Source organism: Butyrivibrio sp. XPD2002 (assembly GCF_000423945.1).
In the GTDB taxonomy this organism is placed as follows: Bacteria; Bacillota; Clostridia; order Lachnospirales; family Lachnospiraceae; genus Butyrivibrio.
The window spans coordinates 1-115,343 of record NZ_AUIY01000008.1 but is presented as its reverse complement, the minus strand read 5'-3'; the positions used below and the strand labels follow the sequence as shown (position 1 = coordinate 115,343).

Genomic DNA, 115,343 nt, shown 5'->3' with positions numbered 1-115,343 from the left:
AGACAGGCATATCTAGGGAGGAAATCAGAAAACGAAGGATCCGTGCAAAGCAGAGGAAGAAAGTGCTTGAAGGAAGAAAAGAATCTGAGGAGCTGCTTGGTATAAAGGCTCAGATGATTGAAGAAAACAGACATATACAGGAGGATAACTATTCCAGAAATATGTCACAGATCACAGATGAATCCCATAAAGAATTCGCTGAGCATATATCATTCATGAATTCATCTGAAGCTGAGAAGTCCAATGTATATCAGGCTGAGGTTGTGGCGAGCCATGTATTTGGCAAGAGCACTTCAGGCACTCCCGGATCAAGGCTTGATGCTATGAGGAGAACTACCTCGGGCATATCTCATGGTGTTATCGGAGCAGCCGGTCTTGCAGCGTCTGCAGCCACAAGTGTTGTTGGAAGTGCCTGTACACCTGACGGAACAGACGATGACAATTCAGGTGATGATGCAATCCGTGAAGGAATTCGGGCCACGGAAGAAGCTGGCAGAAGGTTTAATGAGAGCGTATACCGCAGGAAGCTTAAGCGTGAGCACAGGGAAGAAAGGAAGAATTCCAACGAGCAGAATCCGAAGGACGGGTCAAATCCAAAGTCCAGGGCAGCACAGAAAAAGAAGAGAAGGAAATCCTATTATGAGAGGGAGAAGGAGCGCGAGGCAGCAAGAGGCGGCCTTACAACACTGGAAGAGATAGCTGAGAAGATCTCAGAAAAACTCAGTGACCTTGCAGCAGCGATTGTTGCCTTTGTTGAGGAAAATCCCAAGCTTTTTGTGGCGATAATCATCATAATGCTCATGATAATCATGCTGTGTACCCTTATGTCCAGCTGCGCACTTGTTATGCCTGCCATGAACGATGGAGGTGCGACATCATCTTACAGTGCCTACGATGAGGATATCAAAGGCGTTGAAAAGGACTACCGCAAACTCGAGGAAGACCTTGAAGATACCATTTCAAAGACCCCGGAGCTTTATCCCGGATATGATGAATACGAGTACGAGCTTGATGAGACAGGACATGATCCCTATCAGCTTGCAGCTTTCCTTACCGCCAAGTATGACGATTACAAACGGAAGGACATGAAGAACATCATTAAGGAGATCTTCAAAAAGCAGTACAAGCTCACCTATTCGGAGAGACAGGAGACAAGGACTAGGAAAGTCCAGAAGATTGGACTAAGGTGGGTGGAGGATCAAAACCACGCTGATGGCGGGTACTATGAGCAGTATACCTATGAGGTTGATGAGCAGTACACAGTAAAGATCCTGAAGGTAAAGCTCGATAACAAGGGACTTGATCATGTCATTGAGCACTCGGGTATGACGGATAAACAGAAAAAGCATTACGAACTTCTCATGTATACCCGTGGTAACAAGGAATATCTCTTTGAGGATATCTACGGAGACGGAGATGATGATGAGTATCATGTTCCGGGAGAAGCACTCACTGACCAGCAGTTTGCAGCGATGATAGCTGAAGCTGAAAAGTATCTTGGAAGAGCGTATATCTGGGGAGGCAGCAATCCCACGACAGGCTTTGACTGTTCGGGATTTGTATGCTGGGTGCTCAATCACACGGGATGGCACGTGGGAAGGACAACTGCACAGGGACTGAGGAAATTCTGTACACAGATCTCACCGGAAGAAGCAAAGCCGGGGGATCTTATTTTTTTCCAGGGAACCTATGATACACCCGGTGCAAGCCACGTGGGAATCTATGTCGGGGACGGCATGATGATACACTGCGGAAATCCCATTTCCTATGCATCGGTAAATACAAAGTACTGGCAGAATCACTTTTTATGCTACGGGCGTTTGCCTTAAATGGAAAAGCAGCTGCCAGAAGGGGGAGACATGTTTGAGAGATTAGACAGATACAAGGCCGAACTTGCGAAGGCCAAAGAGAAAAGAGCCGAGGCTGATGCAAAGGTCAGGGCTCTTGAAAAGAAATGTCAGGAGGAGGAAAAGACTGCCGTCCATGAGATGATGAAGGCAGCCGACATCACTCCTGCGGAATTACAGAAGCTTATCGCCTACACAAAGGGAAACATGCCCGGGGATAAGAGTGTGGGAGAGATAGTTAATAACGATGAGGAGGAGATCACAGATGAAACTGAAGACTAAAATACTTATACTTGGCGCAGCGGTGTTTGCGCTGACAGCGTTCTGTATTACAGGCAATAACATCACTGCAAAAGCCTTTGTTGATCCGGAGGCTGTAGAAGCTGAGGAAGAGAAACCCGACCCGCCTGTGGAGGAACCGGAAGAGGAGATGGGACCTCTTACTCCCGAGGGAAACCTTACCATAGTTGATGACTATGGCAGTCCTGAAAAGAGCGGAAAGCAGTTCATCACTGTCACGACGAAGAACGGAAATATCTTTTATATCATCATCGACCGTGATGATCAGGGTGAGAATACAGTTCATTTCCTTAATCTTGTTGATGAGAGGGATATCCTGTCACTTCTTGATGAGGATGAGATAAAGGAACTGAAGGGTGAAACTGATGAAGAGGTCACACCTGCTCCTGTGGTGGAAGAGCCTAAAGAAGAGGAGCCTGAGCCCGAACCTGAGGAGCCTAAGAAGGGAGGATCCAAAGCGGCTCTCATTGTGATACTGATACTCATGGCTGGTGCAGGTGGCTTTTATATTTACTCCAATAAGGACGAGTTCATAAAGAAGGAAAAGGAAGATCCTGATGAGGATTTCCAGGAGGAAGAGGAAAAGAGTGTACTCGACAGTATGCCAGAAGAGCATGAGGACTCTGAAGAGTAATCAGGATATTAAAAGGGCAGTGCCATTAGAGATTCATAAGAATCCATGAATTGTCCTGAAAAAAATGCGGCTGCAGATGCTTTGATCTGCAGCTGTTTTCATGAGAGGAGGGAATCATCATGGTGGAAGCAGATGTAAGAATGCCGATGACTGCAGAGGAAAAAGTGGACATCATCTCAAACCGTCTTTCAAGCTACAGCTTCAGGATGGGTGAGGTTATTGATGCCAGAAAGAAAGCAGCGGAAAAAAAGAAACAGCTGATAAAACACGGTAAAAAGGATGGCAGGGAATCAGTTCTTCAGAAACTGGAGAACTACAAAAAAGCGAAAGGAGTGCTGGCATGAGCGGACTTGATATAGCAAACGACAGGCTGAACAAGGAAGAGGAACTTACAGAAAAAGAAGAGTCCATCCTTGAACAGCATACTATCCATTCGAAAAAGAATTATCTCAAAACTGTGGAGGATGCAGTCGAAGGTAATGACAATAACTTTGACGGAGTGATCAACTCGGTTCCTGAAATAAAAGAGGATGATCTGAGAGTTGTGCCTGCCTGGGCTTTGGAATTTTTGGAAGATCTGGACAGGATCCTGGAAGGTGATGACACGGAGCTGTCCGGAAGAAAAGCCAGGGAGTATGAGGAAGCAAAGGCAAAAGCTGAAGAGGCTGAGAGGATTGCAGGGGAGAGAAGACATGCAAGAGCGCACGCACAAAGTTACTGTCAGATTGACAGATGAGGAATATGCAAGACTTATCGCCAAGATGGATGAGGTCGGTGTCAGCAGCATGAGCATGTATATCAGGAAGATGATGCTGGACGGGTATTGTGTGAGATTAAAGACGGATGACTTTAGTGAGATCGTGTATCTCCTTCGCATGTGTTCCAACAATCTTAACCAGTATGCGAAAAAGGCAAATGCTTTCGGAGATGTATATGCTGCAGATATGGAAGATCTGAAAAAGAGACTTGATGAAATCTGGGAGCATACAAAAAACATGATGATAGCTTTTTCGCAGATCAGATAAATGACATAAAGCATGGATATGTAAGAACTTCCTAAATGACAAACTTGGCAGATAAGTTTTTCAAATTTATCATTATCATATCAGGAACGGATACTTGTTTTCTATGGAATCGCAGGTGACATGATTTAAAGACTGGAGGTAAAGCGATGGGTATGATGAGAATTGTTTTGAAGGTTCTGCTTTTTCCGTTATTCCTTATGGTGTTCACGGCAAACATGTTTGCAAAGATGTTTGTGAATATCTCTGGATTTGTTGCAGGGATGATGTTCCTTGCCGGGACAATCCTTATCATCTACTGCTTTGCGACCCACTGCATCTTTGGAGTGGTGATGACCTTCATTGCAGGGATGATGGTAATGGCAGCGATGCTCGCCATTGGACTTTGTGAGCATCTGATCGAGATGGCGGTGGAGCTTTACCAGGATTTCTGATAACTGAAGACAATGGATATGACTATAAAGGCAGTCTGTATTTTTCATAAATATGGGCTGCTTTTTCTATTGCCGGGAAAACGAAAGAAGGGGGACCGATCATGGCAGCAACCAGGCTTATTTCACTTCATCATGTTAAGACAAAATCTGTTGCCCAGTGCCTTAAGCGCTGCATTGATTATGTCAGGGATGAGAAGAAGACTGAGGATGAAAAGTATATCAGCACCTACGGCTGTGATCCCAAAACAATCGTCGGTGAATTCCTTCTTTCAAGAAAAATCTATGAGGACAATGTAAGAAGACCGCATAAAAAAGATGTTATCGCCTATCAGATAAGACAGTCATTTAAGCCGGGGGAGATCACTCCTGAAAAGGCAAATGAGATAGGGTACGATCTTGCAATGCGCTTCACAAAAGGAAGGCATGCTTTCATGGTTGCCACGCATACGGATAAACACCATATCCATAATCACATCGTTTTCAACTCCGTATCCATCGATGGAAAAAGCAGGTTCAGGAATTTTTATTTTTCAGGACTGGCACTTTCAAGAATATCCGACATTCTCTGTCTGGAGAATAATCTCTCAGTGATCCAGAGCAGATATGAAGAAAATATCAGAAACAAAAACAGTAAAAGGCATCGCTCCGGGAATCGCGCCCTTGATCAGAACAGCCTAAGCTTCCTTGTTGATATCGAGAAAAAGATGCGCGAGGGAAAAGGCAGGGGCTATGAAAACTGGGCAAGGAAGTTCAACCTAAAGCAGCGTGCCAAGGTGCTTTTGTTTTTGGAAGAACATGGCATTTCCTCTTATGAGGAACTTGTAAAAATGACGGATTCCATGGAAGCAGATATCGATGTCCTGAATGAAAAGATAAAAGCCCGTAACACTGCCATGAAGGAAAACAAGGAACTTCAAAAAGCCATCATAGATTATTCCAAGACCAGGGATACCTATACCGCATACAGGAATAGCGGATACAGTAAAAAGTTCTATGCCGAACATGAGGATGAGATCGAAAGACATAAAGCGGCGAAGAAGATCTTTGATACTGTTTCCGACGGAAAGCTTCCCAAAATGAAGGAACTCCGTGATGAATACGTCGAGCTACTTGCTGTCAATAAAACTGATTTTCAGGAGTATGTCCGCATGCGGAAAGAGAAAAAGGACTTCCTTATTGCAAGGAAGAACCTCGAACTTCTGCTGGAGCGTGAGAAGGCAGAAGAGAGAGAAAAGGCGAAGGCGAAGCAGAGCCGCAGCTCGAGGTCGGAGACCTCGTTGTAAAAGCAGAAATCGCATTTGCCCGACAAATGCACTGCTTGCATGCGACCCAGCCATAGGCTGTGGTCGTCCCGGGTTAACAGCCCGGAAGAAAAAATCATCAGAGCTTTTCAAAAAAGCTGAAAACACAAACACACTATTTTTCAAAATGAGGGGAGACAAAAGTCATGAGAATTGATATCAGAACAAGAGCACTTGAGGAGACAACAAACGGAGTAAGGGGAGTTGCGACAGTAACCTTTGGAGGCAGCTTTGCTGTAAGAAATATTTCCATCGTGGAGAGCAAGGCCGGGAATCTTTTTATCTCGATGCCCAGCTATAAGATGAAGACCACAGATGAAAACGGAAAGGCCCAGTTCAAGGACATCGCTTATCCTGTGACAAAGGATTTTAGAGAAAGATTACAGGAGAATGTGCTTCACAGCCTGGAGATTGGTGAGGACGTAAACTTTGAGGTGTGATCTTTGACTACAAGAATATGCTGAAAGGGGGAGCGTTATGACTGAAGATTATGAGAAATCCAAAATAGACCAGATCTCGGAGAAACTTGAACAGGGACTCCGGGATCTTTTTAATTCTGAAAACTATAAGGCATATTTGACCACAATGTCTAAGTTTCACACTTACAGTTTCAACAATACCCTGCTCATAGCCATGCAGCGACCGGATGCTACTTTGGTTGCAGGGTACCAGGCGTGGAACAGGAACTTTGGCAGATATGTTAAGAAAGGCGCAAAGGGTATTAAGATCATATCTCCTGTAGTCAAAAAGGCAGAGGAGCCAAACAGAGAAAATATGATCCCTATACTTGCACCGGGACAGACTCTTGAGGATTACCAGAAAGTCCAGGCAGAGAAAAAACCGGAATATCAGATGTCGGGATTTAAGGTCACAACGGTATTTGATGTATCGGATACGGATGGAAAAGAACTTCCGACCATAGGCTGCAAGGAGCTTGGAGGAAGTGTGGAGGATTATGAAAAGATGATCGCTGCACTTACTGCGGTTTCTGTTGTGCCGATCGAGTACCATGAGATTCCAGGTGATGTAAAAGGTTACTACAACATGAGTGAAAAGAAGATCGTGGTCAATGAAGGAATGTCTGAGGTACAGACCATCAAGACGCTGATCCATGAACAGGTCCACAGCAGGCTGGATGATAAGGATAAAATAGCAGCGGAGGGGCTTGAGAAAAGAGCGCGTAATGATGCTGAGCAGATCGCGGAATCCGTAGCATATGTTGTGTGCCAGCATTATGGAATAGATACTTCTGAGTATTCATTCGGATATATCGCTTCCTGGAGTCAGGATAAAGATGCAAAAGAGCTTAAAGCTTCCATGGAAACAATAAAGAAAACTGCATCAGGCCTTATCAAGGAAATCAATGCAGAACTTGGTATTGATGAAATTGGTAAGGAGAAAAAGAACTTCATGGATAAGCATGTTTCTGCAAAGGGAGCAGAACACTCAGAGGTTAAAGCTGTCAAGCCAAAGAAAGATATGGAGATGGCAATGTAAAAACTATCGTCAGCTGACGATGAAAATGTATTTTGAAATTGCTGGTGGAGGAATAGTCCATCCGAACTTTTTGGGGTGTCATTTTATCATCAGCTGACGATGTTTTGGAGGTCAAATTTGTGTCCTGGAGGTTAGTTATGGACGAACTTTTAAAAATCGAATGTGAAACCATTGTTAACTGGAACAAGGAAGAGCCATTTGCGATTGTCTATACCAGAGATCCGGATGTGATGAAAAGGCTTGATCAGTTATGTACCAGGTACCCGGAACTCTATGCGCTGACAAAGGAAACCAGATTTGATAAATACTATCAGATTCCTAAAGGTTATGTCAGGTTTCATAATCCTGCGCAGAATTCTCAGAAATCAAGGGAGGATGCCAGCAGGCGGATGAAGGAAATAAACAAAGCAAAATGGAACGCGAAGAAATGATTTCACAAACGGGGTTGCAATTAATTTGCAGCCTTTTACATAATCGGCAACATTGATTTGCATCAAAGATCAAAATAATCTTTACAGAAGAAATGCTATTACTACTGTTTTGATTATTGAGTGGGTGAACAAATGGAAATCGATTATGAAATTGTTGGAAAGCGCATAAAAGAATATCGTGAGAGACTTGATCTGACACAGGAGGATCTGGCATTTGCCATCGGAACTTCATCAGCATACATAAGTGAAATGGAAAGAGCTTTGAAGAAACCAAGTCTTGATAAGTTGGCTGATATTGCAGAGGTTCTCGGGGTAACTGTGAATGATTTCATATATCCTGCTTCGATAACCATGACCAATGTGAAGGAATTGAAATCAGCATTCTTAAAACGGATATCAAAATATACATTGGATGAACAGAGCAGACTCCTTGATAATCTTGATTCCATAGTGGACATAGTAAGTACAAAGTAGGTGGCGGCCAAACGGCTGCCATTTATTTTTTTGCAAAAAAAATACAAAAACTTAACCTATAGCACGAGCAGTTTAACCTACAGCACGTGGTGAAAAAACATTATTAATATTATTTTCATATTACGGAGTACTTAAATGCCGTAAATGAGAGATGTCGGGAGGTAGCAGCGTTGGGAAATGACAAGAAATCCAAAGATGAAGATGCCATAAAACAAAAGATCAGGGAAAGATATAAAGGTGTCAATGAAGAACTGATAGATGTTATACCGGCTAAGCCCAAGGAGGATTTTTATAAATCTGAAGTACATAAACGTGTAGCGGTTTATGCTCGCGTATCGACGGATGATCCTCACCAGACATCTTCATATGAGCTTCAGAAGAATCATTATGAAGACATGGTCAATGAAAAGCCTAACTGGGATCTTGTTGATATATATGCAGATGAAGGTATTTCAGGCACTTCGCTGCAGCATAGGGACAACTTCATCAGGATGATAAATCATTGTAATGAAGGAAAAATCGACATCATTGTTACCAAAAGTGTTTCCCGATTTGCAAGAAATATAGTGGACTGCATAAGTTATGTGAGGCGGCTAAAGACGTTGGATCCTCCGGTCGGAGTGTTCTTTGAAACGGAAAACATCTTCACTCTGGATGAGAATTCTGAAATGGCACTTTCCTTTATAGCTACGCTGGCACAGGAGGAGAGCCACACAAAGTCTGAAATAGGAAATGCATCCATTGAGGCGAGATTCAAGCGAGGAATATTTTTAACTCCGGTACTTCTGGGATATGACCATGATGATGAAGGGAACCTGATAGTTAATGAGGAAGAGGCAAAAACCGTTCGTCTTATATTTTTCTCATATCTCTATGGATATACTACTCAGCAGATTGCAGATGCACTTACACAGCTTGAGAGGCTCACAAAGAAGGGGAATAGTACATGGTCTTCCAGCAGAATCCAGCAGATTCTGACCAATGAAAGATATTGCGGTGATGTTCTTGCCAGGAAAACCTATACACCAAATTACTTGGATCATAAGAGCAAGAAGAACCGGCATAACAGAAATCAGTATAGAAGAAAGAATCATCATGAAGCCATTATTTCAAGAGAGGATTTCTTTGCAGTACAAAAGCTCCTCCGGAATGCCAAATACGGAAACAAAGGTTATTTTCCTGAGATGAGGGTGATAGTTGCAGGAATACTAAAAGGATTTGTTTCAATACATCCCAGATGGGCCGGTTTTGCTGAAGAAGATTATTACATGGCAAGTGACAGCGTTGATGGGGATATGTACAAGGTGCCTGCAAAGCCACTTGAGATTGGAGTTGAAAAGGGAAACTTCGATCTTAGGGGATATGAGCTGGTAAGAACGCAGTTCATGTCTGTGACAGGACAACCTTCGCTAACCATGACAAGCACACATATGACTTTTAATAAAAGTGCTATAGAGAAGATGGACAGAACAAACAGGATAGAGATCTTTGTGCATCCCGGGAAGAAGATATTGGGAGTCCGAAAAGCAGTTGCTCAGTCCAAGAACTATTTTGTATGGAGCGGACAACGTGAAGGGGAACTTGTTAAAAAGACAATTAGTGGGGCTTCTTTTTTGCCTGTCCTGTTCACAATCTTTGGATGGAGAAAGGATGCAAGTTACAAGATTCTTGGACATCTGCATCGTAAGGATGGGGAGTCGGTTCTGATCTTCAACGCAAATGAAGCTGTTTTATATGTTGATGAAAATGCAATCAGTGATGATGACGAAATTGAGTCAGAGACAGATGAAAACATTGATGGGGAAGCGCAGCCAAAGAAAAAGGGTAAAAAAATCCCGGCTTATCCTACAAAGTGGGTTAATAGCTTCGGGGATGATTATTACAAAAGCACAGCACTTTTTGATGAAGTGGAGCCTGAAGATCAGGATTGGGAAGTTGATAAAGATGGTGAATTGTTCAAGGCTACGGGAACAAATGTAACATCGCAGCAGGAGGCAGCCAGGAATATATCAAAGATTCTTGGGGATATAGGAGTGGGGAATGAGTGAAGAGATAACAGTAATGGAGCAGGAGACACTTCCTTTAATGGATATGATATCTCAGGAAAGCAAGGATACTGAAAATGCTAAGAAGGAAGAACCTATTTCAAAGGAAGAACGAAATGCACATGTGGGAGAAGAGACTGTAGAGGAGTTTTCGTATGAAGGCTTTGAAGTTGTAAGGGAGGAATTCTTTGCCCATCTTTTTGAACCCTCAGTAACACTGAATAATGAAAAGGTATATGTAAATGTGGCGTGTCTTAGAAAACTTCCGAATGTGGAATATGTTCAGTTCCTGGTTAATCCTGAAAAGAAGAAACTAGCTGTAAGGCCGTGCACAGAGGATACGAAGGATTCTCTCAGATGGGCAACGGGAGAGAGCTCAGCAAAAAGAAAGCCAAGGCAGATTACATGTAAGATTTTCTATGCAAAAGTATTAAGGCTTATGGGGTGGAGTGCAAATTATAAATATCAGGTTCTGGGAAAACTTATAAGGACTGCGACAGATCAGGTTTTTGTTTTTGACCTGAATGATGCCAAGACCTATAGGAAGAAAAAGGCTGGCGAGGAAGTGAATACAAGGGAGGCGCTGTTTCCGGAAAGCTGGAAGAATCAGTTCGGTGTTCCTGCCACAGAGCATCAGGATACTGTTCAGATAAGCATATTCAATGAGTATACAGTGTTCTGTATTGAGAGGGATGAAGAAGAGAAGGGAGGAAGGCCTCATGAAGACGATGCCGATAGCAATATCGCTGGATCTGAGGAAGAACAGGATCCGGATACACAAGCAGACGTTACGGAGCTTGGGGAAACCTGAATTTATACAGATACTGGTTAATCCATCAAGTGCGGTCATAGCTATTAGAAAATATCATAAGTTCATGAAGGACGTTCACAGAATAGATTATGACGATGATGGAGACTGCGAGTTTTATAGCAAGGTTTTGGTTCATAGGCTGGCTGATCTAATAGATTCCAATGATGGGGATTCAACGTATTGCATACCGGGGGTAAGTTTTAATGGTAATGTGGCAATTTTCAGAATGGAAAATGCTGAAGCTGTAGAAAGGCAGGATGACCTGTAAAGGGAAAACATATGGAAAATAATAATCAGAGCAATTATAGTCTGGATCCTATATTCGAGCGCTATGTTCAACCATATTCCAAGGAAGCAAAGCAGCAGCTCCTTACTTCAATATTGGAAAATAAAGATGGGAGAGTAGTGCATGTCTGGAAGCACATGCATCTCAATGACAAGGAAAAGTATGAACTGTGCAAGCAGCATGGGATAAAGGAAACGATAAAAATCTATTGCTTTAATGGCAGAAACAGTGCCGCCTACTATATCTGCACAAAAGAGCTTCAGAGGGATGATCTGTGTGAAGAATACAGAAAATACCTGATTGGAGAGCTATATCATTACAAGGAGCTAATTGAGAAGCGGGATGTTTTTAAAAGATCGATGATGAAAGGGCGGCTTTCTGATGAACTGGGGCTTAAACTTGGAATTTCAGGCGGAACTGTAAAGAAATACAACAATTATGCTGCAGCCATGGACATCATTTTTGATACAGATAATGAATTTGCAAAACATATTTTATTGGGGAAGGTGAAGGTGTCCCATGAAAATGTGGTGGAATTGTCGAGGCTGCGAAGAGAAGAAATAAGGATCATTGCCAAGGTAGTAGAAAATGATAAGGTGGAAAAACTTACACTTCAGGATATCAGAAACGAGATCAAATGGAATTATCTTAGAATACAGAATTCACTCCCAAAAGCTAAACGCGAGGTGGAAAAACGGGTACCTAAGGCGGGAACTATCAGGCAGATGCCTGCATATGATCCGGATTCTGAAGTAAACAGTTTATGCATGACCATAGGATCGTGGGTATCATCGATAGAGAGGGTTAATAAAACTGCTGATTTTACGAAGATCACGACTAAGGCGCGTATACGGTTATCCAAAGAATTGGTTTCGTTGAATCACATGATTGAGAAGATTCAGTGTTCTCTGGAAGAAAGGACAGGCTAATATGAACGAAGAATATAATGATTTTGTACCCAATGTGCATTTTGAGCTTATCCCTATAAAGGATCTTGTGTCGAATCAGGATTATCAGCGTAACCTCTCGATGCAGCATGTAAGAAGAGCGGCTGCCAATTTTGACATAAACCAGGTCAATCCCATAAAGGTCAGCAGAAGAGACGGAATTAACTATGTATTCAACGGACAGCATACTGCGGAAATAATAGCCATGGTATCAGAGAGCAGGGAAACACCAGTCTGGTGTATGATATATGATGATCTGGAATACAACGAAGAAGCAGATATCTTTGCTAATCAGATGAAGAACGTCAAAGCCTTGTCGCCATACGAAATATTCAATGCAAATTGCGAGGCGGGTAATGATAAGGAGCTTCTGATCAAGGGGCTTGTGGAGTCCTATGAGCTTAAAATCCTTCCATCAGCCGGAGTTGGAGGCATATGTGCAGTCGGAGCTCTTGAAAATATCTATGATAAATATGGATATGATGTACTAGACCGTGTGCTAAGACTTATTATCATGACCTGGGAAGGCGAGCAGAAGTCCTTCTCAGCAAATATGATGAACGGAGTGGCAAGGCTTCTGAACAGCTTTGGTGATGAACTCAAAGAGACCACCTTCAAGGAAAAGCTTGGAGTTGTATCTGTCAAGGATATCACCAAGAATGCAAAGGAGCGGCGACCGGGATCGCTTGGGTTTGCGGAAGCAATGCTGGTTGTGTACAACAAGCGTATGAAACCGGGGCTGCAGTGGAGTAAGCTGTATTCGGTGAAGGCCACTGGTGGCGGGAAGAAAAAAGAGAATAAGGAATATGATGCAGAGGGTGAAGTTGAGCAGGATGCATCATGATGAATTTAAAAAAAGCAGGCTATACAATTGTGGCCTGTTTTTTATTGCTTTTTTTATTAGTGCGAACGCGAGATTTTTAGAGTGATTGTTACAAGTTTGTGGTAAAATATAAAAGACGTGTAATGGGCTCTGTTGAGCTATTTGTAAAAGGTTAGAGGAGCAATTTATGGCAGTATCGTATAAGAGGCTTTTTAAACTGATGATTGATAAAGATATGAAGCGAAAAGATCTAATCAAAAAGACGGGCTTAAGCTATGCGACTATCACCAAACTTGAGAAAGGCGAAAATGTGCAGATGGAAGTATTGGAGCGAATCTGCAAGGAGTTTAAGTGTCAGTTAAATGATATTGCTGAAATTATTTTTTGATATAAGGGCTTACGGGGATATAAAAAACTAAAGAAATGAAATGTTTTGGAGGGAGAGTATTATGGCGGGGTCCAAGAAAAATGACGTCATTAGCATTGCGTCGCCACATAGTATTAAGAAATTTGAGTTGATTTCTGAGTACGTTAAGTCGTGGGTTCAAATAATAATGCAAATAGAAAAATGTAAAGGTATCGTATATATAGATTGCATGTCAAATAGTGGTGTTTATCAGACGGAGGAAGGAGAAGAAATCGAAGGAACAGCGCTAAGAGTATCAAAAATTATTGCGGATGCTATGAACACATATGCAAAAAAGCAAGCATATTTGTATTTTAATGATCTTCAGTCTGAAAAGATTGATTTACTTAGTACACGACTTCCAAAGCAGACAGATAATTTTCATATATATACAGATGTGATGGACGCGAGTGTTATGTTGAAGAAAATTGCATCTCAGTTCAAATCAACATTTGAAGGAATGCATTTTTTACTCGTCTATGATCCTTATGATGCGCATATAGATTGGGAGGCACTTGACCCTTTTTTGAAAAATTGGGGTGAAGTTATTATTAATCATATGGTTTCAGATACTATTAGGGCAGCAAAAACTGCCAAAAAGCCTGAAGTTGTAAAAAAATATGAAGACACCTATAAGATGACAATTAATGATTTGATTTCAGTAGGTAGTGATAGGAACGCATATGAAACGATAATAGAGAAGATAATTACCGATAGTACAGGAAGAAAAGAAGGTGATTATCATATAGCAGTATTTCCTTTTTTCAATAGTAATAATGCGGTTGTCTATAATTTGCTCCATTGTACTAGACATAAAAGAGGCTTCGAGTTATTTAAAAGTACGGCGTGGAAGATCTTTGGGGATCGATCTTCTATGAAAAATACGCATAATAGTGAGAATCAGATGCAATTATGTTTTGGCAAGGACGGAAATATAATGTATGAAACTCCTGAAGACGATTCTTGTTATAACCTTAGAGATGCAGCGTTATATATTCATAGACATTTTCGAGGAAAAAAAGACGTACCAAACATGGAAGTATGGAATTATCTTGGACAACATCCGGTTTTTCCAACTGAAGGATATTTAAATAAAATAAAGAGAATTTTGAAAGAAGAATTTGATATGAAGACTTCTCGAAGTTCTATGACATTTTCGGATAGGAGTTATTAATAATGCCAAATGTTGAAGGCCTTATAACACGAAAATCAATGTTATATAAGACGGGGGTTGAATACGGAGATTATACAATTAACTACGTGCAAGGATGTGCTCATGGATGTAAGTATCCATGTTATGCTTTCGCTTTAAAGAAACGTTTTGGGCAGATAAAAACATACGATGAATGGCGGAAACCGTATTTGGTTTCTAATACGTTGGAACTATTAGATAAGGAAATTCCAAAACTAAAAAATAAAATAAAATCGGTTCATCTATGTTTTACCACAGATCCTTTTATGTATGGCTATTCACAGATTGAAAAGATGAGCATCGATGCTATTAAAAAAATGAATAGTGCAGGGATTAAATGCACTGTGCTGACAAAAGGAATACTGCCAGAGGAATTGGCAGATTGTTCAAAAGAAAACGAATATGGGATTACTCTCATTTCTTTGGACGAAGAGTATCGTAGACAAGTTGAGCCGGGGGCAGCTAGTTATGAAGACCGACTAAAAGCAATTAAAATACTTCATGAAAAAGGTTGCAAGACATGGGTGAGTATAGAACCATATCCTACTCCAAATCTTATAGATCAGAGTCTTGGAGAGATTCTGGAAGCAGTAAGCTTTGTGGATAAAATTATCTTTGGAAGGACGAATTATTCTAAGGAAGTTTCAAGCGGTTATCCAGAGCATAAGAGATTCTATAACGAAAAAGCAGAAGAGGTATTACTATTCTGCGATAGTCATAATATTGATTGTCATATAAAAGAAAAAACGATTACAAAGTAATAATTCCATATTCGTGTATAACATAAATTATTAAATGAAATGTCTAGTAATGTCGGTAACAGGCATTTACGGTAGTTAACATAAGTAGGAGGAATTCACATGGCTGCTATTCACGATTTACTCGCGCAGGTTCAGGATGAGGCTCTGCGGGCAAGGCTGGAGCATGAAATAGATAGACTGTCAAAAACAAAAAAGTTTGGACTGGTATTTGAAGAACATTTGCCCGAGTGTGTACCACTATATGATATTCCAGTTAAGAGGGGATCTACGGTTGCAAAGAAAACTGGAACAATTAGCGAAATGTATGAAGTATATTCAATAAATGATGATGTTGCAACATGTTATCACAAAGTGTCAGAAGAAAGGGAAGAAATTCCGGTTGAAGAATTAGTCTGTGTGGCTGAATTTGGAGAACCAATTTATCCATATCTAAAGCCTATTGATAGTATATGCAACGCACCGACTAGTGACCTTTGGCATACTTTGATAGAAGCTGACAATTATCATGCATTGCAGTTATTAGAGTATCTGTATGCGGAAAAGGTTGATTGTATATATATTGATCCACCATATAATACAGGTGCAAAAGATTGGAAATATAATAATGATTATGTTGATTCAAGTGATGAATATAGACATAGTAAATGGCTTTCTTTTATGGAAAGAAGACTCATTATTGCTAAGAAACTTCTGAATCCTAAAACTGGAGTTTTGATAGTTACTATTGATGAACATGAAGTTCATCGTTTAAGAATGCTATTAGATCAGTTGTTTCCGGAGTATTACATCCAGATGGTGACATATGTTACAAGCCCTTCTGGTGCCTCGCAAGGTCGATTTTCAAGAATCGAGGAATATGCAATATATTGCTTTGCTAAGGAAGCATATGTTCAAGCAGGTGATGACCCAATGATTGGTGAAGTTGAAACTAGCACATCAGTTCGCTGGAAATCTTTGCTTAGATCAGGCCCTAGCTCAACAAGAGCAGATAGAAAAAACATGTTCTATCCAATTTATATAGATGAAAAAAAAGGAGTGGTTGTTGAAGTTGGAGAAGCATTACCTTTTGAGGAAGAACCTGATTTTTCACCAGTAGACGGACACCCTGTAATATGGCCAGTTAGAACAGATGGGACATTGGGGAGATGGAGTGTTGGTGCAGAGACTTTTAGAGAACTAGTAAGCAAGGGATATGTTCAGATTGGCAGATATGATGAAAAACGGAACACATATGGCGTTACATATCTGAGCAGTCAAACTCAGAAAATGATAGAGAGCGGAGACGTTGTTATCACTGGTCGAGATAAGGATACAGGAATAGTAAGTGTTGAATATGCTAATTCACATGCACAGGCAATTCGAACAGTTTGGTATAGGACTCGTCATAATGCAGGCTCATATGGAACGAATATGATTTCTTCAATTATTGGTAAGGAAAGAAAGTTTTCATTTCCGAAATCTGTATATGCTACGTTAGATTCAATATATAGCGTTGTGAAATCAAATAAAGATGCTCTTATTGTTGATTTCTTTGCAGGTTCAGGAACAACACAGCATGCTGTAAACCTGATGAATTGTCTAGATGATGGAAAAAGACGATGTATAAGTATTACAAATAATGAGGTATCTGAGAATGAGGCCGCAGCTTTATTAGAGCAAGGATTTAAGCCTGGTGATAAAGAATGGGAGTCATATGGTATTGCGAGATATATAACATGGCCTAGAACAGTTTGCAGCGTGAAAGGCGAAGATATCAATGGAATTCCACTTAAAGGCGAATATCTATTGACGGAAAGGGCACTTTCAGATGGCTTGGAATCAAATGTTTCCTTTTTTAAGCTTGGTTTTTTAGATCAAAATACTGTGGCATTGGGGAGACAGTTAAAAGAACTTATTCCGGTATTGTGGTTAAAGGCTGGTTCAATAGGAAGATGCCCTTCTATAGAAGAAGTCTCCTCGATGTATATTTTCGAAGAAAATCAATTTGCAATTCTTAATGATGAAAAAGAATTTGTGATGTTTAAACAAAAGATTTCGTCTAATATAAAAGTCATTTTTTTTGTCACGGATTCTGACGCAGGCTATAGGGAGATGAGTTCTTGTTATGAATATTTAACAACATATCAGCTATACAGTGATTATTTAGAAAATTTTAGAATAATTGTTAGGAGATAATATATGGCTGCAATTCATGACTTGTTGGCACAAGTACAAGATGAAGCTTTGAGAGCTAGACTGGAGCAGGAGATAAATAGGTTGTCTAAAACAAAGAAATTTGGGCTGGTGTTTGAAGGGCATTTGCCAGAATGTACGCCTCTTTATGACATTCCGGTCAAGAAGGGGGCTGTAGTTGCTAAGAAAGCAGGCGCTGTAAGCGAGATGTATGAAGTGAGCTCTATCAAAGATGGTATTGCTACATGCTATCACAAGGTAACAGAAGTTATGGATGAAATTCCGGTTGAAGAATTAGTCTGTGTGGCCGAATTTGGAGAACCTATCTATCCTTATCTTAAGCCGATTGATTCTATTTGCAATAGCGATGAAAGTGATCTGTGGCATTCTTTGATAGAAGCAGATAATTACCATGCACTACAGCTTTTAGAATACCTATATGCTGGTAAAGTGGATTGCATTTATATAGATCCTCCTTACAATACTGGTGCAAGAGATTGGAAGTATAACAATGATTACGTTGACGGAGCTGATTCATATCGTCATAGTAAATGGCTATCAATGATACAGAAGAGGTTGCGTTTAGCGAAAAAGCTTTTGAATCCCAAGGACTCTGTACTAATCATAACAATTGATGAAAAAGAGTATCTGCATCTTGGATGCTTGTTGGAGGAACTGTTTCCAGAAGCGAACATTCAAATGATTACAGATGTAATAAATGCAAAAGGTGTTTCAAGAATAAACCAGTTTTCAAGAGTAGAAGAGTACATTTTCTTTATTCAATTAGGAGATTCTAAGCCTGCATTAACGAATGATAGCATGTTAGACTTCGAAATGACGGGGAACTATGCACAAAACGCAGGTGACGCTATTCCATGGGCAAGAATGCTAAGAAGAGGAAGTAATTCTCATCGTGAACATTCAGAGAACTGTTTTTATCCAATATTTGTGAATGAAGAGAAGGAAGTTATAGAATCAGTAGGTTATCCGCCTGGGAAAGGAAATAGTAGAGATAACATTACCACTCCAGCTGGCTGTGTTGCGATATGGCCCATGCATGCTAATAATGTGGAGGGGTGCTGGCAATTGAGTAGACCCAAATTTGTTAAAGCGATAGAGGATGGAACAGCAAAATTGGGCCGGAAAAACAAACTGGGACAGTGGTCTATTAATTATTTAAATCAGGGAATTTTGAATGAAATCTCAGAAGGAAGTGTTGAAATAATTGGAAAGGATGAAAAAGGTGCAGTTATTCTAGAGAGAAAAGAGGATAAACTCAATTCTGCAAAATCAGTATGGAATCGAAAATCACATGATGCAAGCCTTTATGGATCTGTTTTGCTTTCTTCAATTATTGGAAAACGCTTTTCATATCCTAAGTCGGTCTATTCAGAGTATGACACAATTAGATTCTTTGTGGCTAATAAACCTAACGCATTAATTGTGGATTTTTTTGCAGGATCTGGTACAACTTTGCATGCGATTAATTTGATTAATTCCGAGGACGGCGGACATCGGCGATGTATTATGGTTACCAATAATGAGGTTTCAGAAGATGAAGCGAAAAATCTTTTAAAACAAGGATATGTACCGGGAGACGATGAGTGGGAAAAATTAGGAATCGCCCAATATGTAACTTGGCCAAGAACCAAATGTTCAATAAAAGGAATTGACATTAAGGGGAAAGCTTTGAAAGGTAATTATTTGGTCGGTGATAAACCTATGGCGGATGGCTTTAAGTCAAATGTAGCATTTTTTAAGTTGGGATTTTTGGATAAGACCTCTATAGCTTTAGGACGTCAACTAGAAAAGATGATTCCAATTCTGTGGCTGAAAGCAGGTGCTCATGGTAGGTGCCCTCAATTACAGGATGGAAAGAAATCCATGATTATACTTCCTGAAAATAGATTTGCAATTTTAGTTGATGATAAGCATTATCTGGAATTTGATGAAAAAATAAAAGGTTATCCGGAAATTCAAACAATATATATTGTTACTGATTCTGAGGCAGGATATCGTGAAATGATCGCTGGATACGAGAACAGAAACACATTTCAGCTTTATAGAGATTATCTTGATAATTTCAGAATAAACACAGGGAGGTAAGCTATGAAAGCAGAATTATTTCCGTTTCAGAAAAGAGCATTAAGTGAACTTAGATTAAAATCAGCAGAAGCAGTGTATCGTTATGAACGCACACATTCAAAGCAGGTTGTTTCCTTTACAGCTCCCACTGGTGCGGGAAAAACAATTATTATGGCAGCGCTGATAGAAAATATTCTTTTTGGAGATGAGGTATATCCAGAACAACCGGAGGCTATTATTGTGTGGCTTTCGGATTCACCACAGTTGAACGAGCAGTCGAAAGATAAAATAGATTTAAAGGCTGACAAAATCCGTTTGGGGCAGTGTGTTACAGTTCAGGATGATTCTTTTGACCAGGAAATGTTTGATGATGGTCATATTTATTTCCTTAATACGCAGAAACTTGGAAAGAGTTCCAATCTGACAAAGCACACGGATAGTCGTCAGTATACTATATGGGAGACTTTAGCAAACACAGCACGTGAAAAAAGCGATCATCTGTATTTTATTATAGATGAAGCCCATCGTGGAATGCAGGGCCGTGAAGCAGGACGTGCAACAACAATAATGCAGAAGTTCCTCAAAGGAAGTCCAGAGGATGGCATCGAAGCAATGCCTGTGGTCATAGGCATGTCTGCGACATCTGCGAGATTTAATACTCTAGTACAGGGAATTGCCTCTGATACGCAGTTTGTAGTTGTTACAACAGATGAGGTCAGAGCATCAGGGCTGTTGAAAGATCGTATTGTCATTTCTTATCCTGAGGACAACGCCGGAAACAAAGATATGGCAGTTCTACAGGCAGCAGCTGATGAATGGAAGGATAAGTGGGATCACTGGTATCAGTATTGCTATGAACAGCATTATGCTTATGTAAATCCGGTCTTGGTTATTCAGGTACAGAATGCAACTTCTTCATCAATTTCTGCAACTGATCTAGATGATTGCATTCAGAAGATTGAAGAAAGAATTGGTATACGCTTCCAAGAAGGAGAAGTGGTTCATACATTTGGTGATGCTAATAATGTAATTCAGATTAATGGATTGAATGTGCCATATGTAGCTCCGTCAGCAATTGCAGAAGATAAGAGAATTAGAGTGGTCTTCTTTAAGGAAAGTTTATCAACAGGATGGGATTGTCCTAGAGCGGAGACGATGATGTCATTCCGCCATGCAACAGATGCAACATATATTGCACAGCTTTTGGGACGTATGATCCGTACTCCTATGCAGATGCATATTCAGGTCGATGAAACACTGAATGATGTGCATCTTTATCTGCCATACTTTAATTCTGATACGGTAAAGGAAGTTGTGGAGGAATTACAGAATGCGGAGGGCGGTGATATTCCTGCTGATATCTATGGCGAATCATTAGATACGAAAGTTATGGATACGTTATCCGTTAGGCCGAGAAGCACATCTAATGACGGAGGTGCTCGCTATTCAACGGCTTATCCAGGGCAGATGTCCTTATTTGATCAGCAGGGCGGAACTCAGCCAATGGAATCACATGATGGAGGAGCTGTTTCATACGGTAATAGTGGACAAACGGAAACTGTTTCTGGCGTCCGCGAGATGCCTGCATCTTATGGGAGCGAAGACGCACAAAGTACAATTGCGAATCCTTCAGCAGTAACCCGGAATCAAACGACAACCGAAAAAGATGACAGTACAACGTCAGCGAACAATGGAGGTGCTCCAGTACAGGCAAGTAATTCATCACAAAGAGAACAGGAATATGTACAGGAAACGTTCATAGATCCATTGGATAGAGAAGGAGTAGTGAAAGCTATCAATGATTCTGGTCTATTGTCTTATGATGTCAGAAACGTAAGAATCAGTAACTATCTGAATTCGTTATACAGCTTAGCGCGCCTTCTCAGGCAGTCTGGAAAGTACCAGGATGCTACAGATGATGTTTTGGAAGAAATCATAAAGATGATCCGCGAATATGTTGGTGAATTGAAAAGAGATGGCAAATATGACGATTTATCTAAAAAAGTCATGGAGTTTCAGATGAAGTCGCAGGTATTTGATGTTTTTGGTGAAAGTGTTGATGACAACATTGTTCATCAATTCATGTCAACCACGGATGTAGACATTGATCGACAGTTTCGTCGTGCTGAGACAAAACTTGGAAATGAAGGCGTTGGAAATAAGTACGGACAGTATTATTTTGATGAGAATGATCCAAATTCTTATAAGATTGATGTTATTTTATTTGCAGCAAATGATGATTGTTATGAAAGACTTCTATCTTATGCAGAGAAGACATTTCATAGTTTGAATGATAATTATCGTCGTAAGATAGTAGGTTTAGATGAAAAGTTTATCAAGCAATATGATTCCATTGTGTCTAATGGAGATATTGTTAGTAAGCACAATTTCCGTCTCCCAGAAACCATCAGTATTCCTAGGGAAATAAATGGAAAAGACTATGAAGACCATCTGTTTGTGAATGATCAAGGAAAAGCACGTATTAATCTAAACAACTGGGAAGAAGGCGTGTTGCTCGAAGAGCAGAAGCAAAATGATTATGTATGTTGGTTTAGAAATCCTCCAAGAAAGCCATGGTCACTGTGCATTCCATATGAAATGGGAAATGAGCAGAAGCCAGCTTTCCCGGATTTTATAGTTATTCGTAAGGACAGTGATGGTGAATATATTATAGATATATTGGAACCACACGATCCAACTAGAATTGATAACCTTGGAAAGGCTAGGGGATTTGCAGAATATGCTAGGCAGAATCCAGGAGTGGGACGTATTCAGTTGATACGAATGGCCAAGGATGCGGTAGGACATAATAGATTTAAGCGACTTGATATGGCGCAGAGTTTGGTGCGTGATAAAGTATCCCATGCCATGACAAATGATGAGCTCGATCATATTTTTGAAACAGATGGATTCTTTATGGATTAAATGATTTGATTGGAGGCTTCAAGATGGATAATGACCAGATTGTAAGCAGGATGAACACATTTTTACATACATCTGCCAATATTCTTGCGAAATGGTTAGGAGAGCAACTTCCCAAAACATCGGATGCATGGTGGGATGATTGTGTTATTGCAAAACTTAGCTATAATCAGGCAGAGATGGCTAGAGAACGTGGCTTTACAGAACTTGGACAGTTTGATCTTGCTGCATTGTTGCGCATTGCTGACAAATCTTGGTATGAGATGCGCAACGTTGCATTCCTTCCGACCAGGGAGAGAGAATGCATTCGTGATATGATGCGTGTTCGCAATAACTGGGCGCATGTTAGCGCTATGCTTCCCGGAAAGGATGCTATTCTTGCTGATCTGGCTACATTACATGATTTCTTCGAACAAAGAGAGTGTGAAGATGAGTTATTGAATGAAGTTGACAGAATGATTGAAGAGGTTAAATCTCCTTCGACGGTTGATTTTTCGTCCTTTGCACAGGAAATAAAAGAAAATTCTGAAGCTACTATTGAACCTGAGGTTGTCGATGAAAATGAAATAAATGAAAAAAGTCTTGTTTATTTGACTGGAAGTCCTGATGTTAAGGGCATAGTTATGTCAATCACCGATTTAGGAGATACCAAAAAGTATGATGTTTTTATAGATGGAAACTTCAAGACTTTTTACTCCGGACAGATTGCTTTGTACGTTGAAAAAGCATCCTATAACTGGGTGGATATAAATACGTTCAGAAGTTATCTCACTGCATATCAAATTAACAATCCATCAGGGAATGAGCTTTATTCCTTAAATTCAGCAAGAATTGATTTTGTGCCTTATCAGTTTAGACCAGCACTTAAAATGATTCATGCGGATGAACCACGTATTCTTATAGCGGACAGTGTTGGTGTAGGTAAAACTATAGAGGCAGGTCTGATTATTAAAGAGCTTCAGGCTAGAAGTGAGCTAGAAAATGTTTTAATTATATGCCCAAAACCGCTTGTTACGGAGCGTAAGTGGGAAATGGAAATGAAGCGATTTGATGAAGAGTTTGTACCAGTTGATGGTCCAATGCTTCGTCAGATTATTTCTGATACCGATAGAGATGGAGAGTGGCCTATCAGATTCAGTAAGACTATTATGCCATATTCTATTTTGGACAGTAGAGCATATGAGGGAGAAACGACAAAGAAGAAGCATAGCTTTGGACTCAAGGACTTAGATCCAGCACCGCATTTTGACTTGGTTATCATTGATGAGGCTCATCATATCCGCAACGGAAGTATGGAGAAAGAAAAGGCATTTGAGTATAAATGCGTGAAATACTTCTGTGATAATGCAGATGCTGTTGTTATGTTAACGGCTACTCCGTTACAGACAAGTGATGATGATCTTTTTACACTTTTAAATGTTTTGCGCCCAGATATTGTAATTGATAAGCAGACTTTTAATATGATGTCCAGGCCCAATGCTCATATTTCAGAAGCTGCAAGCTTTATGAGAAAAGCTGATAATAATTGGCAGAAACAGGCAACAGAAGCATTAAAAGGGGTATTAGAAACGCAGTGGGGCGAAAATGTTGTTGCTGCAAATCCAACATATGGAGAAATGATTAAAACTTTGCAGCAAGAAAAGATTACACGTGAAGAACGTGTAAAACTGATATCTGATGCTGAAAGCTTGCATAGCTTTAATTCTATGATCAACCGTACGAGAAGGAAGGATATTCAAGATTTCTGTATGAGAAGACCATATACGCTTGCTGTGGATTTTACGCCTAGACAGCAGGAACTTCATGATGAATTGCTAAGATTTGAATCTAATGCTTTATTACAGCTCCATGGCAGTGCAAGGTCTATTCCTTTTATGATGTCTACTATTAAACGTCAGGCAGCAAGTTGTATCTTTGGATTAGCACCGCATATTCGCGATCTTATTAGTAGAAGATTCCAGCAGCTGGAAGATGATCCTGATATGGATTCTCCGGGATTTGTTTTTGAAGGATCTGATGCTAGTGCGTTAGAGGTTTTAGCTCAAAATCTTTTGACCATGGCAGATAATCTTCCAGAAGAAGATCCAAAGTTTGATCAGATGATGGAAGCAATTACTGAAAAACAAAAGCTGGAAAATAATAAGATAATTATTTTTAGCACATTCCGTTTTACATTAGGGTATTTGAGAAGAAAATTGGAAGAAGCTGGTCTTAGAGTAGCTCAAGTTGATGGTGGCGTAAAGGATTCAATGAGACAAAATCTAAGAGAACGCTTTGAATTACCCAAAGCTGACAATGATGCCATCGATATTTTGTTGTTTACTGAAGTCGGTTCTGAAGGTCTTGATTATCAGTTTTGCGACATGATGATCAATTATGATTTACCTTGGAACCCGATGAGAATAGAACAGAGAATAGGCCGTATTGATAGGCGTGGACAACAAAGTGAGACCGTTGGTATTTACAATATGATTACTAACGGCACAGTAGATGCAGACATCTACTACCGTTGTCTGATGCGTATCGGAATTTTTGAAAGCAGTATTGGCGAATGTGAAGAAATATTAGGTGATATTGCTACACAGTTGGATCGTATAGCTCTGGATGCATCTCTTACAGATGAAGAAAGAAAAATAAAGCTAGAACAGATGGCTGATAATGAAGTCAGAAGAATACAAGAAATAGACCGTCTTGAAGAAGAAGAGAAGGAGTTCTTTGGATTTGATTTATCAGAATATATGACTTCTCAGGAGATTCATAATGCTGAGAATCCTTGGTTAACACAGAAGAGTCTTCAGATATTGATAGAACAATATCTATATAGGAGACTTGGACAAGGAAGCTATATTCTTGGTGAAGGTGAAGTGAAGCAGCTTAGATTATCTGCGGTTGCGAGAGCAGAACTTCGCGATGATTTTCGTAAACTTCCAAGTGGAAGAAATGCAGTACGACAAGCATGGGATGTATATCTGAAGGGTAAAGCTCCTATACATTCAATTACGTTTGATTCTGAAACTGCAGAGAAAAAGAGGGATGCTTTCTTTATTACTGCTATGCATCCTTTGGCAAAACAGGCGGCAGCCTATTTTGCATCTAACGAACAGGCATATATTCGAATACAGTATGCAACAGAAGATTTGCCTTGTGGGGACTATCATTTCTCTGTTTATGCATGGAGCTATGTTGGAATCAGTCCGCACTTCAAGCTGGTTGTTGTTTGTGACGATGATGTAATTGCTTCTGAACTTCCGGAAATTCTTCAGGAATCTCAGAGCGGAGCAACAGCAGTTAAGATAGATCCGGCAGATTGGGATGCATTGGAAAAGAAACAGGTAAAGTTATGGATTGATGAAAAAGCTTCTGAGATCAAAGAGGCCGAGAATGCTTCAACATTTAAGATAGAAAGTTTGTCAAATAATTTCAGAAATAGAAAGAGATCGCTAGAGCAGAAAATCCAGGACACCAGTAGTGAAAGTATTAGGAGAATGTACACTAGTGAACTGGAGTCTGCTACTGAAAACTATGAGCTTAAAGTTGAAGAAATCAGAAAAAAGGTTGGGCAAACCGATATACATACAACATTGATTGCAAATGGAATTCTAAACGTAGTTAGCTAAGGGTACGTTACACAGGAGGTGTTGATAATGGCAAAGATGGCTATTGCTGATCAGGTCTTACAGCGCCAGGATAAGGACGGTATGCTCCGTCGTGCACTGGAAAGAATCATTCAGTTGTATACGGATAAGTCTCATTTTGTGTATGAGCTTTTGCAGAATGCGGAGGACGCAGGAGCAACAAAAATAAAGTTCGAACAGTATGCAGACAAACTAGTGGTTTTGCATGATGGACATCCTTTTTCCATGGATAATCTGCAGGGATTATGTGATATTGGTAAGTCTGATAAGACAGATGATCTTAATCAGATTGGCGAATTTGGAGTCGGTTTTAAATCTGTTTTTGGTATTTGTGAAACTGTGCGTTTATATAGCCATCCAAGTAAGTCTGATCAAGATGCAGGATACCATCAATTTGCAGTAGAAATTAAGGATTTTACACACCCGGTGGATATTGAAGATCAGGATGTGGATTTAGGATACACCACCAAATTCGTTTTTCCATATAGTGTAGGGTTTACTTTTTCTGGTTTTACAACAAAAGAGAAACTGAACGAAGTGTTGTCTAAAAGATTGCAAAATCTTGGTATTACGACACTTTTGTTCATGAAAAATCTTCAATCTATAGATTACAAAATAGAACTTCCAAAATTGAAAACAAGTGGATCTTATTTATTGGATAAGGTAGAAATAAATGATCATTGCTCGTTAGTTTCAGCTATAGGAGAAACAGGGGTAAAAAAGGAAAATGAAGAGGTCTCTTACCTTGTGTTTTCCAGAAATGTAACGGGCATTCAGGCAGGAAGAACTATAGATATCGCTTTTTCGGTTATGGTTGACGAGAAGGGGGAATATACATTTTCTCCTTCTAAGTCTCCTTATATTTCTGTATATTTTCCGACTGAGACAGAGAGCAAGCTTAAGTTTATTGTACAAGGCCCTTATCGTACTACGCCTAACAGAAGCAGCGTTCCGGCAGATGATAAAGATAACATTGATTTAGCTGAACAGACATCATCATTGCTGCGTGACAGTGTAATAGAATTGCGGGATTCTGGAAAACTTAATTTTAGCTTTTTAAATATACTTCCGGTAGATAGTGAAGTCTTTTATAGTGCACCTCTTTTTGAATGTATGTTTTCTGAAACAGAAGCGATGATGAAAGAAGAACAACTTCTTTTGTGTAAGGATGGTACATATGCATCAGCTGATTCTGTGAAAATTGCGAGAGGTTCTGATTTTGCTGAAGTGTTGACCGAGGAACTACTGACAGAATTGTTAGATGATGGTACTGAATACCATTGGCTTCCGACGTTTTTAACTGAAACAAACAAAACTTATAAAGCGTTATATGAATTTTTGACAGATGTATTAGATATTGAGGTTATACGTCCAGAAAACTTAAGAAATTCATTCAATAATAACAGAGCCTTTCTTCCGAAAAGAGATGATGAATGGCTTGTAAAACTATATAACATGTATGACTCAGTAGCAGCAGCTTTCTCTAAACAACGAGGAGGTTCTAATATGCTGACAGCTGAGTTTGTTAAGACATCAAAGGGGGATTTTGTGGCTCCATATCGTAAGAGTGATGGAAGCAATCAGAATACCTTTTATTATCGAGGATATGAAAATGCATCATATCTTCCTAATGTTTTTCTTCCAAGTTCTAATACCGAGGGCATGGATGATATTTTTTTTGTGGATGAGAACATTTTAAAGAGGTGTCGTCATTTCTTTACAGAGATATTGAATCTTCAAAAGCCAAATGAATATGAATTTTTTATTCGTGATTTTAAGAAGCGATATGAGGGCGGAGAAGAAGTATCGGATGATCAACATGTTACCGATTTGAAGAGGCTATTGCATTACCGTGGAAATAGTGATTATCGCGAAGAAGTTACTAATCTTATAAAGACATATCTTAAATTAAGGTGCATTAAGGATGGTCAAAAGGTATATGTAAATCCAAATAAAGAGAAAGTGCTTTTCTCAGTTAACGCTGAAGGTATGAGTATAGAACAGTATTATTCGCATATCATTAGCTACCCATATGTTGATTCTGAGTTCTATAAAATTGAAGAAATTGATTCTGATCAGCTAAAGATTATGGGAGTTGTTGAGGAAGTAGCAACGGGGCTTGATAAGACTAATGGAGAGTATTATACAGGAAATCCCGGGCGACAACCTGAATGGACAACATATAAGAATTTTAGGTGGAAATTGAGTCTGGATAAGATTGATGCTGTGCTTGAGTATATTTCAAGTCATCCAAAGGCACCTGATTCAATGGCAAAGTCAAGCTTTATATATCGCTTTTTACAGAACCACGAAACCATGCTTTCAGGTACAGTATATGTTGGAGGTAGTGCACCAAATATACCTAATACATATTCAGATATTGTTACAAAGCTTCGACAGGACGGCCCAAAACATAAATATTATGGAATGAATTGGAATGGAAAGTGGCTGTTTACTGAGTCTGGAGAATTGGTATCGCAAAAGGAAATAACAAAGCGAGATTTACATCCGCAGCTATATGGAGACGTCAAGCCTGAATCAGATTTGTATGAGATTCTAGGATTTGCAAAAAGTGAAGAAGATCAGTTGGAGGAAGCTGCGAAAGACTATGACCAGCTTGATGATGAAACAAAAGAACAGTTCTTTGAAATAGAGCTGAGGCGGAGATTTGGAATATCTATTACTGATCTTGAAAAAAACTATGGAACTGGTGTTACTACAGCAGATACTTCACAAGGATATACTCCACAGGAATACTTTGAATTCCCGTCTGCAAGGGTAAAGAACTGGGATTCGTTACGAAAGCATGCGGCTGAGGTATTGGTATTTGCTAGCCCTGTAAAGTATGAGTATAAGGTAAGAAAGATTCGCGTTAGCAAGCCGGACAGTGAAATAGATGCATATCTTAGAAGTATGTATAGAGTAGAAGGCTCATATAAATATGCTTGTCAGATGTGCCATGAACCAGTGGCAACTTTCGAGAAATGTCAACTTTCAACTGGTATGGAAAAAGAGCTGGATGCTATGTATCTTTGTATGTGCCCAAATTGTGCTTCAGAGTACAGGAGAATGAGATCTGACGAGTATGATCTTCAAGAGTTTCTTGAAGATATTAACAATCTTGATGAGCAGGATATTAATTCAAATGATCCTGTAAAGATTCAATTTGGAAATGAATCTATTTGGTTTACGCAAACGCATATTGCGGAAATTAGAGAATTGATGGCTTTGAAGGATGCGGCAGATGAGTATAAGGAACCGGTAGTGAGAACCAGTGATTCTGATATACCAGAGAAAACGGTTATTGTAGATGATTTCGAAGCTGAAGAGGTACATGCAGGTACAGATGTTTACAAAGAATATATTGGTAAACGTATTCGTCACATATCTGAAGGATTTGGGGTAGTGAAATCTTGTGATGGTAAATATTTTGGTATTGAATTTGAAAAAGGTCCTAAGGCGGGAAAGGAAACAAAATACTCTATAGAAGCTTGTCTATCAAAAGGATTGATTCAATTGATGTAGAGATAGGAGGGACGCTTTGGTACAACATTTATCAATCAGAGTACCGTGGCATGATCATGGATGGGACGGAACCATCTGTCAAGATCCGAGCGGAAATACGGCTTGTCTTAAGCTTAATGGTATTTTGGAAGGAAAAAAAGAAGATGTTGAGCAGACAATATGCGGACAATGCATTGCTGGGTATGAGAATGAGATTCCATGCCTAAGTGAAGGCGCTGCATTTATGTCAAGCCAACAGTTTGTGGCTGTTAGTACACATCCATATGTTGGATATGGATATGAAGAGTATCAGCATTTTATGCCTACTGAAAATGTCTATCCGCCGTATTCGTTACCAGCTCGCCCTTTTGCATGGCTTCTAAAGAAGTCTATGCATGATTTAAACCTTAAATATAATCTGAATATTGATGAAGAAGTAGAGACGAATTGGCCGCGTGGAAAAAGCTGGCTTCAGATGGGGGAAAGTCACCAGGCAGTATTTGATTACTTTTATAAAGATGTGGTGCCTGACCAGTCATTATGTTTAATTTATGCAAAACAGGTGCCGTTTATAGAGGATGTTGGAAGAGTTATTATCGGTATTGGGCATATTAAGCACGTTTCATTACCGGTTGAACACAAGAGAAGTAAGAAAAACGGCATAAAATCAATGCTGTGGGAAACACACATCAGTCATTCAATTAGAGAAGATCATAAAGATGGATTTCTGATTCCATATGACAAGATTATAAAATATGCTGAGGAGAACCCGGATTTTGATTTGAAATCTGTATGTGTGATGGCTCCAGCAGATGCTTTTGGTGAGTTTTCTTATGCTACTGAGCATGTAACATATGATGCAGTAATTGAGGTTCTATTATCATGTTATAAGGCATTTCAGATTATAGATAGAATTCTTGATGAGGATTATTCAGGTGTCCTTCAATGGATAGATGCTCAACTAAATGAGGTATGGGATGAACGTGGAGCATTCCCTGGCTTGGGTTCAATGCTATGCGCTTGCAAGGTTAATTATGGAATCCTTGTGGCAAAAGAAATAATAGAAAAAGCTGGAGATAATGATGTATGGAAAGTTGCAGATCAAGTATTTAAAAAACCGGAATCTGTATTAAGTCCATCTCTTGCAGTAGGGATAGATGAGATTACATGCAAGATGTGGAATGGCATGGCGAAGGAAAGAAAGCAACTTTTTAAGCTTTTGGCTCGTTTCGATTTAACTATCAAGCAAGCTGATGTGCTGTTTCAGAAGAACCAAAGAAGTAAGGAAGGTATTTTTTTATCAGATGAAGATATTATAGCTAATCCGTACCTGCTATATGAGAGTACAAGGCTGAAAAGAGAAGAATTAGCTATTTCAGTAAAAAGAATTGATCGTGCTGTTTTTCCTGTAGAATCGATACGAACACAATATCCGATAGAAGCTCCAACAAAACTTAATTCTGACAATGATGTGAGAAGAGTTAGAGCTTTGGCTGTTTATGCGCTTGAACAAGCGGCAGAGGACGGAAATACCATACTTCCGGCAAATCATCTTATGGATATTATTCAGGAGATGCCACTCCAGCCTGAGTGCGGTGTGACGTTAGACCATTTGGCTGTAATAGAAGATGAGATTGCTTCTGAAATCATTACGAAGCAAATGAAGAATGGTGATAAGTATTACAAACTTAAGCGTTATGAGGACTTTGCGCATGAAATTGAGCGAAAAGTAAGAAAGAAGTTAAAATCTGGAAGAATAGAAATAGATGCGGATTGGGGAAAGCTGCTTGATGATTATCTCAAGAAAATGAAAATACCAGATAATCCTGATCCTGAAAAGGAGAAGAGAATTCGCGCTGAGAAAACCGCTGCTCTTAAAGAACTTGCAGAATCTAAGATTTCTGTTCTTGTTGGCGATGCTGGTACAGGGAAAACGACTGTTCTTGCAGTATTGTGTAGCCATCCAGATATCACACAAGGTGGTGTTCTTCTGCTTGCCCCAACTGGGAAGGCTACCGTTAGGCTGATGGAAAGCATGGGAGAATATGGAAAAGAATTTGATGCTTATAATGTTGCTCAGTTTCTTTCGGGTGTAGGTGGCTTTAACTTCAAGGATATGAGGTATAAGATTCCGGAAGAAAAAGTTACAAAGAAGTATGAGACAGTTATCATTGATGAGTCTTCTATGCTTACAGAGGATATGCTGGGTAGCTTAATGAATGCAGTTGGCGCATCAAAGAGAATTATTTTTGTAGGCGATTCTAATCAGCTTCCGCCTATTGGTGCTGGTCGCCCTTTTGTTGATCTTATTAAGATATTAAAACCTGATTTTGGCAAAAAAGTTCCTCGTGTTAAACACGGGTATTGTGAACTTATGGAGAACTGCAGGCAAGCATCTTCTGGACAGAGATTGGATGTTGAATTTGCCAAGATGTTTACTGATTCAAAGATTGATTGGGAACGTAACATTGTTACTGAAATTCTTCAGGATAACGGCGAAAATATTAAATTTGTTAGATGGAATAATAAAGATGAACTCCAGGAGAAACTATTCCAAGTTTTGGCTGATGAATTTGGTATTTCTGATCAGGAGAGTTTTGATAAGTCATTAGGTGGAAACAGAGGAAAACATGGAGAAGCATATTCCTATTTTAATAAGGGATGTGCTGTGAATGTTGAAAATTGGCAGATGTTGGCACCTGTCAAAAACATGCCTCAGGGTGTGCTAAATCTGAATCACCTAATTCATTCAAAATTCAGGGCAGAGGGTCTAGTTCTTGCTGGTCGAAAGGATAAACGTATTGCTAGTCCTTGGGGACATGAGAGCATCATATATGGTGATAAGGTAATCAATGTTCGTAACATGAGGATGCAGGGGTATCCCAAAGAGACTTGCCGAAATTATATAGCAAATGGTGAAATAGGAATTGCCTGTGGAGATTTTAAAACAGATAGAAAGTGGGATGACAATTCATTAAGAGTGGAGTTTTCTTCACAGAAAGATTATTCATATTATTACAATTGGAAAAACTTTGATGAGGAACGTGGAACAAACGACCTTGAACTTGCCTATGCCTTAACGGTTCATAAATCGCAGGGTAGCCAGTTTGATACGGTTGTTCTAATTCTTGCGGAACCATGCAGGATTCTTTCAAGGGAAATGCTATATACAGCTTTGACAAGACAGAAGAAGAAAATAGTTATCTTGTATAATGAGGATCCTCATAGACTTATGGATTATGTATCACCAAAGAATTCTGATATAGCACAACGATTTACGGATTTGTTTTCAGAAGAACTATTACCTGATAAATCAGTGAATAAACCAAGTATTGTTAAAGTAGGAAACAAGTTCTATGAAGATAGCTTGATTCACAGGACGACACGTGGGGAACTTGTGCGTTCTAAGTCAGAAGTAATCATTGCAGATCATCTACTCAGCAATGGTATAAACTATGATTATGAACCTGAGGTCACTGTGGATGGAAGAAAGTTCAGACCAGATTTTGTAGCATATGATCCTGATGATGATGAGATATTCTGGTATTGGGAACATGTTGGCATGCCTACTGATTCAGGTTATATGTCAAGATGGGAAGAAAAGCTTGCATATTATAATGCACATGGAATTTGCGAAGGAAAAAATCTAATTATTACTTCAGATGGTGATAATGGAAGTTTGAATTCAAAGGAGATTGACGATCTTATAAAAAGAACGTTTGACTTATAAGTTTTTATACAAATAATAATATATCAAATAGGACGGTAAATTATAACAATGGCTAGAATAGAAACTCTTACGGCATATAAGTGTAGATTTAGTTACCTTCAAAGGAATAACCCATTGATTGAAGAACAACGGGAAGCAATAAGGAAGGGTGAGGAACCAAATTATTCTTTTTCTGATTTTATTGAGACATATAAAGAATACACGAGCAACCTTGCAATTGGTGAAAATTCAGACAGAGCAATTGCTTTGACAGAAAATAAAGTAGAGTTTCGAGAAAGGAACGAAGTTAAGATATGGCATATAATGCCCAATGCAGGTAAACAAGGAAAACCAATTACAGTAATGAAAAAGACCGGAGAAAAACATAATTACGGTTCAGATGCAGCTGCGTTATATGAGTATCATGTTTTTGTTTATGAGAATGATAACGGATTCATAGCTATTTTTCACAGGCAAAATGGATCTGGATGCAAGAGTGTCTTCTTAGAAACAGCAAACAATGCTATTAAGGGAAAAGGCTTAAAACTTGAGATGGAATTGATTGTTCCAATGGTTGATGAAATAAACGATGTTACACCAACAAAAATCATAATGCAGTTTTCGAAACAAGAGCTTTCTTCAGATGTTGCAGATAATGTTAATGGGACAAAAAAGAAACATATTATAAGAGAAGTAGTGTTAAACCTAGAGGAACAGGAAAATAGTAAAATTCTTGATATTTTGCGTAAATTGCACGCAAAAGAGATTGATCAAGCAAATGCATTTACGTTAATTAAGACTGAGCTTAACGATGATGTAGATTATAATGATGCCGAGATTAAAGTACGTATAGGGGGAAAACGTCATCAAAAGATTCGATGGTGCGAATTTGAGAGTATAGTTGGTGCCCATGATATTTCAGCTAGATTATATGAAGCTTATAAAAGTTCTCATGACTTTGCAGGAGAATTAGCAAAGCTTTCAGATGAATACTACGATGATATTCTTGAATCTGAGGAGGTATAACATATTGAAAAATGCAGTTCTAAGCATAATGGCTATTGCTATTGTTATACTTATGTTGTTTTGCAACAAAAAAGTTATGATTTTTTCAATTTTAAAAAGCCAATTCCAAGTTTATAGAAATGACAATACTAAAAAGACTTCAATATGGGATATTCTTTGCTTTGTTTTTATGCCGATTATCTTGGGTGGGATAATTGTTCTTGGATTTGAATCCAATATAGATGAAAAACTGGCAGGAGTGTTAACGACAGTATTTGCATTTATATTTACTGTGTTGTTTGGATTTGCAGCTATATTGGTTGGAAAGCTTAATAGTGATAATAAGCTTGAAAAACAGGTGGTCAATGAGACATTTGTCTCAATTATGACCTGTAATATTCTGTCTCTGTGTTCGGCAATTATGTCTATAATTGTCATTATTGTTAAGAATAAAAATGTGATAGCTGCATTATCTATATGCATTTACAGTTTTTCATTTATGATAGTTATGCTTTTATTATTGATAACGAAGAGAACATTTGTAATCTATTGCAGTAATCAAAAAATTAAACAATAAATAAAGGAATAAGTAATTGATTATATGGAAAAACTCAGAGAAATACTTTTTCTTAGGGCTATAAGCGGAGTTGGAAATGCCAGGGTTAGTAAGTTCTATCTTCAGTATTTGCTTAAGAATAATGAGATAGATGTATTAAAAGATCTTGTGTTAGCCAGTGAAGCAAAGGCTGATGAGGATAGTGTTAATCAAGCCATAGAAATCTCTAATAAGATATATGACGAGATTTTAGATAGAAGTGATTTGCAAGTATATACAATCTTGGATCCCGAATATCCTAAGAAGCTGAATGCCCTGGGTAATAAACGCCCCTGCATCATATATGTTAAAGGCGATATAACCGTGCTAGACGAAAAAAACATAGCAATTGTTGGAACACGTGTTCCGGTGGAAAATACTGCTAAAAAAGAGTTGTCTTTCGTAAAAGCAACTATTGAGCGTTCTGAACGTGTGATTGTCAGTGGCTTGGCAGCAGGATGCGATACTATTGCACATAAAGCGTGCATTGATTCCGGGGGTAAAACAGTTGCGATGTTACCGTGTGGATTTGATCATATTGTTCCGGAAGAAAACAAAGCTCTTTGTGAAGAGATATTGGCTACAGGAGGAGCATTGATTTCAGAGTATCCGCCGGATACGAAAGCTACGCAGTACACCTTTGTTGAGAGGGATGCCATTATTGCAGCACTTGGGGATGCGACGCTTGTTATGCAGTGTGGTATGAAGAGTGGAACCATGCACACGGTTAACGCGGCTGCAAAAATGCATCGCCAAATTGGTGTTTATAACCCTGGAAATAATGCGATTGGAGATTTTTCTGGAAATAGGTATATAATAGAGAGTAAGGATGGATTTTCCATAAGCGATACGGAGGAGCTTGGAAAGTTTTTAGAATCATTGAGGGAATCAGAAGGTACTGAAGAACCTGTTCAAATGACTATATTTGATATTATGGGTGATTGAAATTGGAGTTCAAACGTACTGATTCTGGAATTCTATATCTTTATGATTACTATCCGTCAAGATATGCAGAGCATAACGGCGTAAGTGAGAATATTCTTAAATTCAAGGATAATGATGACTATGCCGTTGCTTTTTTATGCACTGATATTAAGGGTGCTATTGATGTATATTTCAAAAAAAGGCGAGAAGCCTTATCTGATGCTATTGTCTGCATCGTTCCTTCACATGAAAAAGATATATATAGCGATGCACTTAAGTTTCTTGCAAGTAGTGTTTGCGATGAGTTTGGGTGTAAGAATGCGTGGAATCTTATACTCAGGACAAAGACCCATGAGAAATTGTCAGGTGGTGGAGATAGGAGTGTAAAAGGACTTCTTGATACCATGGCGCTATACGCAGGCTATAATCTGACAGATAAAATGGTTGTGGTATTCGATGATATAACTACTACCGGGAATACCATGGAGGCTGTGAAGAGACTGCTTAAAGAAAAAGGCGTTAAGGATATTTATGCCATAACGCTTGGTAGAACCTGTGAAGGTACGGCAAAAACAGATCTTCAAAATGATGAAATCGGTGACAATGAGCTGGATAATACGGAGCGTGAACAGAAAGAAGAGAAGAAAGATAGTATTTTGCCCATAAGCTCTATAAAGTATGAGAAAGAATACTCTCATGAGCTTGGTGCGAAGTACTCAGTGCTTTTGTGTGGACAAAGTCTGTCTGAATATCTTGATAGCATAAAAAAATGGATCGATTATGGTATTAAGGTTTTATGGTTTGGTGATGCTGCGTCTGTCGAAGCACTTAAAGGTATAGATAATAGTAAGAAATATATCAAAGCGCGCTTACTTCAGGTTTTTGTTGTGAGCGGATATAAGGGAATTGTGATAGATGGGAATGATGAGTCTGGCCTTATTAGTAGGCTGGAATCAGCATGCCCATCTTTTAATGCAGCTCAGTATAGGGTTGAGCATTGTAGCCCCGATGAACATATTGTTGTTCAGGCAAGTGCTGGCACTGGCAAAACCTCTGTAATGATAGACAGAATAATGTATCTTATGCACACTGTTCCGGGGCTTCATATGTACGATATTTATATGATCACGTTCACTAATGATGCCACAGAGGAGATGAACCGCAGGCTTCAGGATAACTTGTTGAACCGATATCATTTGACTGGAAATGTTAAGTATTTCAGGTGGGTCGAAGAACAGTCCCAGATGAATATCAGTACTATTCATAGTTTTTCTTATGAAGTGCTTCGGAAGTACGGCATTAAGCAGGGATTTACTGGGAATCTTTGTATAAAGAGCTTCAAGAAAGATCGTAACGATCTGATATTTGAATATATGGATAACCTGCTGGAAACAGATTCTTCCATAAAAGATCAGGTTGGAGAGCAGTATTATACGACGAAGGCTCTGATAGATATGTTCTGGGATGAGTGTGCAAAGGTTGGTCTGTCACATGAGGCAATTCATAACCTGAAATGGGGAGAGACATTCCCTAATGAAGAATCAAACAAGTTCGGTAAGTTTGCAAAGGAAATAATCCCTAAGCTTGATGATGAGTTTTTCGAAGTAAAGCGTAAGATGGATGCTATATCCTTGAGTGATATTATAAGGGATCTGCAGATGGTTCTTGGGGAATTCATAAAGCAGAAAGAAAGAGATGATGCTAGTGAAAGTCCATTATCTGGGCTTGGAATGAAGTATCTTTTTATAGATGAATTCCAGGATACAGATTTATCTCAGATAGATGTTGCAAATCAGTTGGTAAAACTAACAGGGACAAAGCTCTTTGTTGTTGGTGACGTAAAACAGAGTATCTATGGCTTTAGAGGTGCAAATGACGAAGCATTTCAAACGCTGTATAAAGCGCTTGATGGAAATGGAAACTGCACTGGTCATATAGATTTTTCACTTAAAAATAACTATAGAACTGCAGAAGCCCTCATGCAATCAATGGACAAAATCTTTGCCAGATGGGGAAGCTCTGAGATGCTTAAATATGATGCGCCAGTAGTTCCATTAAATAAGGATGCCTGTGGCGGACTTATAATATATCATTGCCTCGAACCAGAAAAACCAGACGGGGTAATACTTTCAGAGAGCGAGGAAGATAAGGAGAAGACTGAGGATTTCTTTGAAAGAAGACAGACTCTTTTTGAAGATCCATCGCAGCCTTCAGCGAGAGAAATAGCAGAGAATACACAGAAAGCCCTTGACGATCTTATGGATAGGGTCGAGAAATTAAAAGAGGCAGGCAAAAAAATTGATGAGAAATTTAGGGTTGTACTGCTGACAAGAACCAATGGCCAGCTGGATCAGTTGTCCATGCTCCTAAGAAAGCATAAGATTCCAAACGTAACGAAGAGGGAAGGCTATTTTTATAAAAGCGAAGCAGTGAGGGATTTTTATGCTCTTATATGCTCCTTCTTATTTGAAAATGAACCGAAGCATATGTTTAATTTCTTGATGACGCCTTATGCTGGGGATGTCGGAACTATAGACATTAAGGCAATGGAGGCGTTAAACGGGGATAAAGAGCAATTATGTTTATATCTGTCTGATTTTATTAGGAAAACAAAGTGGGATAACTATAGGAACGGACTAAGGTTAAGACCAATTATTTCAGTTTTGAAGGACATAGTTGAACAGATTCCGGTAGTCGAGAACTTTATTGTTAATACAAGGAGAGCCCTTCTTGATGATGGCTGGGATGAAGAGAATGCTAAAGCAGTAACTTATGCCAGGGCGTCACAATATAAAGCAAACCTTGAGAAGCTCATTGAGCTTATACAAAGTAATTTCAGTGACGAGAGGCTTAGCCTATATGTGCTCTATGTTTTCTTAAAATCACAGATAGCTACGAACCGTGAGGAAGAAGAACCTGAGACCAGGAATGATAATGATTATAAAAGTGTTCTGTGCGTGACTACACATAAATCAAAGGGATTGGAGTTTGACACAATAATCCTTCCTTACACTGGGAAAAAGCTCTCGACGAAAGAAAGAATGGAAATGATTATTGATACCAAGGATCTTCGAGTGGGATGGAACGGAGGCGGATTAAATTTCCAAAATGAATTCTACACGGATATGCATGAGATGAAAGTGTTTAAGGATAGGGCGGAAGAACATCGAATTTTGTATGTTGCCATGACGAGGGCAATAAACAAGCTTATTGTTATCGAACCAATGCGACCTAAGGAAGATACTTGGGCCAGCTATATAGGATTATAAGGATATGGCAAGAAAAGTATACACCTATACTGAATTAAATAACCTTGGAAAATGCAGTTTTTGGAGTGAGATCAAGAGCATACCTCAGATTGTTGCCTCTAACGATATGCGATGGGCATTGAAAAATGATAGACCAAGGCATGAAAACGAATGGGATGGCCTTTTTGACTATGCTCTGGATTTCCATGCGATTTCCATGAATGAACTTCAGGGAGCCATAGAAGGGAGCTGGGCTGAGGATGCAAATAAATTTGCTATATATTCCTTGATTTCAAAAATGATTCAAGATTTAATCGATGATTCAGATGATATTTATGAGCAGAAATGGCTTCTTGGATGTATCAAAAATGTTGGTGGCATTTTCAATTCCATAAGCAGACTTGAGGCTGCTGGGGTAAGTACAAACGAATTGTATACTTTTGGGGATCAGAATGTAGAACTCCTGATACAAATATGGAAAAAACTTCTTGATAGCAGCATATATGATGAAAATATTTTCGGACTTCCGCAGTTAAGAGAGCGGATTGAATCTATAGAAAAGCCTGAACTCATGCAGGAATTGCTTAATAATGCATATGGATTTTCGCCTCAGAGAAAAATATCAAAAATAGTAATACATGGTTTGTACTATATAACACCTTTTCAGGAGAGATTTTTACAGGCTATGGAAAAGACAGGGATCGAGCTTATTTTTTTGTTTCCTTATGATTCACGTTATCCATTTGCCTATGAAATTTGGAAGAAAACCTATGGTGAAAATAAAAAATATGAGCCTATGAATAAATGGGTCAGTGCAGTAACAAATAAGGAAGATCCATGTGGCGATATTTTTGAAGGCAGAAAACCAAAGGTTAATAGGGAAGGTAAGGTTACTATTAGAGAATATGGATCCCTCATAGATTTTTCCAATGGTATTGCATGGAGTGCTGACCATGGTGAGGGCGTGTATTCTGCAGGAAGTAACGAAGCAAATGAGATTGTAAAAGCGTTTTATCCGAGGCTATATGGTGAAAGAAAGCTAATGGCTTTCCCGATTGGTAAATTCATATGGAATATCAATGATATGTGGGATGAGAACGAGAACGCAATCTGTCTTTCGGAGTACAGTCTGCTTGAGTGTTTTTCATCCGGATGGCTTACCCATGGGGAATATTCGGGCAAGGATTATGTAAGTGATCTTACGAAGATCATGCCATTTTTCAGGGATTGTAATAGGATCTCTGATTGGGAGACACGATTAGAAGAACTTGAAGACATAGAGAAAAACTGCCTTTGGAAAACTGCTAAAGGATCAGATAAGGATGCATACAGGTGGCAGCAGATGATGGGAAATCCTTTGTCTGATTTTAGTCAGTTCTCTGTTCCGGTAGAACGAGTAAAAGGCATTATTGTGCTTATAAAGCATCTTTTATTTATAGCGCGGGAGCTTTTTGTAGATAACAGGGAAATAAATATTTCTGAACATATCCGTAGATTAAATAAGATTCTGGATGGATGTGTAGTTACAGATGAAGTATCAGAGTTGGAGCGAGAAATTGCCAGGAAGATTCTGTATAAGCTGAATACAGATAATAATACAAGAATTAAATGTTTTCCTGCTGATGCAGCGAGAGCTTTGGAATTATATCTTGAAGGTACATTTGATGACGGTGAGATAAAGGGAAGAAACTGGGCTGTCATGTCGATGTACCATGTAGATTCTGCACATATTACTAAGAAGAAAAATGGGATTCATATCTGTTTATGTGACAATGATAGCATGCCCGGAGGTAAGGGGGCATATCCCTGGCCACTTAATGAAAATATTTTAAAGAATAGTTATGAAAAGAAGAAAAACGAACTGCTGAAATGCTGGCTGTATACGGCGGAAAATTCATCCCTTGCAAATAGATATTTCATGTATTCAGCTCTTAAGCATCGGAACGTATCTATATCATGGGTGTCTGAGATAAGAGGAAAGAAGAGGGCAGAGTCCCCTTATATTGGACTTATAAGGAGTGCTATAGATGTTAAATATTTTGGACCCAGGAAAAAAGGAGTTAAATGGAAGCAGGTTGAAGATGCAGAAATGATAGATGCCAAGATTACGGAGCATTGCTCTGATGATCTGACTCAAGAGATTCCCAAGGAAGCCAAAATGGATTATGGAGTTTGTCCGTTAAGGTATTTATATGGATATATTGTAGATGATGCACCAAGCTTCCAGGATGAATTCATGCAGAGCTTCTCTATTACATCGCTTATTGTGGCTATTTCTAATGCCATGAAAGATAAGAACGTTAAAATTGAAGATGTTTATCAGAATGTAATGGATTTGTTCCCGGCTATAAAAAAGTCAGCTAAACGACAGATTTACGATTATCTAACAGCAGACCGAAAGGATTATACGGAAGAGGATGAGGCAATAGTTGGAAGAGATTTGTGTGGCGGACTTTATTATACGGAGCAGCGGCTTAGAACGCACTTCCCGGATTATTCAGGAAGAAAGGAAGCACTCAAGGCATATGCAAAGCTGGATTCTGAAGAGGGTAAGAAGAGTATGAAGTTTACAAAGCCTGGTTTTGCTTATACACCAGAAGGCAAGATAAGGAAGTCACATCCTTGCGCATTTTGTCCAAACGCGGATAACTGCAAGTATTCTGTTTTTCCAAGAGACAGGGAGAAGGTCTATGGTTAATGGAGATTTTTGGAAGGAAGTATCAAAATCCTGGGTTTCGAAAAGCGATGGTATGACCAGACAGGTTAAGGAAGCATCTAAAACTATTACCAAAGAATCCAAAGAAGAATCTGATAAACTCAGGCGAGATATGAATACGTTTAACGATGATGATTTTGCGGATCTTTGAGGGAAACTACTATGGATGGAACTTTTTTGAATGCACAAAAGAGGATGCTGAAACTGACAGAGGAGCAGCAGAGGTGTGCAGATTATTCCGGGGACAAAACGCTGGTAATTAAGGCGTATGCCGGAGGCGGAAAGAGTACTGTAATACAGTATATAGCAAAGAAATACATAGAAGAATACGAAGAAAACTATGATCCAAAGGCATATAATAAGGTACTTGTGCTTACATATAATAAGCCGCTTGCCAGTGCTACTGCGCAAATCCTTGGTATAAATGGTGATAGAAGACGTTTTATTAAGGTGAAGACCGTTAATAAGCACCTTTATGATATTTGTGTTGATATAGGGTTGGATAGAAAAACTGTCTGTGATGACAAAACACAGAAGCAGTTTATTCGTGAGGCTCTAAAACAGTATGGAAGAGCTAACTCTAAATGCCGTCTCTTGGATCATCCTGCATGTGATGAAACATTCTGGCAGGAAGAAATTGAGTGGATGAAGTCCATGAATGTTACTACTGTGGACTATGATTATTACATGTCCCTGGAAAGAAAGGGGCGTGGGACAAATCTTCGTATGTCGGAGACTGATAGAGCAGATGCTTTTCGCATATTTTGTTGCTACAGACATATATTAAAGCAAAATGGTATGGTCGACTGGGGAGATTTTGCACTTTATGTGGCAAGACACGGTTACCAGATATCTACAAAGCATTTGTATGACCATGTCCTGATTGATGAGGCTCAGGATTTTTCACTGGCACAGATGAAAGCGGTAATGAATATCTTTAGAGAAGATATGACAATCGCTATGGACAATAATCAGAAACTTTATAATAAACAGTGGATTCCTAAAGATTTGGGAATAGATATTACAATAAAACGGCTTACTCAATCCATGAGAACTACAGCGCAGATAGACAGATTTGCGGAATCTTTAAGAAAAGGAAACGATAAATTTCTATCTGAGGATGATAGGAGTGATCATGTGGTTCCGAAGTTTAAGGGGCCAAAGCCTAATGTAGTACTGCTGAAATCCATAGAAGATGAAAAAAATTTATTGCTGGATATTGTAAAAAAATGGTTGAAAGACTTTAGTGATCAGACAATAGCGATTATTGCATCTAAGAATAACCAGCTGGATAATATTGCAACCTGGCTTAAGGAGGCTGGCATTCCAATAGAATTCATCAAGGGCGATCAGGATTTTAATATAACAAGACCTGGTGTTAAGCTTGTTACGACTCACAGTGCAAAAGGCCTGGAGTTTACCCGCGTTATTATTCCGCAATTTGTGGATGGTAATTATCCATATTCCTATTTGTATAGGCTTGAAATTGATAAAGAGAGACAGGACTATGAGGTAAGGGAGAGAAACAGGACCTATGTTGCTATGACCAGAGCGCAGCAGCGACTTGTCGTGACATGTGTAAAAGATAAAGCATCACCTTTTTTGAAGAATATTGATCCTAATACTTATGATCTTATCGATAATACAACTCAGGAAATTAGCGAAGATTTCATAGAAGACCATGTTGTTGATGATGGTGATGAAGATGATATCCCGGTTACAAAAAGTGCTAAAAAAGCGCAGGAAATAGGGATGCCCAAAGTTGATATAGATGAATCCGTTAAAGAAGAGTTTGAGAGTGTTTTATTTGAAGTTCTCGGAAGTCTTAAAGAGCGAGAGGAAAAAATAATACGCCTTAGGTTTGGAATAGAGGATGGTAAGAAACATACGCTCGAGGAAATTGGTAAGGGATTTGGCTTATCACGTGAACGAATAAGGCAGCTGGAGAAAAAAGGACTAAGAAAGCTGCATCATTTTACAAGAATAGGAAGAATAAAACCATATGTAGATCCGGAATTGGAGATAGAAGATATTCTTAGGCAGTTTGCAGATAAAAGCATTATTATTAGAAGGCCCAAAACCGCGGCAGAGCGATTAAAAGAATCGCCAGATAGCCAGTATGTTAATGAAGATGGTTCTATTAGTGACGATCTTCCAGTAGAGAAGCTTGGTTTGTCTGATAGACCATATAATTGTCTCAAAAGGGCAGGAATAAATACTTTGGGAGAGATTTGTGCTCTAAGTGAGGAGGAAATTTATAAACTACAATATTTTGGAACAGGATCAATGAGAGAATTGGTCTTTGTTCTAGGTGAATGTGGAAAAACATTAAAGGAATAATGCAGAAATAGGCGGCCTTATGACCGCTTATTTCATTTTTATGGGGAGTTCATTGAAAATTTTGTGCATCAGATTTAAGTTTTTATAATTCTTTAATAGCGGCACCCGAACAAATGTGCGATAATACATTTACAGAATACATGATTATATTGAACAGCACAGTTGAAAATGTTAAAGCAAGTAAAGAGAGGCTCGCTATGAAGAATGATGAGTGGAGGCTGACGCAGGAACTACGAAGGCTACGGAAATATGGTTTTTGCCTTCAGGCAAGAAGATGCTCCGATAATCAGCATGATTATAGATATGATATAGTTTTTGCTAATTCGAATGAAATTTTAGAGCCCTACTGCAGCTTAGAGGAAGTGCTGGGAATAATTAATTCAGTGGAAACATGCCTTGAGATGATAACAAAATATGGAAAATCTAGAGAAACGGAGGTTGGAACGGAAGAACGCAAATTCGATTGTGCAGGTGTGATTATTGGACAGCAAAAAGAGTAAAGTGTAATCATAGAAAACAAATTAAATACGGATTGGGGATTTGAAAAAAGAATTGTTGGGGATGCAGCATCGGCTTCATTGAAAGGTAGGTAGTAGTTATGATGAAAAAGACTGTGATTGCATTTTCAACTTTTTTAGTATTTGGAATAATTGTTGGCTTTATGGGTACGACAGTTCATGCAGAAACTTGGCGGGAAAAGATTGATAGGATGAATGAGGAGTATAACCAGAAGCTTTTGGATGAATTGGAGGCAGCAGGTAATCTTACTCAGGATGCAATAGATGCATTAGATGGACCAAATAGCACAAGAAAGCCTAATCACAAATCAAGCAGGAGCAGCGGTAGTAATACCCAGGGCAACGGAACCAGAACAACACAAGGAAAGGGATGGGTTTATTCTTCGGATGAACTGCATGTAATTGGTCTTCCTGAGGGCTCAAACGGATATACAAAACCAGGTTATTATGGCGATGTAGATAAATCCTATTCATCAGGATATTCCGGAGCAGGTAAAGGTTGGGTCTATGATGCCGATGAGCTTCATGTGATCGGTCTTCCTGAAGGTGAGGATGGATACACAATGCCGGGATATTACGGAGATATTGACTGATAACTAAATTGTGAGAAGGAACAGAAACTGAAAGTACTTGATAAGTGAGATCTGTGAAAGGTAGGTGCGAATATGTTAATGCATTTGTTATTTGGTGGAGAAGATGAACACGATGTAAGACTGTCGGATAAGGAGATAGAGAAACTTACTAAGAACATGTCGAGATCAGAGAAAAAAGAATTCTGGCGTAGACAGGAAGAGCTGGAAAGAGATCGGGAAGACAAAGAAGCCTGGCATTGGGCTATGGGCGACTGGGATGACGATGAATTCTAAGGAAACCAGGTTTTGGTGCTGAATGAATTCGCAAGATGAATATGCGAACGAAAAAGAAACCATGATTATATAGCATTATTCGTATAAAATATAGCAATTGCTGCGTTGAAGCTGTTTATTAAATCATATATAATTATAATGTTCAGTGAAGATAGTTTCTGTGGGGAACACAGCTTAGCTGTGAAATAGTAAGCTGAGATTTAGCTATACAGTATATTGAACATCAAAGTGGCTTTAAATGGCTGCTTTGATGTTTTTATATTCAAAAATAATGTATTAAGGTGGGGTGGAAGTGTGAAAAGTTTTAGTGATTGTCCTTTTAAGGTATCGCTTCCTAAGATAAGCAAGATTGAAAAGACTGTGAATCTGAAATTTGATATTATTTCGAAACCGGGTATTTCAAGCACTGTTGTCGTAGATGAAGTGGAGCTGGCAGATGGATTAGGGAATAATTACGCATTTTCTGTGACAGGAGCCACTAAGGAAGACAGCAAATTAAGAAGAGCTGTTGAGCTTGCGATGGAGCTCAATGGATCAGGCAGCTTTGTTCAGAAAAATGCAGATATCATGATTGGATTTCTTGCAAACAAAGGGAAAAAATATAAAGTTAGCTACAAAATAAATGGGGATTATTCTGTTGTGTTGGATGATGTTTCTTCCTTTGGAATGAGTGGTGAAGATACATCGAAGTATAATGAAGAGCTTGAGGCTGAGGATTCCTGGGAGGATGAAACAGAAGATGATGAGGACGATCAGTATGAAAGATCAGATTCTTCAGGAGCAGGGGATTATGTTAACAACAATCCAACAATGCTTGAATATAAAAATGCACTTTTTAGAGAGAAGTATTATCTCCAGGAAGATGGCGGCCGTAAGTATAAGGTAACTAACGGTAGATTTATTAGCGGTAAAAATGGAATTAATACATATAGCTTTGAAATGGAAGCAGAATTGCATTTGCCGGATGATGCTCCGGTAACTCTTACTGTGGGGGCAACAACAGCTACAGGATCGGTTCTTGTTTGTGAGAGTTTCCAGATAGTAATAAACATTGATAAAGATTTTGGCGTGAGTATAAACCAGGCGTATATAGGAGTAGAACCTTGGAAACTCTTAGAGGCGCTTGCCAATAAACTTGATAGATTATCTCGCACAGATAAACTTGCGATGAAACTTATTGAAGATGGCCCAGGCCTTGCATCAAGTCAGCCGATTTCTATTGTGCCAAAAGGACAGGATAAAGCAATAGATGCTGCGCTTGGTAATGATATCACAGTTATATGGGGACCTCCTGGAACAGGTAAAACATATACCATGGCACAGATAGCGCTTAATGCTATTTTTGACGGAAAGAGAGTTCTGGTAGTATCCCATAGTAATGTATCTGTTGATGGAATTGTAAAACAGACAGTACGGCAGATTACTACAAATGGAAAACAGTCATATCTTAGGGATGGTCAGATTCTGAGATATGGATATGTGAGAGATGAGGAGCTATCGCGTGATACATATGCGGTGGCTTATAACTATGCCCTGAATCATAAGCCCAAACTTCTTAAGGAGTCCGGTGATTTATATAAAGAGAGAGAACACCTGAGAAGATCGGGAGCTTACAATTCTGAAAGAGGAGCTGAGATAGAGAAGCGCCTTAAAGCTATTAGAAAAGAAGTAAGGGAAGATGAGAAAAAGTATGTTGCGAAGGCAGCATTTGTTGCTACAACTATTTCAAAGGTGACAGTAGATAAGGTTTTTGAAGATGCCAAATATGATGTCGTTATGTTTGATGAGGTCAGTATGGCATACGTTCCTCAGATAGTTTGTGCGGCCATGAGCGCAAAAGAAAAGCTTGTCTTGGTAGGAGATTTTAGGCAGCTGCAGCCGATTGCGCAGTCACCGGCACAAAAGACACTTTGCACAGATATTTTCGCCTTTCTTGGTATTGCTGTGCAGGGGAGAATGTATGCTCATCCCTGGATGGTAATGTTAAATGAGCAGCGAAGAATGTATCCGGAAATATCAGCTTTCCCTAATAAATTTGTTTATAGCAACCTGTTGAAGGACCATTATTCTGTTATTACTAATAATGAGGATACTGTCAGCAGGGAACCGTTTTACGATCATTCTACAAACATGATTGATCTGTTGGGGACATACTGTGCCTGCATGAAAAACAGTGATAATTCACGTTTTAATATAGTCAGTGCTATTATTTCGTTTTTGACTGCTCTTAACGGAGAAGAAGACGGTCAGAAATATGTGGGAATCATAACACCATATTCTGCTCAGACCAGGCTTATAAGGGCTATGATTCAGGATCATAGAGAATCGGATATCACGGATATTGCATGTTCAACAGTTCATCAGTTCCAAGGGTCAGAAAGAGATGTCATTATTTTTGATGCTGTGGAAAGTTATCCATCAACCAAAGCGGGATATCTGATGAGCAAAGATATGGATTCGGTTACCAGGCTGGTGAACGTTGCTGTAACGCGAGCAAGAGGTAAGCTGGTTGTAGTTGCTAATACAAAGTTCTGGGAAAGAAGATTTGAAGGGACACAGCATATTTTCTATAAGCTTATTCAATTCCTCAAGGATAAGAGTAATATTACATCCACACATCAGAAAAAACTGCAGAAGTATATAATGCAACTTCCGGAGACCAAGAAAATTAAGAATTATCAAAATCTTGATGACGCAATTAAAGTGTTTTCAGAGGATGTTGCAAAAGCACAGGAAAAGATAGTTATCTCCATTCCTGATGGTGAGCTTGATCCCAAAACTCATGAGCAGATTTTTAGTGTTATTGCTGAAGCAAAGCGAAATGGCATACGTATTCTCTGTAAAACAAATGGATACGACGATCTCCCGGATCAGTGGAAAACAATTGCATTTGCTACTGAAAATGCTGCATTTCCGATTATCATGATTGATGATAAGACGATGTGGTATGGCCTTCCTAAATCAAGTGGCAGATTTAAGGATGGAACGTTCTTCTTTGCTACAGTATGCCCTACAATCTACAGGATCAAAGGCGAACATACACTTGAGCTCATAAAGACATTCTCAGATCTTGAGATCAGGGAAAACAATGGAGAGAGAACTGCTCTTCAGCCTAAAGAGAAACAGAGACAGAGTCTCATAAGCATGTATACCAAAGGAAATAAACCTGAAGAAGATACTGGTGATGGACTGGTGGGACTTGCAAGGTTTGTTAATGAAGTCGAGAGATGTCCTGCTTGTAAAAGACCTATGGTTCTTACAAGGAGTATGAAAGGCAAGTGCTACTTAAAATGCTCCAACAAAGGATGTAAGGAAACAAAGTTCTTATCAAAGGATATCGCAAATATATATATTACGCAGAAGCGTGTGAAATGTCCGATTCATAACTGTGCACTACATGCCGGGGTTAGTAAGTTTGGAATATATGTGAAGTGTGAGATGGGACATTTTATGAAGCCGGATGAGATATAAAAATCTTTTGACTCAGGAAACCATGGAAATTAACGAAAAGGATTTCACAGTCAGGCTTACGAAAAGATATGGTAAAATGCTCGATAATGCCATGTGGTATATCGGGCATTTTCTGAATCAATGATTGGTTGCGAGATTCAATGATCTGTGAATACAAATAATAATGTAGCGATGGTACGATGTTTTTAGCAAGAGCTCTGCTTAATAAAAAATGAGAGAGGTGACAAACTATGGATTTGAAAGACGCATCAAAAACGCAGGAAATGGGAATTCGCTGCAGACAGATTAGAATGGTAAAAGGTATGAGTCAGCGCGAACTGGCGGAAAAGCTGAATGTAACCCCCCAGACTGTTTCCAAATGGGAAAAAGAGGGAATACCGAATCTTGATAATATTTATGCTATTTCCGATGCATTGGGACAGAACTTGCTTGATGATCAAATTGATCAGGAAGGCTCTGTGGGAGAGGTTGGAAAAGAGATATTATCTCTCCTCATAGCATTTGACGGATTAACCGACTTTAGGAATATTGTCTATAACTTATATGGAATGAAAAGTGACAGGGTTAGCAATGAGCTGTTTAAATTAGAACGTATCGGTGCTGTTATAAGAGAACAATATACTGATTTTAAGAAAGAAGAGCGTGATGTTGTATTCATAACGGCAAAGGGTGTCGTTATATATAAAAATATGAGCGGTTTAGGAAGAAAAACGATAAGCGAAGACGTTGTTACCTATGATGAAATATTGGCAGAAGGATACAATTCGTATCAGGAAGTTATAGACAACGATAAGGTTACAACTTTATTAACATCCTTAGATAATTCTGGCCTTTCATTTAGATGTGATTATATTACATACTTGGTTGAAAACCATTTCAATCCAAGAGAAACACAGAATCGAATAAATACAAATCTCTATAGCTATCCTGAAACCAGAGATGATTGTTTGTGTGGAGAGTCTTGTTATATCGATATATTGCGCAGAATGATGCAAGGGACAAATAGGAAAGAAGTAGATAAATACTTATCTGCGGGGCTCGAATGGTGGGAATCTGAGGATGGATGCGAAGAGAAAGATTATACTGAAGAAGCTTTAGGCATGGAGCCTGTTCAGGTAGAAGCATTGGAGTCAATTTTATGGTGGAGAGAAGATAGTCATGGTCCCAATTACGTTAATGAATTGCTCAATAGATTTAATAAAGAAGGAAGAATTGAGGAATACAAGGAAAGAACAGAAAAGGAAAAGCAAGAGAAAGATAAGGAGGAGTTTTATAATTCCTTGGATTTATCAGAGCGTGAAGATGATTTTATAAATGGGCTTACAGATGATGTTTTGTTTAACTGTAATAAATGGTTTACTGAAGATCAAATACGAACATTTGTAGAAGAAAACTTTTTAACCGCTCAGACTGATTCTGAAAAAAGAATTGATGATATGCTTCACAAGATATGGGAAGCTGATGAATCAACATTAGATTACTATTATTCATTTCCTAAGAGATGGGAAGATAACGGACTTGCAAAACTTATACGAGAAAGGGTTGGCGTTCCGGGAAGAAAAGAGAATACTGGAGCAGGTAAATGATATTTACAAGGAAGATGGCTAAAAGGGTCATCTTCCTTTTGCATTATATAGATAGTCAATGATTTGTTGAGGGATTCAACGGACTGTTGCTATAAATTGGGATACTGCTGCTCTACCATATTATTAGAAACCAACAAACCTATTTTGGGAAGGGGGAATTGCAATGAAGAATACTTATGAAGCGTATATATGGTTTGTAGAACAAATGATCGTATGTGTAGCGAGGATTATAGGACAGCAAATTTAGTAGGATGAACATGGGTAATAAGACAGGTTTTCTGTCTGAGAAAACAAAAGAAAATGGAGGGTTTTAGCATGGCAGATTTTATTATTGATAACGGAGTGGTAATTGATGATATTGATGGTGTAGTTGAAGGTATTGCAAGACTTAGCGGAATGAGCATGCCTGATCCGCTGACCATAAAGAGATTTGTGACAAATGAGAAATCGACCAGGTTTTATATAGATGATAAGTGTTCCTGCAAAATGCAACCCGACAGGGATACAGTATATTTGTGGCTTGATAGCGGATTCACGGATTATTCCGGGGAACCTATCATGATTTCTCTTCTTAATAATAGATGTGGAAGCTATAGCGGTCATTACTGTGGAACCATGAGATCTCTCGCTAACAGCATAGGGAATCACTATCCTCATAACAAAAGAAATATAAACAAAAATATGGGAATGCTTAAGGTAAAGTATGAGAACAAGATTTCCGGTAGAAAACATTCACATATTTATGATGAGCAGGAATATCTTATAAAGTCGAGTAATGCTGAAAGTGGCAGCAGTATTATGGCTGATATCATAAAGGGACTTAATATAAATTATGAGGAACCTGAGGTTAAGGAAGAAGAGGTTATTGTAGAGGAAACTCAGGATAATAGACCACAATCCCCAGAGATGAGTGAGTTGGAAAAGGAAATAACTATAGGGCTTCTTTATGAGCAGGTTAAGAAGTGGAAGGATTACTCAGATAAACTGCTTGGAATTATTGAGGAGTTTGATACTGTTGACAGAGTAAGAATGAAGGAGCTTGAAGAAGAGAACGCAGAATATAAGAGAGCCATGGTAGAAATTAGGTCGCATATTAATGACAATCTTGTGGAAGAAAAGAAAGAAATTTCGGATAAATCAAGTGGACATGATCTTCTTGGACAAAGAGGGAAAATATTGGTACTCGGCGAATGCTCTTTGGACGAGAAGATCATGAATGGCATTTCTAAAAAGTATGGATTTGAGAGAAAGGACTTTGTATATGAAGTGGATTACGACAAGGTTATGAATTATGCCGGCAGACTTTCTTATGGCGGTAGATACAGCGCAATCATTTTAGGTGCATGTCCTCATAAGGTGAATCTGCTTGGAGATTACAACAGTTTCATTGAGAAATGTAAGAACGATGAAAATCTTCCAAATGCGTATGATGCGAGGACTTTTTCTGGAGAACTGAAAGTGACGAAGGAATCGTATCGCAGAACGCTAGAGGTGATTATACAGGATCTTAAAGCAAAGCAAGTAGCATAAAAGGGGAGGAATCAGAAAAATGTTTTATTATGAAGTAAAATGTCAATTTTTTGGATATAGGAATAGCAAATGCTATAAGTGTGGATGTGATAATTATAAACACCTATGTTGTTTGGTCAAAGGTAAGAAAAAATGTGCTGAACGAGTGTCTTCTAAAAGTAATAAAGCGCCATTAGGTTCTGCGGGAAACCCATATCATGGCGGATCGGCTTCACCACGATAATGTAAAAACTATAAATTTATGGGAGTGACTATGGATATAAGAGAATATAAAGTTAAAGAATTGCCATATAAATATGTACTTTTTTATAACATCCCAGTGGAGCAAATGGAGTCATTTCGAATCATGCTTTCTGGGGATAAAGATGACAATGCAATTTTGACATATTGTTATATCGATCCGGAAGCCGGGGTTAGCTACAAAGGTCTATGCTCATGCAAAATTACCGGTGATAAAGTTAGATACAACTTATCAGAACAATTGATAGGATTGACACTTCGCGAAGGTGGTATAGAATGCGATGCCATTGTTATGGAAAATGTAGCTGAAGGGTATGGCTTTCAGGAAGAAGCGGAATCCATAAAGGAAGAGTATGGATATTTTGAGGAAAAAGTAGCCATAGATTATAACAATATTTTTGATGCATACAGGCATCCTTTTTATCCGGATGATATACAGGTATTCTTCCCTACATCAGCAGGTGGATACGAAACTATGTGGGTTGAGGAAAATGGGGCTACTGCAAAAGGAATAATGTGCAGATTACTAAATGAACCCTATGATGAAAGCATAGGATACAACTATGGTGATTTGGTCAACGTGGTTCCCAAAATAAATAGTAGCGGTGAGATTATTCCTGTGGCAGACGGAAGCCAGTTTTGTAAGGTGGAGCCGGAGGATTGGAATTACTTGTTATGAGAGGGACAGTCATGAATCCAATATTTGAGCTGTTTGAGGAGTGAGAGCTGAGTTGGTAATACTTATTTAATTATTTTGTGCTCATGGGAGTTATATAATAGATTTAGTTACATTTATAGAAATAGATTGCGTTGGTAGAGATATGGCAGCAGGATACTTGTTAAAAGAAGCAGAATATGAAGACAGGCCACTTTCAGATGATGAAATGTGGTCTGCCTTCGCATACCTTTTTTCAAGTAAATCCGTAAATGATACAAGCTATAAATTTGGATTTCTGAAGTCTATTCTGGATAACCTATATAATACTGATAGTAAGTTGGTTCTGACTTTTGACCAGCTTTTTGCAAAGTTTGCTGAGATATACTGGAACCTGGTTTTGAAGCACCATATCAGGCAGAAGAACCCTGGGAAACTGAATCGCCGGTCAGAACTAGAGAATGCGCTTTTATATGGCAAGGAAAAATATGACATACTTGAAGATATTCCGTTTGAGAGTTTATCCGAAGATATGCGTATTGATATCTGCCATAAAGTTAAAATGAAGTGTAAGGAAAATGTAGTTGGTGCTTTGTATGCAGATCTTGGTGGGCTGTTTTATTCATTTTCCAAGAAGGGTGAGTGGATCAGGATAAACCCAAGGATGTACGAGTTCGTCTGCAAACATAAGGTGGCTATAGAAAAACTCAATTATTATGAATGGGCGAAGTTCCTTGAGAGAGTTAATGAGGATAGCGCCGTAGATCATCTTCTTAGTAAGATTGATGAGAGTACCCTCCGCACACGCAGCAGTCTTGCTTATTACAGGGATATATTGTTCCAAGAATTTGAGAATAAATGCTTTTATTGCGGTAAGCCTGTTACAAAGCACAGCGTAGAGGTGGATCATTTTATACCGTGGTCGTTTATAAAGGATGATCAGATATGGAACTTTGTCCTGGCATGTCCTGAGTGTAATAACAAGAAAAGAGATAAGCTGGCCCAGGTTGATTTCCTTACTAAGATATCTGAGCGGAATGAGATCATGATTGAAAGGGATCAGAGTAATAAGGAATCTGCAAGGCGTATAAAAATGATTTATACATGGGCACAGAAAAATGGGTATAACGAAATTTGGACGCCTAAGAAAATGAGTGTTTAGCGTAAATGTCTGTATATTGACGTGAGGAATAGATATGTTAGAACCCGGATTATACGAACAGGTCATTAATAAACAGATACAGTCTGAGCTTACAGGATCAGCAGATGATTTAAAGCGCGTTGAGAAGATTGATGGAGCTGAAGCATCTGAGATCCTTTCGAGGTATGTTTCGGAAGTAGTGCATAAGGCACTGGACCGTATTTCTGATGATGAAAATCTTGAGGCGAAGATAGAGCTGGTTAATAAGGTCGTTGGCCTTATTTCGGATGAAAATGATTTGGATGATCTGAAAGAATTGGCAGTAGCTGATAGTGCAGAACAGCTTCTGGCACTACTTTCTGAAAATGATCCTATGTACAAGATCGGTCAGCGTAAGGCCAAGGATATAGTGCGTCCGGAGACATCTGTTGCACAGAGTAGTCTTTTTACCGGGGCTATTCATGAACCGCAGATGTATTCTGAACTTCGGAAGGAAATGGAGACAGCGGACAGGATCGATATGCTGGTTTCCTTCATAAAATGGAGCGGATTGCGGCTTTTGTTTAAAGAACTAAAAGATTTTGTGGATCGTGGTGGCCAGCTTCGGATAATCACGACTTCATATATGGGTGCTACGGATGTTAAAGCTATCGAAGAGCTTAGTAAGCTCCCTGGTACTGAAGTGCGTATATCCTACGATACTAAGCGCACAAGGCTACATGCCAAGGCATACATTTTCTATAGAAAGACTGGTTTCACAACAGCATATGTGGGTTCTTCCAATATGTCGAATGTAGCTATGTCCAGCGGACTGGAATGGAACATTAAAGTAACCACAAAGGATATGGCACCTACAATACAGAAGATAGAAGCCACTTTTGAGAGCTATTGGAATTCTACAACTTTTGAAAAATATACCCATGATAGTTACGACAAATTGAGGAAGGCATTACAAGCGGAGAGGCATGGGGAAAAGACAGAGGGTTATGGCTTTATTGTAGACATAAATCCTTATCCCTATCAGCAGGAAATATTGGATAGGCTCGATGCCGAGAGAAGAATTAGAGGCAGAAATAAGAATCTTGTAGTGGCTGCCACAGGAACGGGAAAAACGCTTATTGCAGCATTTGATTATAGAAGATTTTGTAAAATGCATCCGGATAAGCAGAATAAGCTTCTTTTTGTAGTGCACAGGGAAGAAATTCTACGGCAGAGCAGAGAGGTGTTCAGGGCTGTTTTAAAGGATCCAAATTTTGGTGAGTTGTATGTTGGCGGTGAGAAGCCGGAAAACTTGGACCATCTTTTTGTATCGATACAGACAGTTGCTTCACAGAAATTGTATGAGATATTGTCATCGGATTATTATGATTTTATTGTTGTAGATGAGTTTCATCACGCTGCAGCACCGACATATCAGGGATTACTCAGTTCATTCAAGCCTGAGGTGCTATTAGGTCTAACTGCTACCCCGGAACGTATGGATGGGAAGAACGTTCTTGATTATTTTGATGGCAGAATAGCTGCTGAGATTAGGCTTCCAGAGGCAATTGAGAGAAAACTATTATGCCCTTTCCAGTATTTTGGAGTATCCGATGAGACGGATCTCTCAGAAGTAAGATGGGTCAGAGGTGGCTATGATAAATCTGAGCTGAGTAATCTGTATTCGCTCAACAGAACTATTGCAGAGAAGCGAGCAAACCATATCATCAATTCTTTGTATAGGTATGTGACGGATATGGAAAGTGTTCATGGTCTGGGATTCTGTGTTTCCATAGAGCACGCCAGATTTATGAGCGACTACTTTAATAAAAAAGGTATTCCATCAATAGCTCTTACATCCAATTCTTCAGATAGTGACAGGGCTAATGCAAAGAAGATGCTGTTATCTGGTGATATCAAGTTTATTTTCGTTGTCGATTTGTACAATGAGGGTATTGATATTCCAGAGGTGGAGACGGTTTTGTTCCTCAGACCCACGGAGTCACTTACGGTGTTCTTGCAGCAGCTGGGTAGAGGACTTCGTTTGTCGGATGGAAAGGAATGCCTTACAGTCCTTGATTTTATCGGGCAGGCTAATAAGAAGTATAACTTTGAAGAGAAGTTTTCAGCGCTTTTGGCAAATACAAATCATAGCGTTCAGTATGAGATAAAGCATGGATTTACTGCGCTTCCAAAGGGATGTTATGTACAGCTTGAGAAGAAGGCTTCGCAGGTTATCTTGAATAATATAAAGCAGTCCTTTGATAGCAGGGCAGGGCTTGTATCAAGAATTGAGACATTTACAGAGGACAGCGGATTAGAGCTTTCTCTGAAGAATTTCCTGAGCTACTATCATCTGAGTCCATATAGTATTTATGCTAAATATTCTTTTGCGAGACTTTGTGCGGATGCCGGTGTGATCAGTGATTTTGATGAACCGATTGAAGAGAAAATGACAAAGGCCTTTGCAAAGTTTATTGCGGTGGATTCTGCAAAATGGATCCGGTTTTTACTTGATGTTTTGCCAAAGGTAAATGACATAAACATCAGTATGTTACCTGAAGCAGAGAAGCGGATGATGCAGATGTTCTATGTTACACTGTGGCAGAGTACGGTAGATGATTGGAACGCTCCGGGAGTTAAACAGAGTTTGGCTGAGCTTTGTAACAGCAAAAATATGTTTGACGAGCTGATTGAAATCCTTAACTACAATCTTGAGAGAATAGATGTGGTAGGTGATGAAGTGGATCTGGGATTTGATTGTCCGCTTGAAATATACTGTACTTATACCAGAGATCAGATACTTGTGGCTATGGATTTTATGAAGCCGCAGACTGTAAGAGAGGGTACAAAGTGGCTTGAGGATAAGAAGGTTGATACTTTCTTTGTAACTCTCAATAAGTCAGATAAGGATTATTCCCCCACTACTATGTACAACGATTATTCTATTAATGAGGAGTTCTTTCATTGGCAGAGTCAGAGCACGACTTCTGATACGTCACCTACTGGTCAAAGGTATATAAATCATGTGAAGTATGGAAGCAAGATTCTGTTATTTGTCAGAGAGTTTAAGAAGGATATCGCAGGTGCAGCTCCGTATACATATCTTGGAACTGCAAAATATGTGAGTCATTATGGAAGCAGGCCGATGAGTATCACATGGCACCTTGATAATCCGATACCTGCTAAGTACATTAAGAAGACAAGCAAACTGGAAGTAGGATGACTATGAAAACTGTTAACGTAGTCGCAGCAATAATCTGCGATGATTACAATAGAAAAACAAAGATATTCGCCACCCAGCGTGGATATGGGGATTATAAGGATGGCTGGGAATTTCCCGGAGGAAAGATCGAAGAAGGTGAAACACCTGAAGTGGCGCTTATAAGGGAGATTAGAGAGGAACTTGGCGCAGAAATAGAGGTGCATGATCTGATAGATGTCATCGATTATGACTATGAGACGTTTCATCTTCATATGAACTGCTACTGGGCAACTGTTGTAGAAGGTAAGCTACAGCTCTTGGAGCATGAGGCTGCTAAGTGGCTTGAGGTAAATGACATTAGGAGTGTGGACTGGCTTCCTGCAGATCTGGCACTTCTTCCAAAGATTTCTGAAGCGATGGTTGATAAGAATGTAGAGTATTATAACGAGAATGCTGATTCGTTCTTTGCCGGAAGTGTTAATGCAGATATGTCGGAAGCAAGAAATAAGTTTACTTCTTATATTCCAAATAAGTCTCGCGTTCTGGATGCTGGATGTGGAAGTGGAAGGGATAGTAAAGCATTTTTAGATGCGGGCTATGATGTTGTTTCCTTTGATGCTTCTAAGGAGATGTGTAGACGAGCTTCAGAGTTAATTGGAAGAGATGTTGGAAATATGAGATTTGAAGATATGCCATTTGATAATGAATTTGATGGGATATGGGCATCTGCCTCGCTTCTACATGTACCTATGACAGATCTTCCAAGAATTATGAAGAAGATGAATACTGCGCTTAAAACCGGCGGAGTGATGTATGCATCTTTTAAGTATGGAAATGGCACAAAGATGCGTGGAGAACGCAAGTTTAGTGATTTTAATGAAAAGAGTGTGATTCCTCTATTTGAGAATGCTGGATTTACAATACTTGATAATGAAGTTGGACATGATAATAGACCTGGCAGAGAAACTGAGATGTGGGTAGAGGTTATAGCATCTAAAACGTGATATATGAAGCGGTTGAATGAATTGCGTAGTCGAGGTGTACACTATGTTTACAATTAAGGACGTAGACTTTCATAGCGATGATTATGGTGTTGAGCCGTATCTAAATAATTGGCCGATGCTGTACATATTGGAGAATGGGAAAAAGGCTTACGTTGGTCAGACAAATTCCATTAACAAGCGTATGAGTCAGCACAAGGATGCAGATTCTAAGAAGATTTTTACCAGAGCGCATTTTATATACTGTGATAAATTTAATCAATCAGCGACATTTGACTACGAATCCAGATTGATCAGCTTGATGGCAGCAGACAAACAATTTGTTCTAACGAACCAGAATGCTGGGTTGTCAGGGATAGATTACTATGATAAGCCTTCATATGATCAGGAATTTGTTGAACTCTGGAATCAGCTTCAGAAAAAGAAACTTGTAAAAAGTACAATCGAAGAACTTGAGAAGTCTGATCTTTTTAAGTATTCCCCATATAAGACTCTTTCTGATGAGCAAAGATCAATTGTTACAGAAATTGTGGATAATCTTAGGAAGAACCTTAATAGAAGTATTATCGTCGGAGGAATCCCAGGAAGTGGTAAGACTATTCTTGCAGTATATCTTTTTAAGTTGCTTCGGGAATCAAAAGACTTTAAAGAACTGGAGATTGGATTTGTTGTTCCACCGACATCTTTGAGAAAGACTATGAAAATGGTATTTAAGGGACTTAATAACCTTTCTGCTAAGGATGTGTTAGGGCCTACGGAGATAACGAAAAAGAAATATGATATTTTGATTGTTGACGAATCTCATAGGTTGAAGAAAAGAAAGAACCTGCAAAGTTATAAAGTATACGATGATGCCTGTGAAAGAATCGGACTTTCAAATACTTCAACTCAGGTTGATTGGATATTGAAACAGTCTAAGTGCTCAATTTTTTTCTTTGATAAGGATCAGATTGTGTTTCCAGCTGGCTTAAATGTTGCACAAATCATTCAGAACGATTCTTTTAGCACGAGAATGATGGCTTATTACAATCTTCTTTCGCAGATGAGGTGCGAGGGTGGAGTAGGATATTTAGGAGATATTTTCTCGCTCTTATATGACAAACTTGATCATAAGGTAAGTGATATCAATTATGAAATTAGACTGGTAGATGATTTTTCGACTTTTGATGAGCTATATAAATTGAAAGAAAAGCAAGTAGGTTTAACCAGAATGATTGCAGGATATGCATGGGAATGGAAGAGCAAGGGAGATGAAACACACACGGTAATCGATTTTGAGATTGAAGGGCATAATCTTCGCTGGAATTCAAAGTTAGAAAATTGGGTTCATACCAATGAAGCAGTTAATGAAGTCGGCTGCATCCACTCTATACAGGGATATGACCTGAATTATGGATTCGTTATATTAGGTGAAGATATCAGATTTGATGAAGCTCATAATAAAATCTTTGTAGATAAAGAAGCTTATAAAGATACGTATGGAAAAAGACAAGCTTCTGATCGTGAATTGGAGAGGTACATAAAAAATATCTATTACGTACTTCTTTCTCGCGGTATCAAAGGCACATATGTATATGTTTGTGATAATGCGCTTAGGAAACACCTTGAAAATTATATAAATAGATTTACAGCAAATGATTTGAAAGCTATTAAGGCAATATAAAGAGGCAGAAAGATGGAGTTTGAAGAAGTAAAAAGGGCAGTAAAGAAGTTTACTGAGGATAGGAACTGGGATCAGTTTCATACGCCTGATAACCTTGCTAAGAGTATAGCTATAGAAGCCGGGGAACTACTTGAGTGTTTTCAGTGGTCACCTGAATATGATGAGCAGGCTGTAAAGGAAGAATTGGCTGATGTAATGAATTATTGCATTCAGTTAGCGGATAAGCTTGATATCAGCATAGAAGATGCAATTATTGAAAAGATACATAAAAATGAGCTTAAATATCCTGTTGATAAAAGTTATGGTAGCAGCAAAAAGTACACTGATTTATAAGAGGCCCGGCAGAGAAAATGAGATGTGGGTTAATGCTATAGGGAGAAAGCTTTAAGGAGGAAATTTTCATGAGTACAGTAAAAGAGATAATAGCAAAGAGAAGTTCAACACGTGGTTATACACAGGATCAGATTTCAAAGGAAGAGCTGGATGCGCTGCTTACAGCAGGACTGCAGGCTCCGACGGGTGCCAACAAGCAGGAACTTCATTTTACAGTTGTAAAGGGTGACAATCCGATCCTTACTGAGATTGAAAATGAAAAGAATGCTCTTCGTAACATAGATCATGCTGAGCACAATTTCTATTATGAGGCACCTATCCTCATAGTTATAAGCGCAGAGAGTGGATACAAATGGAGCAAGGTTGATGCAGGTATCGCTGTTGAAAATATTGCACTTTTATCTGAGGAAATGGGACTTGGAAATCTTATCATCGGATGTATTTATGATGCACTCCATGGTGAGAAGGGCAAGTATTTTTCAGAAAAGCTTGCTATACCGGAAGGTTATGAGTTTGAGATAGCTATTGCTGTTGGTCATAAGGCAGTGACTAAGGAGCCTCATACATATAACGCTGAGGCTCAGATTACGATTCTGGAATGATATATGGAATATATTGAGATTTTTACAAGGGAAGGCAAGCCCACCGGCAAGATTATAGAAAAGCATGAGAAGAAACAACCCGGGGACTATATAAAGCATGTTCTTATCATTATGAAAACAAGTGACAGTCCTTCTCCCGGAAAGGGTGAGGGAAAGTATGTTGTCCAGCAGAGATCCCTCCGGGCAAGATACTATCCAGGTAAATGGGATATGACAGGTGGCGGAGTTCGATCTGATGAAACACCAAAAGAGGCAGCAGTGAGAGAATTGTCAGAAGAGCTTGGGATAAATGTATCACCTGACGATCTGGTGCTTGCTTTTGAATATATCAAGGACTGGGATGATGGGACAGGACTTTTGGCATCGATTTTCATGCTGCGGGTTGATGTTCCTGAAGGTGGCTTTGATTTTGATCGCTACGAAGTAAATGATGTAAGGGTTATGCCTTTTAGCGAGTTCTATGGTCATATCATGGATCATAATGATGAAGAGATGGGCAGAGGAATCAGGGATATAGAGGAAAGGCTGTAAGAAACGCAAATATAACGATGAGGATATATCGATGAAGAATCAGTATGTTGGTGATATTGGGGATTATGGAAAGTATGCGCTCCTTCGCGCTTTTGCTGAAGTTGGAATAAAGGTTGGAATCAACTGGTATCTGACGGAAGACGATGCCTCTAACGATGGTAAATTTACAAATTACCTACAGGATGAGACTTTCAGAAGATATGCGCCTGAAGTATTCGATACACTTGAAAAGATTGCGGATAACCAGGATAAAACAGTTACCGATATTGAGGACAGTGGAATTGTTCCTGGGGCGCTTTTTTACTCAGATGTACTGAATCCTGTTGGAACGCCAAGCGACAGAGAACAGGAACGCATGGCGTGGTTTCAGGAGAGTATAAATGAGCTTAAGGACGCTGAACTTATTTACATGGATCCTGATAATGGTTTGCAGGAGGATAATGAGCCGGGTAAGAGAGGCTCTGAGAAGTATGTTCTCCCAGACGAAGTAGAGCAATACTACAGAGCAGGACATAATGTTGTCTATTATTGCCATAAGGGACGAAGGAAGCTATGGGATTGGCATAATCACAAGAGTGTTATGTGCAAGGTTCTTCCTGATGCAAAATATCTGGTGCTGACGTATCACAAAGGAACTCAGAGGTCATACATTTTCCTTATTCATCCAGAAGATTTTCAGAAGTATAACGAGATTATTCGCCATTTTCAGGATGGTTGGCGTAAGATTTTTTCATTTGAGTACACAGAAAAAGGTGATCCGGCATCTGAACAAGTAGGAGATAAGTTTACAATTGAAAATACGGATGGATCCGTGATTACGCTGTACAAAAGGGCTGATGGTTGGATTCAGATTGAGAATAGCAAAGTAAAGAATTTGACTAAAGCTATGAGACCGGATTTAGTGTGCGATTTTCTCTGGGGAAGATAAAGGATATAAACCGGAGAAACTTTGACCAGGGGGAGAATGTAATGCCGTTTTCAATTATTAGAAATGACATAACAAAGGTGAAAGCAGATGCCATTGTTAATACTGCGAATTCTGATGTTGCTATAGGTGATGGTGTCGATGCTGCCATATATAAAGCTGCCGGTGAGGAGAAGCTTTTTGCTGCCCGCAGGGAGATAGGCGTTCTTGAACCTGGAGAAGTGGGTATTACTCCGGCTTTTAATCTTGATGCGAAGTATATTATCCATGCTAGCGGACCCTGGTGGGAAGGCGGGGGAAAAGGTGAGGCAGAGCTTTTGAGGAAGTGCTATGATAAGGCGCTTATACTGGCTGCTGAGAATGGATGCGAGTCCATAGCTTTTCCGCTTCTTGCAACGGGGACATATGGTTTTCCCAAAGAACTTGGGATTCAGATAGCGGTTGATGCATTTACTGAGTTTTTGCTGGAACATGAAATGGAGATAACGCTGGTTGTTTTCGGGGAGTATGCCTATCATGTTTCAGGTAAAATTTTTGATGATGTAAAGAGCTTTATCGATGAAGAGTATGTAAGTGCGGCCCTTGAAGATGAATATCAGTATGATGGCATCCCTGAAGAATCGATGGAGTATATGCAGTGCGCAGCAGCTTTTTCTGATGCGGACATGAATTCTGATGATTCTGAAGAGTCAGATGAAGAAGAGGAATTCGATGAAGACTGGGAAGAAGAACCGTCGGATCTATCTGATGAAATAGGATTGCCAGAACTGGATTACATTAAAACACAGGGCAGTCCAAGGGAAAAGAGCAAAAATAAACGCGGCATTTTTGCTGATGCAATGAAAGCGATGTCAGCCGCAAGGACGGGTAAGGCTAAAGAATCAGCTCTCATGGCAGCTGCGTATGATGAGTGCCAGGCTGAGATAATGTTTGGCGCCGCCAAAGAGTCACAGTCGCTGGATGATGCACTTAAGGAGATGTATACGGATTCCTTTGAGAAACATCTGCAGCAGCTGATTAACAAGAAGGGGCTGAAGAATTCTGAGATTTATGCAGCTGCCAATATTTCCAAGCAGTACTTTTCAAAGCTCCTGAAGGGTCAGGTCAAGCCTTCAAAGGAAAAGGTGTTATCTCTGGCGGTGGGACTAAGATTAAACCTGGATGAAACGGTGGATTTTCTACGACTTGCGGGATATGCGTTATCACCGATTTCGCAGACGGATGTTGTGGTCAAGTATTTCATTATCCATGAGGACTACAACGTTATGAAAATAGATATAACACTCTTTGATTACGGACTGGATCCACTGTCGAAGGGATGATTTAAATGGTCGCCTGAGGGTTGACCATTTTTATTTGCCGCCATAGTAACATGACATTATCAGATAGAGCTCCGCTGCAGAGGAGTCGGTAGAAAAACAAATGATTGTTACGATGGAGGTAGCGAAATGAGTAAAGGTTATACAGAGATTGTTTATATACTGGACAGAAGCGGATCAATGGGCGGACTGGAGCTGGATACAATAGGCGGTTTCAATTCCATGATAAAGAAGCAGCGCGAGACAGGTGAAAAGGCAAACGTATCTACAATCCTTTTTGATGATGTGACAGAGGTTCTTCATAATAGAGTTGATATCAGAGAGGTTAAGGATATTACACCTGAGGAGTACTACGTTAGAGGCTGCACAGCACTTCTGGATGCAGTTGGTGGTGCTATCAAGCACACAGTTAATGCGCACAAGAATGCTCCTAAGGACAAAAGACCCGAGAAGACTATTTTTGTGATAACTACTGATGGAATGGAGAATGCCAGCTGCAGATATTCATATGGACAGATCAGGAAGATGATTCAGCATGAACAGAAGAAATACGGATGGCAGTTCATTTTCATAGGCGCAAATATCGATTCCTATGCTGAGGCACAGCGATTTGGCATTAAAAAGGAGAGAGCGGTTAACTATATGCACGATTCAGTAGGTACAGCAAATCTTTATGCAGGTGTTTCAAAGGCGGTCTGCTCGGTTATGATGGCAGGAAGTGCCATGGATGCAGAAGAAGAGCTTAACTGCTGTGAATGGGATGCTGAAATTCGTGAGGATTATAGGAAGCGTAGCGGTCAGGGCAGGAGATGATACGATGCGATGAGATTGGAAGGGAGAGGCAAGAGTCATAAAAGGAGTGTGGTTTTTGTGATGAAATATAATGCAGACAGAAAAAGTGCTGATAATATATGGCTTTCGGGAATAATGGGAGTCGTTGTAGGGGATGCTTTGGGATGTCCTGTGCAGTTCAGATCCAGGGAAGAGGTTCAGGCAGATCCTGTGACAACCATGATTGGTCATGGCACTTATGATATGCCGGTAGGCACGTGGACTGATGACAGCAGTATGACTCTGGCGCTTCTTGACAGTATCAGGGATAAAGGTGGTATTGACCTTCAGGATATCATGAACAGGTTTGTCAGATGGATAAGGAACGGCGAATATACGCCATTTGGTGAAGCTTTTGATGTGGGTCATGGGACTATGGCAGCTATTGTTCGCTACATGAAAGGCGATGATCTTCAAAGCTGCGGAGGGACAACCGAGCGTGATAATGGAAATGGTTCTTTGATGAGAATTCTTCCAGCATGTCTTTATGCTTATGAGAATAAACTTACAGATGAAGAAGCGGTTTCCATAATTCATCAGGTTGCCGGGCTTACACATAATCATATAAGAGGGCAGATCGCCTGTGGACTTTATTACTTCTGTGTAAGGGGCTTGCTGGATGAAGAAGGTTCGCTTGTGGAACGACTGCAGAAAGGTATTGATGATGGCTTTAGGTTCTATGAGGAGTTTTTGAAGGATTCGTCGGAACTGTCACATTATGACAGACTACGGGATATGAAGATGTTTTCAGAAGTTCCGGAGCCTCAGATTAAGAGCAGCGGTTATGTGGTGGATACCATTGAGGCAGCCATCTGGTCGATTATTACTACGGATTCTTTCAAGAGCTGTGAGCTGAAAGCGGTTAATCTTGGGGATGACAGCGATACTGTAGGAGCCATTGCAGGAGGACTGGCTGGGCTTTTCTATGGATATGATGCAATTCCAAAGGAATGGCTTGAAGTTATACAGAGAAGGGAGTGGATCGAGGAGCTTTGTAAATAATACTTCCGAGTATGCTTAAGGGAGGTGCTATGCCTCTCTTTTTGCTTGGTTGCTACGTACTTTTCGTCAGGCCTTCGCCGGATTAACAGCTGTCATTTTTATGGGACATGTAAAGCAGGATAATTGTATTATCAAAAGAAGACATGAAAATAAGTAGCTGAAGAGAAGGAGAATATAAGTATGGGAAGGACTTTTGGGTTTGTAACAATTGGTATACCGGCAGCAATTTTGATGACAATGTTGTTCATGATGCCGCTGGTGGTCAGGTGAGAAGGAGTCTCTATGAAGCGATTTGTGTATTGGGTCAAAAAGTGTGTGAGAGGACATAACAAGTATTGCAGACACTTTTGCTGCACCTGTGAATATTATGAAATCTGCCATAGAGATGGTGCCTTTAACTAATGTAGCGCAGGGAGAATAAAGCGTCATATTTCGCCGAAACGGGTGTGTATTTGTAGATAAAACAGGTTTATTCTTGTATAAAGAGGAACCACACCGTTTTCAAGTAAGAGAAGGAGGCGGTAAGTTATGAACAAATCAATAATCAGTCTTTTAATGGCATTCGCTGTTGCAATTACCATATTTGGAACTACATCTGTGAGCACTTTTGCATACAATAGCCAGTGTGCTAAGTCCGGATGTACAAGGAAAAGAAGTACCGGAAGTATTTATTGCTATGAGCATAAGAGTGGAACTTCTAACAGTAGCTCATATTCAAATAGCAAGAGTTATTCTTCCACCACAAGCACAAAGCACTGTGCCAAGGCAGGCTGCACCAGGAAGAGAAGTACGGGTAGCATCTATTGCTACGAGCATAAGCCTAAGGATACATCAAGTAGCAGCAAGAGTACTTCCAAAAAGAAGAACAGCAGCTCTGGTAAATCAAAGAAGAGTTACGATTATTATGGAGTTCATGACTATAAATCAGCTCAGGATTTTGCTGATGATAAGTATGAAGAGTTCTATGACTACGAGGACGATTACGAAGATGAGGACGAGGCATACGATGCAGCAGAGGATTACTGGAATGATAACCATTGAAAATAGAAGTTGCTGTTGTGAGTTAGCTTAAGGAGGCACGTTATGACAGGACCTTTTGATGATATGTTTGGAAATACACCCTTTGACCTTAATCATGATGGCCATATAGATGGCGGTGAGTGGGCGTTCATAAATGATACGCTTTTCTCAGATGATTCAAGTGCTGATATAGACGAGGAAGACGTGCTTGAGGATGAGCTTGATATGGCAGGGCTTGATAGAGATGAGCTGGAGATGATGGATCCCGATGAGCGCCGCGAGGCACTTGAAGATGCCGGTTTTGATGCCGACGATTTTGAAGATGAGTTTTGATTGTTCTTGTTTGAAATAATTGCAGGTCCGATCGGTTATTACTAGAGATATTTTTATTGGACATGTAATTATCTACAATGTAGTTATCAGATGAAGATATTTGTTGGAGGATACATAAATGGGGAGATGGCAACAGCTGTCTCCTTTTTATATAAGATTGGATTTTGTTATGGGAACAAGGGATTTATTTGATGATGATAACAAATTTCATTGTTTGCATTATCTGTTGATATCCATATATAACATTTAATGGATATTTAATATATTCAGACAAATTGCAATGATAGAATTAATCTAGGGTTTTGCATATATGCGACTTATAAACTCATGGTTGTTTATTGCTATGGAAAAAAGCATGTGGATTAGCCGTAAGTGAGATATAACAGAAGTGGAGAAGACTATGGGATTGCTTATAGATGTTGCAAAGGAAATATTGAATGAAACAATATTTGTAGCTGGGGTTACAACATTAGCCGGAGCGGGAGCTGAGATGGCTAAAGCTTCCGAGAGACATCAAGAGAAAAAAGCTGAAAAGATAACAGCTAAGTTCAAGTTATGGTCCAAGCTTACTTTGTATAAAAACAGTATGTTAGGTATATGCTCTGAAAAAGACGGCATTAGGACATATGTATTTATAAATGCAGATAATCAGATCAAGTATGTTACGACTATTCCTAAGAAGGGAACGTATATCTACTTACATGATTTTAATGAAAATATTGTTGGAAGCGTTGGGTTGGGAGTGCCTGCTAAGTCAGGCCTCTTCGGTGGAAAAAAATATTCACGAGTACTGTCAATTATCATAGGAAATTCTCAGGTTGGGACAGTAGAAATTGCAGCTGCAGGTAGGACAAAGACACTTGGACTTAAAACATTTTTTTGGGATTTTTGGATTGACAATAAAGATCAGAATATTAGTGTAGATAAGGAATTCAAGATGATTCCTATGGATAAGATTTCCAAAACTGCATATCAAATTAACTATAACGATGTTTCTAAGGAAGCAATATTGGCACTTACTTTTATTGCAGTACATGAGGCAAAAAAATGTCTTAAAGAGATATAATAAGTAAAGAATGCTTTTTTATGGCTTTGAGTCATACGAATATAATTTTGATGAATGAATAGGTGGTAACATGAGAAAATATATGATTAATCAAGGTATATCAGGAATCTTAGCTATGGCACTATTGTTGTCAGTTGGCTCTACAAATGTGGAGGCTTCTAAAGCCAACAGCGATGAAGATTTTGTGGTTGAAGTTGCAACTACGAATGATAGTGCGACGGATGATGATGAGAGTTCTTCTCTTACGCCAACACAACGTAATTCCATAAATATGCTCAATTACATGACTTCATTAACGCAGCAGGTCAATGCCAATAAAGGCGATCAAATTTTCCTAGAATCTGCCTATAATTCATTTGATAATTTATATCCTAATTCTGTGGATACCAAAACACAGGCTCAGATTTCTAGCATGATGGATACAATAGAAAATTATCGGATGATTACTGTCAAGCGTAAGCGCCTAGAGTATATACATGAACAACAAAGAGCGCAGGCAATGAGGCAGGCTGTTCCAAATCCAATCGGACTGCTTAGTGCAGTACAATCAGGAAGCTTGTTAAAGGCTACAGCTTCTGTATTATATATGGCGATTGATTCTGCTACAAATTATCAGAATGCTACTTCGCAAGCAGATATGCAGTTTCTAAAAGACGGATGGGAATTAGATGATAGCGAAGCTGCTGAGCTACATAACAGTACGAAAAATGCTTTGTCCTATATGTTTGACATGGTAAGAGCTTATGATCTGCCAGGTGATTACGCGCTTAATAAAGGTGCTGTAGAAGATTTTGTTTCATGGTCGAGTAAACCAGATTCCCAGTTGGTGCGTAAGATTTCATGGCTGGAAACCAATCAGAGCACATATGCAGAATTTGGACCATATTGGCTTGAGTTGGCAAAAGATTATTATAACCATAATGATTATGATAAGTGCTTAGAATCTATAAAGAAGTACGAAAAAATATCAACACGTATTTTTAGAAAAGATATAGATTATGCTCAGACTCTCCCGATGGCTATTATTTCTGCTAAAGAAACAATGGATGAAGATGAGTATATTGAGTTAGCTGAAAAATATTGCGAAATTATACATAAAAACACACATGATGATGATTGGGGAATACGGTATTTTACGGCTCAAATATACATGGATTTGTACTCGATTACTAAAGATAATGACTATGTAGATAAAGCTTATCAGAATGTCAGAGAAAATATAGTTGTATTGGTGGATGAGCAAAAATCGCTTAATGACACATATCTTGCAGATGTAGTGGAAGTTAAAGCCGCAAGTGATGCAACAAAGAGAGAAAAGAAAGAGGTTAAGAGCTACAATAAGCTCATGAAGGAAGAACGTAAAGTAGCAGTGCCGCCTGTTAGTGAGGCATTGTATTTAAATTGTGATTTATTGTTTGCTCTCGCAGATAAGAAAAAGATTGATAAAAAAGAAAAACAGGATTTAGAGGATATTCTTCATGAAAATGGAGATAATTTATTTTTAACTCAGGCATTGGATGAAAGATTTTGGTTTGATCATAAAGATGAGAACCTAGATTTAAATGCTATTAACGTTTCTTTTGAAGGGGATAAGGTTACTATACCAGCTTCCTTAGTCACTGATCGGTCGAATCTTGTTATTACAATAACAAAAGGTGATGAGACAAAAACCATAAGTGATTGGGAAGTAAAGAAAGTAAAAAGGCCAAAGAAATCTCAGAAATGCTCTGAGTTTGATGTGACATATATAAGCAAGGAAGGCGATGATTATGATTATGTTTCCGGAGAGAACATTACTATATCTATAACTCCGGTGGAAGAATCACCTGATAAGCATATCGATTTTTGTTACAAAGTGGTGCCTGTTAAAAAGGCGTTTATTTTTGATGGTGTTGAGTTTGAAAGGGTTAAAGAATGATAAAGCGAGCTATTACTATATTAGTAGCGGTTTCAATATTACTATCATTCAACACAAATGTGTATGCCTGTAATGAAAAACAATCAAATACATATGTCTTGCAAATAATATTTGGCGATGGTGCGGAAACTAAATCATCAGATACCAAGGCTAAGATGCTGACAAATGCTTTATATCTATGTAGTGAACAGTCTAACGGGTTAGGTCAAGATAAGATTAATTATCTAAAAAAGCAGAAGGTTTCGGGCGTCCCTTCTATTGATGCGATAGATGTTAAGGGTGATTCGTTATTGGAATATTCGCACAATTTATGGGAAGGCAATGGTAAAGCGACTAAGAAGCAGGAAAGTCGAAAGAAGGTATTGCAGAATACTGTAAATAAAGTATTTGATTTTGGATTGATAAATAATTTGTTTGGAAGCAAATTCGGTAAATGTAACAGTTTTGCGGCTGTTTTGTATTATTCACATATATTAGCTGATTATCTTGCAGATGACCCATCAGAAACAGAGGTTAATATCAATGGCAAGGTAATGCAAGCATATTCAGGGCAGCCATATACTATTTTGAATGGAGATATACCATCATTTTCTGCTAGTCAAAAGAGTAACACCCAGTCATTTGATCAATATAGTTCATTGGATGGCTATGGAAGAGCAGGTGTAGCTATTGCTAATATAGGTCCGGAAATAATGCCTCCAGGAAATTCAAGACAAGATATAGGGATGATAAAACCATCTGGATGGCCGAAAAAGTCGGAGGATCATCACTATAAAAGTATATTAGGAACTGAAACAAATCCTGGTTATCTATATAATAGATGTCATTTAATCGCTCATCAATTGGCTGGGAATGATACAGAGGTTAATCTCGTAACGGGTACTACATACATGAATAATGAAGGCATGAAACCACTGGAAGATAAAGTGGCAGATTATGTTAGAAAAACTGGCAATCATGTCTTGTATAGGGCTACACCTGTTTACAAAGGAGATAATTTAGTGGCATCTGGTGTTCAGGTTGAAGCATATTCTGTCGAAGACAGAGGGGAAGGTATCTGCTTTAACAGGTATTGTTACAATGTTCAGCCTGGAATCAATATAAATTATATGGATGGTACGAATGAAGTGGCAGATATTACCATAGGAGTCGATAGGATGATTCCTTTTGCTGTATATAATGCTAGCGATAGCAATCCAGATGTGATATTTGAAATGAGTAGGCATTTAGAAATATTATTTGCAGACCAGAAGGATTCAAATACATATGCTTCTATGAAAAATGAGATTACATCATTAGCAAATGAGGCTAGGATGTCTGGAATCCATGGAGAGACAGAATATCAACGTTACTTATCTTTGAAACAGTTCGAATATAGGTATTTTGAAGTGCTTAAGGCGTATGTGCCAGTTATGCTGAAAAAAGAAGAGTTTTTTACATCAGCCTTTAAATGAAAACAATAGGTGAGTGAGAAATGGAGGGAATTATATGTTATCAGAAGCTCAAACATTGATAGTAGTTTACAAGGATGAATTGGTATTAAATCAGTTAAAAAAATTAGTTGAAACAAATGATGATACACCTGATGGGAAAATCGTAGGTACCCAAGATGGTTCAGTTACAATTGTAGCTTGGGATGAAAAAATGTGGCTCGAACAGAAAAAATCAGGAACGATTGAAAGCAAAGTTTTGTTTATTGGTAATATTAAGGGAACAGATAAATTAGAGCCAGTGATTGATGTAAAATATGATAAATGGGGTATAAAGTATGGTTGGGCTGGAAAGCAGGCATATATAAATGTAAACGAATGGGCAATAAAGAAAGAAGAGTATAAAGAATTTTTAGAAGATTTTAAAACGAAAACCTTGCCAGAAAAGAAACAGGAAGCACTTCCATTGAAAGTTGCAATAAAGGGCGGAATAACAGTATTGTTTGGCTTGCTTGGACTAGGTGCATCATTTGTGACAGATTTCTTCATGGATAAATCTAAACTTCGCCAACAAATGTTTTTATATGGAATACTTCAGCTTTATGAAAATGATTTGGAAACATTTATGAAGTCATAAGGAGGTATGCCTTATGCAATTAACGATAGAAGATGGCTGGAATTATTCATCAAAACAAATAGGAAGTGATTATGCGGCAAGTATATCTGAGGAATATATCACTACTGTAGAAGATACAGTTCAAAAGATTGTTGATGAAATGAATGTATTAGGCAAGAATAACCTTGGTGTTAAGCAATTAAAAGGGTTTGTTGCAGAATACTATCATGCTGATACATTTAATATTAGTGCTGCATTACGTGGGTCAGAACATAGAGCAACTGTTGAGGGAAGCACGGACCATGCATCTGTTGATGTTAGCACAAATTTTGGAAAGGATTATAGCCTTAAGTATATAAGAGTTGCTGAGGCTAGTGTAGATGCACAAGCAAAGAATGTGATTCAGGCCTACCATGAGTACTTAGCAAAACCACGTCAAGGAGAGGCAATATCTTTTGAAGAGTATTTAACTAAGTACGGGTATGATAATAATGACAAAATTAGGAAATTGATTGAAGGTTATAAGAATGATAATGGAGGATTGACTTTAGAACAGTTTATAAGAGCTAATTCAGAAGAGTATGATATTTCGAGTTTACTTATGTCTGTCTATAATGGACAGGAGAGACTAATTCCTTCTGATCAAATAAAAGATGCAATAGCATATTTAAATAGGGAGATTGCCAAAGAATCTAGCAAAGAAACATCAAATCGATTAGCATTGTTAAAAAACTATAAAGAAACCTTGGAACATCTTGTGGATCGCATAGTAGATGGAAAAGGTGTTGAGTCAAAACCTCTGACAAAAGAAGAGGCTGAAGCTATTGCGGCTTTAATCAAAGAAGGTGAGATTAAGCCAAAGGACATGGGCTTGGACTTGAGTGATATTGTAACAAATGAATATATAATGCAGCAGGCGCTGAAAGCAGGATACACAGCGGCAGTAATTACTCTAGCTATGCAACTTGCTCCAGAAATAATCAAAGCTGTTGATTTGTTAATTAAAAATGGTGAAATTAACATTGATCAGGTAAAGAAAGTTGGCTTTACTGCTATTTCTGCCAGCTCGGAGGGGTTTTTAAGAGGGGCGATATCTTCAGCTTTAACAATATCGTGTAAAGCAGGAAAATTAGGAGTACAGTTTAAAGATATTAATCCGCATGTTATTGGTGCTCTTACAGTTATAGTAATGGATATTGCAAAAAATAGTATACTTGTTGCAAGTGGGAAAATATCGCCTAGAGAAATGGGAAGTATGCTGACTAAGGAGCTTTTGATTTCTTCGGCGGCTTTGGCAAGCGGTACTGTAGGCCAGATGATTGCTCCAGAGTTACCGGTAATAGGATATATGTTAGGTAGTTTGATTGGAAGCTGTGTAGCATCAATGGTCGTTAATGTTAGCGAAAGATGTTTGATTTCGTTTTGCGTGGAGAGTGGTTTCACTTGCTTTGGCTTGGTTGAACAGAACTATGAGTTACCAGAGGAAATTTTGTATTCAATGGGTATAGACTTGGCTGTTATTCCAAGAGCGGAAGTTAATCATGCCAGTTTAAAGACGGCGAAAGTGGCGAGAACTGAGCTACAACGTACTAAGTATGAGACCGTGGAATTGGTTATGGTTAGACGCGGCGTTATTGGTATAAACAGAATAGGATACGTATAAAGTTCTCAGAGCTAAGTGATGTTGAAATCAAAAAATGGAAATAGAGACAAGCAAAACGCCAGGATCTTTTCATGAGATGATGAAGACCCTGGCGATTTTATGCGTGTTTTATTATTTCACAACCTGGAAATCCTTATTCCAGATAAATTCAAGTCCGTCGAAGAGATAGGTGAGCTTGCCATCAGGATAAAGGCTGATGAACTTGCTTGTGATATCGGACGGGTTATCCTTGGAATTATAGAAGACACCTCCGATGTCGTTGTACCCCTGCTTGTCATAAACAAAACCGTCAATAGTTATCCTGGAAGGAAACAGTGCTAAATCTGGCATGATTGGACTCCTTTATATTGTGGAAGGGTTAATGTATCCCTACAAGATATTGTATCATTTGGATGAGAATTTGTACTTTAAGAATTTATTAAATTTTCTTCCAAAACCTAGGTTGACACAAACGAGTAGAAACGATATCTTTAGGTCAGTAGCTACCAAACTTATCGAAAGGAAGCAGATGCTGTGACGGAAAAGATACCGGATAACAACGAGGTTGATGAACTTTACCAGAATATTATAGACGAATACCAGACCATAAAGTCAATAGCCCAGATTGCCAAAAAACTTGGGACTACCCAGGTAAGGGTGCAGAGGGTTCTGATTACTGAAGGGCTGTGGAGTTCTAAACGGACGAGGCAGATAGCAGAGCTTCGGCAGCAGGGCCTATCTACTGAAGAAATCGCAGAAAAGTTGGGTAAGGATGTAAGGACAATACAGACATTTTTGCCATACAGCCGCGGTCAGTACGGAAAGTCAGATTCGACCGATGCCATTAAGTCCAAGGATTACCGAGATCGTATGCACGTTGCAGCTGAGAAGATGCGTAATAAGGAGGGAGCTGCAATGAAGACTGATCGCTACAGTATAGATATGGATTATCTGATGAAAAACGGAGCCGGAGGAGAGGGCAATATAAATACGAAGCCCCACACCGAAGAAGAGCTTAAGAATAATCCGTTTTATAACAGTGAATCTGTATTCAGACTAAAGCTGGAACTTGTTGAGGATTATATTTACGGTGAAGACGATGGCCTTGGCATGGAAGGTGATGAAAAAGATGCTTTCCTGAAACTTGCTAAAGCAAAGGAAGGAATATCCAGGGAAGTCCTGGTTCCAAGTACAATGAACCTTCATGCCATGCACTATATGATTCAGCGCCTGTTCGGGTGGCAGAACAGTCATCTCCACAATTTTTCAATACCACCAGAGGAATTCAAGGCGCTTACAAGGGGAACAGTCGGAGGCTGGGAAAATCTCTGCGGAAGCTTGCTGCATTTTCCTAATGATGATACAAACGATTTTTACTGGGATGATGACTATGAATCCGGTGAGAGCGTAAAGAGCTGGTTCAAGAGAAAATACATCGGCCCATACAGACAAAAGGCTGTGTGTGACACATATTTTGATGCGCAGAGACAGATAAAGGATTTTTCAGAGCATTTTACCAAGATAACAGCAGACATGACACTTGATGAGATGGAACATCAGATCATAATGGAGGAAAATCTGAACTTCCTGACAGAGAGACTGACGCTTGGGGAACTGCTTACAACAAATGCCCCCAAGGAAGGGAAAACCAGGGAGAAGGCTTATAAAAAGTGGCTGGAGAGACTTTCCGAAAAGAAACAGGAAACTGAACAGAAGATAGATGAGAAGGGTGCTGAGTATATTAAGGACCTGAATGATGCTGCAGATAGCCTAAAGTTATGGAGACGTAACAAAACTGCAGTTAATAGACGCATATACTATGGACACGCAGAAGATCTGAAAAAAGAGACAGGGCGTTGTGCAGATGAGTGGTTAGAATCAGCAGACTTTTTGATACCACTGTATGAGGACAGATGCAGTGATCTTTTTAACAAATATAATCCTAAGCTCACACCGCTTTTTGATACATTATATTATCTGTACGATTATGGTGATGACTGGTGCGTAAAGATTACAGTACTTGATCAGTATGACCGTAAGACTAACGCCGATCTCTCCACCTGCGGAGTATTTGTAGTGGATATCATGAAGGAAAGCGATGGGCTTAGAAGATACAGATATTTCCAGTATGGTAAGGAAGTAGATGAGGAACTTCGCAGCGAGCTGGCATATATAGATGTGAAACAGCGACCGAAATGCGTTGCTGCAGATGGGCTGTATTTAGTTGATGATGTCGGTGGAATAGGTGGTTTTTATGAAATGCTTGAGACTCTTGCAGGTGACGATCCAGAAGAAAAGGAGAGCATGAGGACCTGGGCAAGGAGCCTTGGGTGGACGGGCAGGATGAGCAAGCCTGAGAATATGCTGTAAAAATCTGTGACCTTAAGGTAGCGGTATTCTTGTGTTATAGTTCAATTAAGCTCTTTCAATTCTTGGAATAATAGGAGGCGATTATGATTATCTTACCTGCAAATTATGGACTTGATGCAACTAATCCCGAAGCATATGTTGCTATTGCGGTTTCGAGTTTTATTCGGGAGGTAGGAAAAGAAAAAATCCATGCTGAAGGAACTCCTACACGCGAGTATTTGGGAATGCTTGCTCTATATGCCATTCGCTGGGCAAATATAAAACCCTCGGATGATGAGCGTTTCAAAGGTGTTGCTAAACTTGCTTATGAGTACTTTAAACCTGAGGAAATGAGTGATAACCTTGAGCGATGCCTGATTGATATCCTGGGCAGCTGATATGATGACAGGTTCAGGACAGCTTCTAAGCGAATAATGAATATAATAAAGCCGTGGTATTTGTATTGGTTCACAAGTACCGCGGCATTGTTTTTTGAGTTGCCCGGAACTGCGCTGTCCCGGGCAGGTTGTTATGAAGAATTGTATGAAAAAAGTGTCTTTGCTATTTCCAGAAGATTTTCATCTCCCGATGTATGTATATTATCATCCGAAACTTAAGTGAACATAAATCATTTATTTTTTCGTCTGTCATTTAAAAGGAGTCCTGCAAGGATAGTAAAGGGTACGGCTATTACTGAGAGTAATGCTCCTGCACCTATTAGCATATCTTTATTTTTTGGAGTTTTGTTATCATGATTCTTGTTTTCTTTTGGCATTTTCTTCACCTCGCATAAGAAATCGTTTCCTATATTTTACCACTTATGGGGAATAAGGTTATCGATATTGCAACTATGAATATGTATTATGACATGAACCGGACATATACTTATATCATCAACAGACAGTTGTCTGCGGAAGAGTCCAAAATAGCTTGAACATATAAGCAGACGTCTGGGAGGTTTGTTATGGATAAAAAGAGTAAAAAGACAGTAGGAATCGCAGTTGTTTTTGTGATGATTTTCATGGTTATCATAATTGTGCTGAACAAGGCATCTGTGCAGAGAGCGTTAAAGTCAATAAATTCCGAGTATTCCGGAGGTCTTGACCGAACCGTAACGGTGTATGACTATGATGGAAATGAGATCACATCATATACCGGTAAGATTGATATAGAGGATACCGAGACAGGCGGAAAAGTAAAATTTGACCTGGATGGAAAAAGAACTATCATATATGGTGGTATCGTAATAGTACAGGAAAACTGAGAAAAGTAAGATTGGAGGCAAACAACATGTTTGGAATTATTGGTGGACTTATCCTTGGAGCTATAGCAGGTTTTATAGGCAGCAATATCATGAACGAGAAGTCAGGAACACTTAAGAATATTATTCTTGGTGTGCTTGGCGGAGTGGTCGGTGGATTTGTATTCAAGCTTATTGGATTTACAGCTACAGGCTTAATAGGCAGCCTGATTGTATCAACTGTTGGTGCATGCATTTGCATCTGGCTTGGTAGAAAGCTGTTTTAAAGGAGGTGGCAAAGTATGATGATGGTTACTACAGAAACAATATCCGGAAAGAATCTGGAAATGCTGGGACTTGTAAAGGGAAGCACTATTCAGACAGTTAATGCTTTTAAGGATATCGGATCCGGTCTTAAGACTCTGGTAGGTGGTGAGCTTGGAAGCTATACCGAGATGATGGGTAAGGCCAGAAGTCTTGCCACAGACAGGATGATCAAGGAAGCAGAAGCTCTTGGGGCAGATGCGATTGTTGGAATACGATATTCCTCATCTTCTGTAATGCAGAGTGCAGCTGAGATAATGGCTTATGGAACAGCTGTAAAGTTTGTTTGAGAGGCAAGCATATCATTTGGGGTTGGCTCTCTTCTTCGTAAATATGCGGAGGGGAGGGCTATTTTAATTCAAAAAATCCTTTCGGAATCTTCTTATAAATGAGGGGAAGCCAGTAATCATCGCGACTACTGGCTTTTGTGCTATGAAGAAAAGTTTTCTTATGAGGGGGGTTATCAGGAGGGGGTATGTTCCTCTTGATGATATTACTATACATTTTGAACCTAAATTCAAACCAAAAGTCATGTAAACAGATTATGAACGTTATCGGGTATTTATTTACAAACTGTTCAAAGCATTTTTAAGATGAGTTAAGTTTCTGGCTGTATCATAAAGCTATCAAGAGGACAGAAACTCTTGTTAATATTGATAATAACTTTTTCATAACTGCTGTCTGGTGAAGAATCAGGCAGCATCCTCCCTAAAATAACAGCTGCCTAAGATGGGCAGCTTTTTTCTATTATATGGCTATTTTGAAGGCTGCATCTGAGATATAATTTATTCATGGCACATAAATAAAGGAAGGCAATAGCATGGGTTACTGCGGATGGGCTGATTTCAACGAACGGAATAAGACTTATCACGATAATGAATGGGGTATTCCGGTGCATGATGACAAAAAGATGTTTGAACATCTGATGTTGGAGTGTATGCAGTGCGGCCTTTCCTGGGATCTGATGCTTAAAAAGCGCGAGATTTTCAGGTCATGTTTTGATGGATTTGATTATGACAAGATTGCAGCCTATGATGATGCAGATATTCAGAGAATCCTTGATACTGAGGATATGATAAAGTCTCCCCGGAAGATAGCTGCTGTTATAAACAATGCAAAGTGCTTTCAGAAGGTACGTGAAGAGTTCGGAAGCTTCTGTAACTATATGTGGTCATATTCTGATAATAAGATCATTCTGTATAACGGTCACAGTAAGCTTGGAGGTAAAATACCGGTAAGTAACGGGCTGTCTAAGGCTATCAGAAAAGACCTGAAGAAACGTGGATTCAAGTATGTTGGTGAAGTAACGATTTATTCGCACCTGCAGGCCTGCGGTATCATAAATGACCATGATGAGACCTGCCCATGTTTTTCAAAGATAAACGCAGAAAATGAGACAGTAAATAAACGCAGGGATAAAGAGGTTTATTAGAGGCAGTATGCAAATCAGGGAACTGACTGAGGCTGAGAAACAGTCTTATGATGAAATGATAGAGGGAGCAAAGCAGATAAATCTCTTCGGAGATGAGGAAGAACTGGATCCGAAGGATTTTATTATTGAGCGTCCTGATTCTGGGGAATGCAGAGGATATAAGATATAAATGATACAGTGGAAGATAAAACAGATTTTTGATGGAGACTATGGATGTGAAGAATTGAAGCCTGGAGAAAAGCCCAAGGTTTCGGTTACTCTTATAGATGATGATGGAAATGAAAAGTATGTCTCTGTAGAGGATGAGTGGCTAACAGAAAATGAACTTGAAGTTGGGGACAGATGGCCGCTTATACATGTCAGATATGGTGTAATAGTTGCCAATAAAAGGAGTGAGCGTTACATTATAGCGGTGTCTGATGTAGCGGAATATCCAATCGTGATATCTCGTATTGTCGATGAGAAAGATCCTTTTGATGATGGCGGTTATTATGGCTTTTATGATGGCGTTAAGGGTGAGCAGGCTAATGATATTCTGGATCTTCTCAGGGATAATGAAAAAACACAAGCCAGGACAAAGTTGAGAAAGACGCTTGAAAAATTAGGTCCGTACGTGGATGGCGTAGGGCCTGTAGTGTTGGATGATCTTATTCCGGACGAATGGTACGATGCCTGGAAAGATATGGAAGGTATTGTGACAGCAGAAAAGCATATTGATGGATACTGGGACAAAAACATTATGGTGATATATGAGTAAACATAAGAAGGTAAACGGACAACTGCTCCAAATGAATAAAACCTTTAAGCAGCTGAAAGAAAAGCAACGGGTTAAGATTTCAGAATGGATGTATTCTGCATATAAGAAACAGGTTGAGGAAGGACTTACTAATGATGAGGCAATAATGCTTGTTATGGACAAGATAGAGAAAGCAGAAATCTGGATACCTGATCATGAGATAGTGCAGCGATATAATTCCAAGAAAAAGCAGTATCGTAATCGGCTATTGTCTGAGAAAGTGCCACAGCATATTTTCTTGATGGAGAAAATATTGGACAAGGCCCAGGAAAAAATGGATTCGCTTGAAAAACAGATTGAAGAATACAGAGAGTTCCAGCTGGAGATAAAGAAGCTGGAATCATATTACACGAGCCAGCAGTGGAAGGATGATTTTTCAATGGATGAAAAAGGAGAATTTCCGGACAGGCTGAAGAGAGGAGTACTTTCTGAAGATGGTATTTATAATGTACTGGAGCGTAATAGAGAATTATTGGAGAGGATAGGTACTACTGACGATGAAGACAAGGAAACAGGCGATAGATGAACTTACTTTGGCGCTCATGTATCTGACTCGTTTTAATGACGGAGAAGGCAATCCTTTTAATGAGATGTCATGGAAAAATTACGATTTTGATTGCATAGACAGGCTTGATGATGAAGGTTATATTGTAAATCCAAGGAAAAGCAGGGGAACATATAAATATGTTTACCTTACAGAAGCAGGCAGGACTAAGGCACGGGAACTGCTCGGAGAAATCGATTCTAAAGATTATGATTTATATGAGAGATACAGTTTTCGTACAATAAAACCTGAGGAGACAGAAGAAGTAGCTGAGATAGAAAGAATATGCTTTCCTCCTAATGAAGCATGTTCCAGAGAGAACATGATAGAGCGCATAAAGGCAGCCGGCGATCTGTTTATGGTGGCGATAGATAAGGAAACGGGTAAGATTGCTGGTTTTCTCAACGGAATTGCAACAGATGAGTTCTGTTTCAGGGATGAATTTTTCACTGATGCCGGTACTCATAATCCGGAAGGGAAGAATGTCATGATACTTGGCCTTGATGTGCTCCCGGAATACAGAAAACAGGGACTTGGAAGGGAGCTTGTATATAACTATTGTCGAAGAGAACAGGAACGTGGAAGGTTGAGATTGGTGCTTACGTGTCATGCTAATATAGTTAAGATGTACAGCAAGTTTGGATTCCTGGACAGGGGAGAATCCGCATCTGAGTGGGGCGGAGAAAAATGGCATGAAATGGATATCATACTCAACCATGAAATATATTTTGATGAGGAATAATGAATGAATATACAGATCTTTGGCACCAAAAAGTGCAATGATACAAAGAAGGCGGAGCGTTTTTTCAAGGAGCGCGGCATCAAATATCAGTTCATTGATATGAAGGAAAAAGGCATGAGTAAAGGTGAACTGACTTCCGTTGCAAGTGCTAATGGCGGTATAATGAACATGATTAATCCTGATGCTAAGGATAAGGATGCAGTCGCACTTATCCAGTATATTGCAGATGAAGATAAACTGGAAAAACTGCTTGAGAATCAGCAGATAATAAAGACACCTGTTGTTAGAAACGGTAAGCAGTCCACGCTGGGATATCAGCCTGAGGTGTGGAAGAAGTGGGAATAAATAATGGATGACAGATTGAGAAAGCAAATGGAGTTTGCCTTGGAGATAGATAAAGAAAAGAATGTATTCAGGCAGACTCATCTGTCAGGAAAAGGCAGAAATGAAAATGATGCGGAGCACGCCTGGCATATGGCTATCATGGCGTATCTGCTTAAGGAATACTCAAATAGTGAGATTGATATTTCAAGAGTCATGATAATGTGCCTTATTCATGACATAGTTGAGATTGATGCCGGCGATACATATGCATACGACAAAGAGGGGCTTGCTACCCAGAAGGAACGCGAGGATGCAGCCAAGGAAAGGATATTCTCGATTTTACCGGAGGACCAGAAAAAGGAACTGACAGCTCTTTTTGATGAGTTTGAGGAAAATGAAACTCCTGAATCCAAGTTTGCACATGCCATGGATAACCTTCAGCCGCTTATGCTGAATAACAGTAACGATGGAGGAGACTGGAGAGAGCATGGTGTCACAAAGGAACAGGTATATGGCAGGCAGTCAAAGACAAAGGAAGGTTCTGAAAAGCTATATGAGCTTACAGATCAGATAATACGGGAACATATAAGCAAAGGAAACATAAAGGGATGATATAAAGAATGATAAGATGGGCAGCTGTGGAGTTAAAAATCCGCAGCTGTTTTTATATGGAGCAAATCGACTGACACTAAAAACCATAGCTGTCTACGTATAGTCCACCACTGTCGTATGGAAGTTCATTACTGTCATCTTTTGTATATCATTGTCTGTTTTAATTCCATAAAATTCGAAATCTCAAGTTCGAAAGGTCGGAGGTCAAGTCAAGTCGGTTTCAATATTGCACAATTATAATGGTAAAAAAGCAATATGAATGATATTAACAAGGACAAATATATATTATTCTTAAGCTACAAAACATGATAACCACTACAAAACACCAAATGCATAAGAAGTAAAACCAATGGATATTATGTTTTTAAAACCGGTTATGAAGCATAATACAAACATAAGGAAAACACAGACAGCCAAGCAACCATAAAGTTGATAGGAGGAATATACCATGAGATTTAACGACGTTCAGGATACAAGAAAAGCAGAAGTTAAAAAGGCACAGAGAGATGCAGCAGTTCAGAAGCTGTTCGCTGAATTTTCAGAGAGACTTTCATGCATGAGCCGATGTGGTAAGACTCCTGTTATAGCTTTTGGAGCAACATTTACTATCTGATAAATGTCGATAAAGATGGCATGAAGCTGAAATAATAAATACATGAAAAGGTGGACATCGCTGAAGTGACTGTCCACCTTTTTAACGGCATATCTTTGAGCTCTATGAAAAGCTATAAAGACGCAAAGGTCAGAATAGTTTCTCTCATGTCATCGAGCCTGATGCAGATGACACCATATTCGTTATCATCAAGGGCTGCCCTTTCCCGGAAGGAACAGCCGCCATCTATGAGCGTAATGTTCTGTTCATGGAATGCTTCGAATTTTCCATCAAGTCCTGCTACTCTCTGGACAGGGACGTGTCCGATGATGAATTCCCAGTCGTTTTCAATATAATCATCTGTTGGAACAAATATGTCTGCTCTGAAAGGAGTTTTCCATACTATGTTCCAAACTACGAGGTAATCGCAGTCTTTATATTCAGTATCTATAAGCGCTATCTTGAAATATGAATGGGTGAGGCAGAAAGTCTTATCACCTATAAAAGCAAGAGTGGTGAGAACTCTGGAATTAAGCCATGCCAATAGGGCTTTTCTCTCATCCGGGGACAATTCTTTATAATGTTCAAAAGTAACTTCTCCACCATTTGAGTATAACCACAGATAGGCATCTTTTCCCGGGGTATCATCCACAGATCCATCAGGAGCCACTGCGTTTAACATCATAAATTCATGATTTCCCAGGAGAAGATCTATGTTGGGAGCATCCTTGATCATCTGAAGGAGCTTAATTCCATCAGGTCCTCTGTCGATGGCGTCGCCAAGAACATACATGAAGTCATCGTCTGAAAAATGGATGGTTTCAAGAAGCTTTTCAAAAATATCATATTGTCCGTGAAGGTCTGAAACAGCGTATGTTGCCATATGGTTATCTCCTAGTTTTCTTTTTTTATTATAACGATAGCATCATGAAAAATGTTGTAAAGCTTGTAAAGTATTTAATCGTAAAAAACGAACTATAAATCGCCATTACAGCGATTCTGAAATATTGGAATGGAAGGGGAAAATAATGCTTCTTTGATAGAAGATTGGAAACTGATCTACAATATATGGTTTAGTAAGAATATAAAAGTATACTATATTGTGAAACTATAAATAAATAGGCATGTTGAAATAAATATCGCCAATACGGCGATATTAGTCGCCGTTTAGTGAGTTCTTATTTCATATGAAATCCTATACATTATTCGGTGGAGATATGCTTATGAGAAAAAATGGTGATGGCTTAAAAAAGAGAATAAAGAAAAAGCTCAAAATCTGGCATGATATTTATAGCAAAGGGAGCACGGATACAGATCATTTTTGGCGTGAAAAGCTGAAAGAAAATTTTGAATACCTGATTGAAAATGAGGGATATTCAGGAGTGCTTTTTGCTGAATCTCTGGAGACGGATCCTAAGAATTTTTCTAAAATGAAAAATGAAGGGCGGGCTCTGACGGCGGAGAAGCTTAGCAGGTTGATTTATGTAGATGACATTAACATTCTTTGGCTTATTACTGGAGATGAGAGGTTTCCTAAAAAACTGGAGTTGTCTAATGATGATGACTTTATGGCAAGCTCTATAAAATGCCAGGAATTCTTATTATCATTCAGAAATTTGAAAAATGAAAAAGACAAACGCAGAATAATGAGTTATCTGATGAAGGAATTAGTTGAGGATTCGGATACGACTGATGATGAAGACTCCGAATTATAAATCATGGATCCTGTAAAACACACAAGGGGGACCAACCCTCTTGTATGTTTTTTGGGTCCATGATTTTTTTGTGGAAAGAATTGAGATTTCTTATGTGGGGATATTGTGATAGAGGGATTATTCAAGGAGGAAATGGTATGAGTGGGATCTCAAAACATGAAGCAAGAATCAATGAGTATCTGGAGATGGTGCATTTGGAAAAACGTTTTGTATCAAAGATAACGAAGCAGTTACTGGAGAAGTATTGCGAGATACTTCATTCAGATAATCCGCCGATTACCGTGCCACTTACATCTGAACAGGTGGTGAAGCAAAAGCAGGAAATGAGAAGAGAATATCTTCTAATAATGCAGGATGAAGGTGAAGAGGCAAAGAAGAAACAGTCTTTATTCGTTACAAGAGTTCTCAATACATCCTGGATTGTTGAGAAAATTGATATGGTACTAGGGATGGTAGCGGATTTTCATGATGTGGGATCGCTCTATAGGGAAATACTCGAAGAAAGCTATCTCAATGATAAGATAATGTCAGTTGAAAAAATGGCTGTAAAACATTCAATGAGTGAATCCGGAGTCAGAAATACAAGAAGAGAGGCAATAAAACTGTTTGCGTTTTATATATGGGCTTATGCGCAGAGAAGAGAATCTGAAGATATAATTGCAGGGAAGGTCAGTCCTGCTGATGCTGTAATTGAAAAGTTGGATAAAGCCAGTTAATAAGCGTGTCTGCAGAGATGCAGGCATTCTTTTTGCTGTAAATAATCTGTCACTGCAACGTGCTGAAGTGTGCTAGTATAATGAAGGCTCATGAGAGAGGGGGAGCGAGTCAAATCACCATAAATGAGGAGAAAAGAGATGGAAAGGTTTAATCAAAGAGAAAAGAAAAGAGACTTTTACTGCCCCTTATGTGGAAAGCACGTCTTGGGAACACCAAAGGACAGAGAAAAGGTTAATGATGACTGCCAATGTCCTAAATGTCTGAGGAAATACGTGATAAAATATGACCGCTCTGGATGGCTTGATATGCATACAGACAGGCGTGCCAGAGGAAGGGCATAATTGATTCATATATATGTGTTTATGGAATTATAAATATAGTTCAAAGGAAACTGCTAATGGTATCGGATTCGGCATGGGACTGGAAGGGATATGCGCAGTACTTTGAGTTTTAGCTGGCGGCTATGAGCGGCTGAGTATCGTTGGAAGGCGGAGCAAAACAGAGGAAATATCCATTGTTATGGGTATTCTGTTTTGCACCGTCTTTTTATTATGTCTAAAAATGCGCGTTCAGATTTGAACACAAAACGATGAAATTCCTCTGTTTTATCCGAGTTGTGTTCAGATTTGAACGTTTTTGTTTGGGAGACCTCGATAGGCAGGTATCCGTGACCTCCCGGTTTTTGAAACTAATGAATTTTTCAAAAATCGGAGGAAACGGAAAGTGAATAATAAAGAGAATATTGAAGAATATGAAGTGATCAACCTTGGATACGAGTATCCTGGAATGACTGGAGGAGTTAAATGGGCTGTTGTCACAGACCTGGATATGGAGACTCTTATTGAAAAATATGGTGAAGAGCTGTCACAGTATATGCCCTATGTTGTCATGAATTCTGAGCAGGGAGAAGCTTTTCGCGAATATGACCGCAATGAGAAGAAGCATGAAATGCGCAGGATGAGGCATCATGTTTATACGGGATACGAAGAGGGAATGACAGAGTACATGAATTCAGTGTTTTCCACAGAAGAGCCTGAAGATACAGTGATGGAGAAAATGGAATATGAAAGATTCAAGGATGCATTGGACAAGCTGCCTCCGGCACAGAAGCGCAGATGCATATTGTATTTTTATCATGGATTATCTGAAAGAGAGATAGCCAGGGCAGAAGGGGTATCGCAGCAGATGATTTCCGGTTCGCTCGATGCGGCCATGAAAAATCTTAAGAAGTATCTCAAGCTTTAATATGCTATTCCCCCTGGGTGTGCATGTTCCAAGTGGTTGGGGCGTGCATGCCCTAAAATGGGTAAAAGTAAGTTTTGGTAATGATAACGATGGTGTAAAATGGTAGAGATATATTTTGTTAAAGAATAATTGTTAGCGGAGGAAAAAAGTGAAGTTCTTGAAGTGGTTAAATCTAATTCCCCTTGTAATGTTTTTGATCAGGGATATGCTCGGAATGGCTGATATTAATCCTATATGGCTGATCATTGTTGCAGCACTTGGCATTATGAACATTTTTATTGCTAAAAGCATGAAGGAGTATCTTCTGTCATCGTTGTTATTGCTGATATCATGCGTTGCTGGAATGATACTTAGTACATATTATTACTACTATTTTATTAGTTCTGATTTTGAAACGCCTATTGTCGGTGCTTTCATTGCGATGGTCTATGGAATATTTGTGCTTGTGCTGGCAGGAGTTGGTACAGCTGTTTTTGCCATCAGGAACAGAAAAGAGGCAGTGAAAAATGGAGATATTTGATATAACTGACGAGAACGGCTTTCCGACCGGAGGGACTGTAAGCAGAAGTGATGCTCATGACAATGGCATTCCCCACAGGACAGCGCACATCTGGATTGTGAGAAAAGAAGGGGATAAATATCAGGTACTTCTTCAGAAGAGGAGTGCTGAAAAAGAGTCTTTTCCCGGGATGTATGATACATCATCAGCAGGACATATCCAGGCGGGAGATGAACCTCTTGAGTCTGCGCAGAGAGAACTGTTCGAGGAACTTGGAATAAAGACAGTAGCAGGCGATCTTACTTTTGCAGGGAAGTTCCATATAAAGTACGAGATGGAATTCCATGGAAAAATGTTCAAGGACAATGAAGTTGCCTTTGTTTACGTGTATGAAAAGCCGGTGGATATATCTAAGCTGAAGCTTCAGACAGAGGAAGTGGAAGAAGTCACGTGGTTTGATATTGATGAAGTTCACAAAGGATGTGTACACAGGGATGGCACGTTTTGTGTTCCGATGGAAGGACTTGAGACGGTAATGAAGTATCTTAAGGGAAAAGAAGAGAGACTAAGATGAAGAAAATAGTAGTGACAGCACTTGCACTGATAATGGTAATAGGAACAGTAGGATGTGATGCGAAAAGAGAAGATGCAGCTATAAGCGGTGGAGCTGACGGGCCAACATCTATTTTCCTGGCATCAAAAGTTAGTGATCCTGTGGTATCAGGAACCTGGCAGACAGCATCCATAGGCTATGAGGCTGATGGAGAGATGCAGCCTGAATACTATGTGCAGTTTGGCGATGCAGAGATAATTTATGGTCATATGGAAAATAATGATTTTGTTCCGGATCATTTTGATAGTATTTCGCTATTCGAGGAACTGGAGACCGGAGGATACAAGATCCAGGCAGAGTCTGATAACGGGGTACAGTACACGTATCAGTCTTCTGAAGAAGATGCGGACATCCTGGAATACTACGAGACATGGAACGAGGATGAGTTTTCAGAGAAGTACAGTGGAGGCGCTTCTCTTAGTAGATGTGAATAAACTGTAGGCTATAGCATGTTTTGAACAGTGAGTAATGAGGGAAACATGAAAAGACGAGTTGTATTAGTTGCGCTTGCATTATGTCTTGTGGCTGGATGCGGTAATAGAAATGAAACTGTTATAGACAATGAGAATGGTAGCGCGGCAAGCACTGATGAAGTGGTTCAGGATGAAAATAACAATAATGTAAGCATTGAAGAACAGGTCGAGGATGAGGGTAGTTCGTTAGGATTAGATTCATCCAAAATCATAGAGGAACAGTCATTTGATATCAGACTAAAAGGATGGGGTGACGTAAGATTTGTATCCTGTCTGCCTGATAAAGATAAGAATCCTCTGGCAGATGCTACGTTTTACCTCATGGATGGTGAGAAGGTGATTTACAAAATGCCTTCTGTTTACGAAAACGACAACAGAGAGTGGGGGCTTTTTGAGGACATTTCTTTTGTTGCATTCAAGGACATAAACGAAGATCAGAAGGATGAGGTAATTGTTGGAGAACTATACGTTACAGGTGCCGGACCGCAAGGAATGTTACCCCGTACAGAGGTGAGAATATTCGAGGATAAGGGAGATGCATTTGAATATGCTAAGGATCTAAGCGAGTATATAAATGATTCAATGCCTGATGATGGCACAATTTACGATGTTTATGAAAAAGCTGATGGGTTTAAACAGAATGGTTTAGACAACAGTTCTGATGAGGCTTCTGCTGAGGATAGTACTGCGGGAGTAGGCAAATCACAGGAAGAGGGATATGATCGCACGTACCTTGAAGAAAAAGACGGTGTCTATACATACAGGCTGTCAGATGCCTCCATCATTGAAAAATATGATGAGTTGTATGCAGGTGCGTTTTCCAATTTCATTGACTCTTATAATGAAGTGATGAAATGGCAGAACCAGAGCTATAGATCAAAAGAGAAGTATACTGCAAATAGTCTTGTGTTAAAGAATAATGAAGAAAACAGCGTTGTCAAAACAGGCTCATATTATGAAATGGATTTTGGCTTTAACCTCGATAATGTTGGTTATACTTATGTCGATCTGGATTGCGATGGAACCTTTGAGCTTATATTTGGCATTTTAAAGTACGATGAATGGATACCGGATAATGTTTTTGAAAGGGCTTATGCCCTGGTGGATGGAAGAACAGTAAAGATTTGTGAAGGTGGAAGCAGGGATACTCACTGGCTTGGATCAGATGGATATATATATGAAACAGGAAGTAGCGGAGCTGCTTATAGTGGGACATCTAGACTTCGGTTTGACAGTAAGAAGTTGCAGGTTGATGAAGATACAGATTGGGGCAGTCAGGGCTTTATAGAAGAGGAGTTCCTGGGATACTGGGAAAGGCCTGTCCATATTATTGGACCCTATTCTGATATAGATGAAGCAGCAAGGCGTCCAGAGAGTGAAATATCAGATGATGAGTGGAGAACACTTTTTGACGAATGGGATGCAAGACAGGTTGGAATAGAATGGTTGAAAATGTCTGATTATTTAACAAAGCATCATCTGTTAGAATTTTGATTTACTTTTAAATAATCCAATAGAATTAGTAATAAGTCGTGTCTATTTCGTAGTCCTTATTGCAGAAGTCATATGACATTTGCAGAAAGGGTTGCGTTTTTGGCACGACTTTTGTTCTTATGGGGCAGGAAAATATTGATTGGGAAAATAGATATCGCTTATTTGCAGAGCCGAATATATATTCACATGCCGTATCATATTAAGATTATTTCATCAACAAATTATCTAGGTCACAGGAGAACAGGAGGAGATTCTATATGACACCCAGCATTTTGCTTCTTTTGGTAACAGTTACAAACGGCTGCTTTTTACTTTCCTTATATCTTAAAAAGAAGGAAGATTCTAAAAAAGATGAGGCATCTGAACAATGATCTGTCCTTATTGCGGTAAAGAAATGAAAAAAGGTGTTCTTGCAGGCAGCGTACACAGCCTTGCATGGAAAGAGGGAGACAAAGGTCCCGGGGCTATAGAAATGATTGCCGGCATTGGACGACTGTCTGCTGCAAAATTCAAACTGACACACCTGACTATGGATTCCTACTTCTGCAAAAGTTGTAAGAAGCTTATAATAGACACTGATATCCATTAAAAGGGAGGATTGATTGAAATGATAAAAGAACATATATCAAAAATCCAGCGCGGTGATTGCAGCAAAACAGAAGTGACACTTACGGGGGTATGTCTGGTCCTTGCAGGAATTGTTTTGGGCATGAAACTTGCACCATTCAGAGTTTCTACTTTTGGAAGCTTTAATGGTAACACCGGCTGCATTGATAAGCCTGAGAATCTTATGAAATTACTGAAGAAGGATAACTAACTGCAGAAAATGGGTATATTGAATGAGGTACAGGGCTTAATAAGCAGCTCGGAAAGAAAGATTACACAGTGCGAACCCGAAGGCATAATCGTTGATAACTGGATACGTCTGTTAAACGAACAGGGTGACTGCATAAATGGCGTTATTTATGAGGAACTGTCAGGATTATCCGTAATTGCAATCGATGGGAGAAGCAGTAGTTTGATGAGATAGTAGCTGTCGAGGGAATGAGAAAATGGACTATATAAGGAATAGAAAAAGCAATATCCCATTTAGTTTACATGATAGCAGGATAATACAGATTGAGACTGTCAAAGACACATTATCTTTTAGGGTAGATCGGGTATTTCAATATACAGACGACGAAGAAAAATGGTTTTCCGGAGTAATCGATTTTACTAAGACTGATATGGAAGAGTGTAGTATTCTTGTGTTTAACACTCCATATGGGTATGATGGCGAGAAGTCATTTTCAGGAAAAGCTATGTCGTTAGAGGAGTTTAAAAAGCTATATCCTGGTGCAGAGTTTGAGATTGTTACAGAGGGCTATTGTGGTTATGATACAACATACCAGGGCTGGATATGGCAAGGAGAAAATGATCCGGTTTTTGGGATTATGAGCATATGGAATAGAGGCGATATGATATATCGGATAGATGATACTTCAGTTGCTCCTTGACCATGAAAACTTAGGGCACTAAAGGGAGAAAACATTTTTGACAAAAAGACGGTAATAAGCGTAGAGCGAGACAGCTTCTGTATGAGTAACCGTAATTGCTTCGGGATTTTTATAAATTAAGGATAGAGGCGGAAGGAATGGTATGAGAATTTTTCTTTGTATTGATGCGATGATGGTTTTGCTATTTCTGTTCATGGGTTTCTATTTTTATAAATCGAATGGCAAAGCAGCGAACTATCTTTCAGGATATAACATGAAGTCCGATAAAGAACGTGAGAAATATGATGAAGCAGGTATGTGTAAAGATTATGGTAAAAGAATAATGTTTATGGCAGTTCCTTTTATTGTAGGAAGTGCTATTGATTATAAGTTTGCTGGAATCGGAACAGGAATTGCATGGGCAATCTGGTTAGTAATGTTTATTTTACTGCTATTTGAAAGACATAAACGCGAAGGTAAGAGGCATAGTTCATAAGGAAGGTTGGAATAATGGATATAAATTACGCTTTAGCACTATATAAAGAACTTGAGGCATATCTGAAAAAATATGGAGATCAATCCATCGTCTTTCATTACAGTAGTCTGGTGGATGGAATAGCTGTTCTTGAAGCTGATTATTCGGATGAGGATAAAGAGGACTGTATTCTGACTTTGTATGAAAGGCTATATCCTGGAAGGGGAGGACTTACTGATTTTTTCATAAATAGTGAGGATCCGGAACAAAGAAAAGCATTAAACGAACAATTATCCCACATCCAGCTAGAGTTGTGGAAAATAGTAAAAGACAAAATAGTCGAGCATAGTAGCCCGGGTAAATTTAGACATGAAGAAGCATAATAATATGGATTCAAACGAGGAAGAAGGCCATGTTCTACAATGCAAAGAATGAAAATATAAAATTTGATGGAACAGACTGTGATTATATAAGCTTTGGAACCGGTGATAAGAACCTTATCATGCTCCCAGGGGTAGGAGACGGATTCAAAACAGCAAGAGGAATCGCAGTGCCATTTGCTTTTGTGTATTCAGGATTTGCCAAGGAGTTTAAGGTCTATGTGTTTAGCAGAAGGAATAACCTTCCGGATGAATTTTCAACTGCTGATATGGCTGATGATATAGATAAGATCATGGACATGATTGGCATTAAAACTGCCAGTGTTTTCGGAGTGTCGCAGGGCGGTATGATATTCCAGCAGCTTGCTATAAGACATCCTGACAAGGTAAAAAAGCTTGTCCTTGCAGTTACTGCATCAAGGCCAAATGAACTGATGAAGGAGGCACTCGAATCCTGGATAAATATGGCAGATAATGATGATTATGCCGGAATAATGCTTGATACAGCAAAGCGTTCATATACCGGGAAGTATCTTGAACGTGGGATTAGAATGAATGCTCTTTTGGCAAGAATGAAGCCAAAGGACTATTCGAGGTTTAAGATTCTATGCAGATCGTGTATGGAACATGATGTTTATGACAGACTTTCAGAGATAAGCTGCCCAACTTTGATTATAGGGGCAGATAGTGATCTTGTTCTTGGAGGTGAAGCATCAGTTGAAATGTATGACAGGATAAATGACAGTACGCTGTATATGTATGAAGGTTACAGTCATGGAGTATATGAACAGGCCAAGGATTTTAATGGCAGGGTTATGGATTATTTAAAAAACTGAGACAGGAGTCCGTTTATGAAGATTATGGTCAGTGCCTGTTTGCTTGGACAGAACTGCAAGTATAATGGTGGCAACAATTATTGTGATAAAGTGGCTTCGTTTCTTGAGGGGCATGAAGTAATCCCTGTATGTCCTGAAGTGGAAGGTGGCCTTCCGGTACCAAGGATCCCTTGTGAAATAGTAGATGGTATAGTTACAAACAAGCAGGGTGAAAGCAAAGACAAAGAATTCAGATCAGGTGCCAAGAAGTGCCTTCAAAAAGCCATCGATGAAAAAGTTGATCTGGTAATACTTCAGTCAAGGAGTCCATCCTGCGGAGTTAAGCAGATATATGATGGCAGCTTTACAGGCAAACTCATTGAAGGAAAAGGAGTTTTTGCGGAACTACTGTCTGAGAATGGGATTAAGACTATGGATTTAAGTGACCTTTTGGAGGGATGATCTATATTAATAGGAGATTTTCACATGATCATTACATATAATGGTGAAAAATTAAGATATGTTGAAGATTATTATGGAGAGCCGGTACTCTGGATTACCAAACCTTCTCAAATTTCCATGGAACACATGAAATTTGTCGGTGGATATCCTGATGAATACTGCATTTATTTAAAAGATCTTTCTGAGACTGATGTTATAAAAATCAGAGAACAAGTAGTGAATGGAGCAGAATGAGCAAAAAGAAAACACCACCAAAAATGAAACACTTCGAAGATCTGAAGAAGAACTCCAAAGCAAGATGCACCAATCTGATGTATGTAATCTACAAGGAGCAGATGAAAGAAGGCTATTCTGATGAAGAGGCTCATGCACGGGTTTTTGAACTTTTAAAGAGCAGAGGAATTCTTCTTTTTCCGGAGAATGCTGCGCAGAGATATGATCACAAGAAAAATCATTTCTCAAAACGGCTTAAGAGAGATAACGTTCCTCCAACTCTGTATAAGATGGAAGATATCTTGCAGAAGGCCAATCATACTTTGAATACCCTTGAGGCTAGTATCTTTGATCTGCAGCATATGCAGGATGACATCCAAAAGCTATCGGACTACTATGGCAGCAAGCAGTGGAGAAAAGACCTTGAGTCTGATGAGCAGGGACTGTTCCCTGATGATCTTAAAAGAGGAGTGCTGTCAGAGGATGGCATTTACAACATGCTTGAACGGAACAAGGAAGTCATGGAAATGCTGAAAACGTTTTTTGAAGATTAGCCGTAAATGTCTGAAAGAATGAATATGAAAGAGTGTTGACAATGACCATAGAAAAATATAATGAAATTCCTGAAGGAGCAATGTTTAGATTTGAAAAGAAGATGAAGTAGTTTTATCTTTCAGCAGTGCGCCCAGCCAAGGGTGTTTAATCAAGCGGGTGAAAATCCTGCTTTGCGAAGGTCTAACCAACCAGCAAGTAGCGAGTCTTGCGTAGCAGTCGGTAACGACTGATGCGAAGCGTAGACAGCAAGTTAGCAGGGATGAAATGCTATTGAGCCTCGAAAAGATAAAGTATCCGTTCGGTCGACGGTTTTGCTGACCCGGAAGACAACATCGGATATCACGTTATTGGTGAGCGATATACGACACGGCGGGGTCATAGGGCCATTCATGTTAAACATTATGATTAAGCGTCAACTGGGGAGAGCCTGCAGTTTCTCGTATAAGAGTATGATATACCAACGTAACTAGAAGGATATCAAATGAATTGCAGGCAGTCGGATAGCTTCATAGTACTGATGAAATCGGGTAATTCCGATGGAGGGAAGGGAGCTACATAATAACGGTCTTTCTGAGGACACATCATCCGTACTCAGGGACGGAGGAAATGATGACAACGAAATTGGAAAGAATAGCAGAAATATCAGTGCAAACAACTAAGCCAGTCTTTACGAGTCTGTATCATATGATTGATGCTGACCTTTTGAAGCAATGCTTTAAAGAAATTGACGGAAAGAAGGCAGTGGGAATCGATGAAGTGACCAAGGAAGAGTATGGCGAGCAACTAGACAGCAACATCAAAGACCTAGTTAGAAGGCTGAAGAATAAGGCATACAAGCCCTTGCCCACCAAGAGGGTATATATCCCTAAGGGTAACGGCAAGATGAGACCGCTGGGCATTGCATCTTTTGAAGACAAGATGGTACAGCTTGCTCTTAAGAAAGTGTTGGAAGCCATTTATGAACCACGCTTTCTGAACTGTATGTATGGCTTCAGACCTAATAGATGGTGCCATGAAGCGCTAAGATATGTATATCAGCATCTCTCACGTGGCAAGATAAGTTATATAGTTGATGCAGATGTCAAAGGGTTCTTCGACCACATCGACCATGAGTGGATGATGAGATTTCTTGAATGGCACATCAAAGACCCAAATATACTGCGGTTGATACGAAAGTATCTTAAAGCCGGAGTTATGGTTGATGGTAGATTTGAGGACACGGAAGAGGGAACAATACAGGGAGGCAATATCAGTCCAACCCTGGCAAATGTATATATGCACAATGTTCTCACCCTATGGTTCAAGCTTGTTGTCAGAAAAGAGGTAAGGGGAGACTGCTTCCTTGTAAACTATGCCGACGATTTTGTGGCGGGTTTCCAATACAAATCAGATGCGGAAAAGTATTATTCTGCACTGAAAGAACGTATGGCAAAATTTAACCTCGAGTTGGAAGAGAGTAAAAGTAGACTTATTGAGTTTGGCAGGTATGCAGCACAGAACCGCAAAGAAAGAGGGATGGGTAAGCCAGAAACATTTGACTTCTTGGGCTTTACATTCTTTATGGGCAAATCCCGTAAAGGATATCCATGTCCTATGGTAAAGACTTCACGCAAGAAATTTGAGAAATCTTTAAAGAACTTCAAAACGTGGCTGTTTGACAACAAAGAACAGCCAGCGGGAAATCTTATTAAAGAGTTGAACGTAAAGCTTGTTGGTTACTATCAATACTATGGTGTTACCTTTAACAGCTATAAGCTTAGTGCGTTCCTGCATCGGGTTCAACAGTATCTACATAAGGTTTTAAACCGCAGAGGATGTGGCCGTACTTATTCATGGGATGGATTTGCAGATATGTTAAAGGTATATCCTCTTGCGAAACCTAAGATTTACTATGCGCTTTACTGATATATGTGAATGTTATTGTGGGGAGCCGTGTGCGGGAAAGCCGCACGCACGGATCTGAGAGGGGCTAGGGGTGCGAGTCCCTAGTCTACTTACCTAACATAGCAACGGAGATATTTTTGTGAAAACAATAATACTTACAGAGCCGAATTTATCATAATAAAGGGAAAAGTAGCATGTTAAAAAAAGCGACTAAAGTCATTGGTAAAATACTTCGAGGTATACTGATTGCTCTTGTGACAATAATTATTATATTGTTTGTAGTAAGGCTTATCGGCAGAGCGGTAAACGGCAGAACGCCTGACGGCGGTATCAACGAATCTATGCTTGTGGATATCAACGGAACGAAGCAGTGGATAAACATCTACGTACATGACAAGGACAACCCCGTTCTATTGTATCTGCACGGCGGACCGGGTTCCGCAACAAGTCATCTTGACTATGCGTTCACAAGAAAGTGGAGCGATGTTTATACGGTAGTCACATGGGATCAGCGTAACTGCGGAAAAAGCTATGACACTTCAAAGACGGATACCATAACCGCAGATATCATGATGCAGGACGGCAAGGAAATGACTGAATATCTGCTTGACTATATGAATAAGGATAAGATAACTCTTATGGGACATTCGTGGGGGTCACTGTTCGGCGCAAACTTAGCTCTTGAATATCCCGAATACTATGACGCATTTATCGGCACGGGACAGTTCATCGACTATACTGAGAATGAACAAAGACTGTATGAAGCTGCACAGAATTGGAGTGAAGGTGATGAAGAGGGAAAGGAACTGCTTGCAAAATGGTCTCCTAATGGTGCAGACACAGTAGATGCTCTTATGGCAAGAAACGAGATTATGGACAGGTACGGCTACGGCATGATGAAAGACGGCACAGATTATAACATCTACACTACGATACTTTTCAACCCGAACTATACGATTAAGGATTTTATCGGATATGTAAAAAACGGTGAAAAGTCATTCGAGCCGTATATGGTGTTTTTTACAGGTGATATGTCAAAGCTGTCGCTGCTTGGCAGATACGATTATCAAGTACCCTTCTACAATATAAACGGCGATATGGATTATCAGACAAACTATTGGCTTGCCTGCGAATATTTTGAGCAGGTGAGCGCTCCCCGAAAAGAAATGTTCGTGATGGAAGAAGCGACACACGGTCTGCTTGAATCACGTTCGGAAGAATTTTCTGAGATACTCCATAAAATTGCAGAAATCCAGAAGAATAGTTAAATCGGAAGATAGTATTGACGCCCCAGAGCAATTATCGTATCATCAATTCAATCAAATATAACAGACGCCCATTGCTACCGAGTAGTGGGATTTACGTCATTCCTTTACCGTTAGGTCTTAGCAGGTAAGGGAATGGCGTTTTTTAGTTTTGGAGGAGGATTTATATGAGATGGATTTATTTGTTGATTGCAGGTGCGCTTGAGATTACATGGGCAGTAGCAATGAAAATGTCGAATGGGTTTTCAGTGCTGATGCCTTCGATTATTGCAGGAGTAGGCTATATTGCCAGCGCAGTTTTTCTGGCTATTGCATTGAAACAGCTTCCGCTGGGAACTGCATATGCTATGTGGACCGGCATGGGAATTGTGGGAACGACCTTACTTGGAGTATTTCTTTTCCATGAGAAATTGTCTGTTCCGCAGGTTATCTGTGTTATCCTGATTGTAGTTGGAATAGCGGGACTTAAGATTTTGGCGAAAGATTGAGGTGTTTACAATGTTTAGAAAAATGAGAAGATTTAAGCAGCAGATCTCTGAGGCTGAATGCATAGAGATATTAAAGAGTACTAAGAGAGGGGTTCTTTCTCTGATAGGAGATGATGGATATCCATATGGAATCCCGATTGATCATTGGTATTGCGAAGAGGATGGAAAAATCTATTTCCACGGAGCAAAGGAAGGGCATAAGATAGATGCAATCAAGGCCTGCGATAAGGCAAGCTACTGTGTTTATAATGAAGGCTACCGCAAGGAAGGCGATTGGGCTCTGAACATTACAAGCGTGATCACATTTGGAAGAATTCATTTGGTAGAAGATGAGGAGGTCGCTCTTCGGATCTGCTCTGAACTTACCAGGAAGTTTACCGATGATCAGGCTTATCTGGAGCAGGAGATAAAGAATTCTTTCCGTAATGTTCAGTGTTTGGAGTTAATTCCTGAGCATATGACGGGTAAGCTGGTTAATGAATCATAGGAAGGAATATCGAAATATAAAAGTAGCAAATGATGAAAAAATCGGCAGGAAAACCCTGCCGATTTTTAAACGTTGAAATGGTTGATAAGTATGGCTATGATATGTATAATATATGTATGGAAACAATACGATTTGAGTGGGATGAAAACAAAAACATAATTAATCAGGATTATATCTTCACGTAAGGCTACACCAAACGAGAAGAAAGGCTATGAAAGGAGCAGAAGATCATGAAAAGACTTAACGATGATGAATTTTTGGAACAGGAATTTGACTTCAGTAAAGCTGTTAAGAATCCCTATGCTAAGAAGCTACACAAGAAGATAACAATGAATGTTGATGCTGATGCCCTTGAGTACTTTAAAAGTCAGTCAGCAGATTCCGGTATACCTTATCAGACGCTTATAAACCTTTATCTGGTCGATTGTGCAACCTCAAAAAAGAAGTTAAAAATGACTTGGAAATGATGATGCATAAGTTCGCATTATTCCCCATATTTTAGGTCTGTGTTTTCTCTTTCGGGAAATTTTCGGGAAAAACTGGTACGAAATCGGGAAAAAGTGGGAAGGTTTGTTTCTCTTGAAGCCAAGAGGCGTAAATGTTATTCTTTTCATGGCAGTAGTAGTGTTCAGTTGTTTTGGTGTGGTAACTTAAACAATACTCTTTTCAAGAGTCACTACAAGGAGTATTCGCCAATGATTTTCCAGTGCATGGACTATATTGAAAACCATTTGCATGACAGGATAACTGTACAGATGCTTGCTGATGAGCATGAGATGAATGCGTCCTGGTTGTCAACGGTTTTTGCAAAAGAGGTCGGGATGTCAGTATCGGATTATATCAGGCATAAGAAGCTTACAGCAGCAAAATATCTTCTTTCCTACAACGAGTACAGCTGCACAGATATAGCTGAATATCTGGGATTCGCTGGGGAGAGTCATTTTTCTACACTTTAAAAAAATATGAAGGCGTTACGCCTAAGGATTACAGAAGGAAAACCTATAACAAATCATTTACCAGCATGGGAAAACAGATTAATTAGAAAGTAGGTGGATAAGAATGGCAGAGAAAATAGTACAGACAGCAGGCAGAGATGTACTTGGAGATTTTGCACCGATACGGGGAGGATTAAAATGATAACTGTAAATCTCTATTATACAGGCGTAAATAGCAATGCCAGGAAGTTTGCAGAGGAAATGGAAAGCAGTGGAACTGCCGATAAGATCAGAGCAGAAAAAGGAAATGTTCGATATGAATATTTCTTTCCAATGAAAGATCCTGAAACTGTGCTTTTGATTGATGCATGGGAGAATCAGGAAGCAATTGATGCTCACCATGTTTCACCCATGATGCAGACTATAGCACAGCTGCGAGAGAAATATGATCTTCATATGAATGCAGAAAGATTTGTAAGTGCTGATACTCCAGAATCTGAGAACAAGTTTATAAGAAAGTAGACAGATTTTCCGGGGAAACATACAGCAAGGAGTTTGTTCCTGGAATTACTGAAGAAGAACAGTGGACAGATGAGTATTTCAATGTGAAAGACTATATTGCTTAACTGAAAAGAGATGTATAACGCAGAACGGGGAAGCTTTCTGCACTAATTAAGTAACCTTTGCAACATTTTCTCCTCCCTGACTGTATAAATAATAGATTGAGGATAAGCGCAGTCTACTATTTATACAGTTGGAGGAGAATTTTTTATGAGTAGTGAAATCTATGATCTTTTTTGGAAAACTGCATTAACGGTTTTTATAGTCAGGTATGTGTGGCGTCTGTTAAAAGAGTTTATCGGAATGATCAATTATTTTCGTGCAGAAAAATATGCGGGATGCGTAGTTAAAAGTCTGGGAACCGTAGAGCAGACAGCCCTTATCTCAGGACATTCTACAAATTATCACACGTTTGAAAGTTACTTGGTTGAGTATAATTACAATGGGCAGAAGCTACAGGATAATATCATTTCAGCCAGGAAAGGTCTTAAAAGCGGCGATTATCTTGCGGTACATGTAATTGAAAAAAATGGCGTACCTGAAATACAGACCGACACCTGTGGCGCTAAGATCAGGTTTTTAATATTGATTCTTCTGTTCAGTGTGGCTGCGACCATTGCGCTTGTTGCATTTGTTACATTGAGATATTCATAATTAGTAAGCTTATAAAAACTTTCCATTACGGAAAGTTTTTTATTGCCCAATTGTACAAACGGTATGTTACAATAAAACAGATGCAGTCGTACAATTTAGTCATCAACAAACATAATAAATGAATGCGAGGAACGGATAATGCCTGAGAAAATGACTAAAAGAAATAACTATAAGGAGCTGTTAAAGGAAAAGGAATACAGCAAGCTCCTGGTTGCAAACCTTGTGAACAGATTTGGAGACTCACTTGATGCAATCACATTTACATGGCTGATATACCATATCACCCAGAGCGCATCACTGGCAGTTCTGATCTACGGACTTAATGTTCTTCCTAACATTATCGTGCAGCCCTTTGTAGGACCGATAGTAGAGAAGATGAATAAAAAGAAGATTATCGTAGCTACACATCTTTTAAGAGGAATTATCATTTCCGCATTTGTGCTTATTTATATGTTCGGTAAGGTTAATCCCTTCATCATGGCTGGATTTACTTTAATCATAACAACTATTGAATCATTCAACCTTCCTGCATCCGGAGCATTCGTTCCGATGGTTGTGAAAAAAGAAAAACTTTCACATGCAATAAGCCTTAATGAGAGCTTATCAAGCGCTGTTTCCCTTATTGGAACAGGAGCAGCAGGCATCATAATTGCTAAGTTTGGTGTCCAGTTTACAATGATGATCGATGCAGCAACATTCTTCATTGCAATGTTTTTCATCCTTTTAATTAAGAACTATGAAGATAACCAGCCCGTTGTTAATAACGAGGCAAAAAGTGCTAAGAAAGCAAAGAACAATTTTTCATACCGTGCAATGCTTAAGGACGGATTTAAGTATGTCCTTGGAAATAAGATCCTTGTAAATTACGCTATCATGGCAGTTATGATGAATTTCCTTCTCGTTCCGCTTAACGCACTTGAGGCTCCCATTGCGGAGAACGTATTTGGACTTGGAAGTACACTTTTAAGCGTTATGGGAATGGCTTCTTCCCTTGGAGTTATTGTAGGTTCTGCGATCACTCCTGCTATAATCGATAAATTCAAAACAAAGAATACACTTTTCGTTTGCGGAGTTTTGCTGGGAAGCTTTATGACATGCATCGCCCTTGGAAGATTTGTATCCGAAATCGCTTTTGCAGGCTACCTTCTTGGAGGAATTTGCTACTTCATGATGTCCGGAGCAACCGCAGTTCTCTGCGGAGTTGTTAAAATCCAGTTCTTCAGTGTATGTGACAGAGCATATCTTGCAAGAGCAGGCGCGGTTATGGGAGCATCATCTGCAGCAGCTATGCCCCTTGCATCAATCCTTGTAAGCTGCGTACTTGTAAAAATCAGTTCTCTTCATCTTATTTTAGGATGCGGAGTAACAACCGTAGTACTTATGATAATTGTAATGTTTAGTTCAATGGAATTTGATTTAAAGGAAACTGAGGTGTCAAATGCAGCTTAAACTGGCTGAGCAGATCAAGAATTATAGAAAAGAAATGGGACTGACCCAGGAGGGACTGGCGGACGCGATCGGAGTAACTGTCGGTGCGGTTTCGAAGTGGGAAAATGGAAACAACGTACCTGACATATTGACGCTAATGCAGCTGGCAAATTTTTATAATATATCCATGGACGAGCTGGTGGGACTTGAGCTTACTTCAAAAAATCTTGAGGACATGTGCGACAAGGTTGAAGAGCTTGCGAGAAAGCACGAGTTTGAAGAGGCTGTCATAGAGGCCAATAATGCGCTTACGAGATTTCCGAACAATTTTAAGGTTATATATACATGTGGAAATTTGTACTATTACAAGTACATGGCACGCTTGGATAAAAAGGACTCGGAGAAGGCCATATCCTATTATGAAATGGCGCTTGAGAGGATTAAGCAAAACACGGACGAGGAAATATCCGAGTATTCAATAAAGGGTAAGATCGCCTTTTTATATAAAGATACTGACCCCGAAAAGGCAATCGAGCAGCTAAAGCAGATAAATTATGATGGCAGTAACAATGTTCCGATTGCCATAATTCTTATGAACCAGGGAAAAGTGGAAGAGGCGCTGGATTACTTTTCACACACGCTCATCAATTGTTTTTCAAATCAATTAAATACCATATTCAGTATTGGAAACGCGTTTTCAATAATGGGGAAAAAAGCGGATGTGCTAAAAGCCATCGATATGGTTGATGTTGAAATGCAGTTTATTGATGGCAGTGCAGTAGAGGGAAAAGTCAATTTTTGTTATAAGCCCAAGTCATTTCTTTATATTGAAAAGGCCTGCCTTTATTCAAGGCTCGGTGAGACTGAGGAGATGAAGGAATGCGTAAAAAAGGCATACGAGCTGGCGAAGGAATATGACACCTCCTGCGAAGTGGATGACATAAATTCCAGCATCAAATTCCTGTTTCTGAAGGATAAGGTCATATCCCATGGAACAAGCGGAAAAGGAGCTATTGATAGCATTGATAATATTCTTCAGTACAGACTTAAAGATAGGGACGGGAAAATTCCGAAGCAGATAAATGCTGTAATAAAGGCATGGAACGAGCAGAAGAAATTCATAATCGATGAATAATAATTCTCGCCGGGAATTGAATGCATATAAACATTTTGATGCGATTGACCGATATATAAAGATAAGGGTAATTACGGGACTACCGAATCTGCATTGAATATGTGATTGGAGCCATTTATGATGCATTCAATAATCGAAGTATTAACGGCTATATTACCTGTAATCGGGATGATAGCGGTTGGAGTATTCCTGAAAAAGACCCAGTGGATCTCGCGTAAAGGAATTGATGATATTAAGTTCCTTGTTTCCAGGATCATGCTGACGGTTGCCGTTTTTCATGCCCTGGCCACGGCAGAGTACAACAGTAAAATAGCTGTGCTGGTGTTCGTTCTTCTGATTGTGGAGCTGCTAACCTTTGGTTGCGGATTCCTGATAAGACCACTATTCCTTGAGGATCGTGCAAAATATGTACCCTTTCTCATGAGTCTCTATGAGGGAGGCATGGTAGCATATCCGCTCTTTTCAAATCTCTGCGGAGCAGATGCGCTCTCTAAAATAGCTTTATTGGATATATCCGGATTGCTTTTCGGCTTTTCCATCTGGATGGGTATGCTACAACAGCAGGAAAAGGGCGAAAGAATGTCACCCAAGGCATTGGTCCTTTCTGCGCTGCACACACCTACCTTCATCGGCGCGGTGTTAGGTGTTACCTTTGGTGTAAGTGGTATTATGAAATGGTTTCTTGCTCAGCCTGTGAGCTCCATTTATCTTGGATGTGAGCATCTGGTTGTTGCACCATTGAACGCAATGATTTTGCTGGCAGTTGGTTATGATATCGATCTGCATTTCGACAGGATCAGAGAGGTATTAAAACCGGTTATCTGCAGGCTCTTGATTCAGAGCTGTGCGATTGCTGTGTGTGTCTTTGTGATTTCCAGACTCTATAAAGGTGATCTCGAATTTATAATGGCTGAAGTCATTTACATGAGCGTACCGACAACCTTTTCCATGCAGACATATATCAAGAATCCGGAGGGGTGTTCGTATGTGTCGACCACGAATTCGGTGTATATGATAATCACGATAATCGTTTATGCGATTTGTGCGTTTTTTTATAAGAATGGGTTATAAGTTTATAAGAACAATTGTTGTAACGTATCGTTGGAACTTGGGGTCTATCAGAGGCGGATGGACAACCGGCGCTAACAAACGAGAAGATAAAAGATGACAAAAGATATTATTCTAAACAAAACCAAAGCACTTATGTGTTTTTACCAGGAAGGCTGCTCAATGTGTCTGGAAGTGGAACCGCTGACTGGTATTCTGGAGAAAAAGAATATTGAGATTATCAGATTTTCCTGCGATGAGTCCCACGATCTTCTTTATGAATTTGGCGGTGATGGAACTCCATACTGGGTCCTTATTCTTAATGGGGAGATTGCTAAGGGAATTTGTCCGACAGAAAACAGAGATGATTTGTTTTCTTTTCTCACAGATGATTGCGGAATCTGTCTCTCCGGCGATGAATTTAATAATGCGATGCTTGAGGGCAAGGAAAAAAGAGAGTATCAGGAGATGGTAGTAGCAGAAATCCTGTTTCGCTCAAAGGAATCTGATGAAGATAGTCTGACATATGCCGCCAAGCTTAAGATAGTCCGCCCCTGTATTGTGTCGGAGACTGATGAGGAGCTTAAAAAGTGCATCAGTGATAACACAGAGCATTTTACCAAAAGACTTAAGGCATCAATGGAAAAAGAGGGTGGAGACACTGAGGCCAGAAGGAGAATGCTTGAGAAACTTCCCGGAATGGAAAAAGAAATCTTCAACGAGATTAAAGAGATAAAGGAAATACCTTCTCATTGAAGATTTCTTAATGCATCAACGTATTCTTTTAACTTCTGAATGAAAATATCTATTTCTTCTTTTGTATTTTCATAGCTTAGTGTAACACGGATAGAAGAGCGGGCATCGGCTGCAGACATACCGATGGCCGTGAGAACATGACTTGGCCGTGAGTTGGATGAGGAGCAGGCTGAACCGGTGGAAATAAATATTTCATTACCGGATAATAGTTCCATGATTTCTGCGCCATTTACCTCCGGGATTGAAAAATGAGCATTGCCAGGGAGCCTGTTCACGATGCTTCCGTTCAATTTTGCTCCGGAAATCTCGGAAAGAACTCTTGAAATCAGATAGTCTCTTAAATCCGTTTCTTTTCTAAATCTCTCTGACATGTGAATCCTGCTAAGCCTTGCCGCTTCACCAAGACCAATAATCGAAGGAACATTTAGCGTACCGGATCTTAGCCCCTGTTCCTGTCCGCCTCCATAAAGGAAAGGCGATATACGAACGCCTTTCCGTACATAGAGGAGACCAACGCCTTTAGGGGCTCTAAGCTTGTGACCGCTGGCTGATAAAAGATCGATATTCATGTCATTTACATCTATAGGGATATGCCCAAAAGCCTGCACTGCATCAGTGTGAAAAAGAATTTTCCCAGACCTGCACAGCGAGCCAATGGCTTTAATGTCAGTTATGGTTCCTATCTCGTTATTTGCAGTCATGACAGAAACCAGAGCCGTTTCCTCTTCCAGAGCGCTTTCAATGGAAGAAGCAGATACATCGCCATTTTCACTGGGCGAAAGAAAAGTGACACGGCGTCCAAGTTCTTCTATTTTTTTACATGGATTTAAAACAGCATGATGCTCTGTCAAAGAAGTAATGATGTGCCGATTCTCAGGCACTGAAAAAATAGCGGTGTTGTCACTTTCTGTACCGCCGGATGTAAAAACTATCTCGGAAGGATCTGCTCCAATTAATTCAGCACAAAACTCCCTGGCTTTTTCAACAGCTTTTTTTGCCTCAAGACCGAAATGGTGTGCTGCAGATGGATTAGCAAACTGCTGACTAAAATAGGGAAGCATAGCCTCCAGAACTTCCGGATTAACTTTTGTTGTTGCTGCATTATCAAGATATATCATATGTCAAAGTTTATAAAAATATAATAAAGGTTTAATGGTTCCTTTTATCCTAATATTATACAATTAATATATTATATTTCTAAGCAACACTCAATGATTTATATGGAAAGGACAATTGTTACTTAAGTAAGGCTGAGATGAGGCTGTAGTAACAAGGGTAACTGATATGGCTGATAATAGAGAGAAAGATATAAATGAAGTTGTAAAAAAGGTTGAAAATCTGACAGATCAACAGTTGGATAAAGTTGCCGGGGGTAGAAAAAATTGTCCACCAGGTCAAGTATTGGTAGGAGAAAGATGCCAAAAAATATCTAAAAATCGATAACGGATAATGTATCAATGAGAAACCCCTTTCGTTGCAGATTCGGTGGGAGTTCCTTCCAAAAAAATCACTATATATAGAGCAGTGAGGTATTTTCAAAATATCACACTGCTCTTTTTCTGATATTTTTTCTAGGTCTGCTTTGCCTTATTTGCAAAGCCAACTATACTAAAATTGCAAAGCTAACTTGGCAATATCAAAGCACAAAAATAGCTATGGGGCAGATTGCCGTAATACATAGTAGAAATTGATAAACATATTAAAGGATGGTGCAAATGCAAGGAAAATACCCGGTTATTACATTATGTGGAAGCACACGTTTTAAAGAACAGTTCATGGAAATGCAGAAAAAGCTGACGTTAGATGGCAATATAGTTATCAGCGTCGGACTGTTTGGGCATTCAGGTGATTCCGAAGTCTGGGAAAACATGGATGAAGGGACACTGACTAAAACAAAAGAAATGCTTGATGATATGCATAAACGTAAGATTGACATGGCTGATGAGATTTTCGTAATTAACGTTGGTGGTTATATCGGAGATAGTACGAGGTCTGAGATAGACTATGCTATGTCACATGGAAAGAAAGTAAGGTATCTCGAGGAATCATAATACGGATGCGCTGAAAAGAGAAATTCATGGAAATGATGCCTGATGCAGATTTGGAGCTCCCGGCTCCAAAGAAAAAGAAATAGTGTGAAGGAACTTTATTTTACCACATATGAAGAATATGGTTATCAATATTGCAATCATGAATGTGTATTACGACATTAAAATGTCATATACTAAAACCATCACAGAAACAAAGAAATTGATTACATAATAACTATCAGAAAGCGTGGTATTGAAATAGCACAAAATAGTGCGAACAGTAAGATTGGAGGAAAACAAAATGTTTGGAATTATTGGTGGACTTATACTTGGTGCAATCGCAGGCTTTATCGGAAGTAAAATCATGAGTGAGAAATCCGGAACACTTAAAAACATCATACTTGGTGTTCTTGGAGGAGTTGTTGGTGGATTCGTATTTAAGCTCATCGGATTTACTGCAACCGGACTTATCGGAAGCCTGATAGTATCAACTGTAGGTGCTTGTATCTGCATCTGGCTTGGAAGAAAGTTGTTTTAAAGGAGGTGGCGAGTATGATGATGGTTACTACAGAAACAATTTCTGGAAAGAATCTGGAAATGATCGGACTTGTAAAGGGAAGTACAATTCAGACAGTCAACGCTTTTAAGGATATAGGCTCCGGACTCAAAACTCTGGTGGGAGGCGAGCTTGGAAGCTATACCGAGATGATGACCAAGGCAAGAGAACTTGCTACAGACAGGATGATCAAGGAAGCGGAAGCCCTTGGCGCTGATGCAATAGTCGGTGTAAGATATTCATCTTCTTCAGTAATGCAGAGCGCAGCTGAAATAATGGCTTATGGCACAGCAGTGAAGTTTGCCTGAGGAGCTATTTTGATAGATGATGAATCATTTGGGGATTGGCCCTTTGCTTCATGAAAATTGGAGTGGAGGGCTTTTTATGATATAGAAATTTCTCCGAAATTCCTATCATAAAAAGCGCTCCGCTATGGATGCGCACTCGCGCGATAGGAATATGTTGCCTTCAGCAACCGCGCTCGGCGCGAGAATGTCGCAAGCGACATTCTTGTATAAAAAAGAAGATCCCTCTCGGAATCTTCTGGTAGTGCCTGCTGATTATATTATGATTACCAAACGAAGGTAACTGCGTTAGCAATATCTTCGGAGATAGTATTATCTTTAACGAGTTTTCTGAGCCATTTTTCGAGATCGCCCACCTTGTGGTTTGTCTGGATAAAGTGAATGCTCTTGCCTTCTACGTCACTTGAAAGAAACAATTCGTACATATACATAAGAGAAACCTCCATTTAATCATCTTATTTTTGTTTCATTCATTTTGGCCATTTGAATGTTCTTTTTCGCTTACAGAAAATATATCGATGGGTGGTCCGGATTTCTTTAGGGCATTTTCAAATGTTTATTAATATCTTTTTTCAGGGGATATTATGAAAATTTGATTCATTTTTAGTGGTTTAGGAAATCGGTTATTATACTATGAATATAATGACAACTAATTATGTTGGTGTTATTATTCGATATATAAGAGAGATAAGCGGAGCGGAAAAAGAGCTCCCGGAAAGGAAAAGACATGACAACAATGAATCGCAATTATTGCCTCTATAGCGAAAGTTATGAATCATCACTCCAGTATAAATCAGAGTGGATGTTTAGTTTCATGTGCCCATTTAAGGATAGGCAAATGCGAGAAAATGTTGTTTTAGCAAAGGTTCGGATGGAGTAAAACGGATCAGGAGCTTATAGATAAACATGTTTGCGTACCGCTTACCTTAGATGACAAGGCAAGCGGTTTTATTTTGCTTGAAAATAGAAAGCAAGAAAGGAGTCAAAATTGACACAGAATATTCCAGCGATCGATATGGTCGCTACGGGACAGAGAATTACAGATTTAAGAGTGGCAGCCGGTATGTCTGTTAGGGATTTACAGGATGTGTTTGGATTTGCTACTCCGCAGGCGATTTACAAGTGGCAGCGCGGAACAGCGATGCCAACATTGGATAACTTAGTTGTATTAGCATCTGTTTTAGGAGTTGCTATGGACGATATTATTGTGATTGAAGGGGAATGCCTTTATAGACTAAGCGCATAAATTGAATATAGGGAGTGAAAGCTCCCACACGGTCTCCTGGTCTAAAGGTTAGGACACAGCCCTTTCAAGGCTGAAGTACTCGGTTCAAGTCCGTTGGGGATCACTATGGGTAGGTAGCCTAGCGGCGAAGGCAGGGGTCTGTAAAACCCTGACAACTGAAACAGCGTGAGTTCGAGTCTCACCCTGCCCACTAAGTTTGCGTGACCGAGATGGCTTATGGTGTCGCCCTGCTAAGGTGATGTGCGGCAACGTACCATTGGTTCGAATCCAACCGCAAACGCTCAGTGTCATCCGATGACACTATACAGATCAGGAATCCTGATCCATAATGCAATTACAGAAACACAATAGTTGCTGCGATACTGCAGCGGAAAGTAAGGAGAAAGATTTAAGATGTACTACGTAACTATCAACAAGCAGTTTAATAACAAACAGTTCATGCAGTTCTGCAAAAATCAGAAGTGCTTTGTTAGTTATGCAAATTGCAAGTTGGTGGTAAATAGCCCGGGATCCGGAGATTAAGGACAATCCTGAGCATTGAAAATAGAGGTTCATCTCGATATCCACTTAGCTTGCGTGTTAAGTGGATTTTTTAATGCAAAAAAGGAGATAAAGAAAATGGATTATCCGGTAATAGATATTGAAGGAACAGGAATAAGAATTAGAGAACTGATAAGAGAAAGCGGTCATACAGTCCCAGAGGTTTCAGAATACCTCGGAGCGAGCACATCGCTTGTGTATAGATACTTAAGGGGAGAAGTGCTCCCGAGCATAGACAGGATCGTGGCACTTTCGGTTTATCTTGAGGTCCCGATTGATGACATAATCGCAGTTTCATAAGACTGCACTTTGCGGTATAGCTCAATTGGCAGAGCATCTGGTTTTTAAGTGAGATAGCAAATCTATGATTTGCGTAATCGAACTTAGGCAGAGACGATCCAGGAGTATTGCAGGTTCGAGTCCTGCTACCGTAACCATGACGTAGTAGCCAAGCTGGAAAGGCAGCGGACTGCAACTCCGCGAGCGCGAGTTCGAATCTCGCCTACGTCTCTTAGGGCTTGTAGCTTAAATGGTAGAGCGGGAGACTGAAAATCTCCGAGAGGCGGTTCGATACCGTCCGAGCCCACTAACAGTATTTTGCTGTGAAAAATAGATTATTTGCGCTCTTGGCAGAACGGTTATGCAACGGACTTTTAATCCGTGCTTTGTTCAAAGCGAAGCGGGTTCGACTCCCGTGGGGCGCACTTGCCGTCTTAGCTCAGTTGGCAGAGCAGCGGTCCCTTAAACCGAAGGTCGTGAGTTCGAAGCTCACAGGCGGCACTGATGCGGTATAGCTCAATGGTAGAGCACCTGACTCTGACTCAGGGTGTTGCAGGTTCGAGTCCTGCTACCGTAGTTATGGACATATAGCTCAATTGGCAGAGCATTCGGCTGTTAACCGAAGGGCTGTGGGTTCGAGTCCCTCTATGTCCGCTAATCCAGGATAGCTCAATTGGTAGAGTGCCCGCTTCATACGCGGAAGGTTATGGGATCATGCCCCGTTCCTGGAATTAACTTTTTGCATATAAAGTGATTATGAACTACAAATCACCTAAAAATAGTAATTTGACAGAAAAATTACTGTTAAATGGCTATTTTTCTGATATATTAGAACTATGTTTTTGTTGGTGGAGCGAAAATATGAACCTAAGACAATACATCCCTTCAAAAGATTTTGATGAGATAAAAAACTGGATAGACGATGAAAGAACACACGCGATGTGGTGTGCAGGCCGCTTTGAGTATCCTCTTGAGCAGGAGAATTTTGAAGCTGTTATGAAGGATATGGCATCACAGTGGGGAGATACTCCGTTTGTGGTAAGCCAGGATGATGGAAGCACTGCGGGGTTCTTTTGCTATTCATTAAATGACGAGACAAAAGAAGGCATGCTGAAGTTCATCATAGTCAATCCGGAGCTTCGCGGAAAAGGAGTAGCTAGGGAAATGCTGGAACTGGCATCAAACTATGCCTTTGAGAAAACCGGAGCCGAAGCGGTTCATCTGAACGTTTTTACCACAAACATAAGGGCTAAGAAGTGCTATCAGAAAGCAGGCTTTACAGAACGGAACGTTACAGAAAATGCATTTTCATATAAAGATGAATCTTGGGGAAGATGCAACATGATAAAGCACAGAGAAGATAAAGGAGGAGCGGTATGATCACAAGAGATGAGGCTTTTGAACTTTTGAAGAAGTATAATAAGGACCCTTTTCACATCCAGCATGCACTGACAGTTGAGGCTGTCATGAAGTGGTACGCAAATGAGCTTGGGTATGCCGAGGATGCTGAGTACTGGGGAATTGTAGGCCTTTTGCATGATATAGACTTTGAGCTGTATCCGGAAGAACACTGTCTTAAAGCTCCTGAACTTTTAAAAGAAGCGGGAGTTAGTGATGACGTCATCCACTCTGTGTGCTCGCATGGCTATGGAATCACCGTTGGCTGTGGAACAACGATAGATGTGGAGCCGGTTCATGAGATGGAAAAAGTTCTTTTTGCGGCAGATGAGTTAACAGGTCTGATCTGGGCAGCAGCTCTTATGAGACCCTCCAAGAGCACGAAGGACATGGAGCTTAAGTCTCTTAAGAAAAAGTATAAGAGCAAGGGCTTTGCTGCAGGCTGTTCAAGAGAAGTGATTGAACGGGGAGCACAGCAGCTCGGATGGGATCTTGATAAGCTGCTCACCATGACACTTCAGGCAATGGCGGAAAAAGAAGACCTGATTCAAAAGGAGATTGCTTAACATGAAAGTACTTTTTATGACTTGTCCCTTAAACTAATGTTTAAGTAATTCTCGGTAAAAGTATAAAAATTACCTGGAATTACTTGAAAAAGTAATAGTAAAATGTAGTACATTCAAGTAAAAATAGGTACAAAACCAAGGAAAGGAATCTAATGGTAAAAAAGATAGTCAGAGACCAGTTCTTTTTACAACAAAAGTCAGAGCCGGCAACCGAGGCTGACAAGCAGGTTGTAGAGGACCTTCTGGATACATTAAGAGCAAATCAGGACAGGTGCGTGGGAATGGCTGCGAACATGATAGGCGTTAAGAAGCAGATCATCGTGGTGGCAGCAGGACCCTTTATTTTCCCTATGATAAATCCGGTTATAACCAGGAAAACCGGCGAGTATCAGACGGAGGAAAGCTGTCTTTCGCTGGATGGTGTAAGGCCATGCACGAGATATAAAGAGATTGAGGTTGATTATCTGGATCAGGACTTTAAGCCCAAGCATGGAAAATATACCGATTTTACAGCGCAGATAATACAGCATGAAATCGACCATTTTTCCGGTATTTTAATATGATTTGAATGGAAAAATAGAGAGAATTTTTTTGCAGAGATAGATATATATTCAAATGCGGGTTCATATTAAGATTATTTCATCAACAAATTATCTAAGTCACAGGGGACAGGAGGAGAATCTATATGACACCCAGCATTTTAATTCTTTTAACAACAATTACAAATGGTAGTTTTTTACTCTTTTTATATCTCAAAAAGAGGGAAGAGAAGAAGAAAAAAGAGACATCTGAAAACTGATTCCTACTTATGCAATAGTTGTAAAGAGTTTATAATAGAAAACAGTTGTATTGAAAAAAATTTTGAAAAGGGAACAGGAAATCATGGTATGAGTGGAGCAATGATGGGATTTATCATCTGGGCGGCAGTTGGAGCCATTATAATTTTGATGGGAATCAAAGATATATTTTCGAAAAAGGCCGCAGGCTTCTGGGCTAATGTCGAACAGTTTCCGGTAAATGACATAAAGGGGTATAACAGAGCGACAGGGATTTTGTTCATACTCTACGGCATTATTTTTATTGTGTTAGGACTTCCCTTATTATCTGGACAAAACTCACCGGTTATCCTACTCTCAGTATTGGGAGTGATGCTGGAAACTATAGTACTTATGGCAATATACATAATAGTGATTACTAAGAAATATAGAGGTTAAATGCCTCTATATTTTTGATGAGGAAAAAAGATGAATATACAGATTTTTGGCACTAAGAAGTGCAACGATACCAAAAAAGCAGAGCGTTTTTTCAAGGAGAGAGGCATAAAGTTTCAGTTCGTTGATCTGAAGGAAAAGAGCATGAGCAAGGGAGAGCTCACTTCTGTTGCAAGTGCTAACGGCGGAATCATGAACATGATAAATCCTGATGCGAAGGATAAAGATGCTATTGCGCTTATCCAGTACATTGCGGATGAGGATAAGCTTGAAAAGCTACTGGAAAATCAGCAGATACTTAAGACTCCGGTAGTGAGAAATGGTAAACAATCCACGCTGGGATATCAGCCAGATGTGTGGAAAAAGTGGGAATAAATATATTGGCAAGAAGATAATGTGGGAGACTTTTATGACAAAGGTTGGGGATTCAATAACGATAAATAAAACTGTGATAAGGAACAGGCTCACCATGGCACCGACAGTAAAATTTGATTATGCAGGTGCTGATGGAAAGGCTACTGAAAAACACATAGAGCATTACAAAAAGCGCGCGGAGCATGGCTGCGGCCTGATATGCGTTGAGGCAACAGCTGTAACACCCGGAGGAAGATTCGGGAAAATCCACATGGGATTGTGGGATGATGACCAGATCGACGGACACAGACAGATTGCGGAAGTTTGTCATAACGCCGGGGCAGCAGTCATCATACAGCTCAACCATGCAGGGCTTAATGCCAATCCTGAGCTTGGAGAAGTGATCGCTCCCTCAGCGGTGCCTACCCGCGATGAGAATGTTCTTGCTAAGGAGATGACTGTAGAAGAGATCCATAAGATGCAGGAAAGCTTTGCAAGTGCTGCAGTTCGCGCAAAGAAAGCCGGATATGATGGCGTGCAGCTGCACGGATGTCATGGCTATCTGATCAATCAGTTCATGTCAAAGAAGACCAATCTCAGAACAGATGAATACGGCGGAAGTGACGAGAACAGAGCTAGGTTTGGCGCCGAGATAATCCGCATGATCAGGGAGAGATGCGGCGATGACTTCCTTATATCAGTTAGAACTGCCGGAATTGAGCCGGACATAGCAACAGCAATAAAAATCGCAGAAGAGTATGTTAAGGCAGGCTGCCACTATCTTCAGGTTTCTACTGGAATCGAATGGGATGATCCGACTCTTAAGGACGAGGGAAAACCGTACAATCAGATATGTGAGCTTGGCGTGAGGTTCCATGACCACTTCAAGGGACGTGTTCCTGTTTCATGCGTCAACGGCATATATGAACCCGAGCTTGCAAAATATCTTATAGAAAATGACCTTGTGGACACAGTAGATCTGGGAAAAGCAGTCCTTGCAGATCCGGCTTTTTGCGAGGCGGTATTAAACGGAACACCTTTCGTAAAGTGTTTTTGCTGCCCGAATTGTCAGTATGGCCCCGGAATGCCGCATAAATGCCCGGCCAAAAGAAAGGTAAGTTAAATGTTTTTTATAATGGGAATTTCAAATGGCAGGAAGGACTTTGATTCCAATCAGCTGATCACCTGCGCCATTTGTGGAAAATATGGACGCTTTAACGTGTTCATGACATATACTGTGCTGTCGCTGTTTTTCATACCGACCTTAAAGTGGAACAGGCATTACTACGTGCAGACCAGCTGCTGCGGAACAGTTTACGAGCTTGATCCGGAGATAGGAAAAATGATAGCCAGAGGCGAAAGCGTGGAGATTCTGCCAGGTCATCTGACTCAGGTGAGCAGCGGAAGAGGTTACACAACTGGATACAAGCAGTGTAGACAGTGCGGCTACGAGACAACAGAGGATTTCGATTTTTGCCCGAAGTGTGGGACGAGGTTTTGAGAGGCATCGCCAGGTTTGCAACAATTTCCTCCGCCCAACTGTATTATAAGTAGATTGGGGATAAGAGGAGGATTGTTTCTTATGAAAAAAACAATTTTTGCAGCAGCTTTAGTGATGGCTTTTGCCTGTTTGTGTGGATGCGCATTGTTTAAGGGGCCTATGCCTGAGCTTTCAAGCGAATACTATGTTGGAACCTATTATGGGGGCTGTGGATATGGCTCCTACTATGACTGTTTTTCAGGAAAAGTGATTGTCTGCACAAACAAGGATCTGCTTGTATATATGCCCGATGACTTTTCCAGAGAATACGAGCTCGTGAAAACACTCAAGCTTACAGATGATCAATATGATAGAATTGTGAGCTCAGTCAATCGGAAGAAGCTATATTACCTCAATCCCAGGGAGCGGAACGATATCTGCGATGGCGACTCGACGTATATAATGCTCTATGATGAAAATAACGAGCTTTTAAAGAATTGTGGCGGATATATGCCGGCTAACCAGTCTTTCCTTTCGATGTATAAGAATCTGTTGAACTATCTACCTATGGACGAGCTTTACCAGATTCGCTCCGACTGGGCTGATCAGATGATGGCAGAAGACGGAATGTCCAATGAGGAAGAAGAGCTTACTGATGAAGATAAAGCGTACAATGAAGAACTTGCCATAGCAGCCCTTGGTGATAAGGCAGACACCTTCAATATGGACACTTTTCATGAGGTTTGCGAAGAATTAAAAACCGGCCAGCTCCAGTCTGTTGTAGCAGGCGAGGATGGTCCTGACCATTATCTTGATATCGTAGCTGGTGATGGCACAAACTATCGCTATTTTCATGATGGTTCCGGCGCACTAATGGGCGTTGAGAACATGGATACGGGGGAGTGGCCATATTATTCGTGTGAGTGATTGCTTATGAAAAAACGTGCGAAAACACTATATTTATAGGAAATATATTCGTGTTACTATTCACAGTTAAATAGATTTAGAAATGAAGCTCACTTTGTGGGCTTTTATTTTTGTATTAGGTATAATTAGAATGTCAAACAAAATCGGCAGTTTACGATCGGCGGTTTGCCAGGGAGTAATATAAGAGAAGAATCCTGTTGTATTTCCAATTATGGAATAAATCAACAGGCAAAAAT

At 39.6% G+C, this 115,343-nt stretch carries 122 protein-coding genes, 11 tRNA genes and 1 pseudogene (1 of these 134 running past the window's edge); 129 read left to right on the top strand and 5 right to left on the bottom strand.

Annotation, left to right across the window (positions count from 1 at the left end):
- The 59 genes and pseudogenes from G587_RS21595 to G587_RS21535 all read left to right on the top strand — a co-directional run.
- A protein-coding gene (locus G587_RS21595) for a C40 family peptidase (RefSeq protein ID WP_051200794.1) crosses the window boundary here: on the top strand, positions 1-1,829 show its 3' portion. Its footprint begins 211 nt before the window's first position; 1,829 of the gene's 2,040 nt are visible here — the last part of the coding sequence; its start codon lies beyond the left edge, outside the window; it ends in the stop codon at positions 1,827-1,829.
- 30 nt (positions 1,830-1,859) lie between these two features.
- Positions 1,860-2,129: a DUF4315 family protein gene (locus G587_RS21590; RefSeq protein WP_035765106.1), complete on the top strand. Its 270-nt coding sequence runs from the start codon at positions 1,860-1,862 to the stop codon at positions 2,127-2,129.
- Positions 2,113-2,781 (top strand): DUF4366 domain-containing protein, encoded by a 669-nt coding sequence (locus tag G587_RS0105780; protein WP_026491463.1) that lies wholly within the window; start codon positions 2,113-2,115, stop codon positions 2,779-2,781. Before G587_RS21590 ends, G587_RS0105780 begins: the two co-directional genes overlap by 17 nt.
- A gap of 119 nt (positions 2,782-2,900) precedes the next feature.
- Complete coding sequence (locus tag G587_RS0105775; RefSeq protein WP_026491462.1) at positions 2,901-3,125, top strand: hypothetical protein; 225 nt, start codon at positions 2,901-2,903, stop codon at positions 3,123-3,125.
- Entirely contained in the window at positions 3,122-3,517 is a 396-nt protein-coding gene (locus G587_RS0105770) for a DUF4316 domain-containing protein (RefSeq protein WP_026491461.1), read from the top strand. The genes G587_RS0105775 and G587_RS0105770 overlap by 4 nt, the downstream gene beginning before the upstream one ends.
- Positions 3,417-3,806, top strand: coding sequence for a plasmid mobilization protein (locus G587_RS0105765; protein ID WP_330364401.1), 390 nt, complete (start codon positions 3,417-3,419; stop codon positions 3,804-3,806). The genes G587_RS0105770 and G587_RS0105765 overlap by 101 nt, the downstream gene beginning before the upstream one ends.
- Positions 3,807-3,958: 152 nt before the next feature.
- On the top strand, positions 3,959-4,237 hold the full coding sequence (locus tag G587_RS0105760; RefSeq protein ID WP_155829437.1) for a hypothetical protein: 279 nt from the start codon (positions 3,959-3,961) through the stop codon (positions 4,235-4,237).
- A 101-nt stretch (positions 4,238-4,338) separates the two neighbouring features.
- Entirely contained in the window at positions 4,339-5,520 is a 1,182-nt protein-coding gene (locus G587_RS0105755; RefSeq protein ID WP_026491458.1) for a relaxase/mobilization nuclease domain-containing protein, read from the top strand.
- Between the two features lie 164 nt (positions 5,521-5,684).
- Positions 5,685-5,978, top strand: coding sequence for a SpoVG family protein (locus G587_RS21585; protein ID WP_026491457.1), 294 nt, complete (start codon positions 5,685-5,687; stop codon positions 5,976-5,978).
- Between the two features lie 37 nt (positions 5,979-6,015).
- Positions 6,016-7,035 (top strand): ArdC family protein, encoded by a 1,020-nt coding sequence (locus G587_RS21580; RefSeq protein ID WP_035785952.1) that lies wholly within the window; start codon positions 6,016-6,018, stop codon positions 7,033-7,035.
- A 137-nt stretch (positions 7,036-7,172) separates the two neighbouring features.
- On the top strand, positions 7,173-7,466 hold the full coding sequence (locus G587_RS0105740) for a hypothetical protein (RefSeq protein WP_026491456.1): 294 nt from the start codon (positions 7,173-7,175) through the stop codon (positions 7,464-7,466).
- A gap of 132 nt (positions 7,467-7,598) precedes the next feature.
- A complete protein-coding gene (locus G587_RS24220; RefSeq protein WP_051200792.1) occupies positions 7,599-7,940 on the top strand; it encodes a helix-turn-helix domain-containing protein in 342 nt (113 codons plus the stop codon).
- A 170-nt stretch (positions 7,941-8,110) separates the two neighbouring features.
- Positions 8,111-9,988, top strand: coding sequence for a recombinase family protein (locus tag G587_RS0105730; protein WP_026491455.1), 1,878 nt, complete (start codon positions 8,111-8,113; stop codon positions 9,986-9,988).
- Positions 9,981-10,796 carry a hypothetical protein gene (locus G587_RS21570; protein ID WP_051200790.1) on the top strand — a complete coding sequence of 272 codons (816 nt, stop codon included), beginning with the start codon at positions 9,981-9,983 and terminating at the stop codon, positions 10,794-10,796. The genes G587_RS0105730 and G587_RS21570 overlap by 8 nt, the downstream gene beginning before the upstream one ends.
- On the top strand, positions 10,783-11,064 hold the full coding sequence (locus G587_RS0105720; protein ID WP_026491454.1) for a hypothetical protein: 282 nt from the start codon (positions 10,783-10,785) through the stop codon (positions 11,062-11,064). The genes G587_RS21570 and G587_RS0105720 overlap by 14 nt, the downstream gene beginning before the upstream one ends.
- Before the next feature lie 11 nt (positions 11,065-11,075).
- Positions 11,076-12,011, top strand: a complete 936-nt coding sequence (locus tag G587_RS0105715; RefSeq protein WP_026491453.1) for a hypothetical protein — start codon at positions 11,076-11,078, stop codon at positions 12,009-12,011.
- A gap of 1 nt (position 12,012) precedes the next feature.
- Positions 12,013-12,873, top strand: coding sequence for a DUF6551 family protein (locus G587_RS0105710; RefSeq protein WP_026491452.1), 861 nt, complete (start codon positions 12,013-12,015; stop codon positions 12,871-12,873).
- A gap of 166 nt (positions 12,874-13,039) precedes the next feature.
- Entirely contained in the window at positions 13,040-13,240 is a 201-nt protein-coding gene (locus G587_RS0105705) for a helix-turn-helix domain-containing protein (protein ID WP_026491451.1), read from the top strand.
- Positions 13,241-13,301: 61 nt separating this feature from the next.
- Complete coding sequence (gene tcmP / locus G587_RS0105700) at positions 13,302-14,432, top strand: three-Cys-motif partner protein TcmP (protein ID WP_026491450.1); 1,131 nt, start codon at positions 13,302-13,304, stop codon at positions 14,430-14,432.
- Between the two features lie 2 nt (positions 14,433-14,434).
- Positions 14,435-15,211 (top strand): radical SAM protein, encoded by a 777-nt coding sequence (locus G587_RS0105695; protein ID WP_026491449.1) that lies wholly within the window; start codon positions 14,435-14,437, stop codon positions 15,209-15,211.
- Positions 15,212-15,310: 99 nt separating this feature from the next.
- Positions 15,311-17,386, top strand: a complete 2,076-nt coding sequence (locus G587_RS0105690) for a site-specific DNA-methyltransferase (protein ID WP_026491448.1) — start codon at positions 15,311-15,313, stop codon at positions 17,384-17,386.
- A 3-nt stretch (positions 17,387-17,389) separates the two neighbouring features.
- On the top strand, positions 17,390-19,489 hold the full coding sequence (locus G587_RS0105685) for a site-specific DNA-methyltransferase (RefSeq protein ID WP_026491447.1): 2,100 nt from the start codon (positions 17,390-17,392) through the stop codon (positions 19,487-19,489).
- A gap of 3 nt (positions 19,490-19,492) precedes the next feature.
- On the top strand, positions 19,493-22,393 hold the full coding sequence (locus G587_RS0105680; protein ID WP_026491446.1) for a DEAD/DEAH box helicase: 2,901 nt from the start codon (positions 19,493-19,495) through the stop codon (positions 22,391-22,393).
- Between the two features lie 23 nt (positions 22,394-22,416).
- Positions 22,417-26,007, top strand: coding sequence for a helicase-related protein (locus G587_RS0105675; protein WP_026491445.1), 3,591 nt, complete (start codon positions 22,417-22,419; stop codon positions 26,005-26,007).
- Between the two features lie 27 nt (positions 26,008-26,034).
- Positions 26,035-29,550, top strand: a complete 3,516-nt coding sequence (locus G587_RS0105670; protein ID WP_026491444.1) for a sacsin N-terminal ATP-binding-like domain-containing protein — start codon at positions 26,035-26,037, stop codon at positions 29,548-29,550.
- Between the two features lie 16 nt (positions 29,551-29,566).
- The gene (locus G587_RS0105665; RefSeq protein ID WP_026491443.1) at positions 29,567-33,259 is read left to right on the top strand and encodes an AAA family ATPase; all 3,693 of its coding nucleotides are present in this window, start codon (positions 29,567-29,569) and stop codon (positions 33,257-33,259) included.
- A gap of 48 nt (positions 33,260-33,307) precedes the next feature.
- Positions 33,308-34,264 (top strand): hypothetical protein, encoded by a 957-nt coding sequence (locus G587_RS0105660; RefSeq protein WP_026491442.1) that lies wholly within the window; start codon positions 33,308-33,310, stop codon positions 34,262-34,264.
- Positions 34,265-34,268: 4 nt separating this feature from the next.
- On the top strand, positions 34,269-34,820 hold the full coding sequence (locus G587_RS0105655; protein ID WP_242830039.1) for a hypothetical protein: 552 nt from the start codon (positions 34,269-34,271) through the stop codon (positions 34,818-34,820).
- A 24-nt stretch (positions 34,821-34,844) separates the two neighbouring features.
- Positions 34,845-35,783 carry a DNA-processing protein DprA gene (locus G587_RS21565; protein WP_051200784.1) on the top strand — a complete coding sequence of 313 codons (939 nt, stop codon included), beginning with the start codon at positions 34,845-34,847 and terminating at the stop codon, positions 35,781-35,783.
- A gap of 2 nt (positions 35,784-35,785) precedes the next feature.
- Positions 35,786-39,031, top strand: a complete 3,246-nt coding sequence (locus G587_RS0105645; protein WP_026491440.1) for a UvrD-helicase domain-containing protein — start codon at positions 35,786-35,788, stop codon at positions 39,029-39,031.
- A gap of 4 nt (positions 39,032-39,035) precedes the next feature.
- The gene (locus G587_RS0105640; protein WP_026491439.1) at positions 39,036-41,708 is read left to right on the top strand and encodes a hypothetical protein; all 2,673 of its coding nucleotides are present in this window, start codon (positions 39,036-39,038) and stop codon (positions 41,706-41,708) included.
- Complete coding sequence (locus tag G587_RS25375) at positions 41,701-41,877, top strand: hypothetical protein (protein ID WP_155829436.1); 177 nt, start codon at positions 41,701-41,703, stop codon at positions 41,875-41,877. Before G587_RS0105640 ends, G587_RS25375 begins: the two co-directional genes overlap by 8 nt.
- An 11-nt stretch (positions 41,878-41,888) precedes the next feature.
- Positions 41,889-44,066: a sigma-70 family RNA polymerase sigma factor gene (locus G587_RS0105630; RefSeq protein ID WP_026491438.1), complete on the top strand. Its 2,178-nt coding sequence runs from the start codon at positions 41,889-41,891 to the stop codon at positions 44,064-44,066.
- A gap of 197 nt (positions 44,067-44,263) precedes the next feature.
- Entirely contained in the window at positions 44,264-44,566 is a 303-nt protein-coding gene (locus G587_RS0105625) for a hypothetical protein (protein ID WP_026491437.1), read from the top strand.
- A 98-nt stretch (positions 44,567-44,664) separates the two neighbouring features.
- Complete coding sequence (locus tag G587_RS0105620) at positions 44,665-45,177, top strand: hypothetical protein (protein WP_026491436.1); 513 nt, start codon at positions 44,665-44,667, stop codon at positions 45,175-45,177.
- A gap of 78 nt (positions 45,178-45,255) precedes the next feature.
- Positions 45,256-45,450: a hypothetical protein gene (locus tag G587_RS0105615; RefSeq protein ID WP_207637463.1), complete on the top strand. Its 195-nt coding sequence runs from the start codon at positions 45,256-45,258 to the stop codon at positions 45,448-45,450.
- Between the two features lie 294 nt (positions 45,451-45,744).
- On the top strand, positions 45,745-48,921 hold the full coding sequence (locus tag G587_RS0105610) for an AAA domain-containing protein (RefSeq protein WP_026491434.1): 3,177 nt from the start codon (positions 45,745-45,747) through the stop codon (positions 48,919-48,921).
- 230 nt (positions 48,922-49,151) lie between these two features.
- Positions 49,152-50,507, top strand: a complete 1,356-nt coding sequence (locus tag G587_RS24215) for a helix-turn-helix domain-containing protein (RefSeq protein WP_051200782.1) — start codon at positions 49,152-49,154, stop codon at positions 50,505-50,507.
- Between the two features lie 315 nt (positions 50,508-50,822).
- The gene (locus G587_RS0105590; RefSeq protein ID WP_026491433.1) at positions 50,823-52,037 is read left to right on the top strand and encodes a hypothetical protein; all 1,215 of its coding nucleotides are present in this window, start codon (positions 50,823-50,825) and stop codon (positions 52,035-52,037) included.
- 253 nt (positions 52,038-52,290) lie between these two features.
- Entirely contained in the window at positions 52,291-52,956 is a 666-nt protein-coding gene (locus tag G587_RS0105585) for a hypothetical protein (protein ID WP_026491432.1), read from the top strand.
- Between the two features lie 142 nt (positions 52,957-53,098).
- A complete protein-coding gene (locus tag G587_RS0105580; RefSeq protein WP_026491431.1) occupies positions 53,099-54,094 on the top strand; it encodes an HNH endonuclease in 996 nt (331 codons plus the stop codon).
- A gap of 34 nt (positions 54,095-54,128) precedes the next feature.
- Positions 54,129-57,278: a DUF3427 domain-containing protein gene (locus G587_RS0105575; protein ID WP_026491430.1), complete on the top strand. Its 3,150-nt coding sequence runs from the start codon at positions 54,129-54,131 to the stop codon at positions 57,276-57,278.
- A gap of 2 nt (positions 57,279-57,280) precedes the next feature.
- Positions 57,281-57,676, top strand: a pseudogene (locus G587_RS26725) ((deoxy)nucleoside triphosphate pyrophosphohydrolase); the annotation flags it as partial.
- Positions 57,674-58,261 carry a class I SAM-dependent methyltransferase gene (locus tag G587_RS26720; RefSeq protein WP_035785929.1) on the top strand — a complete coding sequence of 196 codons (588 nt, stop codon included), beginning with the start codon at positions 57,674-57,676 and terminating at the stop codon, positions 58,259-58,261. The pseudogene G587_RS26725 and the gene G587_RS26720, both read left to right, overlap by 3 nt.
- A gap of 43 nt (positions 58,262-58,304) precedes the next feature.
- On the top strand, positions 58,305-59,921 hold the full coding sequence (locus G587_RS21550) for a DUF2075 domain-containing protein (RefSeq protein WP_051200779.1): 1,617 nt from the start codon (positions 58,305-58,307) through the stop codon (positions 59,919-59,921).
- Positions 59,922-59,933: 12 nt separating this feature from the next.
- The gene (locus G587_RS0105555) at positions 59,934-60,254 is read left to right on the top strand and encodes a nucleotide pyrophosphohydrolase (RefSeq protein ID WP_026491428.1); all 321 of its coding nucleotides are present in this window, start codon (positions 59,934-59,936) and stop codon (positions 60,252-60,254) included.
- Positions 60,255-60,322: 68 nt separating this feature from the next.
- Entirely contained in the window at positions 60,323-60,856 is a 534-nt protein-coding gene (locus G587_RS0105550) for a nitroreductase family protein (protein WP_026491427.1), read from the top strand.
- Between the two features lie 3 nt (positions 60,857-60,859).
- A complete protein-coding gene (locus G587_RS0105545; RefSeq protein WP_026491426.1) occupies positions 60,860-61,387 on the top strand; it encodes an NUDIX domain-containing protein in 528 nt (175 codons plus the stop codon).
- A 31-nt stretch (positions 61,388-61,418) separates the two neighbouring features.
- Positions 61,419-62,315 (top strand): hypothetical protein, encoded by an 897-nt coding sequence (locus G587_RS0105540; RefSeq protein ID WP_026491425.1) that lies wholly within the window; start codon positions 61,419-61,421, stop codon positions 62,313-62,315.
- A gap of 41 nt (positions 62,316-62,356) precedes the next feature.
- The gene (locus G587_RS26130) at positions 62,357-63,634 is read left to right on the top strand and encodes a macro domain-containing protein (RefSeq protein WP_026491424.1); all 1,278 of its coding nucleotides are present in this window, start codon (positions 62,357-62,359) and stop codon (positions 63,632-63,634) included.
- A 126-nt stretch (positions 63,635-63,760) separates the two neighbouring features.
- A complete protein-coding gene (locus G587_RS0105530) occupies positions 63,761-64,444 on the top strand; it encodes a vWA domain-containing protein (RefSeq protein ID WP_026491423.1) in 684 nt (227 codons plus the stop codon).
- Between the two features lie 60 nt (positions 64,445-64,504).
- Complete coding sequence (locus G587_RS0105525; RefSeq protein ID WP_035785922.1) at positions 64,505-65,464, top strand: ADP-ribosylglycohydrolase family protein; 960 nt, start codon at positions 64,505-64,507, stop codon at positions 65,462-65,464.
- Between the two features lie 528 nt (positions 65,465-65,992).
- Entirely contained in the window at positions 65,993-66,505 is a 513-nt protein-coding gene (locus G587_RS0105515; RefSeq protein ID WP_026491421.1) for a hypothetical protein, read from the top strand.
- A 42-nt stretch (positions 66,506-66,547) separates the two neighbouring features.
- The gene (locus G587_RS0105510; protein ID WP_026491420.1) at positions 66,548-66,817 is read left to right on the top strand and encodes a hypothetical protein; all 270 of its coding nucleotides are present in this window, start codon (positions 66,548-66,550) and stop codon (positions 66,815-66,817) included.
- 400 nt (positions 66,818-67,217) lie between these two features.
- Entirely contained in the window at positions 67,218-67,883 is a 666-nt protein-coding gene (locus G587_RS0105500; RefSeq protein ID WP_026491419.1) for a hypothetical protein, read from the top strand.
- Between the two features lie 70 nt (positions 67,884-67,953).
- On the top strand, positions 67,954-69,801 hold the full coding sequence (locus tag G587_RS21545) for a hypothetical protein (RefSeq protein ID WP_155829435.1): 1,848 nt from the start codon (positions 67,954-67,956) through the stop codon (positions 69,799-69,801).
- Positions 69,798-71,255 carry a DNA/RNA non-specific endonuclease gene (locus tag G587_RS24210; protein ID WP_051200775.1) on the top strand — a complete coding sequence of 486 codons (1,458 nt, stop codon included), beginning with the start codon at positions 69,798-69,800 and terminating at the stop codon, positions 71,253-71,255. Before G587_RS21545 ends, G587_RS24210 begins: the two co-directional genes overlap by 4 nt.
- 34 nt (positions 71,256-71,289) lie before the next feature.
- On the top strand, positions 71,290-71,868 hold the full coding sequence (locus G587_RS0105485; RefSeq protein WP_026491418.1) for a hypothetical protein: 579 nt from the start codon (positions 71,290-71,292) through the stop codon (positions 71,866-71,868).
- A 13-nt stretch (positions 71,869-71,881) separates the two neighbouring features.
- Positions 71,882-73,510 (top strand): hypothetical protein, encoded by a 1,629-nt coding sequence (locus G587_RS21535; protein WP_051200773.1) that lies wholly within the window; start codon positions 71,882-71,884, stop codon positions 73,508-73,510.
- A gap of 111 nt (positions 73,511-73,621) precedes the next feature.
- On the opposite strand, the gene G587_RS0105475 is transcribed toward G587_RS21535, so the two are convergent.
- Positions 73,622-73,840, bottom strand: a complete 219-nt coding sequence (locus tag G587_RS0105475) for a hypothetical protein (protein ID WP_026491417.1) — start codon at positions 73,838-73,840, stop codon at positions 73,622-73,624.
- 183 nt (positions 73,841-74,023) lie between these two features.
- Between G587_RS0105475 and G587_RS21530 the strand changes: the two genes are divergently transcribed.
- Together G587_RS21530 and G587_RS0105460 are read left to right on the top strand one after the other, a co-directional pair.
- Positions 74,024-75,859, top strand: coding sequence for an IS1096 element passenger TnpR family protein (locus tag G587_RS21530; protein WP_035785863.1), 1,836 nt, complete (start codon positions 74,024-74,026; stop codon positions 75,857-75,859).
- An 83-nt stretch (positions 75,860-75,942) separates the two neighbouring features.
- The gene (locus G587_RS0105460; RefSeq protein WP_026491415.1) at positions 75,943-76,236 is read left to right on the top strand and encodes a hypothetical protein; all 294 of its coding nucleotides are present in this window, start codon (positions 75,943-75,945) and stop codon (positions 76,234-76,236) included.
- Between the two features lie 230 nt (positions 76,237-76,466).
- Here G587_RS0105460 and G587_RS25370 read toward each other — a convergent pair whose 3' ends face one another.
- Positions 76,467-76,613, bottom strand: a complete 147-nt coding sequence (locus G587_RS25370) for a hypothetical protein (protein WP_155829434.1) — start codon at positions 76,611-76,613, stop codon at positions 76,467-76,469.
- 189 nt (positions 76,614-76,802) lie between these two features.
- Here G587_RS25370 and G587_RS0105450 point away from each other — a divergent pair, with 189 nt between their 5' ends.
- The 11 genes from G587_RS0105450 (at position 76,803) to G587_RS25355 (ending at position 82,465) form a co-directional block, all read left to right on the top strand.
- Positions 76,803-77,102, top strand: coding sequence for a hypothetical protein (locus G587_RS0105450; protein WP_026491414.1), 300 nt, complete (start codon positions 76,803-76,805; stop codon positions 77,100-77,102).
- Positions 77,103-77,128: 26 nt separating this feature from the next.
- Positions 77,129-77,365 (top strand): GlsB/YeaQ/YmgE family stress response membrane protein, encoded by a 237-nt coding sequence (locus G587_RS0105445; protein WP_026491413.1) that lies wholly within the window; start codon positions 77,129-77,131, stop codon positions 77,363-77,365.
- A 15-nt stretch (positions 77,366-77,380) separates the two neighbouring features.
- Positions 77,381-77,692 (top strand): YbjQ family protein, encoded by a 312-nt coding sequence (locus tag G587_RS0105440; protein ID WP_026491412.1) that lies wholly within the window; start codon positions 77,381-77,383, stop codon positions 77,690-77,692.
- A gap of 530 nt (positions 77,693-78,222) precedes the next feature.
- Positions 78,223-78,834: a DNA-3-methyladenine glycosylase I gene (locus G587_RS0105435; RefSeq protein ID WP_026491411.1), complete on the top strand. Its 612-nt coding sequence runs from the start codon at positions 78,223-78,225 to the stop codon at positions 78,832-78,834.
- Between the two features lie 7 nt (positions 78,835-78,841).
- The gene (locus G587_RS25365) at positions 78,842-79,003 is read left to right on the top strand and encodes a hypothetical protein (protein WP_155829433.1); all 162 of its coding nucleotides are present in this window, start codon (positions 78,842-78,844) and stop codon (positions 79,001-79,003) included.
- The gene (locus G587_RS26125) at positions 79,004-79,591 is read left to right on the top strand and encodes a hypothetical protein (RefSeq protein WP_035785860.1); all 588 of its coding nucleotides are present in this window, start codon (positions 79,004-79,006) and stop codon (positions 79,589-79,591) included. It begins immediately after the preceding gene.
- Positions 79,584-80,156: a DUF4298 domain-containing protein gene (locus G587_RS0105420; protein WP_242830038.1), complete on the top strand. Its 573-nt coding sequence runs from the start codon at positions 79,584-79,586 to the stop codon at positions 80,154-80,156. The genes G587_RS26125 and G587_RS0105420 overlap by 8 nt, the downstream gene beginning before the upstream one ends.
- Positions 80,128-80,916 carry a DUF6429 family protein gene (locus tag G587_RS21515; protein ID WP_330364394.1) on the top strand — a complete coding sequence of 263 codons (789 nt, stop codon included), beginning with the start codon at positions 80,128-80,130 and terminating at the stop codon, positions 80,914-80,916. Before G587_RS0105420 ends, G587_RS21515 begins: the two co-directional genes overlap by 29 nt.
- A 3-nt stretch (positions 80,917-80,919) precedes the next feature.
- Complete coding sequence (locus tag G587_RS0105410) at positions 80,920-81,261, top strand: arsenate reductase family protein (protein ID WP_026491408.1); 342 nt, start codon at positions 80,920-80,922, stop codon at positions 81,259-81,261.
- Positions 81,262-81,264: 3 nt separating this feature from the next.
- The gene (locus tag G587_RS0105405; protein ID WP_026491407.1) at positions 81,265-81,852 is read left to right on the top strand and encodes an HD domain-containing protein; all 588 of its coding nucleotides are present in this window, start codon (positions 81,265-81,267) and stop codon (positions 81,850-81,852) included.
- Positions 81,853-82,300: 448 nt separating this feature from the next.
- On the top strand, positions 82,301-82,465 hold the full coding sequence (locus G587_RS25355) for a hypothetical protein (protein ID WP_155829432.1): 165 nt from the start codon (positions 82,301-82,303) through the stop codon (positions 82,463-82,465).
- A gap of 112 nt (positions 82,466-82,577) precedes the next feature.
- Here G587_RS25355 and G587_RS0105395 read toward each other — a convergent pair whose 3' ends face one another.
- Complete coding sequence (locus G587_RS0105395) at positions 82,578-83,327, bottom strand: metallophosphoesterase (RefSeq protein WP_026491406.1); 750 nt, start codon at positions 83,325-83,327, stop codon at positions 82,578-82,580.
- A gap of 340 nt (positions 83,328-83,667) precedes the next feature.
- Here G587_RS0105395 and G587_RS0105390 point away from each other — a divergent pair, with 340 nt between their 5' ends.
- From G587_RS0105390 to G587_RS0105235, 31 genes are all read left to right on the top strand, one after another.
- Entirely contained in the window at positions 83,668-84,159 is a 492-nt protein-coding gene (locus tag G587_RS0105390; RefSeq protein ID WP_026491405.1) for a hypothetical protein, read from the top strand.
- Between the two features lie 137 nt (positions 84,160-84,296).
- Positions 84,297-84,875 (top strand): hypothetical protein, encoded by a 579-nt coding sequence (locus G587_RS0105385; RefSeq protein ID WP_026491404.1) that lies wholly within the window; start codon positions 84,297-84,299, stop codon positions 84,873-84,875.
- A 123-nt stretch (positions 84,876-84,998) separates the two neighbouring features.
- Positions 84,999-85,217, top strand: coding sequence for a hypothetical protein (locus G587_RS0105380; RefSeq protein WP_196812518.1), 219 nt, complete (start codon positions 84,999-85,001; stop codon positions 85,215-85,217).
- A 322-nt stretch (positions 85,218-85,539) separates the two neighbouring features.
- Positions 85,540-86,121, top strand: coding sequence for a sigma-70 family RNA polymerase sigma factor (locus tag G587_RS24200; protein WP_081679347.1), 582 nt, complete (start codon positions 85,540-85,542; stop codon positions 86,119-86,121).
- Positions 86,122-86,269: 148 nt separating this feature from the next.
- Complete coding sequence (locus G587_RS0105370; protein ID WP_026491402.1) at positions 86,270-86,641, top strand: hypothetical protein; 372 nt, start codon at positions 86,270-86,272, stop codon at positions 86,639-86,641.
- The gene (locus G587_RS0105365; protein ID WP_026491401.1) at positions 86,628-87,194 is read left to right on the top strand and encodes an NUDIX hydrolase; all 567 of its coding nucleotides are present in this window, start codon (positions 86,628-86,630) and stop codon (positions 87,192-87,194) included. The genes G587_RS0105370 and G587_RS0105365 overlap by 14 nt, the downstream gene beginning before the upstream one ends.
- On the top strand, positions 87,191-87,667 hold the full coding sequence (locus tag G587_RS0105360; protein ID WP_026491400.1) for a hypothetical protein: 477 nt from the start codon (positions 87,191-87,193) through the stop codon (positions 87,665-87,667). Before G587_RS0105365 ends, G587_RS0105360 begins: the two co-directional genes overlap by 4 nt.
- A gap of 45 nt (positions 87,668-87,712) precedes the next feature.
- A complete protein-coding gene (locus tag G587_RS0105355) occupies positions 87,713-89,200 on the top strand; it encodes a hypothetical protein (protein WP_026491399.1) in 1,488 nt (495 codons plus the stop codon).
- A 367-nt stretch (positions 89,201-89,567) separates the two neighbouring features.
- Positions 89,568-89,789 (top strand): PF20097 family protein, encoded by a 222-nt coding sequence (locus tag G587_RS0105345; RefSeq protein WP_026491398.1) that lies wholly within the window; start codon positions 89,568-89,570, stop codon positions 89,787-89,789.
- 18 nt (positions 89,790-89,807) lie between these two features.
- A complete protein-coding gene (locus G587_RS0105340) occupies positions 89,808-90,017 on the top strand; it encodes a hypothetical protein (protein WP_026491397.1) in 210 nt (69 codons plus the stop codon).
- 9 nt (positions 90,018-90,026) lie between these two features.
- A complete protein-coding gene (locus G587_RS0105335; RefSeq protein ID WP_026491396.1) occupies positions 90,027-90,230 on the top strand; it encodes a hypothetical protein in 204 nt (67 codons plus the stop codon).
- Between the two features lie 22 nt (positions 90,231-90,252).
- Positions 90,253-90,696, top strand: a complete 444-nt coding sequence (locus tag G587_RS0105330) for a hypothetical protein (protein WP_026491395.1) — start codon at positions 90,253-90,255, stop codon at positions 90,694-90,696.
- A gap of 142 nt (positions 90,697-90,838) precedes the next feature.
- Positions 90,839-91,171, top strand: coding sequence for a DUF3784 domain-containing protein (locus tag G587_RS0105325; RefSeq protein ID WP_026491394.1), 333 nt, complete (start codon positions 90,839-90,841; stop codon positions 91,169-91,171).
- Positions 91,172-91,185: 14 nt separating this feature from the next.
- Entirely contained in the window at positions 91,186-91,533 is a 348-nt protein-coding gene (locus tag G587_RS0105320; RefSeq protein ID WP_026491393.1) for a hypothetical protein, read from the top strand.
- A 29-nt stretch (positions 91,534-91,562) separates the two neighbouring features.
- A complete protein-coding gene (locus G587_RS0105315; RefSeq protein ID WP_026491392.1) occupies positions 91,563-92,366 on the top strand; it encodes an alpha/beta fold hydrolase in 804 nt (267 codons plus the stop codon).
- A 15-nt stretch (positions 92,367-92,381) separates the two neighbouring features.
- On the top strand, positions 92,382-92,807 hold the full coding sequence (locus tag G587_RS0105310) for a DUF523 domain-containing protein (RefSeq protein WP_026491391.1): 426 nt from the start codon (positions 92,382-92,384) through the stop codon (positions 92,805-92,807).
- Positions 92,808-92,831: 24 nt separating this feature from the next.
- Positions 92,832-93,041 (top strand): hypothetical protein, encoded by a 210-nt coding sequence (locus G587_RS0105305; RefSeq protein ID WP_029319550.1) that lies wholly within the window; start codon positions 92,832-92,834, stop codon positions 93,039-93,041.
- A gap of 23 nt (positions 93,042-93,064) precedes the next feature.
- Entirely contained in the window at positions 93,065-93,574 is a 510-nt protein-coding gene (locus tag G587_RS26115; protein ID WP_242830037.1) for a DUF4298 domain-containing protein, read from the top strand.
- A gap of 537 nt (positions 93,575-94,111) precedes the next feature.
- On the top strand, positions 94,112-94,234 hold the full coding sequence (locus tag G587_RS26460; RefSeq protein WP_256379309.1) for a hypothetical protein: 123 nt from the start codon (positions 94,112-94,114) through the stop codon (positions 94,232-94,234).
- A complete protein-coding gene (ltrA, locus tag G587_RS0105295) occupies positions 94,185-95,480 on the top strand; it encodes a group II intron reverse transcriptase/maturase (RefSeq protein WP_026491389.1) in 1,296 nt (431 codons plus the stop codon). The genes G587_RS26460 and ltrA overlap by 50 nt, the downstream gene beginning before the upstream one ends.
- A 173-nt stretch (positions 95,481-95,653) precedes the next feature.
- Entirely contained in the window at positions 95,654-96,727 is a 1,074-nt protein-coding gene (locus G587_RS0105290; RefSeq protein WP_026491388.1) for an alpha/beta fold hydrolase, read from the top strand.
- Positions 96,728-96,891: 164 nt separating this feature from the next.
- Positions 96,892-97,212: a DMT family transporter gene (locus G587_RS0105285; protein WP_026491387.1), complete on the top strand. Its 321-nt coding sequence runs from the start codon at positions 96,892-96,894 to the stop codon at positions 97,210-97,212.
- Between the two features lie 10 nt (positions 97,213-97,222).
- Entirely contained in the window at positions 97,223-97,699 is a 477-nt protein-coding gene (locus G587_RS0105280; RefSeq protein ID WP_026491386.1) for a pyridoxamine 5'-phosphate oxidase family protein, read from the top strand.
- A 230-nt stretch (positions 97,700-97,929) separates the two neighbouring features.
- Positions 97,930-98,166, top strand: a complete 237-nt coding sequence (locus tag G587_RS0105270) for a CopG family antitoxin (protein ID WP_044932127.1) — start codon at positions 97,930-97,932, stop codon at positions 98,164-98,166.
- A gap of 93 nt (positions 98,167-98,259) precedes the next feature.
- The gene (locus G587_RS21500) at positions 98,260-98,655 is read left to right on the top strand and encodes a helix-turn-helix transcriptional regulator (protein ID WP_196812517.1); all 396 of its coding nucleotides are present in this window, start codon (positions 98,260-98,262) and stop codon (positions 98,653-98,655) included.
- Between the two features lie 177 nt (positions 98,656-98,832).
- A complete protein-coding gene (locus G587_RS0105260; protein ID WP_035785855.1) occupies positions 98,833-99,156 on the top strand; it encodes a putative quinol monooxygenase in 324 nt (107 codons plus the stop codon).
- Positions 99,157-99,405: 249 nt separating this feature from the next.
- Positions 99,406-99,849, top strand: coding sequence for a hypothetical protein (locus G587_RS0105255; protein ID WP_026491382.1), 444 nt, complete (start codon positions 99,406-99,408; stop codon positions 99,847-99,849).
- 138 nt (positions 99,850-99,987) lie between these two features.
- Positions 99,988-101,298 (top strand): MFS transporter, encoded by a 1,311-nt coding sequence (locus G587_RS0105250; protein WP_026491381.1) that lies wholly within the window; start codon positions 99,988-99,990, stop codon positions 101,296-101,298.
- The gene (locus tag G587_RS21495) at positions 101,288-102,412 is read left to right on the top strand and encodes a helix-turn-helix domain-containing protein (protein WP_035785853.1); all 1,125 of its coding nucleotides are present in this window, start codon (positions 101,288-101,290) and stop codon (positions 102,410-102,412) included. The genes G587_RS0105250 and G587_RS21495 overlap by 11 nt, the downstream gene beginning before the upstream one ends.
- Before the next feature lie 117 nt (positions 102,413-102,529).
- Positions 102,530-103,483: an AEC family transporter gene (locus G587_RS0105240; RefSeq protein ID WP_051200769.1), complete on the top strand. Its 954-nt coding sequence runs from the start codon at positions 102,530-102,532 to the stop codon at positions 103,481-103,483.
- 93 nt (positions 103,484-103,576) lie between these two features.
- Positions 103,577-104,215 carry a hypothetical protein gene (locus G587_RS0105235; protein ID WP_026491379.1) on the top strand — a complete coding sequence of 213 codons (639 nt, stop codon included), beginning with the start codon at positions 103,577-103,579 and terminating at the stop codon, positions 104,213-104,215.
- Here the strand turns inward: G587_RS0105235 and G587_RS21490 are convergent.
- Positions 104,209-105,333 carry a cysteine desulfurase family protein gene (locus tag G587_RS21490; protein WP_035785851.1) on the bottom strand — a complete coding sequence of 375 codons (1,125 nt, stop codon included), beginning with the start codon at positions 105,331-105,333 and terminating at the stop codon, positions 104,209-104,211. The genes G587_RS0105235 and G587_RS21490 overlap by 7 nt on opposite strands.
- Before the next feature lie 166 nt (positions 105,334-105,499).
- Between G587_RS21490 and G587_RS25350 the strand changes: the two genes are divergently transcribed.
- From G587_RS25350 to G587_RS0105210, 4 genes are all read left to right on the top strand, one after another.
- Positions 105,500-105,658, top strand: a complete 159-nt coding sequence (locus G587_RS25350) for a hypothetical protein (protein WP_155829431.1) — start codon at positions 105,500-105,502, stop codon at positions 105,656-105,658.
- Between the two features lie 272 nt (positions 105,659-105,930).
- Complete coding sequence (locus tag G587_RS0105220) at positions 105,931-106,266, top strand: hypothetical protein (RefSeq protein WP_026491378.1); 336 nt, start codon at positions 105,931-105,933, stop codon at positions 106,264-106,266.
- Between the two features lie 280 nt (positions 106,267-106,546).
- Complete coding sequence (locus G587_RS0105215) at positions 106,547-106,783, top strand: GlsB/YeaQ/YmgE family stress response membrane protein (RefSeq protein ID WP_026491377.1); 237 nt, start codon at positions 106,547-106,549, stop codon at positions 106,781-106,783.
- Positions 106,784-106,797: 14 nt separating this feature from the next.
- Positions 106,798-107,109: a YbjQ family protein gene (locus tag G587_RS0105210; RefSeq protein ID WP_026491376.1), complete on the top strand. Its 312-nt coding sequence runs from the start codon at positions 106,798-106,800 to the stop codon at positions 107,107-107,109.
- Between the two features lie 263 nt (positions 107,110-107,372).
- On the opposite strand, the gene G587_RS25345 is transcribed toward G587_RS0105210, so the two are convergent.
- On the bottom strand, positions 107,373-107,537 hold the full coding sequence (locus G587_RS25345) for a hypothetical protein (RefSeq protein ID WP_155834537.1): 165 nt from the start codon (positions 107,535-107,537) through the stop codon (positions 107,373-107,375).
- A 584-nt stretch (positions 107,538-108,121) separates the two neighbouring features.
- Here G587_RS25345 and G587_RS0105200 point away from each other — a divergent pair.
- The 22 genes from G587_RS0105200 (at position 108,122) to G587_RS0105100 (ending at position 115,107) form a co-directional block, all read left to right on the top strand.
- Positions 108,122-108,352 (top strand): helix-turn-helix domain-containing protein, encoded by a 231-nt coding sequence (locus G587_RS0105200; RefSeq protein WP_026491375.1) that lies wholly within the window; start codon positions 108,122-108,124, stop codon positions 108,350-108,352.
- A gap of 30 nt (positions 108,353-108,382) precedes the next feature.
- Positions 108,383-108,455: transfer RNA gene (locus tag G587_RS0105195), tRNA-Glu, on the top strand.
- A 4-nt stretch (positions 108,456-108,459) separates the two neighbouring features.
- A tRNA-Tyr gene (locus G587_RS0105190) sits at positions 108,460-108,542 on the top strand.
- Between the two features lie 4 nt (positions 108,543-108,546).
- A tRNA-Ser gene (locus G587_RS25340) sits at positions 108,547-108,632 on the top strand.
- Positions 108,633-108,745: 113 nt separating this feature from the next.
- Complete coding sequence (locus G587_RS26455) at positions 108,746-108,874, top strand: hypothetical protein (RefSeq protein WP_256379303.1); 129 nt, start codon at positions 108,746-108,748, stop codon at positions 108,872-108,874.
- Between the two features lie 96 nt (positions 108,875-108,970).
- Positions 108,971-109,192, top strand: a complete 222-nt coding sequence (locus G587_RS0105180) for a helix-turn-helix domain-containing protein (protein ID WP_026491374.1) — start codon at positions 108,971-108,973, stop codon at positions 109,190-109,192.
- A gap of 10 nt (positions 109,193-109,202) precedes the next feature.
- Positions 109,203-109,329 (top strand) — tRNA-OTHER (locus G587_RS25335).
- 1 nt (position 109,330) lies between these two features.
- Positions 109,331-109,402: transfer RNA gene (locus tag G587_RS0105175), tRNA-Cys, on the top strand.
- A 4-nt stretch (positions 109,403-109,406) separates the two neighbouring features.
- Positions 109,407-109,478, top strand: a tRNA-Phe gene (locus tag G587_RS0105170).
- A 34-nt stretch (positions 109,479-109,512) separates the two neighbouring features.
- Positions 109,513-109,596, top strand: a tRNA-Lys gene (locus tag G587_RS0105165).
- A gap of 3 nt (positions 109,597-109,599) precedes the next feature.
- Positions 109,600-109,672: transfer RNA gene (locus tag G587_RS0105160), tRNA-Lys, on the top strand.
- A 4-nt stretch (positions 109,673-109,676) separates the two neighbouring features.
- Positions 109,677-109,748: transfer RNA gene (locus G587_RS0105155), tRNA-Gln, on the top strand.
- Positions 109,749-109,752: 4 nt separating this feature from the next.
- A tRNA-Asn gene (locus G587_RS0105150) sits at positions 109,753-109,825 on the top strand.
- Positions 109,826-109,829: 4 nt separating this feature from the next.
- Positions 109,830-109,902, top strand: a tRNA-Met gene (locus G587_RS0105145).
- A gap of 130 nt (positions 109,903-110,032) precedes the next feature.
- The gene (locus G587_RS0105140; RefSeq protein WP_026491373.1) at positions 110,033-110,551 is read left to right on the top strand and encodes a GNAT family N-acetyltransferase; all 519 of its coding nucleotides are present in this window, start codon (positions 110,033-110,035) and stop codon (positions 110,549-110,551) included.
- Entirely contained in the window at positions 110,548-111,135 is a 588-nt protein-coding gene (locus tag G587_RS0105135; protein ID WP_026491372.1) for an HD domain-containing protein, read from the top strand. Before G587_RS0105140 ends, G587_RS0105135 begins: the two co-directional genes overlap by 4 nt.
- Positions 111,136-111,287: 152 nt before the next feature.
- Positions 111,288-111,698 (top strand): peptide deformylase, encoded by a 411-nt coding sequence (locus tag G587_RS0105130; RefSeq protein ID WP_026491371.1) that lies wholly within the window; start codon positions 111,288-111,290, stop codon positions 111,696-111,698.
- Positions 111,699-112,022: 324 nt separating this feature from the next.
- Positions 112,023-112,349, top strand: a complete 327-nt coding sequence (locus G587_RS0105120) for a hypothetical protein (protein ID WP_026491370.1) — start codon at positions 112,023-112,025, stop codon at positions 112,347-112,349.
- 30 nt (positions 112,350-112,379) lie between these two features.
- Positions 112,380-112,721: an arsenate reductase family protein gene (locus G587_RS0105115; protein WP_026491369.1), complete on the top strand. Its 342-nt coding sequence runs from the start codon at positions 112,380-112,382 to the stop codon at positions 112,719-112,721.
- A gap of 34 nt (positions 112,722-112,755) precedes the next feature.
- The gene (locus G587_RS21485; protein WP_051200766.1) at positions 112,756-113,823 is read left to right on the top strand and encodes an oxidoreductase; all 1,068 of its coding nucleotides are present in this window, start codon (positions 112,756-112,758) and stop codon (positions 113,821-113,823) included.
- A complete protein-coding gene (locus tag G587_RS0105105) occupies positions 113,824-114,201 on the top strand; it encodes a zinc ribbon domain-containing protein (protein WP_026491368.1) in 378 nt (125 codons plus the stop codon).
- A gap of 81 nt (positions 114,202-114,282) precedes the next feature.
- A complete protein-coding gene (locus G587_RS0105100; RefSeq protein WP_026491367.1) occupies positions 114,283-115,107 on the top strand; it encodes a hypothetical protein in 825 nt (274 codons plus the stop codon).
- Positions 115,108-115,343 lie beyond the last annotated feature (236 nt).

Excerpts from the sequence above, each read along its gene's own strand:
- G587_RS21590 (WP_035765106.1), top strand. The coding sequence starts at position 1,860 with ATGTTTGAGAGATTAGACAGATACAAGGCCGAACTTGCGAAGGCCAAA.
- G587_RS0105780 (WP_026491463.1), top strand. The coding sequence starts at position 2,113 with ATGAAACTGAAGACTAAAATACTTATACTTGGCGCAGCGGTGTTTGCG.
- G587_RS0105775 (WP_026491462.1), top strand. The coding sequence starts at position 2,901 with ATGGTGGAAGCAGATGTAAGAATGCCGATGACTGCAGAGGAAAAAGTG.
- G587_RS0105770 (WP_026491461.1), top strand. The coding sequence starts at position 3,122 with ATGAGCGGACTTGATATAGCAAACGACAGGCTGAACAAGGAAGAGGAA.
- G587_RS0105765 (WP_330364401.1), top strand. The coding sequence starts at position 3,417 with ATGAGGAAGCAAAGGCAAAAGCTGAAGAGGCTGAGAGGATTGCAGGGG.
- G587_RS0105760 (WP_155829437.1), top strand. The coding sequence starts at position 3,959 with ATGATGAGAATTGTTTTGAAGGTTCTGCTTTTTCCGTTATTCCTTATG.
- G587_RS0105755 (WP_026491458.1), top strand. The coding sequence starts at position 4,339 with ATGGCAGCAACCAGGCTTATTTCACTTCATCATGTTAAGACAAAATCT.
- G587_RS21585 (WP_026491457.1), top strand. The coding sequence starts at position 5,685 with ATGAGAATTGATATCAGAACAAGAGCACTTGAGGAGACAACAAACGGA.
- G587_RS21580 (WP_035785952.1), top strand. The coding sequence starts at position 6,016 with ATGACTGAAGATTATGAGAAATCCAAAATAGACCAGATCTCGGAGAAA.
- G587_RS0105740 (WP_026491456.1), top strand. The coding sequence starts at position 7,173 with ATGGACGAACTTTTAAAAATCGAATGTGAAACCATTGTTAACTGGAAC.
- G587_RS24220 (WP_051200792.1), top strand. The coding sequence starts at position 7,599 with ATGGAAATCGATTATGAAATTGTTGGAAAGCGCATAAAAGAATATCGT.
- G587_RS21570 (WP_051200790.1), top strand. The coding sequence starts at position 9,981 with ATGAGTGAAGAGATAACAGTAATGGAGCAGGAGACACTTCCTTTAATG.
- G587_RS0105715 (WP_026491453.1), top strand. The coding sequence starts at position 11,076 with ATGGAAAATAATAATCAGAGCAATTATAGTCTGGATCCTATATTCGAG.
- G587_RS0105710 (WP_026491452.1), top strand. The coding sequence starts at position 12,013 with ATGAACGAAGAATATAATGATTTTGTACCCAATGTGCATTTTGAGCTT.
- G587_RS0105705 (WP_026491451.1), top strand. The coding sequence starts at position 13,040 with ATGGCAGTATCGTATAAGAGGCTTTTTAAACTGATGATTGATAAAGAT.
- tcmP (WP_026491450.1), top strand. The coding sequence starts at position 13,302 with ATGGCGGGGTCCAAGAAAAATGACGTCATTAGCATTGCGTCGCCACAT.
- G587_RS0105695 (WP_026491449.1), top strand. The coding sequence starts at position 14,435 with ATGCCAAATGTTGAAGGCCTTATAACACGAAAATCAATGTTATATAAG.
- G587_RS0105690 (WP_026491448.1), top strand. The coding sequence starts at position 15,311 with ATGGCTGCTATTCACGATTTACTCGCGCAGGTTCAGGATGAGGCTCTG.
- G587_RS0105685 (WP_026491447.1), top strand. The coding sequence starts at position 17,390 with ATGGCTGCAATTCATGACTTGTTGGCACAAGTACAAGATGAAGCTTTG.
- G587_RS0105680 (WP_026491446.1), top strand. The coding sequence starts at position 19,493 with ATGAAAGCAGAATTATTTCCGTTTCAGAAAAGAGCATTAAGTGAACTT.
- G587_RS0105675 (WP_026491445.1), top strand. The coding sequence starts at position 22,417 with ATGGATAATGACCAGATTGTAAGCAGGATGAACACATTTTTACATACA.
- G587_RS0105670 (WP_026491444.1), top strand. The coding sequence starts at position 26,035 with ATGGCAAAGATGGCTATTGCTGATCAGGTCTTACAGCGCCAGGATAAG.
- G587_RS0105660 (WP_026491442.1), top strand. The coding sequence starts at position 33,308 with ATGGCTAGAATAGAAACTCTTACGGCATATAAGTGTAGATTTAGTTAC.
- G587_RS21565 (WP_051200784.1), top strand. The coding sequence starts at position 34,845 with ATGGAAAAACTCAGAGAAATACTTTTTCTTAGGGCTATAAGCGGAGTT.
- G587_RS0105640 (WP_026491439.1), top strand. The coding sequence starts at position 39,036 with ATGGCAAGAAAAGTATACACCTATACTGAATTAAATAACCTTGGAAAA.
- G587_RS25375 (WP_155829436.1), top strand. The coding sequence starts at position 41,701 with ATGGTTAATGGAGATTTTTGGAAGGAAGTATCAAAATCCTGGGTTTCG.
- G587_RS0105630 (WP_026491438.1), top strand. The coding sequence starts at position 41,889 with ATGGATGGAACTTTTTTGAATGCACAAAAGAGGATGCTGAAACTGACA.
- G587_RS0105625 (WP_026491437.1), top strand. The coding sequence starts at position 44,264 with ATGAAGAATGATGAGTGGAGGCTGACGCAGGAACTACGAAGGCTACGG.
- G587_RS0105620 (WP_026491436.1), top strand. The coding sequence starts at position 44,665 with ATGATGAAAAAGACTGTGATTGCATTTTCAACTTTTTTAGTATTTGGA.
- G587_RS0105615 (WP_207637463.1), top strand. The coding sequence starts at position 45,256 with ATGCATTTGTTATTTGGTGGAGAAGATGAACACGATGTAAGACTGTCG.
- G587_RS24215 (WP_051200782.1), top strand. The coding sequence starts at position 49,152 with ATGGATTTGAAAGACGCATCAAAAACGCAGGAAATGGGAATTCGCTGC.
- G587_RS0105590 (WP_026491433.1), top strand. The coding sequence starts at position 50,823 with ATGGCAGATTTTATTATTGATAACGGAGTGGTAATTGATGATATTGAT.
- G587_RS0105585 (WP_026491432.1), top strand. The coding sequence starts at position 52,291 with ATGGATATAAGAGAATATAAAGTTAAAGAATTGCCATATAAATATGTA.
- G587_RS0105580 (WP_026491431.1), top strand. The coding sequence starts at position 53,099 with ATGGCAGCAGGATACTTGTTAAAAGAAGCAGAATATGAAGACAGGCCA.
- G587_RS0105575 (WP_026491430.1), top strand. The coding sequence starts at position 54,129 with ATGTTAGAACCCGGATTATACGAACAGGTCATTAATAAACAGATACAG.
- G587_RS26720 (WP_035785929.1), top strand. The coding sequence starts at position 57,674 with ATGGTTGATAAGAATGTAGAGTATTATAACGAGAATGCTGATTCGTTC.
- G587_RS21550 (WP_051200779.1), top strand. The coding sequence starts at position 58,305 with ATGTTTACAATTAAGGACGTAGACTTTCATAGCGATGATTATGGTGTT.
- G587_RS0105555 (WP_026491428.1), top strand. The coding sequence starts at position 59,934 with ATGGAGTTTGAAGAAGTAAAAAGGGCAGTAAAGAAGTTTACTGAGGAT.
- G587_RS0105550 (WP_026491427.1), top strand. The coding sequence starts at position 60,323 with ATGAGTACAGTAAAAGAGATAATAGCAAAGAGAAGTTCAACACGTGGT.
- G587_RS0105545 (WP_026491426.1), top strand. The coding sequence starts at position 60,860 with ATGGAATATATTGAGATTTTTACAAGGGAAGGCAAGCCCACCGGCAAG.
- G587_RS0105540 (WP_026491425.1), top strand. The coding sequence starts at position 61,419 with ATGAAGAATCAGTATGTTGGTGATATTGGGGATTATGGAAAGTATGCG.
- G587_RS26130 (WP_026491424.1), top strand. The coding sequence starts at position 62,357 with ATGCCGTTTTCAATTATTAGAAATGACATAACAAAGGTGAAAGCAGAT.
- G587_RS0105530 (WP_026491423.1), top strand. The coding sequence starts at position 63,761 with ATGAGTAAAGGTTATACAGAGATTGTTTATATACTGGACAGAAGCGGA.
- G587_RS0105525 (WP_035785922.1), top strand. The coding sequence starts at position 64,505 with ATGAAATATAATGCAGACAGAAAAAGTGCTGATAATATATGGCTTTCG.
- G587_RS0105515 (WP_026491421.1), top strand. The coding sequence starts at position 65,993 with ATGAACAAATCAATAATCAGTCTTTTAATGGCATTCGCTGTTGCAATT.
- G587_RS0105510 (WP_026491420.1), top strand. The coding sequence starts at position 66,548 with ATGACAGGACCTTTTGATGATATGTTTGGAAATACACCCTTTGACCTT.
- G587_RS0105500 (WP_026491419.1), top strand. The coding sequence starts at position 67,218 with ATGGGATTGCTTATAGATGTTGCAAAGGAAATATTGAATGAAACAATA.
- G587_RS21545 (WP_155829435.1), top strand. The coding sequence starts at position 67,954 with ATGAGAAAATATATGATTAATCAAGGTATATCAGGAATCTTAGCTATG.
- G587_RS24210 (WP_051200775.1), top strand. The coding sequence starts at position 69,798 with ATGATAAAGCGAGCTATTACTATATTAGTAGCGGTTTCAATATTACTA.
- G587_RS0105485 (WP_026491418.1), top strand. The coding sequence starts at position 71,290 with ATGTTATCAGAAGCTCAAACATTGATAGTAGTTTACAAGGATGAATTG.
- G587_RS21535 (WP_051200773.1), top strand. The coding sequence starts at position 71,882 with ATGCAATTAACGATAGAAGATGGCTGGAATTATTCATCAAAACAAATA.
- G587_RS0105475 (WP_026491417.1), bottom strand. The coding sequence starts at position 73,840 with ATGCCAGATTTAGCACTGTTTCCTTCCAGGATAACTATTGACGGTTTT.
- G587_RS0105460 (WP_026491415.1), top strand. The coding sequence starts at position 75,943 with ATGATTATCTTACCTGCAAATTATGGACTTGATGCAACTAATCCCGAA.
- G587_RS25370 (WP_155829434.1), bottom strand. The coding sequence starts at position 76,613 with ATGCCAAAAGAAAACAAGAATCATGATAACAAAACTCCAAAAAATAAA.
- G587_RS0105450 (WP_026491414.1), top strand. The coding sequence starts at position 76,803 with ATGGATAAAAAGAGTAAAAAGACAGTAGGAATCGCAGTTGTTTTTGTG.
- G587_RS0105445 (WP_026491413.1), top strand. The coding sequence starts at position 77,129 with ATGTTTGGAATTATTGGTGGACTTATCCTTGGAGCTATAGCAGGTTTT.
- G587_RS0105440 (WP_026491412.1), top strand. The coding sequence starts at position 77,381 with ATGATGATGGTTACTACAGAAACAATATCCGGAAAGAATCTGGAAATG.
- G587_RS0105435 (WP_026491411.1), top strand. The coding sequence starts at position 78,223 with ATGGGTTACTGCGGATGGGCTGATTTCAACGAACGGAATAAGACTTAT.
- G587_RS25365 (WP_155829433.1), top strand. The coding sequence starts at position 78,842 with ATGCAAATCAGGGAACTGACTGAGGCTGAGAAACAGTCTTATGATGAA.
- G587_RS26125 (WP_035785860.1), top strand. The coding sequence starts at position 79,004 with ATGATACAGTGGAAGATAAAACAGATTTTTGATGGAGACTATGGATGT.
- G587_RS0105420 (WP_242830038.1), top strand. The coding sequence starts at position 79,584 with ATGAGTAAACATAAGAAGGTAAACGGACAACTGCTCCAAATGAATAAA.
- G587_RS21515 (WP_330364394.1), top strand. The coding sequence starts at position 80,128 with ATGAAGACAAGGAAACAGGCGATAGATGAACTTACTTTGGCGCTCATG.
- G587_RS0105410 (WP_026491408.1), top strand. The coding sequence starts at position 80,920 with ATGAATATACAGATCTTTGGCACCAAAAAGTGCAATGATACAAAGAAG.
- G587_RS0105405 (WP_026491407.1), top strand. The coding sequence starts at position 81,265 with ATGGATGACAGATTGAGAAAGCAAATGGAGTTTGCCTTGGAGATAGAT.
- G587_RS25355 (WP_155829432.1), top strand. The coding sequence starts at position 82,301 with ATGAGATTTAACGACGTTCAGGATACAAGAAAAGCAGAAGTTAAAAAG.
- G587_RS0105395 (WP_026491406.1), bottom strand. The coding sequence starts at position 83,327 with ATGGCAACATACGCTGTTTCAGACCTTCACGGACAATATGATATTTTT.
- G587_RS0105390 (WP_026491405.1), top strand. The coding sequence starts at position 83,668 with ATGAGAAAAAATGGTGATGGCTTAAAAAAGAGAATAAAGAAAAAGCTC.
- G587_RS0105385 (WP_026491404.1), top strand. The coding sequence starts at position 84,297 with ATGAGTGGGATCTCAAAACATGAAGCAAGAATCAATGAGTATCTGGAG.
- G587_RS0105380 (WP_196812518.1), top strand. The coding sequence starts at position 84,999 with ATGAGGAGAAAAGAGATGGAAAGGTTTAATCAAAGAGAAAAGAAAAGA.
- G587_RS0105365 (WP_026491401.1), top strand. The coding sequence starts at position 86,628 with ATGGAGATATTTGATATAACTGACGAGAACGGCTTTCCGACCGGAGGG.
- G587_RS0105360 (WP_026491400.1), top strand. The coding sequence starts at position 87,191 with ATGAAGAAAATAGTAGTGACAGCACTTGCACTGATAATGGTAATAGGA.
- G587_RS0105355 (WP_026491399.1), top strand. The coding sequence starts at position 87,713 with ATGAAAAGACGAGTTGTATTAGTTGCGCTTGCATTATGTCTTGTGGCT.
- G587_RS0105345 (WP_026491398.1), top strand. The coding sequence starts at position 89,568 with ATGATCTGTCCTTATTGCGGTAAAGAAATGAAAAAAGGTGTTCTTGCA.
- G587_RS0105340 (WP_026491397.1), top strand. The coding sequence starts at position 89,808 with ATGATAAAAGAACATATATCAAAAATCCAGCGCGGTGATTGCAGCAAA.
- G587_RS0105335 (WP_026491396.1), top strand. The coding sequence starts at position 90,027 with ATGGGTATATTGAATGAGGTACAGGGCTTAATAAGCAGCTCGGAAAGA.
- G587_RS0105330 (WP_026491395.1), top strand. The coding sequence starts at position 90,253 with ATGGACTATATAAGGAATAGAAAAAGCAATATCCCATTTAGTTTACAT.
- G587_RS0105325 (WP_026491394.1), top strand. The coding sequence starts at position 90,839 with ATGAGAATTTTTCTTTGTATTGATGCGATGATGGTTTTGCTATTTCTG.
- G587_RS0105320 (WP_026491393.1), top strand. The coding sequence starts at position 91,186 with ATGGATATAAATTACGCTTTAGCACTATATAAAGAACTTGAGGCATAT.
- G587_RS0105315 (WP_026491392.1), top strand. The coding sequence starts at position 91,563 with ATGTTCTACAATGCAAAGAATGAAAATATAAAATTTGATGGAACAGAC.
- G587_RS0105310 (WP_026491391.1), top strand. The coding sequence starts at position 92,382 with ATGAAGATTATGGTCAGTGCCTGTTTGCTTGGACAGAACTGCAAGTAT.
- G587_RS0105305 (WP_029319550.1), top strand. The coding sequence starts at position 92,832 with ATGATCATTACATATAATGGTGAAAAATTAAGATATGTTGAAGATTAT.
- G587_RS26115 (WP_242830037.1), top strand. The coding sequence starts at position 93,065 with ATGAAACACTTCGAAGATCTGAAGAAGAACTCCAAAGCAAGATGCACC.
- G587_RS26460 (WP_256379309.1), top strand. The coding sequence starts at position 94,112 with ATGGAGGGAAGGGAGCTACATAATAACGGTCTTTCTGAGGACACATCA.
- ltrA (WP_026491389.1), top strand. The coding sequence starts at position 94,185 with ATGACAACGAAATTGGAAAGAATAGCAGAAATATCAGTGCAAACAACT.
- G587_RS0105290 (WP_026491388.1), top strand. The coding sequence starts at position 95,654 with ATGTTAAAAAAAGCGACTAAAGTCATTGGTAAAATACTTCGAGGTATA.
- G587_RS0105285 (WP_026491387.1), top strand. The coding sequence starts at position 96,892 with ATGAGATGGATTTATTTGTTGATTGCAGGTGCGCTTGAGATTACATGG.
- G587_RS0105280 (WP_026491386.1), top strand. The coding sequence starts at position 97,223 with ATGTTTAGAAAAATGAGAAGATTTAAGCAGCAGATCTCTGAGGCTGAA.
- G587_RS0105270 (WP_044932127.1), top strand. The coding sequence starts at position 97,930 with ATGAAAAGACTTAACGATGATGAATTTTTGGAACAGGAATTTGACTTC.
- G587_RS0105260 (WP_035785855.1), top strand. The coding sequence starts at position 98,833 with ATGATAACTGTAAATCTCTATTATACAGGCGTAAATAGCAATGCCAGG.
- G587_RS0105255 (WP_026491382.1), top strand. The coding sequence starts at position 99,406 with ATGAGTAGTGAAATCTATGATCTTTTTTGGAAAACTGCATTAACGGTT.
- G587_RS0105250 (WP_026491381.1), top strand. The coding sequence starts at position 99,988 with ATGCCTGAGAAAATGACTAAAAGAAATAACTATAAGGAGCTGTTAAAG.
- G587_RS21495 (WP_035785853.1), top strand. The coding sequence starts at position 101,288 with ATGCAGCTTAAACTGGCTGAGCAGATCAAGAATTATAGAAAAGAAATG.
- G587_RS0105240 (WP_051200769.1), top strand. The coding sequence starts at position 102,530 with ATGATGCATTCAATAATCGAAGTATTAACGGCTATATTACCTGTAATC.
- G587_RS0105235 (WP_026491379.1), top strand. The coding sequence starts at position 103,577 with ATGACAAAAGATATTATTCTAAACAAAACCAAAGCACTTATGTGTTTT.
- G587_RS21490 (WP_035785851.1), bottom strand. The coding sequence starts at position 105,333 with ATGATATATCTTGATAATGCAGCAACAACAAAAGTTAATCCGGAAGTT.
- G587_RS25350 (WP_155829431.1), top strand. The coding sequence starts at position 105,500 with ATGGCTGATAATAGAGAGAAAGATATAAATGAAGTTGTAAAAAAGGTT.
- G587_RS0105220 (WP_026491378.1), top strand. The coding sequence starts at position 105,931 with ATGCAAGGAAAATACCCGGTTATTACATTATGTGGAAGCACACGTTTT.
- G587_RS0105215 (WP_026491377.1), top strand. The coding sequence starts at position 106,547 with ATGTTTGGAATTATTGGTGGACTTATACTTGGTGCAATCGCAGGCTTT.
- G587_RS0105210 (WP_026491376.1), top strand. The coding sequence starts at position 106,798 with ATGATGATGGTTACTACAGAAACAATTTCTGGAAAGAATCTGGAAATG.
- G587_RS25345 (WP_155834537.1), bottom strand. The coding sequence starts at position 107,537 with ATGTATATGTACGAATTGTTTCTTTCAAGTGACGTAGAAGGCAAGAGC.
- G587_RS0105200 (WP_026491375.1), top strand. The coding sequence starts at position 108,122 with ATGGTCGCTACGGGACAGAGAATTACAGATTTAAGAGTGGCAGCCGGT.
- G587_RS26455 (WP_256379303.1), top strand. The coding sequence starts at position 108,746 with ATGTACTACGTAACTATCAACAAGCAGTTTAATAACAAACAGTTCATG.
- G587_RS0105180 (WP_026491374.1), top strand. The coding sequence starts at position 108,971 with ATGGATTATCCGGTAATAGATATTGAAGGAACAGGAATAAGAATTAGA.
- G587_RS0105140 (WP_026491373.1), top strand. The coding sequence starts at position 110,033 with ATGAACCTAAGACAATACATCCCTTCAAAAGATTTTGATGAGATAAAA.
- G587_RS0105135 (WP_026491372.1), top strand. The coding sequence starts at position 110,548 with ATGATCACAAGAGATGAGGCTTTTGAACTTTTGAAGAAGTATAATAAG.
- G587_RS0105130 (WP_026491371.1), top strand. The coding sequence starts at position 111,288 with ATGGTAAAAAAGATAGTCAGAGACCAGTTCTTTTTACAACAAAAGTCA.
- G587_RS0105120 (WP_026491370.1), top strand. The coding sequence starts at position 112,023 with ATGAGTGGAGCAATGATGGGATTTATCATCTGGGCGGCAGTTGGAGCC.
- G587_RS0105115 (WP_026491369.1), top strand. The coding sequence starts at position 112,380 with ATGAATATACAGATTTTTGGCACTAAGAAGTGCAACGATACCAAAAAA.
- G587_RS21485 (WP_051200766.1), top strand. The coding sequence starts at position 112,756 with ATGACAAAGGTTGGGGATTCAATAACGATAAATAAAACTGTGATAAGG.
- G587_RS0105105 (WP_026491368.1), top strand. The coding sequence starts at position 113,824 with ATGTTTTTTATAATGGGAATTTCAAATGGCAGGAAGGACTTTGATTCC.
- G587_RS0105100 (WP_026491367.1), top strand. The coding sequence starts at position 114,283 with ATGAAAAAAACAATTTTTGCAGCAGCTTTAGTGATGGCTTTTGCCTGT.